Below are 115,343 nucleotides of genomic sequence, written 5' to 3'. Positions count from 1 at the left end.
GGATTGTTACCGACACTACAGGAACCCCCTACTGGAACATCGTTTCCGGAAGCCCGACGTGGGGTGCACTGACTGTGAGCAGCAATCAGCTATCGCGCATAGAGACAACCGGCACCGAGGAAATGAGCCGACCGGTTTCCGCCGATCTGGATGGTGCCAGCGATCTGTGGTTCAGCATGCTCTGGAGAGGGGGCGACAACGCCGCGTTCGCCATTGGAGGCGCTCCTTTCACAAGCGACACCTCAACGGCTTTATCGTCGGGGCCTGGCTTTGGGTTCCTCAATAGGGACTATAACCTACCTGTTACAGACAAAGGAATTCGCGTTGCTGTCTGGAATGATAGCGGAGCGGTTACCGCATCAGGGGACCTTGGCCTTTCGCGCGGTGATACGGTTTTTCTTGTAGGGCATATTTCATTCAATACGGGAACCGCAGGAGCGGATGTCTATAAACTCTATTCCGTAGGCGTGGATTTGGAGTTAGCGAATGCAACACTTATTGCAACGCTTGAAGTGGATGGTGATGAATCTCTACTGGATACGGTCGCTAAGAATACCAATCGTAATCCGGGAATGGATGAGCTGCGCATCGGAACTGCCTATGCCGACGTTGTGGCGGCTTCCGCGGAATTCATTTTTAACCTGTTGCCGGAAGATCAGCAGGTCATTAGTGCGGATTTTCCTGCCGTTACGGCAACAAACAGTATTCAGGTGGAATATGACAACCATGTCTCCGGCGTGGAAATCACGGCGCTGAATCTCTCCGACACCAATGCATTCAGCGTTTTGACTGCAACGCCGTTCACCATGACAGATCCGATTCCTTCGAATGCGTTGCTGGAATTTGCGTTTGATGCCACTGCGGTCACCAATATCACAGGAGCGAGCGAAGGATTCAATGCCACGGGTTCTGTGGATATTGTGTGGACAAAAGTGGGAAGTGGAGTCTCTAACACTAATGCCGTTGAGTTGATCGGGGATTTCAACAATCCGCTTACAAGATTCAATTATGACAACACCTTGGCCTTGGGGCTTGCATATCCGGCAACGGCGGTAACCAACGATATATCGGTTTCCTACGTGGCTGGTCGACCCGGACATACCAATGTGCAGATCACGGCCATCAACGTGGTCAACGCCTCTACCAACGGATTCAGTGTGCTGACTGCTCCGTTTACGATTCCGGATGCAGAACCGTCCAACTCCGTGATTCAGGTCACATTTGATAACAGCGGCGGACAGCTGGAGAACAAGGACAGCGCGACCGCTGATATTCTGATCACCTGGCAGGAAGCCGGGGGAACCACAAACTATACGGTAACAAGCTCGGTTTCCGTTACCTACCTGAACCTGCCGCAGGGCGTCATCCAGCAGGTCTTTTCTATCCCGTCCAATGTTGAAACCTTTGGTGATGGAAAACTGCAGCTGAATAATTTCGCATTGGCCACCAACAAGTGGATCGGCGCAAACCTCGAACAGAAAGTCAACGATGGTTACCTTTGGGTTAAGTCCGGCGGCAACAACCGTTCGACGGTGAACCTCATCGAAGGAGGAACGCGGGGTATGGATAATTTCGGCCCGCAGGACACCATGGTGCTGAGCAACGGCCTGTATCGTTATGATTTCGATTTCGAAATGACGCGAACACCCAATACAGAAAACATGTGGGGCTTCGGGGCCTATGCATTGATTGGGCAAGATGCCTACGATACCAACAGCATGGTGAACTATGTTGAATTCGATCTGGGTACTGACAATCCGGTATACGTTGAGCCGGAAAACGTTGGTTCGGCCTACACGAGGGTACATCCCAACGGAAAGTTGATCGGCTCTAATCTGATTGCACGAACCACCGGTTCAGTCTATCTGAATATTCAGGATGGAGAGGATGCGGTGTTCGTGATTCAGTCGGGCGGCAATGCCGAACCCTATATCTATGAGCTGACTCTGACGCGCGTTGGCGACTTCGACCCGAATACCGATATCCCGAATTCGCCTGATGCTGTTTTGGCTGCCGACTTCAACGATATCGATGCAACGAACTCGATTGTCATGTGGGTACAGACGGACTCGAACCAGAGTATCGACAGCAACGGGGTTGCCATTGCCAACACCTGGCGCGGTTCGAATGTTATCTGGGAAAACCAGAAGTTCAGAACCATCACCGGCGCGGGAACAATCAAAGCTTCCACGCTTGTTCTTCGCCGCGGTGAGTCCGGATATGATGACGTGGGGGTGCAGGATACCATCGCGCTGACCTCCGGTGTTTACAGCCTAACGCTGGACCTGGACGTTGTGGATACGTTCCAAACCAATACATCGGTGGCCAGTGTTGAGGTCTATGCCCTTTCTCAGGATCTGACCGGCGATGTTAACCAGGTGCGCATCAAGCATACGCCCGGTGACAATCCCTACTTGGTCGCCGACGGCTCTGCAGCGTTTGCCCTGCTCGGCAAGGTGGACTATTCAAACAACGTGTCCGGTGAAGCGGTTTCGTTGACCGATATGCAGGTGTTGGATGATCAGGACGTCGTGATCCTGTTCCACCATCGCGAAGGACCCGACATGATCGTCGATAATGTCGAGCTGGTTCGCACCGGTGATGCCGTGCTGACCGGATACGATGGATGGGCTGCCGGGTTCACTGGCTTCTTCGACACCGCCCTGGAATCCGATCCCGATAGCGATGGCGTCAACAACCTGATCGAATATGCTCTCAACGGCGATCCGACGGATCCTGATACCTCGATCCTGCCTGACTCGTTCACAGACGTGGATGGTGGAAGCAACTGGCTCTACTATGTGCATACCGAGCGCACGGATGACGACACCTTGACCTATACGGTCGAAGCGGGCGATAACCTCGTCTACACGAACTGGAATGTCGCCGGAATTAGTTTCGTAGGCGACTCCGAAACGGTCGATAGCTACAAGTCGGTCACTAATCGTACAGATACGGATGTATCGGCCGAGTTTATCCGCCTGCAGGTGGAAAAAGACTAACGGTTGTTTAAATAAAGATGTAGTGCATCGGGAATTTCGGTTCCCGGTGCATAAGTAAAAACAGCAAAAGGAGAAAAATGAATAAAAAATTTATAGCTGCGGCAACGGTCGCGGTTGTATGCGGGACCACGCAGGCTGCATTGCTGGCTTACGAGGGGTTTGACTACGCAGCCTCGACTGGGATCGGTCAGGTCGGTGGACTGAACGGTGGAACGGGGTTCAGTGATGCTTGGACGAGCAGTCAACCGGTCGACGGGGATTCCAACTTCCAGATTTTGGAAGGCGGCGACAGCTGGGGAGCCTTGGAGGTTTCCGGTAATCGTCTGGATCGAGTCAGTACGGGTGGAACAGAATATCTGGCCCGCACGCTGACTGCCGATCTGGATGCCACGCCCGAACTCTGGTTCAGCGTGTTGCTACGTCCGGGGCAGAATGAGGGCTTTGCGATTGCGGGAAGCCCGTTGGCCGAAGATGGCAGCATACCGGACGTCACGCTTGACGGAAACGCCGGTTTTGGATTCGTGAACAGCGATGATGCCAACTTGCAGGCTGCGGTCTGGGATGATGCCGGTGACCGGATCGTCGGGACTTCTCTCGCATTGACCGGGAAAGACGTGGTGCAATTCATTGTTGGAAAGATTGCGTTTAACAGCGGTGGCTCCGGCGAGGACGTTCTGTCCCTTTATTCCGTCGGAACCGACCTGCTTCTGCCCGGCTTGGCCGGTGCCGATGTCGCTGCCGACCTGGATGAAACCGTTCTGAGCATGCTTACCATCGAGTCAAATCGCGGACCTGGATATGATGAAATTCGGATCGGTACCACGATGGAAGATGTCGGAATCGTTGGAATTGTTCCAGAACCGGCCACACTCGGCATGCTTGTTTTCGCTGGTGGCGGGCTTATGTATATCCGTCGTAAATTTATGATCGGCTAGGCTGGAATAACGATCAGCAACTGAATCAGAAATTAAGCACGCCCCATCCGTTCGCGGTTGGGGCTTTGTTTTGGGTAGGGCTCGCTGTCCCAGCGCGCCGCTCGGCAGACGGTCCATCCCTACCTTCCCAATTTAGGATATAACCAAAACGTAGCGGGGAATTCATCAACTACTTCATGAACTGCGGCATTGGATTCATATAACTCTTCATCATGGAAATGGGATCTAAGGAATCTAAAATGAAAAATTTATACATACCGTTATTCGTTTTCGTGGCCACGGCCACGATCGCGGCCCCCAGCGTAAAAATCTATCCCGATGAAAACCGCGCGCCGCTCGGCACTGATGCGCAGGTGCGCGTCGAGGAAATGGAGGCGGGCAAGTTTAACCGTCCGGAGTTCCGGATACCGGATGCCCAGTACCGCCCGGGCTGGGAGCAGTTGCGCAATCATCCGGTGCCGAAATGGCTCGAAGACGGCAAGTTTGGCATCTACACCCACTGGGGGCTCTATTCCATTCCGGGCAACAAGGAGGCCAGTAATACCTATATTCGTTATATGTACAAGGATCCGGCCGATAGTAAAAAGGGCGCACCCTCGGTCAGCACACTCCACAAGGAGCGCTACGGCGATCCAACCGAATTTGGCTATTCCGACTTCACCAAAAAGTTCCTTTGCGAAGGATTTAACGGGCAGGAATATGTCGATGTCATGAAGGATGCCGGTGCCAAGTTCGGTGGCCTCTGTATTGTCCACCACGATGGGTTCCTCCTGTGGGACAGCGATGTCGTGCCGTGGAATGTCGGCAAGATGGGGCCGAAGCGCGATATCTACGGCGAGTTCGTCGAAGCTGCTAAAGCCTCCGACTTTAAGACCATCGCCACCTTCCACCATGCCCGTAGCTTTGGCTATGCCACCAGCAAGCTTGAAGAGAGCGATTTTACCGCCGAGGAAAAGTCAAAGCTCGACCTCTTCAATCCGAAGTTCGATACGTGGTACTTCCCGAAATGGGGCAAGGCGGATGCCAAACTGTTCAATGAACTTTGGCTTAAAAAAGTCCGCGAGGTGATTGATAAATATAATCCCGACTCCCTCTGGTTCGATGGGTTGAAACCGTCGGATCATTGTGCTGAGGCCAGCCACTTAGACTTCATGAATTATTACTATGAAAAAAATGCAAAGTTAGGAAAGGAAGTCACGGTATTCAACAAGCTTCCCGGGACTCAGATCTTTAATTTCCCGCAGGGCGTCGGCATTAAATGCTACGAAGGAGGCCGCGACCAACCGCCGTATGCCACGGGACCGTTTCTAGTCGACAAGGCCATCAGCTATCCGTGGTCGTACGTTGAAAACAAGCAATATAAGTTTGGCCCGGACTACCACGTTGATGCGCTGATCGACATGGTATCGCGCGGCGGTTATTACTTCCTCTCGCTCACACCCATGGGCGATGGAACCATCCCGCCGAAGGAAAAGGAAATTTGCGGCGAGATCGGTAACTGGCTACGGGTCAACGGCGATGCCATCTACGGCACGCGCATGTGGAAAATCGCCACCGAGGGGCCACTGGGTACCTTTATGTACAAGGCAGACCGCGGCATTATCTACTGGGACTACCGTGAGTCGAACAAAAAAGGTCAGATCCGTTTCACCCAAAAGGGCGATTCTATGTATGCCATCTTCCTCGACTGGGAGGACGATGAATTCACGATCCGTTCACTCGGAAAAGACATGATTCCAAATGCAACGATCGAAAGCGTCGAGCTGTTGGGCCATGACGTCGAGCTGAAGGTGAAGCAGAAGGCCGATGCGCTGGTAATCCAGTCGCCCTCCAAAAAACCGCACAACTATGCCTACGCCTTCAAGATCAAGCTTGTCGGAGACGTCGGCGACAAGATGGTGGCAGGCCAGCCGTTCACCATGGCGGAGGAATCCATGACCTACGACGAGATCGACCAAAAGCATTTCAAAAGGTAGGGAGCGTTCGCCGCCGAAGCGAAGCGCAGATAATTTCCAGTGGAAATAACGCAGTGATTCAAGCGCCGCGCGCACGATGCGCACTCCCCGATTGTTTTTGAACACTTGTTGGTGATTGTCGTCAAATTCCTTCGCCGATGCGATATTTATAGAAGTAATGCAGTATCTTACATCAAACAAGAGGGATTTGAATGAACCACTTTAACGCCATTCTAAATGTCGCGCTTATCGGCTGCGCTTTGTCTGCGACAGCAGCTGACTATTACGTTTCGACCACCGGCAGTGATTCGGCTCCCGGAACCTTCGTGCAGCCGTTCAAAACGCTGGGGCATGCTTTGCAGAATGTCGTGGGGGCCGGCGATACCGTTTACATGCGCGGCGGACGATACCACGAGGAAATCAGTGGGGCCAATCTGCATGGAACGGACGGGAATCCGATTACCATCACCCGTTATCAGAATGAGCAGGTCACATTGGACGGTTCGGAATCGCTGGCCGATCTGGGTGGCGCAAGCTGGAGCGTCTATTCGGGCAGCATCTATACCACCACGATCAGCAAAGATATCTGGCAATTGTGGGTGGATGGAAGAATGGGGATTGCCGCCCGATGGCCGAATGCCAACACCCATCCATGCGATCCCATCGAACCGCAGCTGAAAGCCGACGGCTATACGCCCAAGGATGGATCGTGGTGGGATCTTGACGGTACGTGGGGGCATATACCGGTGTATCCTGCAGATGGAAATATGCAGAACAATCCGGTGTATCAAACCGTACCGAATGTCAGCTTTGCGGGGGGATCGGTTATTTTGAACTATCATTCCGAATCCACCTTTACGCGGCCCATTACAAATCATGTAGCGGGGAGTAATTTGATTGAACATGTTCCGGTGTTCAATCCGCACGACCAGAAGTCGGATGGACGTTTCCTTGTCGAAGCGATGAGTGCGCTGGATCAGGCCGGAGAATGGTATTACGACAAGGATACCGGCGAAGTCCGGCTGTGGTGCGAAGATGGGCAGCCGCCGCAGGGGCGCGATATTCGCGGCAAAACCGTTTCCTGTGCGCTGGATTTTGACAGCGTTGATTATGTGAACATGGTCGGTATCGATTTCTTCGGGTGCACTATTAATTTCCCGAAGGTCGGGCATACGACACTGGAAGACTGCACGTTCGATTATCCCAGTTTTTATCCGCGCATGCTCGGCATCCATAGTTATTCCGGAGAAGCGGCCGGAGAAGCGGCCGCTCAGCCGCCGCAATATGGTGCGACCTACTTCGACGGCGGGAATGGAGCCCAGAATGTCGTCCGCAACTGCATCTTCCGTTACAGCGATGGCTCGGTCAATGCGGATGGCAATGTCGGTACGGTGTTTGAAAATTGCCTGTTTACCCACTTCAGCTTTGTCGGCATGGCGCAAATGGTCATGATGGCCAACGGCGGGGTAGATGCGATTACCGACCGTTGCACCTTTCTGGTCAATGGTTCAAAGGTGATGCAGAAGCACAGCTACATGGATATCCACATGTCGCGTGCGGCTTATTTTGGTTACCTGCAGCAGGATGGCTGCGCATGGCAGTGTAAGGGGGGCGACGGTGTCGGCGGGCCGGCGGACGGGCTGGTTCGTTCGTATCTGTGGCATCATCAGGCCCTCAAGACGGGAACGCGCTGGGATGGCGACGACGGAATCAACGGAAGCGATCATCATCAGGTTTCGATGCGGGTTCCTGCAAGCCATAATACCAAGGGGGATTATCATAAGGTGATCAGCAATGTGTCGGTTGCGCTACATGATCCGACTGAACCGGGGATGAAACTTAAAGATCCCGCGCCGATTCTTGACCCGAAAAACCAGAATTCGGATGTGTATAACAACCTGGCGTCCGGTATCTCTTCTGACTCGGATCTTTATATTCCGTTGACCGGAAATAACGGCAACAACTGGAACGGCTTTGTGGATTCCACCGGCCCGTTGGATCTGGCGAAGAATCGGTTGCGCGATCCGGTGAACATGGATTTTCGCCCCAGCCCCGGCTCGGAAATCATCGATGCGGGAGTGATTTATGCCCCGATAACCGATGGGTATCTGGGGGCGGCGCCGGACATCGGGGCCTATGAGTATGGCGATACACATTACTGGATTCCCGGTTTCCAGTATCCGCAGGCCTGTACGCCGGTTCCACCGAACGGAACAGTAAACGCCAGGCCGGATTGCGACCTGATGTGGCTGGCCGGCAAAGAGGCGGTTTCGCATGATATTTATTTTGGAACCGATCCGGAGAATCTGGTGTATCAGGGTAATCAGTCCCTGTTGAATAATATTTTTGATCCGGGTACGAATGATCTGACCGTGGGGCAGACCTACTACTGGCGCATTGATTCCATCACTCCGACCGAAACCATTACCGGCGACGAATGGTCTTTCATTGTGGGTGCCGACTTTGACATCACGTATACCGATATCCTTGCGACCGAGGATACCTATGTTGCAAACAGTACTCCGGATGCTAATTATGGCGGCAACGAGAGTTTTCCGCTGATAACCCATGAGGATGGAACCGAAACCGAGGCCTATTTTAAGTTCGATGTAAATGTGCCGGATAACATTATTGGCGCGGAGCTGCACCTGTATTCGACCGCCAGCGTGAGATCAGGAAATGTTCTGATCCATGCCATGGACGATACCAGTTGGGATGAAATGACCGTGACCTGGAACACCAAACCGGGGTATGGCGATCTGCTTGTCGGGCCGCTTGATGTTGTGGCCGGAGTCTATAAAGCCTTTGATGTGTTCAGCTATGTTAACAGCACCGGGATTGTCTCGCTTGCGGCCGACCGCATCCTGAACACGTCAATCCGTTCCGTCACTTCCAGAGAACATGAGTTCCCGCCTTTCCTTCGATTGTACCATGTAGACGGGGATCCCGACCTGCCGCCGGACGCGCCGGAAAACCTGACGACATCGAATGCGGTGGGACAGGTGTTCTTGGATTGGGATGACAACACAGAACCTGATCTGGCGGGTTATCAGGTGTTGCGCCGAGAGCATGATGAAGACAACTATACCGCCGTTCATCCCGGACTGTTGAGTGCTTCATCCTATGCCGATACTGCAGGGACGCCTGGCTGGGCATATCAGTATGTCGTGAAAGCGCAGGATGCGACCGGGCAGTGGTCCTATAAATCAAATATGGAATACGGAACAAAGCTGGGCGATGGCAGCAACCATGCCCCGGAATTTACATCCGATCCAATCGTAAAAACAGAGGCCATGGCAGGGGGCGCCTACAGCGATTCGATTGCCACGGATGCATCGGATGTCGATGGCGATACGCTGACCTTCTCACTGCTTTCCGCTCCATCCTGGCTGAGCGTGGCAACAAACGGACTTCTTTCCGGAATACCGGACGCGGCCTATGCCGGCCTCAATACGTTTTCTGTTGAGGTCTCCGATGGCAACGGTGGGATTGATACAGCTGATCTGCATATCACGGTCGAGGTGCCGCCTCCGCCAACGGGCCAGCAGCTCGCCTATGAAGGCTTTGAGTATCTGGCTGGAAATAAAATCCATGGACTCAACGGAGGGTTCGGCTTCAGCTCCGCCTGGGTGAGTACGCAGGCCGGCATTGCTGACGAAAACTTTGAAATCGTGTCTGCCGGGGACACATGGGGCGATCTTCCGGTAAGCAGCAACCGGCTGTCGCGCGTCGGTACCGGGGGAACCGAATCGATTTCGCGGATGCTTACCGCCGATCTGGATGAAACCAACCTCTGGTTCAGTGTGTTGTGGCGACCGAGCAGTAACGAAGGATTCGCCATTGGCTCCGGTGCCTTGCTGGAAGACGGCAGTGTTCCCGATTATATTGACGGGGATGTTGGCTTTGGATTTATGAATACGGACAATGCCAGCGCACGGGCGAGCATCTGGAGCGCTTCAGGCCGTACGGATTCATCCGGTGTCATTGCAATCAGTCAGGATGCCCCGATTCTGCTGGCAGGGTATATCGAGTTCAATGCCGGGACTTCGGGCGAAGACCGCATTACGCTCTATCCCGTGACGACAAACCTTACACTGGGAACTTCGATCTCGCTGGAGCTGGATGTGGATGAAACGACTTTGAACACGCTCACCATGGAAACCAACCGTGGGCCGGGCTATGATGAAATCCGCCTTGGTCGATCTTTTGAAGATGTGGTCTCGGATGAAACGACTCCGCCAACCGTACCGCCTTATGAAGCATGGAGTGCGGAATACGGGCTGACGGGCTCGGATACCAACTTTAACGCTCACACCGATACGGACGGTATGAACCAGCTCGTTGAATATGGCCTAGGAGGAAACCCGACCAACGATGATGCGGCTGCGATTCTTCCAGTGTTTGGAAAATCGGCCGACGAGAGTTTTCAGGGTTTGGAATATATTTACCGCCGTCGCACCGATGCGGCTGCCCGTGGCCTCGCTTACAGGCTCGAGTTGAATACGAATCTGGTTTCCAATGGTTGGAATGCCAATGGCTATTCCGAGGTTGGAACGGCACCGCTCGAAACAGGTTTTGAAGCCGTCACCAATCAGATCTCAACAGAATCTGAAACCAACCAATTCATCCGGTTGCGCATTTCAATTGATTAGGGTAGGGCGCTTTCGATGAAAGCGCCGCCCGCAATGCACCCCCGTGTACGGCTATTCATTGCAGAAAGGATCAAACTTCGGGGGATTCGCGGCGTTTTATAGGTGTATTCAACTCGAGGGAATGAAATGCAGAAGACACGTTTAAGTTTGATCGCCGTTTTGATGATGGGTGCTGCCGTTATCGAGGCCAAAACCTACGAACCCACCTGGGAGTCGCTGGCGACTGCGCCGGTGCCGGAATGGTGGGATCAGGGTAAGTTCGGGATCTTTATCCACTGGGGGCCGTACAGCGTGGCGGGCTACAAGGATCGGCACAAAGGCTATGCGGAAGCCATCACCGCCGATATGTATAAAAAGCCCGAGCGCTATACCGAATTCATGAACAAAAAATTCGGGGCCACCATGCCGGAGTTTGGCTACAAGGATATGGTGCCGCTTTTCAAGGCCGAAAACTGGAACCCCGCCTCATGGGCCAAGCTGTTTAAGGATGCCGGGGCAAAATATGTCCTCCCCACCGGCGAGCATCACGATGGCTTTGTGTTATGGGATTCGGAACTCACCCCCTGGACGGCGACGAAGAAGGGGCCGAAACGCGACCTGGTTGGCGACCTGGGAAAAGCCGTACGCGCCGAAGGGTTGAAGTTTGGCATCTCCTACCACCGCGAGCGCCATCCCGACCGCTTTACGCGGGCAACGGGATTGATCGACGAAGAGATCGAGCGCATGCCCGAAGCCGCTTCCTTGTACGGCCCGTTTGAATACGACGATGCCTTCATTGCCGACTATGTCGCGCGCTGGAAAGAAGCTGAAACAAAATACCGGCCCGACTTCATGTGGATCGATGACGTGCCTTTCCTGCGAGCGGACGATCCACAGGTGGCCAGATTCGAGCAGGCCTTCCGCGAAATGATGGCCGACTACTTGAATGTGGCGGAAGGCTGGGGAAAGCAGGTCTGGTTCAACAACAAGGGCAAGACCATCAACTGGCCGAAGGGTGTTGGATGCATCGAGGCCGACAACCTTAAGATGGAGACCATCGGGCCGCGTTGGCAGAATCCCGCAACGCTCGGCACCTCCTATGCCTACATGGAAAACGAGGAGATTAACGATCTCTATAAAACCCCGGCGGAACTGGTGCGCCTGCTGTGCGATGTCGTCAGCAAAAACGGCAACCTGCTGCTCAACATTGGGCCACGGGCCGACGGCACCATTCCCGAAGGCATGCAGTCCCGCCTGCTGGCCATGGGCGAATGGCTCAAGGTCAACGGCGAGGCCATCTATTGTTCCACGCCTTGGAAAACCTATGGCGAGCATTCGGGCGAACTGATTGAGGAAGAAAATGTTCATTACACCAACCACAGCATGCGCATCCACGAAAAGGAATTCCGCTTCACCGCTAAACCCGGCGTGGTGTATGTGACAGCCTTCCAGCCTCTGGGAAAGGCGGTGGTGCTTAAATCGTTTAAAGCCTTTAAGCCTGCCATCGAATCTATTTCGCTTTTGGGTTCGAGTGCCGTGGTGGATTGGAAGATGACGGTTGACGGATTGCAGCTGTCCTCAAAGGGAGCGCCCTTTGCTTTGGCATCCGTCTATAAGGTTAAGTTGACGCGATAAGTTTAAAACTACATTGAAGGAAACGAAAATGAAGAAAACACATATTGGATTGGTGGTTGTTTGGTTGGCCACTGCGGCATTTGCCCAGGGCGTGTTTGAAGGCCGTTGGGAATCACTTTCGGCTCAGGAAGTTCCCGAGTGGATGAAGGATGCAAAGTTTGGGGTCTACACCCACTGGAGCGTCTTTTCGGTGCCGGCCAAGGGCGGCCCCGATTATATCAAGAATCTCTACAGCGGCCCCGACAAGGATGTGAAGGGCATCTATTCCCACCACGTCGAAAAATACGGCACGCTCGATCAATTTGGTTATAAGGACTTTGTTCCCCTGTTCACGGCCGAAAACTTCAATGCCGATGAGTGGGTCGGTTTGATGCACGAGGCAGGCGCAAAGTTCGGCGGCATCCTGCTGGTGCACCACGACGGCTTCTGCCTATGGGATTCCGAGTTCACCCCATGGAACTCCATGGACAAGGGGCCGAAGCGCGACATCTACGGTGAGATCGCCCAGGCAGTTGGAAAATATGACGACATGAAACTGCTCGCCACCTTCCACCACGAACGCACTTTCGGCTATGCCACCGGATTCATGACCAAGTCCAAAACGCCCATGGAAGAAAAGAAAACCTGGGATGTCTACGACCCGGCCTACAACGATTTCTATTGGAACACCGAGGTCGGTGCGAAAGGCGAGGATTTTGCCGCCGCATGGGAAGGCAAGATCAAGGAAGTGGTCGATAAGTATCAGCCGGACTGCATCTGGTTCGATGGCATCGACACCAAAAAGGGCGTGCTTCCCGAACAGTTGGTGATGGATACCTTCGCCTACTATTATAACGAGTCCATCAAGCGCGGGCAGGAGCCGATCATCTGCAACAAGCACGCTGGCGACTTTAATTTTCCGGAAGAATTCGGCATGCGCTGCTTCGAGAATGCGCGTGAAATGCCGTACGACGTCGGCCCTTGGTTCCTGAGCGACCGCGCCATCGCTTATCCCTGGAGCTATGTCGAAAACAAGAAATACAAGGATGGCCCCGACTACCACACCCGCAGTCTGATCGACCTCGTTTCCCGCGGCGGGGTTTTCCTGCTTTCGCTCACGCCGAAGGGCGATGGCTCCATCCCACCCGAAGAAGTCGCCATCATGAAAGGCATGGGAAGATGGTTGAAGGTCAACTCCGAGGCGATCCACGCCACCCGTCCGTGGAAGGTTTTTGCGGAAGGCATGACAGACATGCGCGCCAGAAAAAAAAGCAAGTCCGGCAAGGACATGCCAGTCTGGAATTATCGCCAGCCCTGGACTGCGCAGGATATTCGTTTCACGCAGTCGAAGGATGGCAAGACCGTCTATGCAATCAGCCTGAACTGGCCGGAAGACGGCAAGGTCGTCGTCAAAAGCCTGAGGGCCGGTTCGGAGCACTATCCGAACGAAATAAAATCCGTTTCCATGGTCGGTTCCGACGAAAGACTCAACTGGAGCCGCACCGCCGAAGGGCTGGAAGTCACCTTTCCGAAGGAAAAACCGTGCGACTGGGCGTTTGCGCTGAAGATTCAATAGACGGTTTTCTTCGCATTCCATCAAAATACGGCGCCTTTGCGGCGTCGTATTCTTGTATCCATACAACATTGTTTGAATAGGGAAACCTGATGAATAGACGAAGTTTTTTAGGCGGGGCCGCGGTGGGCGGCACAGTTTGCGCAACAAGGTCGGCTTGGGCGGCGGATAAAAAACGGCCGAATGTGATTTTGCTGCTGACCGACGACCAGAGCTATCGGACGATGGGGTGCTATGGCAACCCGCAGGCAAAGACGCCGAATCTGGATCGGCTTGCGGCTGAAGGCGTCGTCTTCGACCGTGCGTACGACACCACCGCCATCTGCATGGCGAGCCGGGCGCAGGTGATGACCGGCATGTATGAATACAAGACCGGCTGCAATTTCCAGCACGGGCCGTTGACCGCGGATAAGTGGCAAAAATCTTATCCCGTCCTGATGCGCGATGCGGGGTATCATACGGGCTTTGTTGGAAAGTTTGGCTTTGCGGTCAAACCGACGGCCGACGGCAGCTCCAACTATCACAGCAACGAAGATTTGCCGATGGATTCGTTCGACGAATGGTACGGTTGGCCGGCGCAGGGGCAATACCGGACCGCCGATAATGAATTTGTTGCACAGTATGCTGAAAAGTATCCGCACGTCACGCGGGCGTGCGGCGCGGTTTCGCAGGACTTCATCAAAAACGCTGCAAAGAGTGAGGAGCCGTTCTGCCTTTCCGTCAGTTTCAAGGCGTCGCACGGTCCCATGTCGCCCGATAAGTTTTTCAACGACGTCTATGCCGATACCGTCTGGGAAGAGCCGCCGAACTATGATGAAGCCGGAGCTTCGCTCAAGCCGCCGCAGGCCAAAGGCGGCCGGCAATATATGAGCATTAAGGATTTTCGCCCGGATAAATATCAGGAAACCATGCGCAAATATAATCAGCTCGTCTACGGCATCGACTATGCCGTCGGCATGATTCGCGAAGAGCTCGAACGTCAGGGTGTGGCCGACAATACGGTGATTCTTTTCCTGACCGACAACGGCTACAGCTGCGGCGCCAACGGTATGGGGGGTAAAGTGCTTCCCTATGAAGAACCGAGCCGTTCGCCGATGATCGTCTACGATCCGCGGCATCCGGTTTCTGGAAAGGGCGCGCGCGTGCAGTCCGTAACGGCCAACATCGATATGGCGCCGACCGTGCTCGATGTTGCCGGACTTCCAATCCCTGGAAACATGGACGGGAAAAGCCTGATGCCGCTTCTCGATAATCCGAAGGGCAAGGTTCACGACTCGATCCTGCTGATCAATGCGTGGGGCAGTGCACCGACCCATTCGCTGGCCGTGGTGACGGAAGACTACAAATATATCCACTGGCCGTTCAACCATGAGATGCAAGTAGCCGAAGAGCTGTATGATCTCGGCAAAGACCGCTATGAAATGAACAACCTCGCGGCCAACCCCGAAAAGCAGGAGATCCTGAAACGTATGCAGAAGCAGTACGATGAATCGTTCGCAGCCTGGAAAAAAGAGTGCATCGACTACGGCAACTATCCGCTGTTTTCAAAGATCTATGACCGGCATATCGCCTGGGACGACAAGCTGGCTGCCATGGACTCACGCACGCGGCGCAACTATCAGGAGTGGAATCAGGAGAAACCCAAGAAAGAGGAGTCTCCCGAAAAGAAGGCCGCCAAAGCCGCCGCCCGCGCCAAACGCAAAGCCGAACAAGCGAATAACCACTAAGGCACGAAGGACACCAAGAAATAAATCTGGATTAGTGAGCCTTCGTGCTCTTCGAGTCTTCGTGGTAAATAATCTGTTGGAACAGCATGATTTAGAAGGATATAGGAAGAACCACCTGTAAATGCCAAAAATTTGGCGAAGGCGAAAAAGCAGGCGGGAACGAAAAAGAAAATCGTGAAGAGTGACGATTGAGGCGTGATCGCCGAGCGCACCTCCCGCACCGCCCGCCCGCACCGTACACACGCACCAAATCCGCCGTGCGCGCCGAGCGTACGCACTGCTCGTGCGCACCGATCCGCCGCGCGGACAGTCCGGCGGTCTGTCCCTGCCTTGTGCGGCAGGTAGGGCGCGACCGCCGGGCGCGCCGCCGCGGATGCAGAGCCAAATCAGCGCGGTCGTCCGCCGGGCTCGGAGAGCCAGTCCTACCAATAGATTATGACCGCCGTCCTCCGACCTCTGTTCTCAGTCCAGCAGGTTCGTAAGGGAATTCCCCGCACTTGTCCGCCGTCTTGTCCCGCCTTAGCCTTATTTATCGCAGCATACTTCCTTGGATTGGTTGGGCTCAAGGAGGAGTCTTTCGGGATACTCCGACAGGATTTCTTTGATGGCGTAACTGTCTATGTTGTGAGGGGGGACTCCCCATACTGAGTTCTTGAAAATAATCGCATTGTTTTTAGGTCTGATGCGCGAGGCTAACTTGGCCAGGGGAACCTCATCTGTTCCGTCGACCGCTATCAGACCCAGGGCAAGGTTATACATATTGCCGCTGTCTGTGGAATACCTGTTATTGCCTAACCAATTTACAAGGTACTGTTTGACCGCCTCTTTGTCTGCCAGATCCCATCGGTCGAAGATGGTGAGGATACAAGCGGTCTGGCAGGTTGTCTTGAAGGTTGCGTTGTCGGCAGTGAATGTGCCGTCTTTATAGTCAAGCCTCTCGATAAGTTTATCTGGTAGTTCCTGATCCATAAATTCGATGGCGCCCAAGGCGTTTAAGAGTCGTACCCTATGGGCCATGCCTTCGACGTGCGAGCAACTTAGCGCTTCATCTTTTTCCATTACACAGGACGGCAATGAAGCCCACTCACCGTATCCCAGATTTTCTATATCCTCTCTGGCAAGGTCCCATTCCTGAAGCATCGGAATGGTCAGATACCCCGCCTCCAACCCATTGACTACTTCCCGGATTTGAGAGAAAAGAATGCTCCCTTGAGATGTATACCGTTTCTTGTTCAACAGGTCCAAGTAGGCGGCTCTGACCTCTTCAATAGCCATCATGCTTGGGGGCTGTTTGTAGTATGTGATCATTCTTCGATCTGTATCTGAGGCTAGTTCTTTAAAGTCATTTTTGTACCGCCTCATGAACTCATCTTTATAGAAACGCTCGATGGCAGCGGAGTTTAGACGTGGAGTCATACCCATAAAGACAAATAAGCCTACATTTATAACTATCACTAGGGCGAGCGATGACCAGATGAAGGTCTGCAAAATTCTCCGGCCCGTTTTGCGGACAAAAAATCTATTTTGTGGGAAGAGGGGAATCGAAATAGAACGCGCAACGGACTTGTTCCCTGAGGCGTAGTAAGCCCATGACGTTTTGAAATAATCGGCTAGCAGTTCATTCTGCTCCTCAACGGTTCCCCAATGTTTAGGTCGGTCGTCGGACGCAGCGGTTTCTACCTCCACCGTTCCTTCGGGGTATAGTTTGATAGAGAATAACGAAAAGCCCTGTGCCGGAGCGCCTTTGGTCAAGAAGCCCATTAATTTGGTCATAATGCAGGAGAAGCATATATGGTCCTCCTCCACCTCAATCTTTGTAAATAACCGCATGGGATTATTGACGACTCTGGAAAATTTGTACGCGTTCTTCTTTAGGAACTCCATGGTGACGGGCTTTATCTCTGGAGCATTCTCCCGTAAGGAATCTTCTTTCTTAGATGATCCCCCGATTTTTTTCAGCAGTACCCCTCCACCGCCCAATACAAAAACCGGGATGAAGAGGAGAGAAAGCCATGGCCCGACTTCGGATGACAGATGGGGATACAATATTTGCATTGCCAGAAGAGCCCAAGTTCCACACAAGCAAATCGTTCCGACCTTCTCTTTCCATGTCGTAGAGAGGAGATAGTCTTTGCTGCAAAATGCAGGGATCATCAGGATAGGGAAGATCACCCATATCCAAGCCAAGGAGGGGAAGGCTTGGGTCAACGCGAATAGCCCCATCATCGAAATGATCAACAATGATATACGCCTGAATATCCATTGGGTGAATTTCTTATGTGAGTGCATCCATTCCTCGTTAGAATGATCCATGTCCATTAGAATTAGTCTGCTCGTAAATGTTTGGGTGACGAGGATAATCACGACAGGAAGCAAATAGGGCATGAGGAAGGGCAGGAAGGCGAGTTTACAGGAGAGTTTTCCTAGGACGCCGATCTTCCAAGGTTGACTTGGCAGTGCGATGATAACGCTGGATAGGAAGTTCTGGGAGACCCTGAGCTTTCTTCTTCCTTCACCCAGAGCCACCTCTTCCAGGCGCTCACGAAGGAGTTTTCGACCGCGATGAAGGCGTTGTTTTACGGTGTTTTCTGGAACTCCGAGAGCTTTGGACACCTCGGTGATCGACAGTTCCTTTAGGTAGAACAGGACGATGGCTTCGCTGATCTTTGGTGATATTTTGCTCAGCGCTTCTTCTAGGAGATCGCCTGTTTCGTTCTCCGCGGCCGACTGCCTGGGGCCCTTCGCTCTGGTGTCAGCTACTTCATAGTGCCCCTCTAGATCCTCGGTTTTTACGCGTTTTTTCCGGAAAGCGGAGCGGCTAAGATTCCGCGTTATACTACCCAGCCAAGCGCCGAATGCTTCAGGTTTTGCAAGGGTTTGCAAGGCACTAAATGCCTTAACCAGGGCTTCCTGAGCCACATCTTCCGCAGCCTGGACGTCCCGCAGGTGGCTGTAAGCGATGGCGTGTGCCCTATCGGCATACCGCTCCACCAATTCACTGTATCGTTCACGGTCACCGTTCAAAACGGCTTGGATGATCTCTTGGTCCTCTGTCATACAAATGCGTCCTCTAGTTCAGAGTTCAGTGGATTCTATGATAATAGACTCCCCCCGCGAGGAAAAGGTTATATCTAGGTCCCTGAAGAAATGACTGAAGAAATTTGCTCGCCGGATTTCTTTTTGATGTTTGTAGCCACTTTGTCGGTGATGAAGCGGCGGAAAGAGTCGGGGACTCAATCTTCAACATTCATTTAATTCGAACAGAAAACGGTTCCATTTTCGGCCAACCAAGTTTCCTGGTCATGTGCAAGAGCGCCGACGGGGTCGGACGCATTCCAGAGCGGCTGCGCCGCATGCTTTGAGGTGCCGGGCTTTGCGGGCAACTCAGCCACGGGAAACTCGCAATTGGAATTACGAGCTACGGCTTTGCGGATGAACGGCAAGGTGGCCATTTCTTTAGAAAACAGTCAAAAAAGCGAGTTCGGGTGGCGTTTAATCCGTAGACGAAGATATAGCGCGTGAAACGTGAGGCGTGAAAAGAAAAGCTGACGATTGAAACGTGAGGCGTGACTGAATAATCACGACTCAATCGTCACTCATCACGCAAAGGTCGGAATATGAAAAAATATTGGATGGTTCTGTTGGTTTTTGTTTTGGCGTTTTCCGCCCAAGCCAAAAAGATTGATGAAAAGGTCTGGGGCCAGCTGATGGGTCGCGGGGTGCCGCAATGGGCGAAGGACGCCAAGTTTGGGATCTACGCGCACTGGGGCGTCTATTCCGTTTCGGGCGCGTGGGACTATGCGGAACCCAACTGGGGCAACGGATATATCTGCGCCTACCAGCGTTTCTATCACCAGAGCCCGAAAAATGACATGCGCGTTCAGTTCGAAAAAAATGTGGGTCCGATTGCCGAAGGCTTCGGCTACAAAGATTTGGCGAAGCAGTTTAAGGCCGAGGACTTTGATCCGAACTACTGGGCCGACCTCATTGTTCGTTCGGGCGCGAAATATGCCGGCATCTGTGCAATTCATCACGACGGTTATGCGATGTGGGATAGCGATATCATCGATCTCTGCGCCGGTAAGCTTGGGCCGAAGCGCGACCTGCTCGGCGAAATGATGGGGGCCATCGGCGACCGCGGATTGAAAACCTTCACTTCGTTCCACCATGCACGGACCTATAAACATTTTCAGGGAATCACTAAACGCCTCAAGAACGACCCGGCAATGGCGAAAGCAGATCTGCTGGATCCGAATCTGCGTAACCTTTACTGGTATGCAGGCGACGAAGACTATTTTGCGGACATCCGCTACAAGCTGACCAAGGAAGTGATCGATAAATACCAGCCCGACGGTATTTGGTTCGATGGCGGCGGCGGGAAATACGGCACGGAAACCGTGCTGAACGATTTTTTCAATATGGGCGACAAGGCCGGCAAGGAAGTGGTGGTGCACAACAAAGGCAACTTTCCGGAAAAATTTGGTGTCTATTCCTACGAAAACGGCCACGCCCGCCCGCTCTACATCGACTGGCCGTGGGAAGACGATACCCCGTCCGCCACCGGCTGGTGCGACTGGCCGTGGTTCAAGGCCATTGAATACAAAAAACCGTGCGACATTGTTGTGCGCCTCTGCGATCTCGTTGCCCGCAACGGCGGGTTGCTGCTTTCCATGAATCCGCGGCCCGACGGCAAACTCGACCAGGGGCAGATCGATCTGCTCGAGGGCATCGGCTCCTGGCTGGGGCAGAACGGCGAGGCGATCTATGCCACCGTGCCGTGGAAAATCTTTGCGGAAGGCAATACCGGCTATCTGAAATATTTCCAATATAAGGAAGACGGCACAAAATCCCGTGGCATTCAGCCTGATCCGAAGCAGCTGACGCATGAGGATGTCCGCTTCACCCGCAACGGCGAAAACCTCTACGCCACCGTGCTCGGAGTGCCTCCATCCGGCATCGCGGTCATTAAGTCGCTGGCGAATGGAACCTCGGTTTCAAAATCGAACAAGATCAAATCCATCGAACTGTTGGGGCACGGTGCCGTCAAATGGAAGCGCACGGATGACGCGCTGAACATTCAGCTGCCCGAAACGCTCCCGAACGAATGGGCGCTTTCGTTTAAGATCCGTGTCGATGGCGAGCTCGACAAGAGTAAACCCGATGTCGATGGTTCGAAGATGAAACTCCCGAAGCAGACCTAGTACACTGGAAACCTTAGGCATTCGGATGTGAAACCACTAATTCGCACTAATCGTCACTAATTTATCCAGCTATCCGGGAGGTGTTGATTAGTGTTCATTAGTGAAGATTAGTGGTTCAAAATATGGAAGCTCGGGTTTGCGACAGTTTAAGTGGTACAGGGTACTACTCCGGTTTCGCTCAACCGTACGCGCGGAATACCCTGTTGTCGGGAAACTCGCAATTGGAATTGCGAGCTACTTTATTTCAAGAAACAGCGTCAGCTCGCTGCCGGCGAGAACTTCGCCGGCGCGTTCCCTCAGGCGGTCGTTGACCTGGCGGTGGAGGGCGGCGACTTTTTTCTGGAGCATTTTTTGTTTGGCCGAGCCGTCGGGCAGCTGGTTCTTTTGGTAGATCAGTTTTTTTCGCGTTTCAACTTCCGCGCCCGTCCAGCAGTCGTCATAGAGATCCTGCAGCTTGGTTTTTGAGAGCTTGCTGAGATTGGAGTTCCGGATCCGGGCGGGAAGCTGGATCGATGACTTTTTCGACTTGCCAGCAATCTCCCAGCTCCGGGCGGGGGTGGCATTGATCACAAAATCGATGCCAATGGGATCATTCTTCCAGTCCGCCCCGGCTGTCCACATCGGCTTGCCGAATTCATAGGCTCCTGTATCGATTTTGGCTAAGGGGCGGAAGTCCTGCTTCTCAGGATTTCTCAACAGTTTCGCTACTGCATGGGTTTCCACGTTGCGCGCGATCTTTTTATTTTGGGGCAGGGGGTCGTAGCGGTAGGCAATGGTTTCGACGAGGTTGTTGCGGAAGGTGCTGCGGGTGTTCTGTTGGTCGAGAAACTTGGTTTTCGCCCACCATTTGCGCGGCTCGGCGCGGGTGGGTATGATGAGGCATCCGTGTCCGTTGGTGCCGATGATGGTGTTGTTGTAGCACAGGTTGTCTTCGCCCTTGAGGATCATGCCTTCGTCGCAGTTCCAGATCACATTGTGGTGGAAGGTCAGGCCACGGGTCTGGTCGTCGCCGCGAATGCCTTTGCCGCGAGAATCGTGCGCCCAGTTGTGATGGACCACGCTGCCGGAGGTGTTGGGGCTGCCGGTCTGGATGGCGGCGATATCCTTGCAGGCGAGGCCGGTATTGTAGACCTCGTTGTACTCAATCGTATTGTTTGCATTGAGATGCCAGATGCCCATGTTGCCACTGTTGTAGATGGTGCAGCGGCTGACGGTGGAGTCGGAGGCGGATTTCCCGATGGAGCGGATGGATATGGCCGGGTGGTGCAGGTTGCCTTCCCAGCAAAAGTCGTGGATGACGCAGTTTTCAATGCGGTTGCGGCTTCCGGTCAGGCTGATGCCCGCCGTGTTGCCGTAGGCGATGCCAACCTTGCGAACGATGTTGTCGTTCCCGCGAATCATGGTTTGCGGAATAGGGGCGCTCTCGCCTTTGGGCAGGGTGTCGGTCAGGATGGGGGCATAGTTGGGGTAAAGGATGCGGCAGTTTTCGATCGTCAGGAAGTCGCTGTTTTGGAAGCGGAAGGTGCATCCGAAAAATCGGAGGCCGGAGATTTCGATATGATCTACGCCTTTGCCCTCGATGCCGAACGTTCGCGTTTTTATCGCAACCACCCCGGCCTTTGGCGTGCGTCCGTCGGGGGGGATGAAATAGAGGCGTTCCCCGTTGTGGAACCACTCTTCGGGGGTGGTCAATGCCTCGATCTTTCCACGCAGGTAGAAGCTGTCGTCCCACCAAGTGGGACCCTCGGAGAGATCGTTGTTGGTTCGGATTGCGAGATTATAGATGAAGGAGGTCGAGCCTTTTTCATGAGAGGTTACGATCCGCGACCAGGTTTGGAATTGCTGGCCCACGTTAAGGGTCGCCATGGCGCCGGTCCAATCTACACCGGTTTTCGCCAGTGCGCTGCAAACCATCAGATCCTGCTTACTACCTTTTTCGCTGTCCGCCCAGGTGGTTCGATCCCAGATGCGCGAGAACGGCTGGTCTGGCCAGCGCGCCTCGGCCATCATCCTTCCCTTATAGAACAGTTGGGTCGTGGGTTGCTCACAGGGGATGGAAAATGCAAGCACACCATTGATCTTCTCTTTTTTCCATTCCCCGTCCATCGGTTCCGTGCCGTCCAGAATTACGGCGGGCGAACCGTCGGCATGCGTAGCGCCGACGACACGGACCGGAGCCTCGCGGGTGCCGGATTTTCGCAAGACGATTTCTTCTCGGTAGGTTCCGGCTTGGATAAAGCAGGAGTCGCCGGGGTTGAGCAGGGCAGCGGCCTTTGCAATAGTGCGGAACGGTTTTTCAGTGGTTCCGGGATTCGAGTCGCTGCCGTCCGGGCTGATGGTATAGGTGTTCGCATCAGTTGCCGGCGCAAGGAGCGCCGCCAGCAGCAACGAGGTCAAAATCGTAATGGGTTTCAGGTTCATACCCATTAAACGTCGAGCGACGCGTTTTTTTGTCCTGCAGCGGTCAGGATAATTATGACATGCCGACGATGGACTGGACTGTTTTTCCCCGATGGGGAAGGGGCGGGCGGTCTGTCCCTGTCTTTTCCTGCATAAAAAGGTCAAAGTGGAGCGGGGATGCGACGTCTTATTAGTGATGTTAATAATAGGTGGTTTTATGAGAAGAATTGGATCAATGAATGGAAAGATCGGTGCGGTGCTGCTGGGGTTTATTGCCGCGTGCGCTTGGACGAAGGGCGCCGGCCAGCAACCCAACATGGTGGTGGTGCTGGTGGACGACCACGCCTTTGAGGCGATTTCGGCGTATGGATCCTATCTGAAAGGCTATGCAAAAACCCCGACGATCGACCGGTTGGCTAAAGAGGGGATGCGGTTCGATAACTTTACCTGCTGCAACTCCATCTGTTCGCCCAGCCGTGCCGCAATCCTGACCGGGCAATATAGTCATAAGAACGGGGTTCAAGGACTGAACGGAAGCATCAACGACTCCTCGCCGCAGTATCCGGTTCAGCTTCAGAAGGCGGGCTATCAAACCTGGGTGGTTGGTAAATGGCATCTGAGCAGTCAGCCCAAGGGCTATGACAAGCATATGGTGGTGCATAAGCAGGGCAACTATTTTGATCCAACCTTCAACGGTTCCGAGGGAACCTGGAACCGCAAAGGCTACTCCACCGATGTTTATACGGACATCGCCATGGACTGGCTCGATAAGCGCGACCCAGCCAAGCCCTTCCTCCTCTGCCTCCAGTTTAAGGCGCCGCATCATGACTATGGCCATGCCGAACGCTATGACGACCTTTTGGCTGGAGTGGAAATCCCCGAGCCGTCCACGTTGTATGAAGCCCTCAGGACGAGCGACTCAAACCTGAAGAAGGAATTTCTAAACGGAACCAAGTTCCACATGCTCCATTCCACCGGCAAGGGCGGGGAATCCTACTATTCACGGCACGTGAATGATGAAAAGCCCGATGCCATGTGGGAACATGATGAAACCAACGACAACGACAAAATCCGCGTCGCCTATCAGCATATGATGCATAAGTACATCCGTTGCATTGCCGGAAACGACGACAACCTCAAGCGGGTGCTCGACTATCTCGATGCGCAGAACCTGACCGAGGATACGATCGTGATCTACACCGCCGACCAGGGCTATTGGCTCGGCCAGCACGGGCTCTACGACAAGCGCCTGATTCTGGAAACATCCGTGCGTATGCCGTTCCTGATCCGCTATCCAAAAATGATCAAACCCGGTTCGGTGAACAAGGATCTATGTATTAACGTCGATATCGCTCCGACGCTGCTGGAGCTGGCGGGCGCAGAAACCCCGAAGGCGATGCAGGGGCGCAGCATGGTGCCGCTGCTCACCGGGGACTGCGTGCCGGACTGGCGCGAGTCGCAACTCTACACCTATTGGGGCGGGCCTCCGAACCACTACGGCATTCGCAACCACCGCTACACCTACATTAAAATACCGGGGCATCCCGACGAGTTGTTTGACCGAAAGGCCGATCCGGACCAGCTTCATAACGTGGCCGGGAATCCGGAAAACAAGGGCATTGTTCAACGGTTGGAAGCTGAGTTAAGAAGGCAAATGAAGGATGTGGATATCAGCCCGGACGATCTGCCCGGGAAAAATAAGCCGGCGAAAGAAAAATAGGATGAAGCTAATCTGCATGGCACTATTTCTAGCGGTTTCGGTCGTGGCCGAACCGTTCCAGATGATGACCTATAACGTGTGGCTGGGTTTTAATAAGAAACAAAACCTCGAAGAAGGGGCGAAGTGGATTGCGTCGCAGGAGTGCGACGTGCTCGCCCTTCAGGAGTTGAAGGGATTCGATTCGGAGCGGCTTGAAGCGGCGGCAAAGAAATGGGGCCATCCGTATGCGCTGATCTTCGACCGCAAGGGTGGATTTCCGCAGGGGTTGACCTCGAAGACGCCGATTGAACGGATTGAGCAAATCATGCCGAACAACGATCCCCGGTTGCGCGGCACGCTGCACTGCAAAACAGCAGGGATGCATTTTTTCATCGTTCACTTTGATCCGCGCAACTATCTCCGTCGCCAAAAGGAGGCTGCTGCGGTGGCCGACCGAGTGGAGGTGCTGGTGGAGGGCGGTGAAAAAGTAATCGTGCTCGGCGACTTCAATGCCCATTCAGTCGCGGATAAGGAAGCCATGGCCTCTAAGACTCCACTGCTGGAGAAATGGCGGGCAAAGGAAGGCGGGGCGCTCCGCGCATTCAATGAAAATGGAGAACTCGATTTTTCCGTGCTGCAATCGTTGTTTGATGCCGGGCTGGTGGATCCATCCAGAAATCCGGTTCCCACATTCCCAACGCGACTGTTGTTTGGTGAAATGCCAGCGGAAGAATTTGCGGGGTTGCAGCAACGCATTGACTTTATTTTGGTGAGCCCGCCGTTGGCGGGGGGAACGATCCGCTATCCGCGCGATCCGGCTTTGGATCAGATATCCGACCATTATCCGGTCGTTCTTGAGATTGAATGAAGAAAGATGAATCCGCACGATAGCGGCTACGCGGATCTCTCGCGTGCCGCCTTGGAGTCTTGAGCGGTTGGTGGAGCAGGGAATCCTGATGATATGATGAAAATAATGAGAACAGCTGGCGTGTTTGCAGTGGCTTTACTGATGTCGCTGACTGCGCATTCTGCCATTAATATTCTCCCGAACCCGGGATCGGTTGAGCGGCTCGGGGGGGCATGTTCTGTCCGGTTGGCAGGAGAGGTGGATTTCCTGCCGTTGAACGAAGGAATTGTTCCCGAAGGGTACGAGTTGGAAGTGACCCCCGGGGGCGTTGTTGTTCGTGCAAGTTCGGAGTCCGGTCGGTTTTATGCAAAGCAAACACTTCAGCAGCTGGTCGATCATGCCGCGGGTGGCGAAATTCCCTGCGTGAGAATTGTTGATCAACCCAAATATGCGTGGCGCAGTTTTATGATCGATTCCGGGCGGCAGTTCCAGCGGTTGGAAACGATTAAAGGGCTGCTCGACCGTATGGCCATGCTTAAGATGAATGTCTTTCATTGGCACCTGACGGAAAACGACGGCTGGCGCATTGAGATTAAAAAATACCCGAAGTTGACGGAAGTCGGCGCCTTCGTGGCCGATGGTGAAGAGCAGCACGGCTTCTACACGCAGAAGGACATTCGTGAAATTGTGGCCTATGCCGCCGAGCGACATATTACGGTGGTGCCTGAAATCGACGTGCCCGGTCACTCGGAAGCTGCGCTGAAAGCCTATCCATCGTTGACCTGTTCCAGAGAAGCACCTAAACCGGTAAAAAAGGGATTCAGTCCGTATCTCTATTGCGGTGGGCGCGATTCCGTGGTGGAGTTTCTGTGCAATGTCCTCGACGAAGTTTGCGAACTGTTTCCGTCGGAATATATTCATATAGGTGGAGACGAAGCGCCAAAATCTGAATGGAAGAAATGCACGGATTGCCAGGCGAAAATTAAAGAGATGGGGCTCAAGGATGAGCATGAACTGCAGATTGAACTGACCAATCGGCTCGCACGCCATCTTGCTGCGAAAGGGCGCAAGGCGATCTGTTGGGGCGATGTGGTCACTCTTCCGGGACAGGAGCTTGAAAAGAATGTTGTGGTGCATTGGTGGAACTATCGCCGTGGCGGGGACAAGGCGCTTCGCGAGGGGATCAAACGCGGATTGCCCGTGATTGCCAACTCCAATTACTACACCTATCTGAATTTTCCGCAAAAGCACACGTGGCGCAACTACAGGAAGGATCGGTTATTCGACTTTCAAACTTGCTACGAAAAGAATCCATCCGATATCCGGAATCCCACTGCGCAGCAAAGCAAAGCATTGTTGGGCATGGGCTGCTGTCTCTGGACGGACCATGGCCTGACGGAGGAATGGCTCGATCGTCGTCTCTATCCGCGCATCTACGCCATGGCCGAGCAAATGTGGTCGACAGCAGAGCGGCTGCCGTTCACTGACTTTAAAAACAGGGTTTACGCTAAACAGCCCATATTGCAGGAGCTCGGAATCGGCGGGGATTGGGACGAGGAGTATTGACCGGAATCGACGGTTGTAAACTTGCAGTTTCCGGTCAAAATCCGGCGGGTGAGCGGGATTCTCTGGTTAGTGACCTAACTCATATTTTAAAAGGAACATAGAAATGTCGAAGAATACTATTTGCGGCCTGATCGTGGCAATAATGACCGGAGTCGGTGCATTCGCTGAAAAACCAAATATTATCCTGATGATGGCCGACGACCTGGGCTATGGCGATACGGGCTTTAACGGTAACCAAATCATCAAAACGCCTCATCTGGACAAGATGGCGGAGGCGGGCGTAAAGCTGACGCACTTCTATGCGGGCGGCCCCGTCTGCTCGCCGACGCGCGGCACCTGCCTGACGGGGCGGCACTATTATCGCTACGGCATTTTTTCCGCCAACATTGGTCACTTGCCGAAGCAGGAAATCACGTTGGCGCGCATGCTGAAGGAAAAAGGCTATACGACCGGCCACTTTGGAAAGTGGCATATCGGTACCCTCAGCAAGACGCATTCGACCAAGGGCGAAAAACGGAATCCGGCGGCAAACTTTGCGCCACCCTGGGAGCGCGACTACGACCGCTCGTTCGTGGTCGAATCCTCCGTCGTGACATGGGATCCGGGGAGCAAGAAAAACCCGTTTTACGACGACGGCGTTCCGCTGCCTGCGGACGACGAGAGCCTGAAGGGCGGCGCTGCGCGCGTGGTGGTTGATCGGGCAATCCCTTTTATGGAGCAGGCGGTGAACAGCGGTACGCCATTCCTGTCGGTCATCTGGTTCAACGCGCCGCACGAACCGATCAAGGCGGGGCCTGACTATCTGAAGATGTACGAAGGCCACGGCGAAGCCGCCCACTATTATGGCTGCATCACCGAACTGGACGAACAGGTCGGCCGCGTTCGCACTAAGCTCCGTGAATGGGGCGTTGCCGAAAATACGCTCGTCTTTTTCTGTTCCGACAACGGCCCCGAGGGCAAGGCGGCCAAAGGAAAGAAAGCGGGGACGACATCTGGATTGCGCGGTCGCAAACGCAGCCTCTACGATGGCGGTGTACGCGTGCCCGCGCTCGCGGAATGGCCCGGAAAACTCGCGGCGGGCTCGACCGTGAAAACGTCGCTCTCCACGCTCGACTATTTTCCAACCGTCGCGGAGTTGGTCGGATACGCGATGCCGGACGACCGCGCCATCGACGGTCAGGATCTGCTGCCGATTATCACGGGCAAGACCGCGAAGCGAGAGAAGGCCATTCCTTTCCGCGCCAAAGGCGGCGCGACTCTCGTGAAGGATCATTATAAATTAGTGCTGCCCAAGGGCGAGCTGTACGATCTCGCGAAGGATTGGAGCGAGGAAACCAACGTCGCGTCCGCCCATCCCGAGCGTGTGGAAACGATGACCAAGGAATTGATGGACTATCTTAAGGCGATGCAGAAAAGTCACGCGGGTGAGGATTATGACGATCCGTCCTATAAGCCGGTGGACGCGTGGAACGCGTTCGGCGAAGGTAAAAGAAAAAAGTCAAAAGGCTAGTTCGCGCGGGGTTGAATGGATGAACCCTATAGCAGGAACATGATGATATGAATAAACCTTCTCTTTTGATAGCTATTCTCGGAGTCGCGGTGGTTTGCGCGGCTTCTGCGAAGAAACCGAATGTGATCGTGATCATGACGGACGACACCGGGAACAACATTGGTTTTCAGGGAAACCCGCACGTGAACACACCGCATATCGACACGTTAGCGAAACAGTCGGCGCGGTTGAATAATTTCCACCAAATGCCAATGTGCACGGCTTCGCGCGCGGCGCTGATGACTGGCAAATACGCCGAGCGGACCGGCGCGTGGCGCACCAGTCTGGGGCGCACGCTGATGCGCGGCGATAACCACACGATGGCCGAGGCTTTCAAGGACAACGGTTACGCGACCGGCCATTTTGGCAAGTGGCACCTGGGCGACAACTGGCCGATGCGCCCGCAGGATCAGGGTTTCGACGACGTGGTCGGCCTGCGCTGCGGCGCGGGCGGGCAGATTGCGGATTACTGGGGCAACGACTATTTTGACGACACCTATTACCGCAACGGGAAGCCGGAAAAGTTTGAGGGCTACTGCACCGACGTTTTCTTTAACGAAACCATGCGCTTTATCCGCGAGAAGAAAGATGAACCATTTTTTATCTATCTCGCACCGAACATTACCCATCTGCCGCTCAAGGTGGCCGAGGAATATTCACAACGGCACATCGACAACGGCGTCGATGAAAAACTGGCGATCCTCTACGGCATGATCGACAACCTCGATGAAAACATGGGGCGCCTGATGGCGTGCCTGAAGGAAACGGGTATCGATGAAAACACCATCGTTCTCATGACGACCGACGATGGCGTGCAGGGGGCGGCTGTTTCCAATACGCCGGACTACTGGAACATGGGCATGCGCGGCAAGAAGGGCTCGAAGGAGGAAGGTGGCCATCGTGTGTTTTCCTACCTGCGCCTTCCGGGTAAAGCCGGAACTGACAACGACACGCTCGTTTCGGTGTTGGATGTCTACCCAACGCTACTGGATTTGTGCGGACTGCCCACGCCCGCGGGGGTGGAGTTTTCTGGCCGGTCGTTCAAATCGTATCTTTCCAAACCGCTCGACCCCATGGATGACGACCGCACGATCTTTTTCTACTACTTCAATCCGAAGAAGCTGGATCAGCGCGAAAACCAGACCTGCGTCATCTGGAAAAACTGGCGTCTGATCGCCAACAGGCAACTCTACGATATTTCCAAGGATTGGAAGCAGGAAACCGACGTCGCTGCGGAATTCCCCGAGGTGGTGGAGCAGCTACAGGCGAAGTTCGATGCCTATCACGCGATCGGCAAACCGCTGGTACAGCCGGTACGGTTCATTCTCGGCGACGAACGCGCGCCGGTGCAGGAACTCACCAGCCAGGATGTATATTGGTTGAAGGAGGTTTCAACATCGCAGGCGTTCACCCAGATGGATGCAAAGCTGCTCAAGCAGTCGCACGGCCCCTATAAAGTGAAGATTGCGCGCGATGGAAAATACACGTTCAAACTTTCGCGTTATCCGCTGTATGAAAACATTCCGATGGGAACCGGCGGGCGCAAGATGCGGGCGGGCGATTTTTCCATCGAAACAGTGCGCATGTCCATTGCCGGTCAGGCCGTTGAAAAAGTGGTCTCGCCCGAAGATACCCACGCCGAGTTTACGCTGGATCTCAAGGTCGGCGAGGCCGATCTTGATACCGCCCTGGTCGGCGAAGGAAAAGACGGTGTGGCCTATTTCGTGACCATTGAGTTTGAGGGGTGATTGGTAGGGCGCGCTCTCCGAGCGCGCCGCCCTGTGGCATGGCCCGGCGGACGTGCGGTGCGGCGTGCGGACGGCTCGGAGAGCCTTCCCTACCAATTTTCGTCAAAACCCGGTTCACTCGCGACGTCTGTTTTATGAGCGCTTTTCAGAAATTCAGGGGAATTATTAATGAAAACAACAGTTTTGATGATGGGGGTTGTGCTGGCGGTTGCCGCTTTCGGCGCGAAACCCAACATTGTTTATATCCTGGCCGACGACATGGGGCCGGGCGATGTGGTGGCCTACAACAAAGACTGCAAGTTTCCGACGCCGAACATTGATCGTCTGGCGAACGAGGGCATGAAGTTCATGGATGCGCACTCGAATTCGAGCGTCTGCACGCCAACGCGCTACGGCATTCTAACCGGGCGCTATGCCTGGCGGACCTTCTTGAAAAGTGGCGTGGAGCATGGGCATGACATGCACATGATTGATCCAGAACGCGAAACCGTCGCATCGTTGCTGAAAAAGCAAGGATACAGAACGGCCTGTGTGGGCAAGTGGCATCTCGGGATGGACTGGACCAGCACCGATGGGAAGGACATTGCGCAGACCGCGCCGACGAATGTAGATTTTTCCGCGCCGATGAAAAATTGCCCGCTGGATGTTGGATTCGATTATTATTTCGGCATCGCCGCCTCGCTCAATATGGATCCGCACGCCTATATCGACGGGCGCCAAACTCAGGGAACGCTGGAATTTCTGAAGGATAAGGCTGCGGTGAAGGCACGAGGGCTTGAGGGCGCAAAAGCGGGATGGGCGGCCAAGGAATTTGTCCAAAGCCAGGTCCTTCCGGACTTCGCGAAAAAAACCTGCGACTGGATTCGCGAAAACGCCCGTTCGGCAAGCTCAGGACAGGCTGACCAACCGTTTTTCGTTTATATGCCGCTCAATTCGCCCCATACGCCGATTGTTCCGAGCAGCGCATTTGACGGGAAGAGTGGATTGAGCCCGTACGGCGATTTTTGCATGGAAACCGACTGGGCGGTGGGAGAAGTGCTCAAGACGCTCGATGAGCTGGGCATCGCCGACAACACGATCGTGGTCTTCACGGCCGACAACGGAACCTCGCCGGGCTCCAAGTTTGAAAATAATCAAGCGAAGGGCCACTATTCTAGCTGGATCTATCGCGGTCTCAAGGGCACCACATGGGAAGGCGGGCATCGCGTGCCGTTCGTGGTGCGGTGGCCAGAAGGCGTGAAAGCGGGGACGGTGAGCGAACAGTTGATTTGCACCACCGATCTAATGGCCACCGTTGCCGAACTTTCAGGTATCAAGCTGGCGGAGAATATCGGAGAAGACAGCGTTAGTTTTCTGCCTGCGCTTAAAGGTGCGGCAATTCCAAATATTGGAAACCGGGGTGTGGTGCACCATTCCGACGGAGGCACCTTTGCGATCCGTTGCGGAAAATGGAAGTTGTTGTTCGACAACGAGGGTGGTTCGCGCCGGCAGAATCCAAAGGATAAACCGGTCATTAACTCCGCCGACTTTCTGCTGTTCGATATGGAGAAGGATGCTGTTGAATCCACCAACCTTTCCGCTGAATACCCGGAAGTCGTCACCGAGCTTAAAATGCTTTTAGCCGATTATGTTAACAAGGGCCGCAGCACACCCGGTGCTCCGCAGGAAAATGATCCGATGGAAGGAAAGAAAAAGTGGACGCAGATTGATGCGGTTAAGTAATATCTTGAGTAGGAGCTATATGAAACATCTCATCATCTGCATCGGCTTGTTTTTGAGCTTCTCCGTACTTGCGGAGCCGCTCAACGTGATGACCTATAATGTTTATCTGGGTTTCAATAAAAAGCAGACGCTTGACGCGGGCGCAAAATGGATCGCGGCGCAAGGTGTGGATGTGCTGGCCTTGCAGGAGCTTAAAGGGTTTAACCCGGAACGGCTCGCCACCGCCGCGAAAAAATGGGGGCATGGGTATTCTGTTGTTTTCGATCGGAAAGGTGGCTTTCCTCAAGGACTGACTTCGAAGACGCCCATCGAGAAGGTGGAACAAATCCAACCGGAGAATAATCCCAAACTGCGCGGCACGTTGCATTGCAAAACCGCGGGCATTCATTTTTTTGTGGTTCATTTTGATCCTAGGAACTATCTGAATCGGCAGAAGGAAGCCACTGCGGTTGCCAAGCGGGTTATTCCGTTGGTTGCCTCAGGTGAAAAAGTTGTGGTGCTGGGCGATTTCAACGCGCACTCCGAAGCCGATAGAGTTTTTCTGGATCAGCAGGTCCAATTGCTGGATAAATGGCGAGAGAAGGAAGATGCGCGAAATCGTTCGTTTCGTGATAACGGCGAACTGGATTATCTCGTGGTGAAGACCTTGCTCGATACCGGTCTGATTGATCCCTCAAAAGACCCTGTTGGCACGTTCCCGACGCGACTTCATTTTGCTGAAGAGAGTGCCGAAGACTATGGCAGAAGGTTGAACCGTATCGATTTTATTCTAGCAGTCTGTCGGACTTAGCTTGCGAATAATATTTCAATATTCATGAGACTGTGCCAGTCTATGCCTGTCTTAACCAAAAGGAAGTGATGGCCACACGACTCAAGAACCTCGACCGCGACACCCCGATGCTGCTTCCGCCAGACCTGCGCGACTGGATTCCTCAGAAGCACATTGTGCATTTCCTGATCGATGCGGTGGACCGGCTTCCCGCTGGAGACTTCCGCTTCAACCTTCGGGGAACTGGCGACGAGCAGTATCCGCCGCGCATGATGCTGACTCTGCTGATCTATTGCTACGCCACGGGCCGCTTCTCCTCGCGCGGGATCGAGGATGCGACCTGGTCGGACGTCATCGTTCGCTACATCTGCGGCGGCAGCCTGCATCCCGATCACGACACGATCTGTGCCTTTCGCCGCACGAACCGCGAGCTGTTCGAAAAGGCTTTTGTACGGGTGCTGCTCATGGCGCAGGAAACCGCCGGTCTCAAAAAGGTCGGCACCGTGAGCGTCGATGGCACCAAGATCAAAGCCAGTGCCAGCAAGCATTCCGCTGTCAGCTACAAGCATGCCGGCGAGCAGGTCGAACTGCTGCGCAAGGAAGTCGAACAACTCGCCGCCAAAGCCGAGCAGGTCGATAACGTCCCGCTTGATGACGGGCTGAGCATCCCGGACGAAATCGTCCGGCGCGAAGACCGCATCAAGAGCCTGGAGCACGCCCGGGCAGTGATCAAGGCGCGCTACGAAGAGGAGCGCAAACAAAAACAGGCCGAGTACGAAGAGAAGAAAACGGCCTTCGAGGAAAAGCGTAAAAACAAGAAACCGCGGGGAAAAGAACCTAAACCTCCATCCGCAGAGCCGCCGGATAAGAAGCAATACAATTTTACCGACCCCGAAAGCCGCATCATGAAGGCCGGCAACGGCAGCCACTTCGAACAGGCCTACAACGCGCAGGCCGCTGTAGACACCGAAACCTATCTCATCGTTGGTCAGCTCGTCACCGATGCGCCCAATGACAAAGAGCAGCTCAATCCTGTTCTCGCAAGCATTCCTGAGGAAGCGGCCACTCCGGAAAGCGTATTGACCGATACCGGCTACTACAGTGAGAAGGCCGTCAAAGACGCCGAAACCGGTGGCGGGCCGACGGTGTACAGCGCCATGGCCAAAGGCTCGCACCACGTCAGCGTTGCCGACCTCGAGAAGCAACCGCTGCCGACCCCGCCGCCACCTGGCGCACCCATCAAGGAACAGATGGCCTACCGTCTCAAGACCCCCGAAGGGAAGGCGCTCTACAAGCAGCGCAAGCAAACCGTCGAACCCGTTTTCGGGGTTATCAAGGAAGTGCTCGGCTTCCGCCGCTTCTCGATGAGGGGGAAGGAGAAAGCCGAAACCGAATGGAGCCTCGTCTGCCTCAGTTACAATCTAAAGAAAATATTCAAGCTCATGGCGGCGCGTGCCCCGAAACACCCGGCGGCAACCGCAAAACAGCACGCCAATGCACTGTCGGCACATTTTCGGGCGTATTTTCAGACATTTTCTTGCTTCGCCCGGCCTTTGCCTCTTTTACTTGATAAGTTCATGCCGGGATGTCGCCAGTGCGGGGTTCTAACTCCGACAGACTGCTAGTCAATAAACCTCTGGCGAACGCCTCTATCTCGTTTCCGAGGGATGAGGTGCTGAATACGATATCCGACCACTACCCGGTTGCTATGAAACTAAAATAGGTTTGGTATCAAACTATGCCGTGTAGGCGGCATTTCTCTTGTCGTGAACATTTTTATGGAGAGTTGTTATGAATAATCGAATTTTTGTATTAGGAATCGCACTGATGGTTTCGGCATGCGTGACGAACGCCGCGTTCGAAGCGAACTGGGAATCTCTTTCGAAGCAGCCCATTCCGGAATGGATGAAGGATGCCAAGTTCGGCGTCTACACGCATTGGAGCGTTTTTTCGGTGCCGGCTTTCGGCGGGCCTGACTACATTAAGAATGTGTATGGCGGCGCGAAAAAGGATGCGAAGGGAGCATACTCCCACCATCTCGAGACCTATGGTTCGTTGGATAAAAACGGCTACATTAACTTTGTCGATCAATTCACCGCGCCGAAATTCAATGCGGATGAATGGGTGGATCTGATGTATGAGGCCGGCGCGCGCTTCGGCGGCATCCTGCTGGTGCATCACGACGGTTTCTGCCTGTGGGACAGCGAGCACACGCGCTGGAACTCGATGGACAAAGGGCCGAAGCGCGATGTCTATGGAGAGATTGCAACGGCGGTTCGCAAGCATGACGACATGAAACTGCTGGCCACCTTCCACCACGGCCGCACGCTGGGGTATGCCACCGGATTTATGGATAAGGAAAAAGGGATTCCGGTTAAGACGGAAGAAAACAAGGATTGGGATATCTGGAATCCGGAATATCAGGATTTTTATTGGAACGAGGGCGCGGGCGCAAAGCCCGAGGTATTCGCTGCCGAGTGGGAAGCAAAGATTAAGGAAGTGGTGGATAAATACAGCCCGGACTGCATCTGGTTCGATGGATTGAACACCTCCATTCGCAACAATGCGCCGTCGGAACAACAGGTGATGGATACCTTTGCCTACTATTTCAACGAAGCGGAAAAAAAGGGGCAGGAAGTAACCATCTGCAACAAGCACGCGGGCCAGTTTAACTTCCCGGACTCGTTTGGATTCCTTTGCTACGAAAACGGCCGCGAAATGGCGTTGGACGTGAAGCCTTGGTATCTGATTGACCGCGCTATTGCATACCCGTGGAGCTATGTGACGGACAAGAAGTACAAAGATGGTCCGGACTACCACATCAAGAGTTTGATTGATCTTGTATCGCGAGGCGGCGTCTTCCTGCTTTCATTGACGCCAAAGGGTGACGGCTCGATCCCGGATGAGGAAATCGCGATCATGAAAGGCATGGGTCGCTGGATGAAGGTCAATGCCGAAGCAATCCACGCGACCCGTCCATGGAAAATTTCCGGTGAAGGACCGGCGGTGATGCTCGAATACAACGCAGTCAAAAAACGCGACGACTGGAACTATCGCCAGCCGTTCATTGCGCAAGACATTCGTTTCACCGTTTCCAAGGATGGAAAGACGCTCTACGCCACCGCTCTCAACTGGCCGGAAAACGGCAAGATTGTGGTAAAGTCGCTGGCCGAAGGCTCAGAATACTATCCGGGCAAGATCGGTTCCGTTGAGATGGTCGGCCTGAACGAGCCGGTCAAGTGGATCCGAACGGCCGAAGGACTGGAAATAACCTTCCCGAAAGACAAGCCGGCTGATTGGGAATGGGCCTATGCCTTCCGTATCCGATAGCGCTTTGTTGTTTTGGTGGTGTGATGGTACCGTTAACGCATGAGTGAAGAGACTAGAGCGACCTACCGGACCCGCATGACGCTTTTGCAGAAAATGCAGAAGCAATATGACGAAAAGGCGTGGCAGGAGTTTGTCGATTCCTATAGCGGATATATCTACACCATCATCAACAGCATGAATATCGGTTCTGCTGATGCAGATGATCTGCGTCAGCAGATATTCATTAAGCTTTGGAAAAAGATTCCTGATCTCGATCTGAATAAAATATCGAGTTTCCGCAGCTACTTGACGGTGGTGGTGCGCAACTGCGTTAAAGATTTCTGGCGAAAGAGTCAACGCGATGCGAACCGTTCGGATAAGCTGGTTCAGTCGGATTCCGAGCTGGTTGACACCGTATCCCTGCCGGACATCGACGACGTGATCGAGCGGGAGTGGCACAACTATATTGCGGCGCTGGCGTTCAAGAATATTGCTGAATACCTTTCGGCGGATGCCACTCGGCTTTTCAACGAAACGTTGAAGGGGCGCGATATCAAGGAAGTCGCCAGCGAGATGGGCCTGCCATTGAGTACAGCCTATCGTCTGAAGAGCCGTGTCAAAGAAAGTCTGATCGCGGAAGTCGAAGCGTTGAATGATTATCTGGGCTGACGGAATGATAATTCCCGCTATGAGGAACGTTTCTGGTTTGAAATGAAGATGCCGATGAATGAATTCAACGAAGAGTCTCTCGAATTTCGGGATCTGGGATCGCGCATCAACGATTTTCTGTCGTCGGAAGAAACAGAAATGACCGCCGAGGAACAGTCGGCCGGCGCGCCGATTCTCCAGTCATTGGATGAGTCTCGCTACCATTTCATCGACGAGGAATTTCTGGTGGCTGGCGGTGCCAAGAAAATCTTCAAGGTCTACGACTCGCATGCCGGACGCCACGTGGCCATTGCCAATCCGCGGAAACACGAAAGCGATCCGGAAAAGGAAGAGTTTCTGCGCGAAGCGCTGCTGACGGCCAAGCTGCAGCATCCCAACATTCTGCCCGTCTACGAAGTGGGCGTGAACAGCGAGGGCGTTCCTTATTTCGTGATGCGCCTGCTGGAAGGCGCGGAGCTGAAAAACATTATTCGTGAACGCACGGCAGGGGCCGCGGACGATCTTTCGCGCTATGACCTTGAAACGCTGCTCGAAATTTTTCTGAAAGTTTGCGACGCCGTCATCTATGCCCACTCGCGCGGCGTGCTGCACCTCGACTTGAAGCCGTCGAATATTATGGTGGGGCGTTACGGACTCGTGACGCTGTTTGATTGGGGACTGGCCAAGGTGGTCGGCGATGACAGAGGGGTTCAGCTCGACCAGGCGGCGGAAGCCTTCGATCCCGACCTGCTTAACAACATTACCTATTCCGGCACCATGAAGGGCACGCCCGGCTACATGGCACCGGAACAGGTGGTGGATTGCGGCCAAGTGACTGCGCGCACGGATGTCTACGCACTGGGCGCGGTACTCTACTTTATTTTGACGGGCACGATTCCCGTGCGGGGAGGGCAAGCGGAGGAAGTGATTGAAAATACGTTGGCGGGCAATGTGATCCGCCCGCGGTTGCGGCGGCCGGCACACAGCATTCCCCGCAGTCTCGGCGCGGTGGCCATGAAGGCGCTTCAGCTGGAGCCGAATGAGCGTTATTCCAGTGCGCAGGAACTCCACGACGACGTGACGCGCCATCTGCGCGGTTTCGCTCCGCTGGCCGAAAGAGCGAATGTCATCAAGCGTTCGCAGTTGTTCATGAAACGCCACAATAATATGGTGTTTGCGTTTATGCTTTTCGGGGCGTTGCTGACGATCGTCATTGCCGTTTCGCTGGCGAGGGTTTCCGTGCAACGCAAGCAGGCCATCGCCGCCAAACAGGAAGCGGTTTATAACCTGGCGCTCTACAAGGAGGAGACCAAGGTTTCTGGAAAATTGTATAACGAGGTGCAGTCGTTCTTTATCAACTCCATTCTGCGCGGTGACATTTGGAACTACAACCTGATGCGCCGCATGGTGAACAACGAGTTGCAAAAGACCGATATAGAGGAACAATACAAAATCCAACTCTATCAAATGAAGGCCTACCTGCATTTCATCAATGAAGAGTTTTCGTCGGCAATCGATGCCTTCGATAGCGCTGGTTTCGACCCGAAGAACAACCTTTACAAGCGAACGGTTGAATTTGCTGAAATGAAACCGGACGATTCGCACCCGCTTAATGCCGGCCAGTTTGCTGCGTTGCTGGCGATGCCGTACCGCAACACCACCTTCCGGAAAAATGTTTTATCGCGCTGCTATGAACGCCATATGGCGCGTATAGGCGAAATTGATGCCGCTGCCTATTTACCAATAGCCATCGCCATGCTCAATCTGACCAATGATTCGTTGGGATGGGGCGATCATGTGAAGCTGGAACAGCGGAACGGCGGGAACCATCTTGATCTCAAGGGGGCTCCCTATACCACGTTGCGCCTGTCGGGGTCGCGTTGGGGCAAGGGGGCAAGTATTCTGTTTCCGCTCAATCTGGTGTCCCTCGACCTGAGCGGTTCAGATATCCGGGAGTTTCACGGGTTGAAACTACCGGACAGATTTAAGGAACTTATTCTGCTCGATGTTGAGTTCTTTGATGCTGAACCCAATACCTACTGGCTCTCGCAAATCCCGATGGATCGCGTCGTGATTAGTGAGGGTGCCATAACCAAATTTCATCTGAATCGCCTTCGTGCCAAGGTCGAGGTTATCGAAGTGCCGCGCGGCGCGACCTATCCCTGAACTATTCTTTTTCCAACGATTGGGAAAACCGATCTTTATCGGCGTTCCTAGTGTGCCTTGGCTCTCAGAGCCTGAACACACATTGGAAAGAGGAAAATGAAAAGATTGTTTTGTATAGCTGTATTGGGGATTTCTTCGGTTGCATCCGGAACTGACTATTATGTAGCGACCAACGGAATTGATACGCTGCCGGGCGGCACGCTGGGTTCGCCGTTCGCGACCATCCAGTTTGGCGTTGATCAATTGACCGCGGGCGACGCGCTGCAGGTGCGTGGCGGCCGCTATCATGAAGCGGTCTCGATCTCCAGCCTTGGCGGAAGCGGGGGTGGAAGCATTGATTGGTCGGGCGGAACAGGCTGGAACGGTTCCTGGGCGTTGGGGGCCGACACCTCTTCGGCTCAGTCGGGCGGTAATACCGCCGCGCAGATGCTCCGGGACGGATCCATTACGCGCACATTGGCGACGGGCGTCGCTGGGGGAACTCTTTCTTTCAAATGGGATGTCGATGCCCTGAACAACAGTTCGGAAGTCGCCTATGCCGAGGTATATGACGGTAGTTGGCATTCGGTCTGGTCGGTTAACGATGCGGCGAACGGAGGGGGTAGTGGTGATACACCCAACGGTTATCCCGACCACCTGTCGGCCGAGAATGTTTCATTGGCGGCCTATGGCACGGTAACGCAGATTCGTTTCCGGCTTTCCGCAAGCGGCCTCGGCGATTATTTCTTTATTGATGATGTTCAGCTCGGCGCGGCCTCGCATGATTTTGAGGGAGCAGCGGGAGCAGGCATCACCATCCAAAGCTATCAGGACGAGGTCGTCATGATCGACGGGACGGTTCCGGTTTCCAGTGGCTGGACGGCGGTTTCCAACGGCATCTACAAAGCTACGTTTTTCGCCGATATCTGGCAGCTGTTTGTGGACGACGAAATGCAAACCTCTGCCCGTTGGCCGGATGCAGAGGCCTGGACAGATGCCGCATGGGACAAGGATGCCAACTGGATCCAGCAGGATAGTTCCAGCTCCGACGGCATCTTTATCGATGAGTCCGGCGGGCAGGAGCTGGCCGGAAGCGGAAAGGATTTTTCCGGGGCGATTGCCATCATGAATACGGGTTCATGGCTCTCGTTCGCTAGAACCGTGGCCAGCCATGGCGCGGGCAACAACTCGTTCAGCTATACCCCGATCGGCAGTCAGTACCACCATAAAATTATAAACGGCGCGGCCTTTTTCGAAGCATCCTACGCCTGCCTGAGTACCAACAAAGAATGGTACTACAACCCGGCGTCTGATGAGTTATTCCTTATTTCCAACGACGGTCTGAGTCCGGCCGGACGCAACATTCGCGGCAAAACCATTACCTATGGTTTGGAAATCTCCAACTCGCAGGACATCACCATCCAGGGCATCGATTTTTTCGCCTGCACCTTCAAGGTCAGCAACTCCGATTCTATCACGCTGGAAGACAGCAATGTGCGGTTCCCGAGCTATTCCAAGCGCATGCTGGGCGACACGGCCAAGGCCGACGCCACCTACATGGACGGCAACAGCAATACGCTCCTCAACTGTACCTTTCAGTATGCCGATGGTGCCGGAATCGAATTTGTCGGCGACGGGGGCCTGATAGAAAACTGCTTGTTTTACCAGATCGACTACAGCTGCGTTGGCTCGCTGCACGACGTGATGGTCAACATCCGCAATGCCTCGAACCTAACGTTCCGCCACAACACGCTCGATACGGGCGGCAATTCGGTCGGCATCAAGGGCGGCGACTCCAGCATATTCGAACTTAACCGGGTCACCAATCAGGGCATGCTTCAGCACGATGGTTCCGCCATTCAGACCGATGCCGACTATACCGACGGCACGGTTATGAAAAACAACTGGGTGCACGACCACATTAAGTTTGCGCTGCGGTTCGATTCTCCATGGGAGAATCCGGCGGTTTATGGAATTAACGGGGTGATGAAATACAATGTTCTGTGGAACACACAGCCGATGGTGCCCAAGGGCGATTATCATCACATCTATGGTAACACCGGATTTGATAACGACGTCGTAGACATCAGCATCTTTTCGGACATCACCCACGGCGGCATCAACTCCAACACCGTCACGCGCAACAATGCGGTTAACCTCATCAGTGGCAGCCGTTCGGCCGCGGCGCCCTATCCGGGGATCTCTGACCACAACTGGTCGGGCGGCGAAGTAAAGAACGAGCTGGTTGATCCGGGACAGCTGGATTTCCGCCCGGCACCGGGCTCGGCGCTGATTGATGCCGGAACCAATATGCCCGCGCAGGTGGCCGACTTTGTCGGCGTGGCACCGGATGTGGGTGCTTATGAATTTGGCCACACCAACTATTGGATTCCCGGTTTTATTTCCGCAGAGGCCAGCATGCCGATTCCAAATAGGGGAAGTGTGGATCAACCCGAGGGGCGCGAGCTGATTTTTCAACCGGGTTATGAAGCCGTGAGTGTGAATGTCTATTTCGGATCAGACAGTAACAGTCTTCCAATGCTTGGAAGTTTTCCCGCGCTGCACAACGTGATTGACCCACGCGACCATGGCGTGACACCGCTGGGCGGCACCGAATATTTCTGGCGTATCGACACCGTGCTGACCGATAGCTCGGAGGTAGCCGGCGAAGTCTGGAGCTACACGACTGCAAGTTTTACTCCTTCAATTCCCGGCGTCGTCTTTTTCGACGATTTCGAGGCCTACGCCGTTGGGGTCAGTCCGCCTTCGAGCAATTGGGCCACGCAGGTCGCGTTGGGGGGTGGAACCATTCAGGTATTCGACATGGCCGGCGATAACGTGGTGCGGTTGGACAATGCCTCGTCCGCCGACGACCGCACCGTGCTGGGTACCGTCGATATTTTTGTCGAGCAGGGATTGATCACGATCAGCTTTGATAGCTATTTGGATGGGGCAACACCGATTAATGGGCCGCTTTCCCTGTCGGCCGGAGTGGCTACTTGTTCGAGCGGTAAGAATCAGGTGCGGAAAGTGGGTGTCGATAGCCATTCAACGACCCATTCATGGCAGCACTTCGACTGGATCGTGAACCAAAGCGGCTCGGCCGTGGATTATTGGGTGGATGGAGCGAGCTATTCGGTAGCGGCCGGCAGCGCCGACCTTTGGTGCGACGGCACTAGGGTGGTGGATAACGGCACATCGGTGCCTACGGATACCGAACAAACCGACACAACGCCGATGGATAGCTTTGGCTGGACGGTCAACAAGACCGATGCCGCCGACTGGCGCATTGACGATGTGGTTGTGCGCAACCATGCCTATGCTTGGGCTCCGCCTGCCAGCCCCTTCGATGATTGGATGGTGCTGTACAGCGTATCCGGCGCAACGAACGATCCGGACGGCGACGGCATCGATAATCTGCGGGAGTTTGGTTTAGGTGGCGACCCGACCAATGCATCTCTCACCGGCCATGCGACAAACTTCCAAAACTTCGATGGTGGATCTGAATATGTCTATCCGCGCCGTAAGGATTCCGGGTTGGACTATTGGCTCGAAACCAGCACCAATCTTGTTTCCAATGTCTGGACCAACAGCGGATACACCGAACTTCCAATGGTTGGAATCATTGATACCTACTTCGAATCCATCACCAATCAGATTCCAACGGCATTGGAAAAAACCTTCATCCGCCTGCGTATCGAGGAATAGGCGGGGAAGGCCTTCTCCGCCAAATCAAAAAAAACCTTCGGTGTTGAGAATGCAGCCGGAGTGCGGCGTTTCTAAGGCGCATGAAGAAAATAACACGTGCAAGTGGAAGAGGAACCATCCGGACTGTCCGGGATCATTACACAGGAGAAAAAATGAAAAGATGGACGATAACTAAAACAACAATCGCAGCAACGCTGTTTGCCGCGACCGCCGCTCAGGCGCAAACCGTGTTCTTTAGCGATGACTTTGAAGACACAACACTGGATAAGTGGGAAAACAACATAATCCTAACCGGTACCGTGCTCTCGAATATCGATGACGGAGGCAACCGAATCGGTTCGATTGTTCATGTGTCTGGAGGCCGAACCGGCTTAGGTAATAGTAACTTGAGTGGTTTCAGCGAAACCCGGTTTGAGGCCCTGTTCAAAGTCAAGGCGCTGACGTTGCCGGCCGGTTGCGATATCGACTTGATTCTCGGTCGCGACGGTTACAGTGCAGGTACGCAGAAAACCTTTGTCCAGCAGCTTGATCCTGTGTTGACGGCCAATGTGTGGTCCGAGTTCCGGGTTATCGTGAATAATGATGCCAGTTTGGTTTTGAACTACGATGGCGGAGCCGAATCGGTTGCCACCGGCTCAGTCGATGTGTGGAAGGACGGCGTCAAAATTACGGATGATGGAGCCTTGGATGGCGCCAATGTCGCGGGTTCCCCTTCAAAATCCTTCGGCTTCATTGTTAACAAGAATGAACCCAGTGTAACGGTTCTTGTGGACGATGTGCAGATCCTCGGGTTTATCGAAGGACCGGCTAACTTTACCTCGACACCGGATACCCAACTGACGCTTAACCTAAACCATCCGGATACCGTGACCACCAACTCGATTATTACATCGTTTGTTCCTGGATCAGGCGGAACCGATGTGCAGATCACGGAGATCAATCTCACCAATTTAACCCACGCCGGCGCGTTCAGCAGTTTGACTTTCGCTCCGATCACGATGGATGCTTTTCCGTCCAACACACCGGTAGAAATTGTTTTCGACAGCAATGCGGCCAGCTTTACCGATGGATCGTCCGACAAGGCCACCGGTTCGGTTTCGATCGTATGGACGGAGCTGACAACGGGACTGTTCAGCACCAACACCATTGCCGTGGTAGGCAACTACAACAATCCTGACGTGGAACTTTTGGTCGGTCCGTTGGCCGGACTTGGCTTAAGCATACTCACGCCCGCCACTGCGGCAACCAATACCGCGACGGTCTGGTATAACGAAGGACCGGCTCACACGAATGTACAGATCACAGCCATTGCGGTTGCCAATGCATCGGCGGTCGGATTTTCAACCATTCATTCGTTACCACTGACTCTGAACGATCCAGGACCCTCGAATGCCACGTTTGAGGTTGTGTTCGATAATGCGACGGCCGGGCTGACCCACAAGCAAACGGCCTCTGCCGACATCGTGGTGACCTGGCACGAACTGGGAAGCACAAACCAGACTTCTGTCCTGCCCGTAACGGCAACGATCATCAATCCGCCGGCAGGGCCGCTGCAGTTGAGCTTCACCGGCGCGGTGGGACTGAATGCCTACAATGGCGGGGCCAATGACTTCGCTTTACAGAAGTTGAACGAATTAGGCAAATACACCAACAGCTGGAACTTTGCTTCGGGCGGCAACCAGGATACCGCTGCAGGCTATATCGAGATTAATTCAGCTCTCAACAACACCCGCGGGATCTACAATCTAATTGAGAATGGCACCGTCGGTATGGACAACGTTGGTGCCGTGGATGTCGAACCCATGACCAATGGTGTGTACCGGTATGACTTCGAATATGAAGTGAAGAATGTCGGTGCAAGCGGTTTCTGGGGCATTGAGGCTTATGCCTTGATCAATCAAGGGGCCAGCGGAACGGTGGACTATGTGGAATACGACCATGGTCATCCCGGCTTTGTTGCCATAACTCCGGCCGGACAAGGGATTGCAAGTTACGACCTGCATAGTGACGGCAACCTGGTCGGTGCAGGTAATGTTACCCGGACCAACGGTTCTGTTACGGTCAATATCACCAACGGGTATGACGCGGTCTTTACTATGTATGGTGCCGATAATGCAGATGTTCGTCTCTACGACATCAACATGGTGCGTATCGGTGATTACGAGGTGCCTGTGCCGCCGACCAGCCCGACCAATGCGGTGTTGGATGCAGCGTTTGCTGATGGTTCAACGACCAACTCCATGTATAATGAATTCGACTATGATACCAACGACGATCCTTCCAACACCTGGGTGTACTCAGCCAGTACCACCTGGGAAGGCGGATCGCTAAAGCTGCTGTCTGCTGCAAACACCAGCCGCTCGTTGGTAATTATTACGCCGGCCGGTACCGCAGGGTATGACGACGTAGGAGCTAACGACACTATCGCTCTGACTTCCGGAACCTATACGGTGTCCATGGATGTCAACTTTTCGGCCAACGACGGCGCCGGAAGCGTAACGGTATTCAGCTTTGGCGGACAGGATGCCACCGGTAATGTGAACGATGTCCGACTCGATCTGGGTGAGGGCACAAACGATGCCGTCATTGTTGAGCAAAAGCTCGTCCCGATCGTACGCGGTACGGCCTTCTTTACCGAACTGGCCCGCAAGGATTATTCCGCAAACACCATTGAAACGCTGACCTTTACCGGACTTTCCGTTCAGGAGGGCGAAGATCTGGTGATTCGCTGGAATGGTTATGCCAATGCCGACTTTTCCTTGATCGACAACGTTCAGGTGCTGCGCACCGGCGGGGCCGCCCCGGTTGGTTTCGATGCGTGGGCCGCGAGTTTCAGCCTGACGGGTGATGATGCATTGCCTGGTGCCGATGTTGAGCCGGACGGACTGGACAACCTGATGGAATATGCGCTGGGTGGCATCCCGAATGTGGACGATGCCTCCACGGTAGCGCCGAATATCACCCTGGCGTTGGACGCAGGAACCAACTGGTTCTACCACGTCTACAACGAGCGTACCGATGATCCGCGACTTAGCTATGAGCTGGTACGCAAGCTGGATCTGGTCTTAGGCGTTAGCTGGACGACCGGCGCGATCGAATATGTCGGCGAGTCGGCGGAGTCGGGCGGCTTCAAGTCGGTCACCAACCGTGCATCAACCGCAGCCAACGCGGCATTCCTCCGCTTGAATGTGGAAAAGGCAGACTAGTCCGCGAGTCGGGAAATGAACTAAATCGCCCCCTCCGGAGAGTCGGAGGGGGCTTTTTGATGTAGATGTTTTTTCCGGAATCCATCAATAAAATGGCGGGTGAGGCATTTAATATTCAGAGGCGATGCAGTGCCCAAAGAGGATTTTCAATGAAACAGCTATGCTTAATTTTACTGTGCGCGAGCGCTTGGTCTGCCCAGGCTGCCGATTTTTATGTGGCGACAAACGGGGTGGATACGGTATCCGGCGGTTCGTTTGGTGCGCCATTCGCAACAATTTCCTACGCCGCAGGCGAGATGAGTGTGGGCGATACGTGTTTGATCAGAGGTGGTGTCTATCATGATGCCGTCGTCCTGAGCGGCCCCGACAACCTTACATTTAAAGCGTATAATGGCGAAAAAGTGACGATGGATGGAACCGTTGAAATCACTGCGCCGTGGACGCCTCATTCAGGCAACATCTACAAAACGACGATCTCGCAGGATGTCTGGCAATTGTTTGCCGGCGGGGAAATGATGATGCCGGCACGCTGGCCAAACGCATTCCTGCACGACGACTCTGTATGGGATCAGCCCAACCACTGGGCGAAGATCATTTACGACGACATTGAAAAAACCATTATGCAGGACGCACCGACCGGACACTCCGATCTGGCGGGATTGGGCTTCAGCGTCAGCAATGCGATCGCCGTGCTGAACGTCGGTAGCTTTAAGACCTATGCCAGACAGATTTCGAGCCACACTGCAGGCAGCGCTTCATTTTCACTGTCGAATCCCGTATCGACCCGGAAGGCGAGCAACTACCAGTTCTATTTTCTCGAAGGGAAACTGGAGTTTCTTGACGTCGAGCGTGAGTGGTATTTTAACCAGGCCTCAAACGAACTCTATTATTGGGGCGACACCAACGCAACGATTCGAGGAAAGGTGCAGGACTATGCTTTCCACTTTACCAACTGCGACGACATTACCATCAGCGGCATCGACTTTTTTGCCACCACGGTTTATTTCAGTGGCTGCGACCGCGCTCAGGTGGAGAAGGGTGACTATAACTATCCGAGCTGCACCAAGCGCATGCTCGGTGCGCACTCAACGGCGCCGGCTGCAACCGCGTTTATTGACGGTGGAGACAACACCTTTTTCGACAACACGATGCGCTTCGCCGAAACGCAGGCCATCTACATGAACAACGGCACGGACAATCTAATTGAAAACTGCCTGTTTGAATTCATCGACTGGAGCTGCGCCGATTTGCCGAGCCTGATGGGTACGGTCTACATGCGCGGTACCGGATCGACCTACCGCGGCAACACGGCTCATACCACCGGAGCGTCGGAATTCTTTGATGTGAACGACAACCCTACCGCCGAACTAAACCTGATCTACAACATTGGGTTGGTGCAGAACGACGGGGCGGCGATCCAACTGACGGTCGGCGCGCAGCCGGATACGGTGGTGGCCTACAACTGGTTCCTCGATTCCGATAAATACGGCGCGCGCTTTGATGCTTCCACAACTCTGGGCAGCCCAACGGGAACGGATGGATTGATGCACCACAATGTCGGCTTCAACGTGAAGAGCACCATCATGCAGAAGGGCGACTTTCACGAGTGCTACAACAATACTTCGCTGGATACCGAAAACAACGGCCTCATTATTCTGGCCGATGCGGTTTCCGCCAGTTCCAACACGGTGGTGCGCAACAATGCGGCTGAAAGGCTGGGATCGACCCGCTCGGCGAGCACGCCGTTGGCCAGTGTCACGATTCATGATCACAACTGGAACGGCTACGAGAACGGTAATGCCGACCTGCGGACCCTGCTGCGCGATCCAGACAATCTAGACTTCCGGCCGATCCCTAATTCGGTGTTGGTTGATGGCGGAAGCAACGTTGTCGGCATCACGGAAGGGTATGCCGGAACCGCGCCGGACATCGGTGCCTACGAGCACGGTGCGGCCAATTATTGGATCGCCGGTCGTCAGGAAACGGAAGCCACAATGGCTGTTCCGCCTAATGGAAGCACCACAGCGAAAGCTTCGGCCTCTCTCATGTGGTAGCCGGGGCTGGACTCGATATCGAGCGATGTCTATTTGGGAACATCGTCCAACGACGTCGCTTTTGCCACAACAGCGTCTCCCGAGTTCATGACCAATCAGGTGAACAATATATTCGATCCTCTAGGGCTCTTTGCGCAGGCTTATTTCTGGCGGATCGATGAATACACTTCCACCGGAACAGTGAAAGGCAGCGTGTGGAATTTTTCGGTTCCGAGTGCGTTCGTAGCTGCACCGGCTATTGTGAATACTCCGGCAATTGATATCAGCGACTCATCGGCAACCATAGGAGGGCAAATTACAGATGGCGGAACGGGTTCCAAGGTTTGGATGTATTGGTGGCCGGATGCCGGTACAACCAACGAAGTCTACATGGGCGTGCAGGCGGGCGCATTTCAACTTCAGCTTAGTGGTCTTGAGAGTAATGTCCTCCACAACTATCGCTGTTTCGCCGAAAACAGCTACGGTTCCAATTGGACGACGGTATCCGGATTCACCACGACAAACTCCGGTAGTGAACCGCCGTCTATTTGGACAGAGCTGACCTACGATGATTTCGAGTCCGGTTTCGGCAACTACACCGATGGTGGTGCCAACTGCTTTCTTTATACCGGCGGAACGTATGCTCATCAGGAAAACAATGCGGTAAATATTGAACGCTTCGGGGAAGCAGGTTCCTTCTATCTGACCAATCCAATAGACCTGCATACGCTGGACTACACACAGATTAAGATCGAATTCTGGTTCTATGCCGTCAGCATGGATCCCACCGAAGACTTCTTTGTCGAATATCACGATGGCAGTACATGGCAGCGGGTTGCTACCTATGCCCGCCCGGACTTTAACAACGGGCAGTTTTACTTTAAGGAAATTCTCATTGAAGAAACCGGCTACACCTTCCCGGCCAACATGAATGTTCGTTTTATCTGTGATGCCAGCGGTGGAGGTGACGATGTCTACATCGACGAGGTCCGCATTTCGGGACTGGCCCCGCAGGTAGAACTTTCGCCGTACAACGAATGGTTGGTTGAATTTAATTTATCAGAAACCAATATCCTGGCCGATTCAGATTTCGACGGCATGAACAACCTGGTGGAATACGGACTGGGTGGCAACCCGACCAACATCGATGCTCCCATCGTGCTTCCAACCTCTGGAATTGATGCGGACACCGGAATGAATTGGCTGGAGTATGTCTATCGCCGCCGCACGGATGCCGCGGTGCGCGGGCTGGAGTACCGTGTCGAGGCCGGCACCAACCTGGTTGAAGGCGTCTGGTTGACTAATGATGTCCAGGAGGTTGCGAGCGGGTTGATCGATGCGGGTTTCGAATCCGTCACCAACCGGTTGGATATCGGGCTGGACAGTGAGTCCTTCATACGGCTCCGCATCCAGCAAAACTAATAAATTATAGATGTTGAAAGGCTCCATCCGGGGAACCGGGTGGAGTTTTTTATTACTAATCAGGCATCGTAGGGGTATTCTTTTTGAGAAAAACCTGCGCAGGGGACGTTTGTTTAATGAGATTGAACCAGCGCATGCGTGGTGCTGGTTTTCAGAAGCTGAACAGGAAAAATATGAAGAAAAACTATTTATGGGTGGCACTGGGGCTGGCGGCAACATTGGCTACGGCTGTAAATGCATCCAAACCCAACATTCTTTTTGTGATGTCCGACGACCATACCTCGCAGGCGGTCGGCGTATATGGAAGCCGGTTGGCGAAGCTGAACCCGACGCCGACCATCGACTCGATTGCAAAAGAAGGCATTGTGATGGAAAACGCGTTTTGCCATAACGCCATCTGCACGCCGAGCCGAGCCTGCATTATGACGGGGCAATACAGCGCGATTAACGGCTGTCCAACCCTGAACGATTCGCTTCCTGCAGAACGCCAGTATCTGTCGATGGAGATGAAAAAGGCGGGCTATCAGACGGCTGTGATCGGTAAGTGGCACCTCCACGATCTTCCGTCTTCCTTCGACTACTACAAAGTGCTGCAGGGGCAGGGAGACTACTTTGATCCCTTCTTTTATGAAACGGGAGCCACCGGGGACGTTAAGCGCCAGATGAAATGGGGCAGCAAACCCTGGACGACTTTCAAAGGCGCTGTGGAAATGAAGGGGCACTCGACCGACTGCATCGCAGACTCCGCGCTGGAATGGTTCAAGGAAAAGCGTGATCCGGAACAGCCGTTTTTCCTAAAGCTGCATTTCAAGGCGCCGCACGACTATTTTGAATATGCCCCGCGCTATGAATCCTATCTGGCCGAGGTCGAAATTCCAGAGGCGGCCAATATGTGGGATCGGAAAAAGAACGGCTCCATCGCAACGCGCGGCGTCAACGACGAGCTGTTGCCATACATTGGAACATCCGTCGGACGCCGCAACCTGCGCCGCAATTATGCCGAAGACAAAAACACCCCGTGGGCGGATCAAATGGATCTCTCGAAAAGCGACGACGAGGTTAAGCGCCAAGCCTACCAACTCTATATGAAGGCCTATTTGCGCTGCGTAAAGGGCGTCGACGACAACCTCAAGCGTGTGATCGACTATCTAAAGGCCGAAGGCCTCTACGACAATACCGTCATTATGTACACCGGCGATCAGGGCTTTTATCTCGGCGAACATGATTATATCGACAAGCGCTGGGGCTATGAGGAAGCGATGCGCATGCCGTTCATCGTCCGCTATCCAAAATCCATCAAGGCCAACACCCGCAGCGATGCGATAGTCGAGAACGTTGACTATGCTCCCACTATGTTGGACTTCGCGGGCGTGCCGACGCCGGACTATATGCAGGGGCGTAGCTTCAAGCCGATCATTGAATCCGGCAAGGAGCCTGACGATTGGAAAAAAGCGGCCTATTACCACTACCAGATGCATATGGCGCACCACGACAACCCGGGCCATATCGCCATCCGCACCAAGCGTTATAAGTTAATCTTTTTCTATGGAACACCGATGGACAGCGGAACGCCTGATACGCCGCCGGCATGGGAACTCTACGACCTGAAGATGGATCCTTCCGAAGACAACAATATCTACGATAATCCTGAATATGCCGGCATCGTCGCTGAGCTGAAAGACGAGCTGAAAACACTGCGCAAAGAATACAAAGTGGACGGCCCGGAGTTCGCCTACAACAAGGCCATCAACGACTATTGGGACTATGATGAAGAAGACCGTGCGAAGGCGGAAGCCATATCGCACTCGGTTATCGAAAAACACAAGAATGGTACATGGACGCATAACGTGAAGAAACAGCCGAAGAAAAAGAAGTAGGATGGAATTCCAATTCCGTCCATGCGCATGCCGAGCCTATGGCTTTGCTGCCGGGAAATAGGCTGGAGACTCATTCTACGTATAGGGAACTATGAATAAACAAATTCTTGCAGGTGCAGTCTTGGGGATGGTGGCCAGTATTTCTTTGGCATCGAGGCCGAATGTGGTGCTTGTGATCACCGACGACCAAGGTTATGGCGATCTGGGGTGCAACGGAAACTCTGTAATCCAGACGCCGAATATCGACAAACTGCGCTCGCAGGGCATCCAGCTCGATAACTACCATGTTGACCCCACCTGTGCGCCGACCCGTTCGGCGCTGATGACCGGCCGCTATTCCGACCGCGTCGGTGTCTGGCATACGGTGCAGGGGCGCAACATGCTCCGCGAGCGCGAAGTCACCATGGCCGACGTGTTCGGGCAGAATGGATACTCGACGGGCATCTTCGGCAAATGGCACCTCGGCGATTGCTATCCCTACCGCCCGGAAGACCGCGGTTTCCAGACCACGGTCTACCACGGTGCCGGCGGCGTGGCCCAAGCGCCGGACTATTGGGGCAACGACTATTTCGACGACACCTACATCAAGAACGGAAAGCCGACCCGCTTCAAGGGCTTCTGCACCGATGTTTGGTTCGACGAGGGATTGGCCTTCATCGAGCAGAACGCGAAGAAGGGCAAGCCGTTCTTTGCCTACATTGCCCCGAATGCGCCGCACGGGCCGTTCTATTGCCCGGAGAAATACACCAAGCCCTATGAAAACAATCCGGGCGTTTCCAAGACCGAGTTCTATGGCATGGTCACCAACATCGACGACAACATGGCGCGCCTGATGAAACAGCTCGACGAACTCGGTATTGCCGACAACACCATCCTGGTTTTTACAACGGATAACGGAACGTCCGGCGGCCTCTTTCAAGGGCGCGGCTACAACGCCGGCATGCGCGGGCAGAAAAACTCGGAATACGACGGCGGGCACCGCGTTCCGTTTATCGTCCGTTGGCCTGACGGCAAGCTGGAGGCCGGCAAGAGCGTAAAACGCCTCACGGCGCATCTCGACATCCTTCCGACCTTTATCGACCTCTGCGGGCTCAGCGCCCCGGAAATTGAGTTCGACGGAACCAGCCTTCGCGACCTGCTTTATTCTGACGGGAAGAGCTGGTCAGATAGGGCGTTGGTGGTGGAGTCGCAGCGTGTGGTCGACCCCGTCAAGTGGCGCAAGTGCGCCGTGATGAGCGACCGCTGGCGCTTGGTGAATGGCGAGGAATTGTACGATCTATCGAACGATCCTTCGCAGCAAAGCGATGTAAAAGGAAAGCACCCCGAAGTATTTGAACGGCTGCGCGGTGAATATGAAACCTTCTGGAAAGATGTCTCCAGCGAACATAACCTGACCAGCTATATGAAAGTCGGTTCGGATGAATCCCCCGTGGTTGCGCTTTCCTCGCACGACTGGCTGGTGGCTAATGTTCCATGGTACCAACCGCACATCATGCATGGTGCCATGGCCAAGCCGGCGCACTGGGCAGTCGAAGTGGATCATGATGGCATCTACGAAATTTCACTACGTCGCTGGCCGGTCGAGGCCGACAAGCCGATTAACGATGCCAACGGCTACAAAGGGTTCGACTTCAAGCGGGCGCGCATGCGTATTGCCGGTATCGACGAAACCATGGAGATTCCGCCGGGGGCGAAGGAGGTCACGTTCCGCGTAAACCTGAAGAAGGGCGTGACCGAGCTATCGCCGCTGTTTATCGGTGGTGGCAAGGAGGCCACGCCGTACTATGTTTACGTGACGCACAAACCAAAATCCGGTTGGCAAACCCCGGAAGGCATGGGGATCCCGATCTATGATCCGTCCTATGGTCGCGTGCCTCCGCAAAGGCTTGATCAGGATCATCCCACGCGTAAGTGGGAACCGAAGCCCGGTAAGAACCAATAGTTTTTTATGGAGATATAAATATGAAAAAAACAATTCTAACAACCCTGCTACTGTCCGTTGCTGCCGCAGCGTTCGCAGTAGATAAAAAATATGAGCCGACATGGGAGTCGCTTGATTCCCGCGAAACCCCGCAATGGTTTCCGGATGCCAAGTTCGGTATCTTTATCCACTGGGGCCTCTATTCTGTTCCGGCCTTTGCGCCGCGCGGCACTTATGCGGAATGGTACTGGCACGCCAAGGACGGCGACCAGTCCGGCAAGCATGCCGCGGCAGTCGGGCGCGCCGACGCCACCCAGAAATTCCATAACCGGGTTTATGGCGAAGACGTTCCGTATTCCGACTTCAGGGATCAGTTTACCTGCGAAATGTTTGAGCCGGAGCATTGGGCCAAGGTATTCAAGCGCAGCGGCGCCAAATATGTTGTGCTGACTTCAAAGCATCACGACGGCTACTGCCTGTGGCCGAGCAAGGAAGCGTCGGAAAGCTTCGGCATGGCGTGGAACTCGGTCGATTCAGGACCGAAGCGCGATCTGGTCGGCGACCTGACCAAGGCCGTGCGCGCCGAGGGCGGCATCAAAATGGGGCTCTACTATTCCATCTGGGATTGGTTCAACCCCTACTGGCCGGAAGCGGAACAGCCGACCACCGGCCCGAAGCGGAAAATGAATCTACCGGAAGAAGGGCGCAAAAAATATATTGATGAAGTCATGGTTCCTCAGATTAAGGATATTGTGAATCGCTATGAACCGGCGGTCATTTTTTCCGATGGCGACTGGTGGATGGATGATGAAAAGTGGGGAACGAAACCGGCGCTGGCCTGGTTGTTCAACAACGCACCCAATAAAGATGAAGTCGTCATCAACGACCGCTGGGGCAAGGTTCGCAAGAAACACGGCGGTTATTTTACAACCGAATATGGTTCGGGCTTCGCTGACCCTTCTGTCCTATGGGAAGAAAACCGCGGTATCGGAAAATCCTTCGGCTACAGCCGGGTTGAAACTTTCGATGACTACAATACCGGCGAACTCCTGATCTACATGCTGTGCGATATCGTATCGCGCGGCGGAAACTTTCTATTGGATATCGGCCCGACGGCTGACGGCCGCATTCCGATCGTGATGGAAGACCGCCTGATCCAGATCGGCGAATGGCTCGAAGTCAACGGGGAAGCGATCTACGGCACCCGTCGTTGGAAAAAGGATTGCCAGTGGAGTAAAGGCGAAATCCGCGAATACACCAAAGAGGAATTCCATAAGGGCATTCCGGATCCCATTATTGAAATGGCGAAATATCCCAAAGCAGGTCAGGCCCGTAAGGAATGCTACTTTACCACCAAAGGCGACACGGTCTATGCAATGATCACCGAGCTGCCGGATAACGGAGAATTCGAGATCGCGGATATCGAGTTAAGCAAAGATTCCAAGGTGACCATGCTGGGTGTTAAGGGAGAGCTGGAGTGGGAAAAGGAAGACAATGGCATCGAAGTAGAGTTGCCGCGTCTGAATCCAAGTAAGCTGCCCTGTCAGCATGTATTTACACTGAAGATCACCAATATTAAATGAATTCAGTTCTGATCATCTGTCTGTTCTCTGCGATCTCCGCTATGGCGGATACGGTCGTTGAGGTTTCGCTGGAAGGGAAGTTCCAATCCTTGGAAGCCGCTCGGAATGAAGTTCGCCGCTTGAAAAAATCCGGGGAACAGCCACCCTTTAAAGTAGTGGTGCGGGAGGGCGACTATGTCATGGAAAAAGGGCTGTTTCTGGGAAAGCCGGATGCAGACCTGAGTTTCTGCGCAGCGCCGGGCGAGACGCCTCGCTTTTTTGGCGGTAGGATTATCGACCCTGTATGGTTTAAACCGGTGGCTGATCGTGATTTCCTTTCCCGGTTAGTAGATCGGGGAGCGGGTAAAAGAATCCGTGTGGTTGATCTCAAAAAACACGGCATCACGGACTACGGGATGATTACCCGCCACGGATGGAGCATGGAGCCGGAGGATCGTATTCCTCCGGCAAGCTTGAATGTCGGCGGGCAGCGCATGACCCTTTCGCGCTGGCCGAACAAAAGCGAAGAGAGTCCGTATATGGTCTATCAGCATTATCTTCCCGAGGACCGCCCGCTGAAGGGGTATGAGCTGAAGGTTCAGGCTATTATCGAAAAGATTAAACAACCCGGTGATGTGACGCTGGCCAAGGTGGTAGACCCCGGCGAGAAGTTTAGAGATGGCGGGGAGAAAGGCGGTACGTTCGAGGTTGCGTTCGATCGGATGAAATATTGGAACGATATCGATAATATATTTCTCGATGGCGTGCTCGGATCAACATGGGAGTGGACCTACAACCAGCTGGCTTCCGTGGACGTCGCGAAAAAACAGATTACCTTAAAGTATCCAGAGCTCGGCGGCGTCGCGCAGGGGGATTCGGTCCGCCTTCCTCATTTCTATTTTGAAAACATCCCCGAAGAAATTGATCAGCCCGGCGAATATTATATCGATCGCCAAAAAGGGCTGCTCTATCTCTATCCGCCGAAAGAACGCGGGGTGATTGTATTGTCCTCACTGGCCGAACCGATGGTGAGTATTTCCAATGGTCGGAATATCCGTTTCCAGGGATTGGAACTCGATACCGGCCGGCATCTGGGATTTAGAATCAGCAAAAGCAGCCACGTTGTAGTTGATCAGTGCCGGATTGCCAATTTTACGGGAGGCGGAGTGGAAGCGGACGGGCACAATATTAGCATTATTAATAGCCATATCCATGGTATGGGCGGATTCGGTGTTTCGCTGAACGGCGGAAACACAACGACTCTTGATCCGGCAAACAACGAAGTGGTGAACTGCCATATTCACGATTTTGGCTGGGAACAGAAATCGCAGTTGCCGGGGGTAATGATTGACGGCGTCGGGCAGCGCGTGGCGAACTGCGAGATTCACGACGGGCCGCACTTTGCCATTCGCGTGAAAGGCAAGAATGACATCCTCATTGAAAACAATGAGGTTTATGATCTTCCGAAATACCATAAGCTGGATGGCGGTTCCCTGTATGTCTATACCGGCCCCCGGGCGGAGTCGCGCGGCATTGTGATCCGCGGGAACTATTTTCACGACATTCCGACCATAGGCGTCTACCCGGACAATTTTGCATGGGGCGTGGAAATTTCGCACAACCTGTTCCGGAATGTCGGGGTAAAGACGGGGCGTCCTCCAATCAATTGCAACGGCGGCGGAGAGTGCCGCACGTTTAACAATATGATGGTGGACTGCATTTCTCTCTATCAGCAGGGAGCACGCCCGAAGGATGAGCGCTGGTTTGTTTCCTGGAACCGAACGCTTGAAAAATTCGGGGACGGAAAAGTGGAAGACACTCCCTACCGCAAATACGACGATTTTAAGGAATGGCTTAAAAAGGAGGATCAGGACGATTTCTTCCGGCCGCGCAGCGATATCTGGAACAACGTGCTCTACCACCCGAACCACGAGGTTTATGTGGATCCCAGTTCCTTAAAGATGAAGAAAGGGGTGCTGAACCGCAAAAAAACAGAAGCGGGTGTTACGGATCATTCCGGGAAACTGCATTCCAGAAACAACTGGGTAACCATTGAAGATCCGGGATTCGTGGATTATGCCTCCGGGGATTTTAATCTTCGGGCCGATGCTCCTGTTTATTCAACGGTCAAGGACTTCGAACCGATTCCTTTCGAACGTATGGGGCTGCAGGAATATCCGGTGCAATAGTTGCACGTAACACTAGACCACCTTCACTAAGTTGGCAGTAAAGGGCGATCCCATGAAACGCAGAGAAATTTTATTTGCAGCGGGTGCTGCCTCCCTGGTGCCGGTCTGGGCGCAGGGGCATAAACAGCCGAATGTGATCCTGGTCCTGACCGATGACCAAGGCTATGGCGATATGTCGTGCCACGGCAATCCATTCCTGAAAACGCCGAATATCGACAAGCTGCATGCGCAGAGCGTGCGATTGACCGATTTTCACGTCGACCCCATGTGCGCACCGACGCGCGCGGCGCTGATGACCGGGCGCTATTCCGCCCGCACCGGCGTCTGGAGCACGCTGAACGGTTGTTATATTCCGCGACGCGAGGAAATCACGATGGGGCACATGTTTGCCAACGGAGGTTACGGCACGGCCATGTTTGGAAAATGGCATCTAGGCGATTCGTATCCCTATGGAGCGGAGCACCGCGGTTTCCAGCATGTGGTCCGCCACGGTGCCGGCGTGGTGGGTGAGATTCCCGATGCCTGGAACAATAACTACTACGACGACACCTATCTCAAGAACGGCAAGTGGACAAAGTTCAACGGCTTCTGCACGGATGTCTGGTTCGACGAATGCATGGACTATGTGAAGTCGCATAAGGGCAAGCCGTTCTTTTGCTATCTCGCCGCCAACGCGCCGCACGGGCCGTTCAATTCGCACGAGAAATATTTCAAACCCTATCTCGAAATGGGCATTCCCGAAAAGCGCGCGCGCTTCTATGGACTCATTGCTAACATCGATGAAAACGTCGGGCGATTGATGGCGTTCCTGGAAAAGGAAAATCTGACCGAAGACACCATCCTGATCTTTATGGGCGACAACGGCACGGCGATGGGGGCGGGCGTCCGCGGTAACGGACTGGTGACAGACGGATACAATGCGGGTATGCGCGGCAAGAAAACCATGCCCTATGAAGGGGGGCACCGAAATGCCTGTTTCGTGCGCTATCCGTCGGCCGGTATCCAGGGTGGCCGGGACGTTCCGGGACTTGCGGCGCATTTTGATCTGATGCCCACTCTTGCTGATTTGTGTGATCTTCCAATGTCTGGAAGAAAGCTCGATGGCATCAGTCTGGCGCCGTCGCTGAAGGGCAACGAAAGGAAATGTCCTGAACGCACGCTGATCGTTCACAACATGCAGTTGGTTGAGCCGCATAAATACAAGGATTTCGCCGTCATGACCAGCCGCTGGCGGCTTGTGAATCGCGGGCTCAGTCTGTCGGCACAGCTGTTCGACATCAAAGCAGATCCCGGCCAAACGACGGATGTGGCCTCTACCCATCCGGAGGTCTACGAGCGACTAATGGGCGAATACGAAAAATGGTGGGAGGACATGACTCCGAATTTTAAGAATGTCAGCCATCAGGTGTTTGGATCGAAGCAGGAAAACCCCGTGTTGCTGACGTGTCATAGCTGGCGGACGCCGAGCAAGGAAAAGTCGTACAACCAGCTGCACGTCCGGCAGGGCATTGCCATCAACGATGCGTACTGGCCGGTTGAAGTGGCGAGTGAAGGACGCTACCGAATCGAACTCCGCCGTTGGCCCCGCGAGGCCGATGTTCCAATTGCGGGAAGTGTGCCGGCGTTGGAAGAGCCGTTCTGTGATCCATTACCGGAAGGCCGGGTCTATCCTGTCACGCATGCTCGTCTGGTGGTGCAGGACGTTGATCAAACCATTAAGGTACATAAAGGCGATAAGGCCGCTGTATTTGAGGTGCCGCTGAATAAAGGACAGACGAAACTGCAAACCTGGTTTACATTCGATGGCGCTCAGACGATCGGTGCCTACTATGTGTACGTAGAAAAGCTCTAGAACCCATGGATTCAAAAACCAAACAGACGTATGCCACGCGAATGACGCTGCTGCAGAAAATGCAGCGGCAGCAGGATGATGCGGCGTGGCAGGAGTTTGTTTCGATCTATGAAAAATATATCTATGGCGTCATCTTTAGCATGAATATCAGTTCGGAGGATGCGGGGGATGTGCTGCAGGATGTGTTGCTGAAGCTATGGAAAAAACTTCCGGAAATTGATCTCGGGGATATGCGGCGTTTTCGCAGCTATCTGGCCGTGACCGTGAAAAATGCAACGTATGATCTGTTTCGCCGGGAGTCGCGGCGCGGCGGCAACACCAAGGTGGAGTTCGAGGAGCGACTACACGCCATCGAAAACATCAGCGAGCCGGAGGTGGAGCGCATCGCGACTGCGGAGTGGGAAAACTATCTCACGGCCAAGGCGATGGAGAATGTCGCCAAGCGTTTTTCGGAGCAGGCATTGGGCGTTTTCAACGCCTGTCTGGAGGGGCAGGATATTAAGGTATATGCCGCAGCAAATGAAATTCCGCTCAGCACGGCATACCGACTGAAGACACGTGTGAAGGAGGCGCTGCTGGAGGAAATTAAAGCGCTGGAGGAGTATCTCGGCTGATGCAGAACTTTAATTCCAACGATCCGGCCAGCTTCCGGGAGATGGGGCAAAAACTCTCCGGCTTCCTCAATGCCGAAGGGCGTGAACTTTCCGAAGAGGAGGAGAAGGAGGTTTCGCCGATCCTGCATTCGCTCGACGAAATGCGCTACCACTTTACGGGCGAGGAGTTTCTGGGCGAAGGCGGGGAAAAGATTCTCAGCAAAGCCTATGACACCCAGTCCGACCGTAATGTGGTGATTGCCCGTCCGCGTCGGCGGGACACAAACATGGAGAAGGAAGAATTTCTCCGCGAGGCCCGGCTGACCTGCAAGTTGCAGCATCCGAATATTCTGCCGATTCATGAGATCGGAATCGATAACGACGATGTGCCTTATTTTATCATGCGCCTGTTTGAGGGCGAGGAACTCGGCTCCATCGCCCGGAAACGGTTTGAATCGGATTCCGGGTATTCGGGACGGTATCCCCTCGAAGAAATGCTCGAGATTTTTCTGAAGATTTGCGACACGGTCATCTATGCCCATTCCCGCAATGTACTGCACCTCGACATCAAACCGGCTAATATTATGGTTGGACGCTACGGGCAGACGATGCTCTATGACTGGGGCATGGCAGCCGTTATTTCTGATGACTCGCGGAAGGATGTCACAGAGACGTTTGATGCAGATATACTCAATACGCTTTTGCATGCCGGAACGCTGAAAGGAACGCCGGGATATATGGCGCCGGAGCAGATTGCCGAAGAAGGCGTGGAATCGTATGCCACGGATATCTATGCCCTAGGTGCGGTGCTTTACCATATTCTGACGGGAACGATTCCGGTGCGCGGATCCCATGCGCAGGAAGTCATGCTGAATACCCGCGATGGAAAAGTGGTGCGCCCGCGGCTACGTCGACCCCAGTTGAGTATTCCCGGCAGCTTGGGGGCCATCACTATCAAGGCTCTGCAACGGGAACCTGAAAATCGGTATCGGACGGTACAGGAGCTGCACGATGAAGTGACTCGTTATCTGCGCGGATTCGCGCCGAAAGCGGAACGGGCGAATCCGGTTAAACGCCTGCAGTTGTTGATGCGCCGGCACAGCAAGGTGGCAACGGTGATCTTTCTCTCCGTCTTGGTGCTGATGGTTGTGACCGGTTTCTTTTATTCCCGCGAAAAAATGCAGGGCAGAAGACTCGAAGCCGCCCGGGCGGAGGCTGTCCTAAACCTCAATCATTTTCAGGAGCAGCAGGCGGTTTCTGAAAAGCTCTACCATGATTTGAGGGAGTTTACGGCTGAAACGGGTAACTTGGGAACTTTGCGTACCTACCGGCTACTTGACAAAATTCTGGAGCAGGAGTTGAACAAGGACGATCTGGACCGCGAATACTTGAAAAAGCTGGTCAGGATGAAGGTGATGCAGGAACTCGCCCAGCAAAATTTCAACGCGGTGAAGACGCTGGTTGAAGATTATCCGCATTGGTGGCAGTGGTTGGAACTCTATGACCAGATAGCTACGCGATTTATCGAAATTAAACCCGATGACACTGCCCAGCTGTCGGATGCTGATTTCGCCTTGTTTTTGGATCATCCCTTCGCCCGGCAGCGCTATAAAGAGCTGAAGTCGCTCGCGTTCGACCTGCATATGGTCAATACGGAACCCGCCGACCCGGAAAGTTATCTCAAGGTGGCGATCGCCATGTTGAACGTGATTAACGACACGAGGGAGTGGGGCGGGCATGTTAAGCTGGAGCCACGCAAGAGCGGCTATCATCTCGATCTGAGCGGTGCACCCTATCGCATCTATGTTTTTTCGCATATGTTGCCTTGGTGCTATGACGGGGTGCTGGGCAAGTTGGATCTGGTATCGCTGGATCTGAGCCACTCGGTCGTCAATAATATCTGGGAGTTCCAACGACTGGAAAAACTCGAAACGTTGATTTTTCTAGATATCAAGATGGTCGGCGGGGATGTCAACTTTTTCACGATGCTGAAAGCGCTTCCGACTAAACGAGTCGTTCTAAGAGAGGGCGCGCACCAACAACGATTCATCGACGAATTGCGCGCTAAGGGCACAGAGGTGATCCTAGTCGCTCCAGACGAAATGTATCCCTGAGTGATAAAATCGTCAAATTCCAACGTTCTAGGTTCATTGTATAGAAACAGGGAATTGTGATTATGAAAACGGTTTTTAGGGTATTGGGAATTTTCGCGGTAGCAACTATTGCACATGGTGCGGTCAAACTTTCGGATATGGAAACAGTGGTGGATCGCGATGCTTTTTCGGCGCGCGACGGAGCGAATGTAAAAACGTATGGCGGTTACTACAACCAGGCATCAAGTGCGTCCATCGAGGATGGAGCGGTTCTAATTAAGTTGTCTGATACATCTAAGCACGGTGGATTCGGGCAGAAAGATTTTCCAACGATTGGAACCATCGGAATAATGACCTTCGATGCGAAACAGGTTGTGGAAGGTTCGCCACTGATTGCCCGGTTGTCCGCGGGCGGGGAGACCGGGGCTAATTCTGAAGTGGCGGGTTTTGAACTGGTTGGATCAGCGACCTATGTCTTCGTGGCGAACAATGATGCAACAGCACTGTTTGCCTATGATTTTTCCGCTGAACATCCGGGCGTCGTTTCTCCCGGCTTGCAGGCCGGATCGTGGGACGTCTGGAAAAACGGCAAAAAGTATCTTTCCGGGAAAACGGTCGCCGGCACCCAGGTGTCGCAGGGCGATGCCATGGATTCGTTCGGCTTCATTTTACGCAAGACGAAGGATGGAACCACGTTCAGGATCGATAATCTGACGGTTGCGACGCTATCGGCAGAGGCTGCCGGGAAGCTGCCCAAAACACCTGCTGTTGCTCCTGTTGTACAAAAGAATGCCCCAGAGGGCGCACCGAACATTATCCTGATCTTTTCCGACGATGTCGGTTTTGAGGAGATCGGTTGTTACGGGGTGCGGGACGAGCCGACCAAAACGCCGAATATTGACCGGTTGGCGGAGCGGGGCACCATGTTCAAAACCTGCTGGGCACAGGCGATCTGCGGGCCGTCGCGCGCCATGCTCTACACCGGAAAATATGCGATCAACAACGGCGAATACGACAACAAGCTACGCATGATTCCGGGCGGTGCCTCGGTGAAGAATCATCGCGAAACGTTACCGAACCTCACTCGCACCATGCACGATGCGGGCTATACGGTGGCCTTTGCTGGAAAATGGCATCATGCCGCCTTTAACGGCAATGTGCATAGCAGTCATAAAAAGCTGGGGATCGATACCTACATGGAAACCGGCACCAATCCCGGACCCTACGAAAAACTGCTGGGGCGTAAACTGATTCCGGATGATACATGGGAACAGGCCGCGCTGGGCGGATATCCGATTGTTTCCAGATATTGGAAGCCGGGTATCATTCATGCCGGCAAGGTGCTCGAAACCACCATGAATGACTATGGTCCCGATATGCTCAGCGACTTTATCTGCGATTTTATCAAGGACAACGCCAAGGGCGAAAAACCATTCCTCGCCGTTTATCCGATGGTGCTGGCGCACTCCGCGCACTGCATTACTCCGATTGAAGTGGAAGCGGGGGCCAAGCCGAGCAACAAGCATTTCAAAAAAGGCGATCCAGAAGGGCGCGCGATTTTCGACAACCAGGTGCGCTATATGGATGAGTTGGTGGGAAAGATCATTAAGCAGGTCGTGGATGCCGGTATCGCAGAAAATACGATCATCATCTATTCCTCCGACAACGGCACCACCTCGTCGGCCAAGAGCAAAGGCGTGGAATATGGCGTGCATGTTCCGTTTGTTGTGGCGGGCGGCGGGATACCGCCGCGCGGCATGGTGGATCAGCTGATGGACTTTACCGATATCCTGCCGACGCTGGCGGACTTTGGCGGAAGCCCGGTTGCCGATGGCGTGGTGGACGGCGTCAGCCTGAAACCGTTCCTGAGCGGGAAATCGGAAAAGACCAAGCCGGTCATCTATTCCTTTCCCGGTCCGACGCGGTTGGCGCGGACGGAAGAGTTTTTGCTGGAGGCGGTCTGTCCGCTGTACGACCACCCGCAGGGACGATTCTACAAAACGAACGGGTCCTTCGATGGGCGCGGCTACGAAAACATCACCCACAATCCAGAATTTTCTTCGGTACGGGCGACGTTCGACGCATATCTGAACCATTTTTCCACTACGCTACCGGACTCGTTCGATGATTCCCTCTGGCAACAGCCCTCCATGAAGGTAGGCCACAAGCATTTCAGCGACCCGAAGACCCGAAAAACACACCTATCCCTGCCCAAGGAATACGAATTCTATGATCCATCATTCTGATTTTCTCAACAATAATGAGAAAATGGAGGAATCGCGGAGTTCTAGGCATAGGGAGTGGTTGATTCCGATGGATTCAACCCAAAGATGAGTGCCGTCATAGAACGGATGAAAAACAGCATGAGGAGCCAGATGAAAAAGTTGAAGATAGCAACAAGTATGATCGCGGCGATGTTTTTTGCCGCAGCTGCCGTACAGGCGGATGTATTCACCATTTCAACCAATGCGCCGACCGTCAACGTGGTGGAGTCGTTCAACACGCTGGACTACACGAACACCACCGCGACACTGGCCGGCATGGGGCCGAACCGTATCGAGCTGTCGGGCACGCAAAACCGTTATGCCGGGCAGAGCGTGACGATTGCTCCGACCAACAACGTGCAGGCTGATTCCATTACCTTCCGCTCGTATAGTACTATAAATTTCAACGATGGAGGCACCAACACCTTTGAATTGTACATTGTGGCCAATAATGTGACGGCTGGAAGCTACACCTATGATTTCAGTACGAACTCGATTGTGAAGGGCGATTATATGACGTTTGACCTCGGGGGTGTTGCTTTGAACGCGGGCGTTGAATATGAGTTCCAGATGTATTACAGCGAATTCGATGATGACAATAAGCTGGGTTTTGAGCGCGACCAGGGAGGCGACTCCTATGCGGGCGGTGCGCTGTTCAGCGGAAGTGATACCAATGCTGCGATTGTCATGCCGAAAGACAATGTGTCACTTAGCGGCACCTCGGATATGACCTTCTTCCTTCAAGGCACGGCGACGCCTTACACCCCGCCAGTGACTCAGATTGAGGTGTCGGCAACCGCACCGACCGCCGATGTGCTGGAGTCGTATGATGCAACCGCCAATCTGAGCAGCATGTCGCCGCGGCGCAAGGTTACGCAAACAGTTCCCAACCGCACGCTGGGGCAGACCTTCACCGTGACGAATGAAATTTTCAGCATCGATGCACTGACGTTGTTTGGGAAGAATGCAATCAACTTTTCCGGCGATGGCGGCACCCATACCTTCCTGATCGCTTTCATGAAAGAGACCAGTAATGACAGCGCAACCGATAAGTATATTGAAACCTTCGCCTACGATATGAGCGGACAGAATGTGGCTGCGGATGAGCGATATATTACGTTCAATCTCGATTCGCCGATGTCAAATCTTGTTGCGGGCACCTACAGCTTTGAACTGTGGTGGGGCGAAGAGAATGATCTGAACGACAAGGCATTTGAGCGCAGTAAAGATGTTGATCATTACGCGGGTGGCGGACAGATCAGCAAGAGCCCTGCCACAGTCTTTCCGAATGCAAATATGTCGCCGAACGGAACCGCCGATATGACCTTCTATATCCATGGGTCGGATGAGGCCTCTATGCCGGTCGTGCATACGGCGTCCACGAATAAGCCGAATACGGATATTCTCGAATCCTTTGAAGTCTCGTCGGATCTTGCCGGCTGGGGCCCGACTCGTCTTGAGGAGCCAACGCTCACGAATGCAAACAATCGTGTAATCGGGCAAACCTTCACCTTGGATCACGCTGGAGAGGTCACGCTGACTGCTATTACGGTGCGCCAGCATCCGGAGTGGAATGGAGACTTCCGCGACGCCAATACCCACACCTTCCTAGTGGCTGTTTCTGCCGATACGGATGGTAATGGGAAAGGCGATGCCCCGCTGGGAACCTTCGAGTATGACTTCACGTCCGAGTACTTCAATCAGGGTGAATATTTTACCTTCCATTTGGGTGAGGGCATCTCGGGTGTCACGGGGGGAACCTACCAGATTGAGTACTACTGGGGGGAAGTGGATCCAGACCGCAATAACTTTGGTTTGGAGCGCTCTAAAGCCAACAACAACTATGTCGATGGGGCTGAATATTCTGCTCAGGCGTACAACGGAGCCGTCAACGGGTTCCCGTCATTGGAGATTGGTAACCTGAATGCCGCATCCGACCTCACGTTCTTCATTCAGGGAATAGTTGAGGTTTCAGCCGACCCTTACGCTGACTGGGCGGGCGGCTATCCTGGATTCACCGACACTGATCAGGAATCCGACCCGGAAGGCGACGGCCTCAATAACCTGATGGAATATGCTCTCAACGGCGATCCGATGATCAACGATGCTGGTTCGGTTAAGCCGGGCACCAGCACGGACGGAAGTTGGTTTATCCACGTCCATACAGAGCGCGTGGGTGACTCCTCCCTGAGCTATGCCGTTGAGCTGGATCAGAATGCCAATCTTTCGTCCGCATCCTGGGCCACCAATGGAATTGACCCGGTCGCCGAATCGGCGGTTTCAGGCGACTACAAGTCGGTCACTAACCGTACGGACGCAACCGGCGCGAAAGAGTTCGTCCGCCTGAAAGTGGAAAAGAACTAGTCAAGGGGTGATTCTTTGCGAATAACAGGCCCGTCCGGTTCCGCTGGGCGGGTCTTTTTGAATAGGAATTAAACTCTTCACAAACGAGAATTGCTCTAGTGTCTTAAGTGAGTTTGCGAGCGATGAGCTGTAGGTTGGGATTATGGAAATGACGATAAAGAGATTTCCCGGCAAAGTACTGGTGGTTTCGATGGCTGCTGCAGTCTCGGTGCAGGCGGCCGACTATTTTGTGGCGACGGATGGCAGCAATGCCGCCGCCGGGACCCATGGCGCACCTTTCGCAACCATCCAGCATGGCGCTGACCAACTGGCGGCAGGCGATACGCTGACGATTCGCGGCGGACGCTACCACGAAGCGGTTTCGGTTAGTGGACTGAGCGGTGTGGGGACGACGTGGTCGGGCGGAACCGGCTGGAGTGAAGACTGGACATTGGGTGCCGATACCTCTTCGGCCGAATCGGCCGGCAACACCGTTGCAAAGATGGTGAAGGATGGATCGATCACCCGCACCTTGGATTCCGCTGTTTCCGGCGGGACGCTTTCGTTCAAGTGGGATGTTGATAGCCTGGACAACAGTTCGGAAATCGCCTATGCCGAGGTTTATGACGGCACTTGGCACCCGGTCTGGTCGGTTGATAATTTGGCCAATGAGGGTAATTCCGGCGGTAACCCCGACAACCTGCAGTCCACCAATATTTCATTGGCAGCTTATGGCACAGTAACACAGGTTCAATTCAGACTTTCTGCCAGCGGCGCGGCTGACTATTTCTTCGTCGACGATATCGCGGTCGGTGCGGCGACGGATGATTTCGAAGGAACGCTGCCGCCCATCATCATCAGGAACTACAACAATGAAACCGTAACGCTGGATGGCAGCGTGGACATCGATTCCATCGCAACCAACGGCTGGACGCACTATCGCGACGGCATCTTCCAACGCTCCGTCACACAGGATGTCTGGCAGTTGTTCTTAGACGATAAAATGGTCGATGTCGGCCGCTGGCCGGATGCGAGTTTCGAGGATGGTTCGATCTGGAGCCGGGATGATTCGATGGACGTCTGGAGCTACGGCACATCGAATGGCAACGGCACGGCAACCTTCGATTCATTGACCAACTTTCCCGCGTCGGGACGCGCCGATTTTCTGGAAGGTGTAGCCGTTTTGAATTACCACCACTGGCTAACGGCGGCAAAGGATATGCTCAGTATCGACTGGGAAACCGGCACGATCGGTCTGGAGGACACCTTCGCTACGAAGTCCGATCTGGCGGGGTATGTTCTCGGGCTGGGGTGCATTGATCGCGACAACGAATGGTGGTTCGACGACGCCACACAATCCATCTATTACCGTGCGCCCGGAGCTGTCGATCCATCCACGTTTGCCGGCTCGCTGTCCGGCCGCGTGCTCGACTATGCTATCACGTTCGACAACGTTTCGAATGTCCAGTTGCAGGGAATTAATTTTTTCTCCGGAAGCGCGGCCGTAAAATCCAGCTGCGATGGAGTGGTGATCGACTCCTGCCATTTTAAGTATCCCAACGAATACAAGTTCATGCTGGAGGTACTGGACACCACCGATCCCAAGAATTACCTGGATCCGGCGGTTAACAATGTCTGCTTTGTGATTGATGGCACAAACTGTGTGCTGGAAAACAGCGTGTTTGAATATTCAAACACCCACATCGTTTTGAGCGGTTCCGACATGCGCGTGGAAAATAACCTGTTCCATGATGTCGAATGGGATGTGGTTTCGACCGGCGGGTCCGGTTCGGTCAACCTCGGCGAGCGCATGCAGTTTTTGCGCAACCGGGTCTATCGCTGCGGCAACTCGGAAGGCGTTCGTCCGTTGAGCCAGCTCCATGACTCGGAGGTGGCCTACAACCAGCTGTCGCAAATGAGCTTATTGCAGGTGGACGGTGCCGCCATCAACGTCAGTCTCCATTCGCGCCGCAACCATGTGCACCACAACTGGGTGCACGACAGCAAGCGCGCGGCTATCCGCTGGGATTGGTACAATGATCTTAGTGGAAGCGAAGAACACGGCGGATGCTTCCATCACAACGTCACTTGGAACTGCCCGCAATGGCAAATCAAGAACGATGACAACGTGCTGTTCAACAATGTCGGCTCGCTCAATGCTTCGGTTTATTTCTCCGATGCGCCCGGAAGCACCAACGACGATTCCGTAGCGATCAATAACCTGACCCAGAAAATGTTCCAGCACGGGGTGTTGTTGCGTGACAACCATACGGAACTGGGCAACGAGTTTGATCTGCTGCGCGACTGGCAAAGCTTCGACTTCCGTCCTGCCTCGTCATTCAGCCCGCTGGTGGATGCCGGGTCGGATCTGCTGCTCAGCGAGATTCCCGGGCTGGCCACCTACAGCATTCCCGTTCCCAACGATGGAACAAAGGCCGATATTCTAACGGTTGGAAATGCGCCCGACATCGGCGCCTACGAATACGGTTCGGCCGCGTATTGGATTCCCGGTCGCAAGACGGCGCAGGCTTCCATGCCGATTCCCGCCAACGGTGCAACCACCGATCCGCTGGATCGCGACCTGATTTACCTCATCGGCTACAAAGGCATTTCCGCCAATATCCTGATGGGAACCAACCCCGCCGGTCTTTCGCCGATCACCAGTCAGGCCAATCCGACGAATATCGTTGAGCTGGCGACGCTTGATGAAAACAGCGCCTACTATTGGCGGGTCGATACGGTGCTGGGCGACAGCTCGGTGGTGACCGGCGAAGTCTGGTCGTTCACGACCGGCGCTTTGCCCCCCGATCAGGCCTCAATGCCGGTTCCGTCCGATGGCGCGACTGGGCAGCCGTTTGATAGCGATCTTTCCTATCTGATCGGCCTGGACGGCATCGGCGCGAATATTTATTTCAGCACCAATCCGGTCGCGCTGCCGTTGATTGCCAATCTGAACGAACCCACCAATGTAGTGGAGCTGGCCACGCTCAATGAAAATACCACCTATTACTGGCGGGTCGATACGGTGCATACCGACACATCGGTCGTGACGGGCGAAGTCTGGTCGTTCACGACAGGATCCCTACCCTCCATTTCCGTTGCCAGCTCGTCACCGACCAATGATGTGATCGAATCGTATAATGTGCCGGCTACGGGCGCGATGGGCCCTCGCCGCCAAGTGTCTACTAACGACTTTGACCGCGCGGCCGGTCAGGCGTTTACGATTACGACGGACACGAGTGTAAGCTTCGAGGGGATTACCCTGCGCACAGCGAACGCCATTTATTTTAGTGGCGACGCGAGCAACCATACCTTCCTTGTTGCACTCATGAAGGATACGGACGGAAATGGGAAAACCGATCTCCAGATCGGCGACACCTATTCTTTCGTCATGACGGGACAGGACTGGGCTAACGGCGACGACTATCTCACCTTCCATTTTGGCGTTCCTATCACCGGTCTGGAGCCGGGACTCTACAGCTTCCATACCTATTTTGGCGAAGAACACGATGCCAATAACTTTGCGTTCCGGCGGGACGTGGGCACGGGCACGTATGCCGGCGGCGGGCAGGTTTCCAAGTCGAATCCTCCCGTATTTCCGAATGCCAACTTAACGCCCAGCCCGACCGGTAACGACTTTGTGTTTTTCATTCATGGAACGGAAGAATCGACTCATACGTTCAACTATTGGATTGCTCAATACGGCCTGTCCGCAGGTCTGGCGGCGTATTCAGCCGATATCGAACCCGACGGAATGGATAACCTGCTTGAATATGCCCTCGGCGGAAACCCGACGAACAACGATGCCTCTACGATTTTTCCAAGGTCTGGAATGGTGAATGATGACGGTGCCAACTGGATGGAATATGTCTATCGTCGGCGCGAAGATTTTGTAGAGCGCGGGCTCGACTACTCGGTTGAAGTCTCGACCAATCTGGTTTCCAATGTCTGGAATACCAACGGAGTTATTTTAACGGGAGTATCACTTCCAATATCTGGAATCGAGACCGTCACAAATCGGGTGTCTACGGAAGATGCTCCTCAAAAATTTATCCACCTTGAGATTACTGAAAATGAATAGATTACTTGTTATTTTACTGATCTGCGCTACCAGCGCAGGAGCGAAGGAATGGAACGTGAAGTCCGGCGGAACGGAACTGGAACAAGCGCTGAAGGCGGCTAAGCCCGGCGATACCATCCGGCTGGCCGGAGGACGCTATGAAACGTCCATAGAACTGAGGCGGAAAAACGATCTGCGCATCGTTGCCATCGAGGGGGCTGAGGTAATCATCGACGGTTCTCGTGCGCTGCCAAAAAACTGGGTGCCATGGAAAGAGGGCATCTGGAAGCAGGAAATTGGTTTCGATATTTGGCAGCTTTTCAACGACGATCAACTGGTCTATGTAGCGCGTTGGCCGGATGCCACGTTTGAGGATGGAAAAATCTGGCGCATGATGGAAGGCATGCGGCGCACGGATGGCGGCTACAACGAGCGCAAGCATGAATGGCTTGGAAAGTCGCGGCTGGGATTGGCCTACGACGACCGCTTCCACAAGCCCAAAGACATGGGCTTCAGGGAAGGGGACACGCGCTACAAGATCGATCCGTCCATTACGTTCGACAAGCAGACCTATTCATTGGCCGAGACCGGTAAGGATTTTACGGGCGCAATCGCCGTTCTCAATATTGGCCACTGGCTCACCTGGGCGCGGCCGATCACGGAGCACGCGGCCGGATCCGACCATTTTTCGTATGATCCATCCGGGATTGGGATGTCTGATATTCATCAGTTCAGCGCCTATCATATTCTCGGTTTGGCGGCACTCGACCGTCCGAATGAATGGTGGGTCGATGCCAAAACTAAAACGGTCTACTACATGCCTCCGAATGGTATGAACCCCAATCGGATGGCGTTGCGCGGGCGCGTGAACGATTTCGGGTTGGATATGTCAGGATGCAAGAACATCGAAGTTTCCGGTATCCGGTTCCATGGCGCAGGTTTTTTCGTGATGGACAGCTCCGGTGTCGAGGTGAAGGACTGCGCATTCGATTACCCGTCCACTCATAAATTTGTGTTGGGTTCGACCGACTGGTTTGTGCATTTCAATCCGGGAAACAACGCAAACAAGATGTCGAGTTTTCACAAAGGGAAAGACAACCGCTTTATCAACAACAGGGTTCGCCGGAGCAATGCGCCGCTCAGTTTTCAGAGCAAGGGCATGCGGGTTGAAAACTGCCTGTTCTCCGATATTGAGTGGGAGCCCAACTCTAACGGCGCGTCGGGGTCGGTGATGATTGGCGACGACGGCTTTTTTATCCGCAATACGATTACGCGCGCCGGAAACTCGGAGGGGGTGCGTGGAACCGGAACCGGGGCAACGATTGCCCTGAATCACTTGTCTGACATGAGCAACCTCCAGCACGATGGGGCGGCGATTAATGTGGGAACCCGTAATCATTATAAGACCCTGCTTTCACATAACTGGGCGCACGACTGCAACCGGCAGGGCGTCCGTTTTGACTACCATGGCAGTGGTATCTACCGCCCCGACGGTAAAATCCATGGCGACGGCGTCTACATGAATAACGTAACCTGGAACACGCAACCGAACGAGCTGAAGGGCGATCGCCATCTGGTATTGAATAACAGTGTTCTTAACGTGAATCAATATTCTGATCCTTTTAAGGAAGAGGTTTCCATGTCGATTCAAGGATTCAAGATTCTGCATGAAATCAATGGCAATATGAACAGCCTCACGCGCAACAATCTCGGGACGCTCAGAAGCCGCTCGTTCCATCTCGATAAAAAACCGAAAAAATGGTGGAAGCGTTCCGACGGCTGCATGATGCCTGTCGCGACGGTGCTTCCAGGTAAGGCCGACCACAATCTCCGTGAACCAGGGGCTTCCTGGAGATACCTGCGCGATCCAACCAATTTTGATTTTCGTCCAAAGGCGGGAAGCCCGCTCGTCGATGCCGGAGCACCCGTTACGATAAGCGAAATCCCCAGCCCCGTTTCCAAATTCAAAGAGTTGGAATTCGAAGGGGCCGCGCCGGACATTGGCGCCTATGAGTTCGGCGCCAAGCGCTACTGGATTCCCGGACGGAAGGAAGCCATCTCCAGCACGCCGGTTCCCAAAGATGGTGGAACCCACGTGCCGCTTGATGCTGACCTGATGTTCCTGGAGGCCTACGAAAGTGAGCAGCACCGGGTTTATGTTGGCACCTCACCGAATGCATTGAAGCTGGTTCGTTCCTTGAGGGATGCATCAAGCAATATCGTTGATCTGCCGGATCTCCAGCCATCTACCACCTACTATTGGCGCGTGGATGCGGCCGATGATAAGGGGGCTGTACGACAAGGTCATGTCTGGAGTTTTACGACCGGGAAAAAGTGACGGTTTAAAAAAAATGCCCACACCGTGAGAATCGTGCCCGAAGATGACGTTTATAGATTAATGGAAAGAGATCTGTTTCTCGAAACCAGAAATTTCAAAGGCCGGAGAAAAAATGAAAAAAACAGTAATGATTATGGCTATTGCCCTAGTTGGCTCGTTCGCGCATGCGGCGACGATCGAAAATTGGCAGATGAATGATGACCCCGGTACGGACCTCAAAGATCTTAACAATTCCGCCGGAACGGCAAAGTGGTATGTGGCGCGTACCAATCTTCAGACCGACGGAAGCGGAAACCTGCATATAACGCAGGGAGCCAATTTATTCAATGGAGCAAATCTGAGCACAACTGATGTCACCAGCGGAATCTATGAGTTAGCCGTCACGTATAGTGCAGCCGATATGACGGATGGGGATATTGCCGGGGGCTCCGTAGGGTTTAGTTTTCGGCATGACAGTGCCGTGGTCGCTGAAAGACATGACCTGGCTATAATTAAACTTGTGAAGCGCAATGGTGAGTTGAGGCTGGAGGCTCTGGGGTCAGGTCCCGCTGTCACGCTTTATGACTTCAATGCAACCGTTTTGCCGGATACGCTGGCGGTGCGGGCTGTGCTGAATCTTGATACCGACCTGGTCGATGTGTATTACTCGATCGGCGGTGCCGCTGAGGTTTCTACGCTCGGTATTGCAGCAAGTGACGGCGAGCTTGACCAGGTTCGAACGGCCTTCCAGGTCGTCTCCCCCGACTTTGGAGCCACCTCGTATGTAGACGTGGACCAGGTAACACTGTCCGTGATCCCTGAACCGGCTACCCTTGGTTTGATTGCTTTGTCGGGAGTCGGACTGCTTGTGGCTCGTCGCTTCCATATGTAGGCATCCGCTCAAGCGGGATCTCAAATTTATACGGCCCCATCCGATTTGTTCGGGCGGGGCTTTTTTGGTTCAAGTTCCAAGTAAAGAGATCGTAGACGCGACGTCCTCGTCGCGTTCTCTGCGGAAAAGAAAGCGACGAGGGCGTCGGTTGGCTGTCGCCTCGCTTTGTGTCTACAGTGAAATGTTCCCGGAAACGGACCTGACCCTTTCTTTATCCGGCCGGATCGGCGATCCTTTCATTTTAGATTGCTGCTTAAATCAAACTTTCGTTGCAGTCTTTGGGAATATGGCGTCCTAGGGACGTTTCCTATTTATATGCATAAATGGATAATCAGGAGTTTGTTAATGAATATTAAAGTTGTGGGTCTCGCACTGCTATTGCCGTTGACCGGCTTTGCAGAAGTGTTTCCGGCTTTGATTCCGGAAGAAAAGCCGGAAACTCCGGTGAGTGTTGCGGTTGCGCGTTTGTATGAGCAGTGGAATCCGCATGAAGATCGGGCCAATGAACTCTATTCCAACTTTAAATATACGCCGCTCCAAGGGTTGGAAACCGCGCCGAATATCTCACGCCGGGATCCATCCAAGGTCCTGCTGATTGATGGCGTCTATCATGTCTGGTACACGGGCCGGAAATCGGCGGGTATTCCGGCGGGAAAACAAGCAACCGATACGATTCCTTCGTTCGACTGGGATCTGTGCGATCTATGGCATGCGACGAGTTCCAATGGTTGGAACTGGGTTGAGGACGACAAGCCGGCCGTCACGCGGTTGGCTAAGCCGCAATACGGCTGGCGGTCTATTTCCACAACGGATGTTCTGATCTGGAAAGGGAAATATTATCTCTACTATCAGGGCTTTAACGAAATTCCTGGACTGGATTCCGGCGACCGTGCCGCGGTAACTGTGGCCGAAGCCGATTCGCCGTTCGGGCCATGGAAGCCGCTCGGTAAGGTGGTGATCGATTTTGGAGCCGTGGGCGACTGGGATTCCAACGCGATCCACGACCCGTACCCGATCGTCTACAAAGGAAAGATTTATATCTACTACAAAGGCTCCCCGCAAAAGGGAGGGGGTAACGGAACCATCGTCCGCGCACAGGGCGTCGCGATTGCCGAGCATCCGCTCGGGCCGTTCAAAAAGTCGCAGCTCAACCCCGTGCTCAATTCCGGCCATGAAACCTGCATGTTTCCGTTCAAAGGCGGGGTGGCAGCGATCGTCAGCCTGGATGGCGCTGAAAAGAACACCGTGCAGTTTGCGCCCGACGGCATTAACTTTGAAGTGGCCTCGCTGATCCAGCTTCCACCGGTCGCACCGGGGCCGTTCTGCCCGGACGCATTCGCCGGTAACGGTGACGGACGCGGCATAACCTGGGGCCTCTGCCACATCATGGACAAGGAGAGCGGAAACAATAACTCCATTCTGGCCCGCTTCGACTGCGATCTTTCGCTGGAGGTCGACCGCCAATATTTCAAACGCAACAATCTGCGATTCGACGATGGAACTTATTTCCAGAAAAGCACCATGCTACCGGGCAATTTAAAGAAACAGATTCAGGGAGAAGGACAATGACCAAACTTATTTCAGGACTAGTGGCAATTGCCTGCGTTGCCGTCGCCGAGCAGAAACCCTTCCCGGCGGTTATTCCGACGGAGAAGCCGGATCGCCCGCTGAGTGCGGCGATGGAGCGGTTGTACGATGAGTGGAATCCTCACGAAGACCGCGGGAATGAACTCTATTCCAATTTTAAATATTCGAAACTAAACTTTAAACGAGAGGCAAACGTCAGCCGTCGCGATCCGACCAAGGTAATCAAGGTCGATGGCGTCTACCATGTTTGGTACACGGGCCGTCGTTCCGAATGCCCGCCGGTCGGCCTGAAAAACGCAACCGACACCAAACCCGGTACCGACTGGGATCTGGCCGATATCTGGCATGCGACGAGTTCCGATGGATGGAACTGGGTTGAAGATGCGGAGCCCGCCGTACACCGTCCGCCGAAACCGGAGCAGGGCAACCGATCCATCTGCACGCCGGGTGTTCTTGTTTGGAAAGGGAAATATTATCTCTATTTCCAAGCCTACAATAAAATCGGGGGACAGGAGTATTGTCCAGTGCGAGTGGCCTATGCGGATTCGCCGAACGGCCCGTGGACACACCATCCGGAAAATGCACTTGTGCCGAGTCCGGCAGGGAGTTGGGGCAACATCAAGATCAATGATCCTTGTCCGGTGGTCCACAACGGCCGCATTCTAATTTATTACAAGGGTGCGCCGATCGAGCGTGGTTCGGAATATGTGCTGCGCATGCAGGGCGTTGCCTTTTCCGATAATCCGCTTGGGCCGTTTGAAGCCTCTAAGCTGAACCCGGTCATCAACTCCGGACACGAAACCTGCATGTTTGCGTGGAAGGATGGCGTCGCCGCGTTGGTCGCGCTTGACGGCCCGGAAAAAAACACCATCCAGTGGTCGCCCGACGGAGAAAACTTCAAGGTGATGTCGATGATCCAGATACCGCCGGTTGCGCCGGGGCCGTTTTGCCCGACCACCTTCGACGGCAAGGGCGATGGTCGCGGTTTCACATGGGGGCTGTGCCACATCAATCCCGATGGCGGCGGTGCAGCCAACGAATCGATTCTCGCCCGCTTCGACTGTGATCTCTCGCTCGATGTGGATCGCGAATATTTCAAACGCAATAACCTGCGTTTTAATGCCGACACCTATTTCCAGAAGGGCGTTGCGTTGCCTCCATTGGTGAAGAAGCAGATCATACAGTCGCAAAAAAGGTTGGATAAGGAAACGGTGCGTTGATGAATGTAAAAATGCTTTGTAACTTTCAATGCAGAAGCATCTCAGAGGATGGCGGCAAGATGCCCTTTGTTGTCAAAGAAATCGGTGTCTGCGGGGGTTCCTCTATGAAGTTTAAAGGAACGGACTCATGAAGATTTGGATATTAAGCATAGGAGTGTGTCTTGCAGTCGGTTCAGTTTCCGGGAAGGGGTACGAAGCGGATTGGGATTCACTTTCAAACTACGAAGTGCCCGAATGGTATCAGGATGCAAAATTCGGCATCTGGCCGCACTGGGGCGTCTATTCGGTTCCCGCCTTTCGCGGGGATCATGCGGCGGAATGGTATGGCCGCTGGGTTCATGGTGTTGAAAAGGGCGAAACCCGGCTGGATAAAAAAGGGCGTGTGCTTAGCGACTACTACGAAGCGCGCGGCATGAAGACCAAGGACTTCCATGAAAAGAGCTACGGCTCGGTTGCCGACTTTGGCTATCATGATCTGATTCCACTCTGGAAAGCGGAAAAATGGGATGCCGATGCCTGGGCGCAGCTGGCTGTGGATTCCGGAGCAAAATTTTTCTGCATGATGGGAATGCACCATGACGGCTTTGCGCTGTACGACTCGGATCTGACGAAATGGGATTCGGTAGAAATGGGGCCCAAGCGTGATCTCGTGGGCGAAATGAAAGCCGCTTCCCGCAAAAAAGGTCTGAAGTTTGGTGTCTCGAATCACTTTGCCTGGAACTATGAATATTTTGGGTTCTACCACCGCAACGGCATCGGAAAAGCGCAGCCTGAACTGGCCGACTTTTATTCAGAAGGCGTGGTGGATGAAGCCTATCTGGAACGCTGGTGGAAACGCACCACGGAGCTGGTGGATAAGTCCGATTGCGATCTCTACTATTTTGACTGGGGCTGGAATAAACCCGAATGGCGCGAGGAAAATTTCCACGCCCGGTTTGCGGCCTATCTCTACAACAAGGGCATCGAAACCGGTAAGGGAACCTTTGGTTCCCCGGGCATGGTGCTCTGCTCAAAGCGCAACGACATTCCAACGAATGCCGGTGTGCGCGACCTGGAGCGGCGGCAGATGATCGATATTCAGGAAAATGTCTGGCAGACCGATACGTCCATCAGCGTTTATTCCTGGGGCTATTCAACAGAGGATGAATACCGCACCGCCGACCAGCTGCTCGATTCCCTCGTAGACATTGTCTCGAAAAACGGCGTCATGATGCTCAACTTTGGACCGAAGGCTGACGGAACCGTTCCGCCCGAATACAAGCAACCGCTGCTCGGTATGGGCGCATGGTTGAAGGTGTGCGGCGAAGCGATCTACTCAACCCGCCCTTACTCCATCTTCGGTGAAGGCCCGTCGCTGGACGATCAGCGTTCACAGCACGATCATCATACGGTGTACACCGGTGAACATATTCGCTTCACCCGGAATAAGCAGAACGACGTGCTCTACGCAACTGCTCTCGATTGGCCGGGTGAAAAAATACTTATTAAGACGCTGGCAAAGAAGGATCTCGGGAAGATCAAATCTGTTCGGCTCCTTGGAGTTGATGGCGAACTGGGTTGGAAGCAGACCTCTCGGGGTTTGGAAATAATGCTTCCCTCCAAACCCGCATACGGCATGGCCTATCCCGTGAGGATTGGATTTAAAGGCCGCCTCCCATAGGAGGTTCGGTGATCGCGTTGCTGAAGTTATTCTTAAAACACGGCGATAGTATAAATTTTGGGAAAAACACCATTTTAAATCGTTTATAGATTAACCAGTTTAAATCGATTTGAGGGTGTCATGAAAAAAAATGTATATGCTGTTATCACTTGCTCGCTATTGGCTATACCGTCGTTGGCGGAATACAAGGCCGACTGGGATGATCTGGCAAGAGTGAACGAAACGCCGGAGTGGTTCAAGGATGCAAAATTCGGCATCTACTTCCATTGGGCGCCGTATTCGGTTCCTGCCTTTGGTAATGAGCACTATCCGCGCACGATGTATGGCCACCCCAGCGGGAAGAAGCCGGTGGAGAACGAGCAGAAGCGCAACTACAATCTCGGCGTCGGCTTCCAGACCTACCGTGAGCACGAGTTTCACACGCGCACGTTCGGTGAGCCGAAGGATTTTGAATACCACGATCTGTTCCCGATGTTTACCGCCGAGCATTATGATGCGGACGAATGGGCCGATCTTTTCGTGGAGGCAGGGGCAAAGTTTGCCGGCCCCGTGGCAATGCATCACGACGGCTATGCGCTGTGGGATTCCAAAGTCACGCCCTGGAATGCCGCGAAGATTGGCCCGAAGCGTGATCTCCTTGGGGAATTGGTGACCGCCATCCGCAAGCATGATATGAGATTTATTGCAACCTTTCATCACGCCAAGGTGGGGCAGGCTGCTGCCGATGCTCCAGAAAAGGAGCAGCGCCGCTGGCACTACCAAGGCCGCTACAATTATTTGCAGCGCGAGGCGCCGGAACGTATTGGAAAGGATTCGCCCGATCTCCAGAAACTTTATGGCACGATGGGCTGGGAAAATTTCTGTGAATGGTGGAACCAGATACTGGAAGAGGTGATCAATACCTATCAGCCCGACATTATCTGGTTCGACTCGTGGCTCGACCGCCTCCCGCAGGAAAATCGCGCGCGTTTCGCGGCCTACTATTTCAACGCCGCAGAAGAGTGGGGTAAGGAAGTCGTCACGACCTACAAACAGCATGACCTTCCGCAGAATGTCGGTGTGGTCGATTTTGAGAAGGGGCGTCTGGATCAGCTCACCGAATATAACTGGTTGACCGACGACACCATTAGCGCCGGCCAATGGACCAAGACCGGTAGCTGGTCCTACACCGAAGAGCTGGACATCAAGTCAGCCAAGACGATGCTGCACATGCTCATCGATATCGTCAGCAAAAACGGAAATCTGCTGCTCAACATTTCGCCGACCGCCGATGGTGTTATTGATGATGCACAGCGCCGCTCGCTGCTCGATATGGGCGATTGGTTGCGCGCCAACGGGGAGGCGATCTACGGCACCCGTCCATTCGTTACCTATGGTGAAGGTCCCAAGCGCATCGCGTCGTCGGAGCACGGCGGGCACTTCACGCAGATGAGCGGCGACTATACGGCAGAAAACTTCCGCTTCACCACCAAGGGCAACGCCATCTACGCCATTCAGCTCGGCTGGGCGGGAAGTGAGGTGGATGTAACAATCAAGAGCCTGGCCAAGGGCAAGCTCGGAAAGACCACGGTCACCAACGTGTCTGTGCTTACTTCTCCGGAAAAGATTGAATGGAAAGTGACCCACGAAGGGCTTGTAGTGAAAACACCGTTCAAAGCTCCTAATAAAACAGCCATTGTCTTCAAGATCGAAACTCAGGATGGTTGGAGGGCAGTTCAGACCGACGATCCAATAAAGAAAATGGAACCGATTTCTGTAGACGGTTAAGTAAAAGATCCACAAAGGAACGGATCGCGAAAAAGAAAGATGCTCGGAGTCATCAAATCCCAACCGGTGTTTACAAGGTGGCGGGAGCAAACCCCGAACCACCAAGTTTTGGGCCACCGTTCCAACACGGCAGTTTAGATCGATGATGGCGGTGGGCGTTAGTGACATCTTTAGGAGCAGTTTAGGATCACGCTAAGTCGTGCTTTAGGCTTCGGCAGGGACTAGCAGAGAAGCTACCTATCATCCCCTTGGCCTGCCTCCGGGCTAAGTGCGGCACAAGGTAGCGCAACTCCAGGGAATAATGCCTGTAGAAAGCTTGCTGAAATCTTGTAGCGAACTGCTTCTGCACGCTTTGCGCGGTTACGGGACGCGCCCATAAAAACCCTATTTATCTCAAAAATATGAGATATAAAAAGTAGGTTTCTTATGGCGCGGTATTACAGCCGTGCAACGTGTGCACAGCCCAGAAATCTAAGATGGAAAAATGAGAGTTTTCATGTCCCCTGAGTTAACTGTTGACCCTGAATCACCTGTAGATACACTAATGGAATAAGGTATGAGTATGCATGACAGGATGCATTTATCCCGCTCTCTAACTCGTAGTTGGAAAGGGAAGCATGTGCGCCGAGGCATATGGGTATTGGCGGCTCCTCCGCGATATTTTCTAGATCAGGGGGAGTCGCCCTTTTTACCGCCCGCATATCGCATAGGTAAAAAGAATCAATACCGCCCCGGCGGTTATGCCAGAGCGGGTTGAAGAACCTAGATGAACATCATTCACTACTTATATCCCTTTCCGCAGCAGAAGATGCAAACGATGTTGGTGCCGGCGTGGAAGCCGGTGCCTTTGCAGTGCATGCAGCGGAATTTGAACATCGTGCCGGCGCTGCAGGCGAGTGCGGTGACCAGCAGCAGGCGGGTGATAGTTTTTCTTTTCATGGTCGTACTCCTTATGGGTTTCAAGCAGTTTATTTCTGCATCATCTGCCTAGCTTTTTCTGCTGAAAGCTCCCGGCAGTTACCGCTCTTTTAAACAGGTTCTATGTGAGAACGAATTGATTATTGCGAGGCAGGGACGTAACACTTAAATAAGGCATATTTAGCTATCTAATAAAGAACTGACGACCCGGTATTGAGCCGGACGGTCAACCGTTGAGCTGGCGGGATATGCCGATCAGCTCGGAGATGCTCTTTTCGCGCATCTGCTTCTCTATCTTTCGCCGCAAGACTTCTTCCACGGTTGCCTTGGTGGCTACCCCGGAACCGGCGACCACCGCCACGACTCCGGCGGTGGTCAACGCGAATCCGGCCAGGGCGATGCCGGCCCCGGCCACGAGTGTCAGCAATCCGGTGGAGATCCACTTTTCGGCCTGCTCCTTTTCGGTGTACACCACCGACAGCATGCCGGTGGCGATGAGTATCCCGCCGATGGCCATCACGCCCTGTCCCAGCGTCACAAGACCGGGGCCGAGCATGATGCCTCCGACCCCGGCCGCCACTGCCCCTGCTGAGAACCAGAAGGGATGCTTTTTCGCACATTCGCCGAGCTCGTCGAGCAGACCATTGATCTCGACGTTCAGCTTGGGTGGGGGATTATCCGGGTAGGGATGGATGTCGAGCGGCGCGTCGCGTTGCAACCCCCGTTTCAAAGGCTCTCCGCAGGAGCCGCAGAACGACTCTCTTTGGTATGCCTTTTGCTCAAAGCCCCGCCCGCATCCTGTGCAGTGTCTGTAAGACATAGCAACCTCCTTTATCAGTATTCGCTCGGTAATAAGCAACACGTTGAGCTTCGGTCAGCTTCCGTGATGATCCAGATGCGAGTTCCGTCCGGCAGTTTATAGGCAGAGAGAATCCGCAACCCTTGCTCGATGGCTTCCACATTCGCCTGCTTATCTTCTTCGCACAGATCACCCCAGTCACCGGTAACGTGCCGCTCCAAAAACTCGGTGCATGCCTTTCCGTTTTCCTCCAGCGCGGCGATCGCGCCGGGTGTGGCGACAAGTTGGCCGAGGGGGAAGAGGGGCTTCATTACTTCGCACATGACATAGCCTCCTTCCCCTTGGTCTCCCACGGGCATTGGTCGCACAGGGCATATTCGTTCCCGTTCGCCATGTAGCAAGCGGCGCACGGGAACAGGATCTCGCCGCAGGTTGTGCAGGGGAATGGCTGGTTCTCCTTATACGCCACCTCGGTGGAGCAGTTGGGGCACCACTCGCTGTAGGCCTGCGGTTCGGGCTCGACACCATCATTAATTTCGAGGAAGCCGGGCCCGTTGCATTCCGCGTCGGCCATCACAAACACGGTTTTCTCAACCGCCTTGCCGTTCTGCTTGCCCTTGACGGTGAAGCCGAAGTATTCGCCGGAGTCGTCAGCAACGCCCCCGGTGATGGTCAACCCCGTCAGCTGGGGGATGAGCTGGTCGAGGCATGCTTTTACATAGTCATTCTGTTTCACTGTCATCCCATAGAGGACGCTAACGGAGTGTCAGCTCCCGTTTTTGTTAAGGTTTCTGATGTTTAGTTTATTTAGTCGATTCCGATTTTTTGTTGAAGAGTAATGATGATTCCCCGTTTTAAACAGTTGGCTGTCCCACAGCATTTAGATGAACCCCGGCAGATACGCCTGTTCCGGTGCTCCTCGGATGCGACCGGGTGGTTTGGCTGTCCCATAGGATTCCAGCAAGGCGGGCAGGTTCCAGCGACGCCAAAGCGAGACCCTTACGACGGTGAACAGGCGCTTGAAGCTGTGATCCCATCCGTGCATGAATTTGAGACAGCGCATCAGCAGATGGACGAGCAGCCCGGTCCATACCTGCCAGCGTACGGCATTAGCGCTGTAGCCGAGAAAGTCGGAGAGCTGGAGCGTCTGTTTGATTTCCTTAAAGAACACCTCGATATCCCACCGGCAGCGGTAGAGCTCCGCGACCGTCCACGCGCTCCACTCCAGATGGTTGGTCAGGAAGACCATTTCGACATCCTTGCCGTTGATCTCCACGAGGGCTACAACGCGGCGCAACTCGCACGGGTAGGCCTTCTTCGATTTTTCGAGCATCAGCTCGATGACTTCGTCGCGAAGGATGCGCTTGTTTTTAGTCGTTTCGAGGGAGCGCATCACCGTGTACTGCATGTTGTCTTTCGCTCGACCCGCCCAATTAATGCCGCGCTCCGTTAGCTCAAAGAGATGCTTGAATTTGATATAAGCCTTGTCGAATACAACGATTTCTCCGGCTTCAAGGTCGGCACACAAGCTCAAGGTCTTGCGGCTGTCATGGTGTTTTGCCGTGTCGACAATGGCACATCGTGGAAGGAAGCTTTGCAGGTCCAGACGCATGTGGCACTTCGCGGCGGCCTTGCGGCGGCGGTGCTTTGCCCAGTCCATGCTATTGGCCACCAGCTGTATCGTGGTCGAATCGAGCGCATGGATCGCCTTGCTGAAGCGACGGAGGTATCCACTACGCACCTTTCCCTTCGCAAAACCAGGCACCGTGTCCATCAGATGCTTCATCATGCTCCAATAAAGCTCTTCGGCCATGTTCGCGTCGCGCACTTGATTCGCATGGCTCAGGTTGTTGCGGGACGGTGGAACCGCACCGCGGATGGTGGAGAGCGCCGCCGCATTCATCTGGAGCGCGTCGCATACATCGTTAAGCCCGAGCGCATGAGCAAAGTGGGCATAAAGCAGCGAAACCACATGGCTCCATGGCGTGTACGTCCGGCTTCGGGCATCGACGCCATGCTTCTTCGCAAGGTTCGTGACCATGTGTCCGGGAATCAGATTGCACAATTGCTTCAAGGTTGTATACCTATGTCCGGCTGGTTTGTGTTTTTGTCTCTGTTTTTTCATACCCTCCGAGTGGAGGATTTAGAGCTCACAAGCCAGCCTTTTTATTTAAAATCTATGGGATGACAGTGTAATAAATCACTAGTGTCCTAATGTTAGTCGAACAGTTGCTGTTGGTTGCAAAAGCCGTCCCCCTTCCTATCTTCGATCGCTGAAATGGGAAAGTGGATCGATACGCATACCGAGCCCAGATGGTTTGATGCAGATATTCTGCCATGTAATATTGAAGCGCTGCTCAAGGCGGCAAAAGGAGATGTTTAATGAGTGAGGTAAAAACAGCCAGTCCTAGTCTTTATTTATGGTTTATCTGCGTAGTGGCCGGTGCCGGAGGCATTCTCTTCGGATATGATGTGGTTGTTGTGTCGGGGACGACTTCTGCGGTGACGGAGCTTTTTCAGTTTACGCCGGGGCAGACCGGGTTTTTTGTCAGCAGTGTCCTGATTGGCTGCGGGCTTGGCTCGTTTTGTTCCGGATTCATTGCCGATAAATTTGGACGAAAGGCGCTTATTATTCTTTCCTCCATTTTGATCTTCATTTCTGCGATATGGAGCGGGTTGTCCGGTAGCGCGGTTCAGCTGATTGTCGCCCGTTTGATCGGCGGACTCGGGATTGGGGCCGCTACTATGGTTTGCCCGCTTTACATTTCAGAAGTGGCTCCGGAAAAATACCGGGGCGGGTTAGTGACACTCTATCAGTTCACCATTACAGCCGGGATTGTAATCTGCCTGCTTGTTAACTGGAAAATTTTTAGGTTTGCAGAAGCGAATGTAGATGCAAAGTCAATGTCCTCGTTTTGGAAGTGGTTTGCGGTAGACCAGCACTGGCGAGCGATGTTTGCAGCTGAAGCGATTCCGGGCATTCTTCTTTTGTTGTGTACTGCATTTCTTCCGGAAACACCCCGTTGGTTGTCAAAAAAAGGTTTCACAGACAAAGCCCTGAGGGTTTTGCAACGTATTAATGGAGTCGAACGCGGGGCAGCAGTGAGCAATGAGATCCAGACTGCAATCGGCCAGGAAAGCGATGTTCATGTGTGGGACCTCTTTACCGCCAAACTGTGTCGGCCACTGGTTCTTTCCATGCTGGTCTGTTTTTTTGCCGAAGCCTGCGGGATTGCGGCGGTGTTGTATTATGCCCCGAATATTTTTGAAACGGCTGGATTTACTCAGGGGGACGCTTTGGGCAGCTCACTGTCGATTGGAATTGTGAATATGGTTGCGACGGTATTTGCTCTGTTCTTTATGGATATTCTTGGCCGGAAAAAGCTGTTGATTATCGGTTCTGTCGGCGCACTGATTTCGCACATTGTCATTGGCACTCTGTTCCTTCAAAACAGCATGGGGATGCCGATTGTGATTGCCGTGAATGCGTTTATCGCTTTCTTTGCTTGCGCGATTGGTCCGGTGAAGTTTGTGTTTATCTCCGAGGTCTTTCCAAACCGGATTCGCGGTATGGCGATTTCGTTTGCCAGCATTGCCATCTGGGTAACCAGTGCTTCCGTTGCTCAGTTGTTTCCAGTTATGGATGCAACTATGCCGACCGGTTATATCTTCTATGTCTTTGCGGCCATTGTTCTGATTTCCATTCCGTTCTATATCTTCAAGTTGCCGGAAACCAAGGGTTGCACGATCGAGGAGCTGGAGCAGGAGTTTATTAAGCATTAATTCGAAACAGAGAAGGAGCGTTATTGTGAAATTTAAAATGGGAATTATTTTGTCTTCCGTGCTCGCCTGTCTATCAGTGAGCGCATTGTCTCCGTATGAAAATTATCTTCTCTCAGGCAGGCAGACGCACGTCATGTTATTTGCCTCGGCGAAAGATGGGCGGGTCGAGGCCCTGCAATCTGCACTGAAAACGCTGAATGAAAAGAAGGCAATTAAAGCATTCAAGAAAGAGGACATTACCAACCTCAGTTTTTTTCTACAGAAGTTCAGGGGAAGCTCTGTTTTATGGTCTATTTTGACTATGATGGATCGAGCTATCTGGATGCGGTAAAGGCGTTTGAGTTGGTTGAGCAGACAGAGGCGTTGAAGCCGTTGCTTGTTGCCCATCCTCGTGCGGCGCAAGACGGAAACAGCTGGTTGCAGATGGAGTGGATTAAGCATCTGCAACCGGAAGTTCTGATTTCAAATGGCAAACAGATTTCCTAAAAGGTCTCCAGTGGGGGATGCACGGCGATGAAGTTAACAAAATTCTAAGCAACAATGGGTATACCATGACTCTGGTTGATGATCACTGGAGAGGAGCTTGGCACATTCACACCTCTGAAATTCGGGGACAAATTATATATGGAAGGGTTCGTGTCCAGAATATTAAAATTCGCTTTCTTGGTGAAAAGCTTTGGGAGATTAGCTTCCAGTCGATCCATGGTGAAAAAGAAGGATTATACAACTTATCCAAGAACTTATTTGGACCCGCTCTCACACGATCTTACCCTGCTGCCGATGAGGTAAAAAGCCGGGTTTCATCCCCTCGAAACAACTATAAGGCCGAAAGATACTCCAACCCGGGAACCACTAAAATACTCAACCAATTGCAATATTCATGGGATGGGAAAAAAGATAACCGCTCGGACTCCATGATCCTCTCGGATTGGCCTCGCCAAGATAAAGTTTATGGACACAACAGCATCCCGATCAATATGCAGCACTGGTGAAAAACAAATTTTCCGGAGGCGACACTCCCTGTGAAAAATGCAACGGAAGCGGTCGTTGCATAAGTTGTAACGGGAAAGGGAGCTCATATGAAACACGCTGGATAAAATGCTATGGAAAATATTGCCGCGGAAAAGGCAGGTATAAAGTCAACGGCTTTGGTGGCGGCATACGAACCTGTGCCACATACCAAGGGTCGGGAAAGGTGGCCAAAGGTAAAGAAAAAGTCAATTGCTCTAAATGCAAGGGAACTGGTGATTGTGTTTATTGCAGTCCCAAGAAGTAATACTAAAAGCACTGTCACGACAATCATGTGATTGTTGGTGATGTTGCCGAAACCGCAGACGGTGAGGTGGCACAGGAGTATAAGGAGGAGGTTTCACTCCTCCGGGCACCGGAAAGGGTGGCAGAACTCAAACCCCAGTTCTATATCAGGTTTAACGCCCGTTAGCAGCGTTTTCCAGTTGGGGATGTTGAGCCTGTATTTCGGCCTGTCATCAGGCCGATCACTTCCGTTACTGCAAGTCGGAGTCTGTGAACTCTGCAAACTGATGGGGAAGATCCAGGCTGTAGGTGCGAAGTTTTTTCTTCATTTCGGCAAGGACTCCGGCGTATTCCGGTTTCTGGGCCAGATTGGTTTGTTCGTTTGGATCCTCTGTCAGGTTGTAGAGCTGATCGTCGTCGTAGTAGCCCGGAAATTTTTTGTCTGAGTTGTATCGCACCCGGGCAAGATTGCTGTCCCCGACTGAATAGGTGGTTCCTTCCTGATTAAAGTCGCGCCGGTTGTCCGGCGTGATTTTTGCCTGAATCTCTTCCGGGAAGCGGGTGGCGATGTATTTCCACTGTTTTGTGGTAACGGCCCGGGTGTAGGTGATTTCCTGATAAACGGCATCCTGTATTTCTGCGGGATTGCCGTGCAGTGCGGCGGAAAAGCTGCGTCCGTCAAACTGTTCGGGGGCAACTTTTTTTCCGCATAAATCCATGAGGGTCGGGACAATGTCGACTGTGCTGACCAGCGTGTCTACAACGGCCGGCTTAATGCCGGGAGCCCGGATGATCAGCGTGGTTTTCCCCATGTTGCAGGTCATTTTTTCATGTAGCTCATGATCGCTGACCAGCACAACGATCGTGTTGTCGGCCTGTCCGTTTTCCTCCAGTTCCTGAAGAATCCGGCCTACGGCGTCGTCCAGCCAGATGGTAGCCGCATAGCTGCCTTCGGCTTCTTCGTCCTGAAACGGTCCGGCCTGGGCGACCCGTTCTTTGAGGTTGGCGTAAGAGGGCTGGATGTTGAGATGTTCATCGCGATAGCCCAGTAAGGAGGCGCGCGGATCGCAGTTGAGTGCATCCATGGCACTGGGGAGATGCGGCAGGGTGGTGGCCATGTAGAGCAGGAACGGTTTGGACGGGGTTGTGCTTTTCAGATAGGAAACGGCGTGATAGGTCAGCCAGTGCTGATGATGGGTCATCAGTCGTTGTGAAAGCGGAAGCCAGGAGACGTTGGTCAGGTACACTGCGCGGGCCTCGTCGAATCCGGCTGTTTTTTCGACGAAGCGGCAGGCGATTTTCTGGTTTTCGATGTAGTGATCCGCCATTTCCGGATCCTGCGGTTCGGAGACGGCCGGGATATGGCGAAGAACCGGCAGGCCGTTATGCCATTTGCCGACATACCCGGTGTCGTAGTCGTTGAGGAAAGTGGCCAGTGTTTCGTCGCCCGGCTCCAGATTGGTGTTCCAGCGGATGAACGCGTTCGTCGTGTCGGGGCATTCGTTTTCGCGCAACCATTTCGAGCGGGAGGCATACTGACCGGTGAGGAGGTTGTAGCGAGAGGGGGTGCAGACGGCCGAGGTGGCATAGCAGGAGGTAAAGCGGACGCCTTCGCGGGCGAGCTGGTCGATATGAGGAGTCGGAATGGTTCCGCCGTAACAGCCCAGATCGCCCCGGTTCAGATCGTCGACCACCAGATAAAGGATGTTGGGCTGTTCTGCGGCCTGACCGCTGGTGGCAGCCATCGTGAAGCAGAAGAGCGCGGCGAAAAGAGCGGTGGTTTTTGATTTCATTTCGATGATCCTTCTTTGTGTTATCAACGTCTGATGCGAATGGCCCGACCGCTTGCTCCGGCGGCCGGGCTTTCCAGTTTACTTCATGAGTTCGAGATTGCGATCAATGAGTTCCATGCGCTGCTGTACGCAGGCATAGCTGCGCAGGGGGTCGGCCGGTGTGTTTTTGCAGTAGTCGACCAGCTGGGCAACGGTGCTGGTGGCCACGTGGCAGCGGGTGTCGCTGGAAGCATAGTAGATGAAGACCTCGTCGCCGCGCACGACCGCGCCGTTGGTGAAGACCACGTTGGATACATCGCCGACGCGCTCTTCTCCCTCCGGCACAATCAGGGCTCCTCCCGGCGTGTATTTGGGAACCCAGGGGCGTTCCAGCTCGGTCAAAAAGGCATAAATGACATAGCGCAGGCCGGCCGCGCAGCCGCGCACACCATGGACGATATGCAGCCAGCCTTCGTCGGTTTTAATCGGCACACAGCCGGCTCCGTTCTTGACCTCCTTGATGGTGTGATACACTTTTTCATCAATGATGGTCTCTTCGGGGATCACGGCGTGTTCAATGTCATCGGCCAGTCCCCAGCCGATGCCGCCGCCGGATCCGCAGTCGATAAAGCCGTCCTGCGGGCGGGTGTAGAAGGCATATTTCCCGTCCACAAATTCGGGATGCAGGACGCAGTTGCGCTGCTGGGGCGACGGGGTTTTCAGGTCGTCGAGACGTTCCCAGTTGACGAGATCTTTGGTGCGGGCAATGGCGTTCTGCGCCTCGGCTATGGAGGCGTCGTGTTCCGGTGCAGAGGGATCTTTTCGTTCGGCGCAGAACAGGCCGTAGATCCAGCCGTCTTCGTGCTCGATCAGGCGCATATCATATACATTCGTGTCTGGCCGGTCCGTTTCCGGCATGACGACCGGCTTGTCCCAAAAACGGAAGTTGTCTGCGCCGTTTTCGCTCTCCGCCACAGCAAAGAAACTTTTGCGATCCGCTCCTTCGGTGCGCACCATCAGGCAGATCTTACCGTTGAATTCAATGGCTCCGGGGTTGAGTGCCGCATTCACTCCGATTCGTTCCATCAGGAAGGGGTTGGTTTCCGGGTTCAGGTCGTAGCGCCAGTGCAGCGGCGCGTGCGCAGCGGTGACCACCGGATTGGTCCATTTTGTATAAATGCCGTTTCCGGGAAGAACCGGCTCGTTTTTTGCCTGAATCAGGCCTTCGTGCTCCGCCGTCAGTGCGGCCATACGTTCATCAAAGAGATTGCTCATTGTTCTTTTTCCTTTTCTATCGTTTAACTCGTTCAAATAATTCCAGCGCCATGCGCCCGTTATGGTAAGGACCTTTCCAGATTCCGGCTTTGTCCTTGGGAATCGGGGTCCCGTCTTCGAAGCGGCCCCAGATCCATTCTCCGTGTTCGCAGTCGATCAACTGCTCGCGGATATAGCCCCACGCATTGCAGGTGACATCCAGATACTTTTTTTCTCCGGTCATCTGATACAGATTGAAGAATCCGACCACTTGCTCGGCGAGCGCCCACCAGTATTTTTTGGTGTCAACCACGCCGGTGGCGTCGCCTTCCCACTGAACAATATCAGCTTCATCAATGCCCGCGTCATAAATGGTTTTTCCCATCTTCAGGGCAATCGGGGTGACTTGATCGATCAGATCTGAGTCGCCGAGAATGGTGGCGGCTTCTTCGAGCAACCAGCTGCCCTCAATATCGTGGCCATAGGAAATGTGCTCGTTGCTGGCATTCCACTGCGCATCGAAATAGAGCTTGAAGTGGTGTGTCTGTGGATCGACGATTTTTTCGCACATCACTTGAACCAGCTCGCGCTGTTTAGCGCGTAGGCCGTTGTTGTCCCAGGCCAGCAGCAGATTGGAGTAGGCCTCCAGAATATGCAGGTGTGTATTCATCGACTTATGGGTCGGCTCCTCATCTTCGCCGAGAATCATGGGCTCGACGGTTTTCCAGTCTCTGGAAGCCCCCTCAAAGTAGCCTTTGTGCTCCGGGTCGTACGCGTGTATTTCGATCAGTTCGTAGAGTTCGCGCGCCTTATCCAGAGCCGCATCTGACCCGGTTGCGCGGTGCAGCTCGGACAGTCCATAGATGGCGAATGCCTGCACGTAAAACATTTTTTTGGTGTCGAGCGGATTGCCCAGCGCATCCACACTCCAGAAAATGCCGCCGAATGATTCGTCCCAGAGTTTGGTGGTTAGAAAATCGCAGGCGGTCTGCGCCGCGGTCAGATAGTCGGGGTTGCCGAGCAGGCGGTAGGCCCGGGCGAAGGTCCACAGAATCCGGCTGATATAAATCCCGCCCTTTGAGGCGTCCCGGTTCAGTGTGCCGTTAAAGTCTATTTGGCCGTAGAAACCGCCGTTGCTGCGATCGATCATCTTCAGCCAGAACGGCAGGACATTGGTCTGCAGATCCTCCAGTGTTTCGTTGGCGAGGATCCGGCAGATCCGGTCGTGTTCAGTTGTTGTCTCCATGTATGTAAGCTCCCGGAAAGATTATCGTTCAAAGTTGTTTTCAAGAAAAGTGTTCAGGCCATCCAGGGAAAAGTCCGGATAGGGATCTCGATCCATACCGAGCCACGCTTCGGGGCCGATGCCGACATTGCCTTGGGCCAGACTCTGCGCTCCGCGGGAGATGACATCCTGTTCGGTGTAGTAATTCACATTGTTATTGGCCATCAGGTTGACGCGGCAGGATGCATCCTCATCGATACCGGTTTGCATCGGCATTTGGTCGCCCCAGTTAAACAACGCATTGCCGGTCACCTGAACACTGGAGGTACCATTGCGCAGGATAATGCCGTTGCGCAGTGTTTTATCATGTGCCCGCACACCGGTATCGATGATGTTGTTCGCGGAAACCGTTCCCCACTTCACATTATCCAGAATAATTCCATGATCGCGGTGCCAGCAGAAGATGTTGCTCGACAGGTTGATTTCATGAGAATCCTGCACCACAACGCAGTCCATCTCCACCTGCAGTGTGCGGCAGCCGGAGACCAGAACGCTGTTGCTTTCGGAGTGAATGTGAATGCCGATTTTGCCGGGATGAAGAATGAGGCAGGAGGTGATATTCAGCACCAGCGCGTGTTCACATTCGATGCCGTTGCCGCCGCCGTAGATGGTCAGCCCGCTCACCAGTCCGGGCAGAAAATCGCCGCCGCGGCCTCCATCTCGCAGATTTTGCATGAACAGGTTGGATTTTTGATTATCGGCCAGCTGACAGCGTGATATTTCGCAGAGAAAACTGTTTTCACGCATCCATATGCCGTACGAGGCGAACCCTTTGCAGCGAACCTCGCGAATCTGACAGCACCCGCTGCTGTGAAGGACTATTCCCGCCACGCCGGTTCCGCGGGCCGCAGGGCGGAGACTCAAGTTGCAGACAGAGGCATAGTCTTTATCCTCGCAGAGGATGCCGATCCCCTGTTCATTCGCCGGTGTGAGTTTCAGGCAGGTGGCAACGCCTTTTCCGCGGAGCACGCAGCGGCTGTCCAGTTGAATGGGGGCGTTCAGTTCATAGATTCCGCGGTGAAGCAGCACCTCCCCGCCTTCGCCGTTGAACGAATCGATGGCTCGCTGAATTACCAGTCCGGCATCCGGTGAGGAAAACAGATGTGCACCGGAGGCCTGTCCGCGCATAACATATTCAGTCTTATTGTGAAAAATTTCGATATCTTCAATCATAGGGGTGTCTCCTTGTTAGATGTGAACCGGACAGGAACCCTGCAGTGCATGCTTCCATTGTTCTTTTTGGGTTTCTGTCGGAGCATCGATTCCGCGGAGCGGATTCGGCTTGCCGATTTCCTGGTGTTTGTGTGCGGCAAACGGGTGATAGGGCATCAAATCTACTTTCCGGATATGTTGCAGCGAATTCGCCAGCTCTGAGATTTGTGCAAAATGGTCAGGGCGGTCATTGAGGGTCGGTATGATCGGGCAGCGAAGGATGATGTCCGCGCCCCCCAGGGCGTCGAGTCGCTGCAGATTTTCGCGAATCAGCTGACCGTCCACGCCGGTATATGTTTCATGTCGCACTGGATCGGTTTCTTTGAGGTCGAACAGAAACAGATCGGTGAGTTCCACAATGTTTTCCAGCGTTTGGAAACTCACCTGACCGGCGGTTTCCACCGCTGTATGGATGCCCTCGAACCGGGCCGCAGAGAGCAGGGCTTCAGCAAATTCAGGCTGAGCCAGCGGTTCGCCGCCGGAGAGTGTCAGTCCGCCTCCCGAGCGGGTATAATACGCGAGATCTTTAAGCACCTCCGCCATCACGTCGTCCACGTTCATGCGTTTGCCGATGAGTCTGAGCGCATCAAATGCGCACGCTTCGACGCACCGTTCGCAACGGGTGCAGGCGGCGCGGTCGAACCGATGAAGCTGACCCTCTTTGCTGAGCTGATGGCACCCCTCCGGGCAGGCTTCAATGCAGGCACCGCAGCCGGTGCAGCGCTCCGTGTGCCATCCGATCTCGGGTCGAAAATCCATCGACTCCGGATTGTGGCACCAGAGACAGCGCAACGGGCAGCCTTTCAAGAAGACCGTTGTGCGGATACCCGGTCCGTCGTGCAGTGAAAAACGCTGAATATCTAAGACGGTGCCGACACGTTGTGGGTTATTATTCATCAGCAATACAGTGTCCGGTGTAGGATATCAGTTTGGTGTTCCGGCGGGAGGTCCACAAACCGCGCGGTCCAGCCGCCGACACGCACCATGATATGCGAATAGTTTTTTGGATCCTTCATGGCGTTCTTAAGATCGTCGGGGTTGAGCACGGTAACCATCAGCTGCCAGCCGCCCTTTTCGAAGTAGGTGTCGATCAGCGCTCGGAACGCAGCGATGTTTTCCGGAGCAAACAGGCTGTGGCCCACCTTCAGGTTGTGAACGTAGCCGGAGTGCAGTTCATCGTGCTTCGACATGGAGTTGAGAACGGCAGTGATGCCGTTTTGGTCGCGACCGGCGGTCGGCGCGCAGCCGACGGCAAATGCTTCGCCGTACACTCGGCCGTCCGGGGAGGCTTTGGTGTTGACCGCATAACGGATGCCGTCCGGGTTCAGGTTGCAATTAAGCAGATAGTGCAGTCCGGCCGGTTTGGCTTTTTTGTTGGCATTTGTGCAGACCCAGGCGCTGAGCTCTTTATGGAAGGTATCGATCACATCCAGATCGTTGCCGTATTTCGGCGCGCCGAGTAGCATCTTCTGAATCTTCTCGTAGCCTTGGAAGTTCGCGTCGCACGCCGCGACGATCTGCTCCAGCGTCAACAGTTTTTTGTCGTAGACCAGGTCTTTGATGGCGATCAGGCTGTCGCAGACGTTGGTCAGCCCAAAGGTTTCGATGGTGGCGCCGAGGTAGCGAACGCCGCCGTCGAAGCAGGCTTTGTTGCGCTCAATGCAGTCGTCGGTTAGCATGCTGATGAACAGGTAGGCGGCTGATTCGCGGGCCACCTGATATTCCACCATATGGCGGCGGGCGAACAGACCGTTCGTGTAGTCCACCTGAGCCTTAAAGGCACCGACCAGTTTTTCAAACGTGTTGAAGGTTTCAAGTCCGCCCTGCTGCAGGCCGCGCACTTCCTGCGTCTCGGTGCTGAACCCGTCGTGCAGCACGAGGTCGAGGGCCGAGACAAAGTTGATGATGTTGTTGGGCGATCCGATGCTGATATGATCGACCGTCATTTCTCCGCAGCCCTGCGGAAGGTACTGTTCGGCTTCTTCGGAGGTTACGTCGAAGGCCTGTTGCGTCATGGGAATATGGCGTTCGTCGTTATAAAGCGTCGGGTGGACGCAACCTTCTTTGAGGCATTCCATGGCCTTATCCATCAGTTCCGGATTCTGCCCCTTGTAGAAACGCAGCGTTGTCGTCGGTTCGCAGCGTTTCAGTTGCCGTGTCGCCTCAAGGGCCGCAACCGCAAACCGGTCGGCGTTGGCCTCATTGCGGCGACCTTTTCCGCCGACAATGATGCGGGCATTAAAGCGGTAGCTGCCGAAGCCGTCATCGGCCTGCTCGGAGATCAGGCGCCATAACGACATGATCAGCTCAAAGGCACTCGCCTCCGTTTCGGTTCCGTTGTAGAGGTCGCGCGCATAAAAATCGCCGAAATAGATGTCCATACGGCCGTAGTTAACGGTGTCGATAATCATGTCATAGGCCCAGAACAGCTGCATCGCTTCGCGCAGGGTTTCCGGTTTGCGCTTCGTTACGGCGTCCAGCGCCGCGGCCATCTTCTGCAGTTCGCGTTTGCGGGCGGCATCGGTTGCTTCCTCGAACAGGTCGAGGCAATGCTTCCGGTAAAAATCGCAGACATTGACCAGCACATCGAGGCCGAGCAGCATCCCTTCGTACAGATCGGTTGAGTCGCCGTTGAGGGCGGCCGCCTCTTTTTTGCTGCCGATGAGCGTGCGCATGCCGGGAATGCCGTGCTGAAGCAGTTTGTCGTAATCCACGGACGTGCAGCAGACGCGGAAGAAGGTCGACGCATACTGGCACTCCATCGTCACCCGCCCGAAGCCGTCCTTAATATCCTGCGGCAATGCCTGCATATACTTTTGGGCGGAAGCCTCCTCCATCCAGAAATCCATCATCTCCTGAATCGCACGCTGCTCAGCCTCATCATCCGTAAGCGTGAGCAACTGGCGCAACGAAGAATAATCCGACAGATAGCCGCTCTGAGCTGTAGCCAAGGTGTCACGCACCTGCTTCTCTTCTGTCGTCAATGCGGATTCCGGTCGGCGATCGGTCTGCAGCACTTCGATATCGGAGTTGACTACATTCTCCAGCTGGAATCCGACCAAAGGCATATAGAGAAGTCGCCCTGCTATCAGATCGTGATCCCGAACGGTCTGACACGTGGCGGGATACTGTTCGGACAGGCAATGCGCCTCGCGAATCGCAACGGGAGCGTTCTGATACTGCTTGTAGGTCTGGGTGAAACGCCAGGCAACCTGCAGCTTTGTGCGCAGCGCCTCATGATCAAACTCTTCCTGCCCGGCCGCCGTATGCTGCCCCGTCGGGACGCGAAAACCTTCGACATTTACATTCTTAAAATTCATTGCTATTTCCTTTTCTACGCGCAGTCAAATCCGCTTCGATTTCTCTCATTCGTTTTTCCGTCAACGGATAGAACCAGAGGGCAATGGCTGTGAGGATTGCTCCGCCCATTGGCAGCAGGCTGAGCAACAGCCGGATTCCTTCCAGGCCGCGCTCGGTCTGCTCCACATTGGCCTCGAATCCGTAGCCGGCCAGCACCCATCCGGTGATGGCTCCGCCGATGGTCCAGCCCATTTTAAGCGCCATACTGCCCGCAGAAAAGACGAGGCCGGTTGCGCGCCGTCCGTCTTTCCATTCCCCGTAGTCGGCCACATCGGAAAGCATCGACCAAAGCAGGGCAAACGCCGGCTGGGAAATCAGATTGATGACAACCTGAAGCACAAACAGCGCAATGAGATCCGCCGGCTTCATAAAATAGGTCATCCCCATCAGCACCGCGCTCAGCACCATCATGCCGATAAAGGTATTCCGCTTGCCCAACCGCACCGCGACAGGCTTCACCAGCATGGTGCCGACAATGGCCGCCAGCGAACCGGCCACCATAAACGAGGTCGCGAGCGACTCCCGGCCGACATAATATTTAAAATAGTAGATGATCGATCCATTGCGGATGGAGACACTTAAAAGAACCGCCATCCCCACGCCCAGCGTAGCCAACCAGGGGCCGTTGCTCAGCAGGTTCTTTATATCGCGCCTAAAGTTGTCGTCCTGTTCTTTTGGCGGCTTAACCCGTTCCCGCGTGGAGGCAAAGGTCACATAAAAAAGCGCGACGGCCACAACACCGTAAATAATCAGCACCAGCTTAAAACCGAGCGCCTCGTTTCCGCCACCGAGCTTCGCGACCAGCGGAAGCGTCAGGGCCTGCACCACCAGGCAGCCGACGAAGGCCAGTACGAATTTGTAGGAGGCCAGGCTGACGCGGTCGTCGGGATTGGGGCTCATCACCCCCAGCAGTGCGCCGTAGGGCACATTGATCATGGTATAGGCCATTCCCACCAGCGTGTAGGTAATGTAGGCGTAGATCAGTTTCTGCGTTACACCGAGATCGGGGGTGCTGAAGGTCAAATACCCTGTGATCACCAGCGGCAGCGCCGCCCACAGCAGCCAGGGTCTGAATTTTCCCCAGCGGCTTTTCGTTCGGTCGCAGATGACGCCGGCAATCACATCGTTGGCCGTATCCCAGATCCGGGTCACCAGAAACATCGTTCCCACCGCCGCCGCGGAAAGGCCGAATACATCGGTGTAAAAATACATCAGGAACATTCCGAACAATTGCCAGAAGATACTCATGGCCAGGTCGCCGGTTCCATATCCGATTTTTTCCCGGAAAGAAAGGACCGATGCTTTGGGGGAGCGTGCTGTGTTTTGTTTGTGCGTCATAAGCCTGTCTTCGTCGTTATTGTTGTTAATTGATATATTCAAATCTAGCACCGCCCTGAATAGTTAAACAGATTGATTCAGTTGAATTGCAGTGTAAATATGTTGATGGATCGGGATGCATGCAACAAACGCTCTGCCGGAGCAGAGCATCTTCGGTATGACTTCCGGGATTCCTGTTTGAGGAGATGTTGCGGAAGCGGGACGCTAGGGGGCCGTGACAAGGCCGACGGTTGCCGGTTTCGGAATGACCGTCAGGCTGAAGTTGTCCACCGTGGAGTTAAATTGACGGGGTTCTCCAGCACCTCCTCCTTCTGAAAAGCCGAACCCTGCGTGGCTGATGGTCGGGTTTTTAGTGCATGTGTTGGTGTCGCTGGCAATTTCGCCGTTCCAGTATGTGGTGATCGTCCATTCGGGTTTGGTGGTATCAAGTACCACTTTCATGGTGCCGGCTCCCGATGCCGTAACGATGCCGGCGGAGCCTTCGGTCTGAATCGTGTAGTTGCCATCCGCCTTGCGGAACACCCGTGCGGCGGTGGCGGTGCGGGTTGAAAAGGCCGCTTTGCCATTATTGGTATCCCGGAAGCCCAGCCAGATGGTGTCGAAATTTGCGGTGCTGATGTTGTTCAGGTCTGCAGAGAGGGTGTAAACTTTCCCTGCTTCCGGCGTGAATTTAAGCGATGCGTTGGAAGGGGCGGCGCTGCCGTCCACGATTTTGGCTGCGGAACCCGTCGTTTGGATGCTTCTTTTTGAAAACCAGTTGGCGGTCAGGGTTCCCTCCGGAACGGTTCGCCCGTTGAGGTTGGCGCCGTTTACGGTTCCTTCGAAGTCATCATAATAGTTGGTGATGGAACCGGCCTGAGCTGCTGCGCCAATCAGCAGGGGTATTAAAAGGGCCAGAAGGTGCATTTGTTTCTGTTTCATCATTGTCTCCTTTGCTTCACTATCAGCAGTACGCTCCGTTGGCGTTGCACGTACTTCAGTCAAGTGTTGAAAGGTAACAATGGAATGGGGCCGCAAACAGGATCGTTATGTTGAATGTGAGTGTTGATTTGTTCATTCGGGGGGCTCTTTGTAGCCCAGCAGTGTGGTGCCCAGTTCGCTTTTGAATGGATGAGAAAAATGGGTGGTTCGGTGTGCCTGTTGGCTCGGGCGGTAGGTGCCGGGCTTTGGGCAGACGTGCCTGTTTGAGGGCGGCTATTGGGGATTGGTTGAATTCCCGTGTAAAAACGTTGATCGGATCGGGTTGCATACAGCAAACGCTCTGCCGGAGCAGAGCGTCTGTTGATTCGTTTTACTTTCGGTTCCTAGCTGAGACGACGTCGCAGAAGCAGGAGGCCGACCAAGGGACCCGCGAAAAGGCCGATGGCTGCCGGTTCCGGAATGGCTTCCACAACAAGTCCTGAAATACCTGAAACTGAAGCCTCATCTATCCAAAAAGAAATCTCCGTCTTTCCAGATGGATCCGCTGTGAAGTCGATATATTTAGAATAACTTCCGTAAATTTTGCCATTACTATTAGAATCTATGTAGGACTGATCAGCGACCTCTGCACTCTTGCCAGCAGCCTCCATCGTAATATTCCTTCCAGAAACACCTTCTTTTGTCGTAATAAAGCCAGCAGCCTGAATTCGATACTCCTGCCCTTCGACCAGTCCGGCCAGTTCAAAAATTGCAACTCGGTCATCTCCTTTATTAATGTTAAGAAGCTTAAAGCCGTCATTACCAACGGTCGAATTACCCACATCAAGCAATGTATCCGCTCCGGTTTGGCTTACATACCCCTGAGTCATAACATCGAGAAGGTAAATTCCTTGGTAGCCAGCCATTGCTTTCAAGGTATAATTGGCTCCATCGGCAATTACATCGGTGGAGACCGTGCCCGCGCTCAAGTCAGTATCCGCAATTGTCGCCCATCCGGCCACGGACCCGGCATTCGTCGCCTGGTTTGAAAAGTCCCAAGCCGCAATCACACTCGCCTGCAACTGCCCTGCCGCACATACAACTAGCCCCAACAAGGCCGCTTTCATTAATTTTGATCTCATCTCATCTCATCCATTCTTTGTTTGCTGTTTTTGCAGCACACCTCAGTGTGCGCTGCGCGTATCAATCGAGCGTTCAACCTATACTCTGGAATGGGGCTGAAAACAGAAACATTATGTTGAATACGGGTGTTAATTTGTTTATTCGGGGTCACTGGGGCGGCGTAGAAATTCGCAATCACTGGAAAAAACGCCATTTTGCAGGAGGACAAAGCACGCAGCCGCAATCCAACCTTGGCGGGCGCCCTGGCTATGTTGCGCAACATCCTGCTATTCATGCATGAAGATCAGGAAAAGCACGAAACACTACCGGGGTTTGCAGAGGAGATTGCTGCGAATTCCAACAACGCTTTTTCAGTGCTGATGCGTCGATGCTGAGCTCATATAGAGAGACCGTGGGGGCTGAAGATGCTTTTGCCCTTCATCTTGTCTGGCTCCTTTGGTTGAGGTGCTCAGACTAAGGCATTAACCTAAAAAGGGGATTTTTTTCAACGCAAAGCAACTGTGTCATGCGGCAACCTCTAAATTTAGTTTTTTTAATTCCGATTGCATATGGATCAGCATTTTTCTCATGGCCGCAACCATTGCGCATTTATATGGCTTGCCGCGGGAACGTAGCCCTTCCACATATTCTTTTATCACAGGGTTGTGCATAGAGGCTGTATGAGTCGCCATATATAGAGTCGTCCTGACTTTGGCTCGACCGCCAATGATTTTCCGTTTCCCTTTGAATATCCCGCTGTCTCGGTTAAACGGGGCGACCCCCGCTAACGCAACCAGTTGATTGCGAGTCAGCTTATCTATTTCCCCAAGGAAGGCGATGGTGACCCGTGCCGTGACTTCTCCAACACCTTTGATCTGTTTCAAGCACTCAACCTGAGCATAGATTAACGCATGTGAATTAACGGTCTCACGGATCATCTCCTCGATGAGGTCAGTTTCCGTTTTCAATACCTGCAGTATCCGTTTGATTGATGTCGGCTCGTCGCTGATGGCGGCTTCCTGCTCGCTGGTTGATCCGGAACTCACGATCGGGCTTCCGCCCGCAGTAACCGCCGCGACCGGTATGGACGCACTTTGCCATGCCATGGAGGCGCTGGTTACCAAAGGGGCGTCGCCGTTTACGGACGCGCTGGCTTTGAAAGCCATACAGCTTCTGTCGGAAAATCTGGTGACGGCCTATAAGGATGGGCGGAATCTTGAAGCCCGAAGCAAGGTGATGCTGGCCAGCATGACCGCTGGAATGGCCTTCCCGAACGCGGGTTTAGGGGCCGTGCATGGTCTGACCGCGCCGCTCGGCGGACATTTCGGCGTCCCGCACGGGGTGGCCAGTGCCATTCTGCTGCCGGAGGTGATGGACTTTAATCTGGCTGATGAGGGTGCCGCAGCAAAGTATGCTTTGGCCGCGCAGGTGATGGGCTGCGAGTCCGCTGTCGAAAAAGTGCGCGCGATGAACGCGGAGATGGACGTTCCAAGCCTTGGAAGTTTCGGCATCACCGAAGAGTCCCTGGAAATGCTTGCCAGCGATGCATTGGGCGAAAATTCCAACTGCAACAGCAATCCGCGTGCGGTTTCTCATGCAGACGCGGTTGCGCTTCTGCGGGCTGGCCTCTAATCCCGAATAAACAAATCAACACCCGCATTCAACATAACGCAGATGTTTAAGGTCCGTTCCATTGCTACCATTAAACGCTTGATTGAAATGATTCTGGGAGCTGACGTTTTGCGGGCGGGATTTGAAGACGGGTGTCTTCAATTAAGGAAAGTAAAAAAAGGCGGCTTTTTCATGGTGTGCCCAAGGAGTTTGAATTTAATGAATGTAGCAGTATCCAAGTATCTCGGCCTGATTTTATTCTCTGCGTGTTCTCTTTCTTTTGCGAGTCCTTCGGTGGTTGCAAAACACCGAACTTCCTCTTCATTTTCATTGATGATCAGGTGATTGAGCGCGGCGTGGGCCCGGATCAGCTTACGAAAAGGTGTGCAGACGAAGCTATTGCATGGATAGAGAAGGTCTCCAACGAAGGGAAACCCTTCTTTCTTTATCTCCCGCATACGGATTTAAGATAGGTCGTTGTAATTGGACTCGGATAGATAGAGAAACTTAGAGAGGTCTTGTGATGAAGCGAAAATCTGGAAGTAAAAGTGTTAAATTTAACAAGGGTGCTCCGAGCGGTTTTGTGATCAGTTTAATGGTTCACGCCGCGGTATTTATGTTGGCCGGTATGTTGGTTGTGTTCAATGTTGTGAAAAAGGAGGAGAAAAAGTTTGTTCCTCCGCAGCCGGTTGAACGCCCAAAAATGAAGCTCAAGAAGCCTAAAGTGAAGGTGGAAAAGAGTTCCAAACCAAAAGCAATGAACCGTATTGTAACGAAAGTCAAACGAGCCAGTATGCCGGATATCCAGTTGCCGGAAATGAGCGGAATGACCGATGGTCTTGCCGGTGCTATTGGCGGATTTGAAATTATGCCGGATCTGGACGAAGTGACCCTGTATGGCAGCGGGCAGACCATTGGCAACGACTTTGTCGGCACGTTCTATGATTTGAAGCGAAACCGCCAAGGGAATCCGGTATTTCATCATAGGGGAAATGTGCAACCAGGCCACTGTCGGTAGCCAGAACATTCTGCGAAGCAAAACAACATATAATTAAAATATAAACCGCAGTTTTTCTGATTAATTTTATCACGTTGTTCTCCGTTTGTTTGTTTTTCAGTGGTTACTGAAACGGTTTCTGCAAATGTTCAATTAATCCCTAATCTGAAAGTGTCCAAGCGGTTCAAGATCCGGGGGCAAAAAACGATTTCACTGAGCTGGATCCAATTATCAGGTTTTGTGCCATACAGCAGGGGCGTTAAAAGGGCCAGAAGGCGCATTTGTTTCTGTTACATTATTGCCTTCTTTGTTTCTCTGTTTTTGCAGCACGCTCCGCTGGCGCTGCACTTATCCCAGTCAAGAGTCTAAAGGTAACAATGGAATGGGGCTGTAAACAGCAACGTTATGTTGAATGCGGATGTTGATTTGTTTATTCGGGGTGGTTTGGGTTCAGTTCCTCCGGATGCTCTTTGTAGCCCAGCGGTGTGGTGCCCAGTTCACTTTTGAATTGATGGAAAAAGTGGTTGGTGCTGGTGTATCCGCAGGCTCGGGCGATGGCTTCCGTCGGCAGATCGGTTTCGGCCAGCAGGTGCCGGGCTTTGGATAGACGGGCCTGTTTGAGGATAGCAATCGGGGATTGGTTGAATTCCCGTTTGAAATGCAGAAAGAGGCTGGAGCGGGAGAGTTTGAAAAACTGAGCAATCTGGCTGACATTATAACCGCGTTCCAGTTCGTCATGCATAAAGTTTCGAATACGCTGGGCCAGGGATCCGGGGGCCTCATCCATGCCGGTGTGGTTGGAGTCGGGGGAGCACAGTGGGATCATTTGATAGAGCAGTGCAATGGCGGCGGCGTCCGAGACCGCTCCGCAATGTTTTTCCTGCAGGGTAAAGAGTTTCTTCCAGAGGGTCATGAGCTGGGCTGGCTGCCGTATCTGGATGCGCTGGGTTCGGGGTTCCATTCCCATGGTCTGAACCAGTTGCTTTGCGCCGGGGCCGGCCAGACGGATCCACAGCATGAGGGGGTTGTTCTTATCCGCTTCATGGGCGATGTAGGAGTAGTTCTGCCCGGGCAGAATGGCGAATGCGCTGCCGGCTTTGATCAGGCTCTCCGGGTTGCGCCCGAGTTGGTGACGCAGGGTTCCGCGGTGAAGATAGTTGAAGCTGACATATCCGCCGTTGATGTTGGATCGCAGAGTATCTCCGCAGCTTTTGCGGCCGATGGCTTCGGGCCAGACGGCTGCCAGCTGTGCCAGTTCAAGGGTCGGCCAGGAAAAGATGTCATCCATTGATTTCATTCAACAAATCTACACTCAGGTTTCAACGGAATCAATCTTTTTGTCAGCGGTGGCGGGTGTTAGTCTTGAACACATCATCTGAGTGTTCTCCCGCCGCATAGGTGTCTGGCAGGGCAGTAACGTATAGAATGGAGGAAGTGATTTATGGGTAGGTTCGGGTTCATTTTTCTGGCGGTCAGTCTTTTACTGCACACGAATTCGCTTGCACAGTTGAGCACTGGGGTTGTTGCGATTGATCAGGTTCGGCAGGAGATGCGGACGGTGCCGACAAATGATGAGAATTCGATGCATCGCCAGTCGGTGCTGTTTTCCTGGTTTCGACATATGATTAATCGGGGGATGGATATGAGTTCGCTTCATGAGGCGGGACTGGTTCTGTCTCAGTGGGGACCGGTGAAGCCGGAGCACTACCCGGTTCTTGATGAGGCCTATGCCCAAATGGAGGCATTGCTGAAAAATCCGGTTTATATTTCTGAGGTCTCCGGCAGTCCTGACTTGTTTAAGGAAAACACATCCAGCACCGATTGGCCCGTCTTTGGCGGAAGTCGTCACCAGTCCGGATTTTCTCGGGATGCCGGGCCGGTTACCGGCGAGGTTGCCTGGAAGTTTCCCGTCGGTCTGGCGTGGTATGCCACCGCGTCTGTTGAGGATGGGCGTGTTTATATTGCGTCGCCGGGGTTGCGGACATTGCTGTACTGTCTGGATGAACAGACGGGGAATGTGATCTGGAAAACCGAGCAGGACGGGTTGCAGATTTATTCGACCCCCAAGGCGGCGTCCACTCCGGTGATTCGGAAAGACAGCGTGGTGATTCGAGCCACCAGCGGAAGCTGGGAATATGAGAAGCTTCCGAGTGGGGATGTTGAGTTTACGGATGATGCAGAGCATATTTTTCATATTGATAAAGAAAGCGGGGAGGTCGTCGGCCAGACGGCGGCGGACCGTGTTGATTATCGGCGCGGTTATGCCTCTGTTTCCGGGAATGATGAGTTTGTCGCGTTTCCATACGGTCGTTTGGATTTGACGAAGTTTCCCGCCACCGTCGGGATGCAGGATACGGTATCTATTAAAGGGGATTCTTCCGCATGGAGGGTGCGAATCGGAGATTTTTTCGGGGATATTCTGCTGGACGATGATGTTGCATTTGCCGGCACAGAGAATGGAAAGCTTTATGCGCTCAATCTAAACGGGGTTCAGCGAATCAAATGGATTTTTGAAGCCGATGATGCGATTCGCTGCACGCCGGCGGTTTCGCAGGGGATTGTGGTGATGGCGACAACGTCCGGGGAGTTGCTTGGGATTGATCGTTTTTCCGGAATCCGTTTATGGAGCGTGCGCCTGAATAAAGGTAATTCGCGGGCGTTTCATCTGTTTTCGGATCCTGTGATTCAAGGGGGTAACGTTTTTATCGGTTCGGCGACCAAAGAGCTGTATTGCGTGGAGTTGAAGACCGGAAAATTGCTGTGGAAAACAGAAGCGGATGACTGGGTTCGGGCAAAGCCGTTTGTGTTGGGCGACCGGGTGTATGTGGCGACTCTTAGCGGGCGAGTTCATTGTTTTCAGTATAACGAGACGTCTGCTCGCCTTCTGTGGACTAAAGAGGTTGGTGAATATCAGATTTTCGCGGATCTGAGCGGAACCGAAAAAGGGGTTCTGGTGAGTTCTTCGGATCTGTTTTTATATTCACTTAATCCGATCACCGGTCGTCTGCAGTGGAAACATAGCTTGTTGGAATGTTCGTATGAAGACGGGAAGCGGATTATTGCGGATGTTCTTGCCGGCGGCGGTGATTTTCAGAGCCCTCCTACAGTGAGTCGAGGAAAAGTTTTTGTCGGGACGCCGTCACGGTTTGTGTTTGCGTTGGATGCGGAAACGGGCAAAGAAATTTGGCGTTTTGAGACGTCGGGACAGGTTTCCGCTGCGCCAGGGGTTCAAAACGGACGTGTTTACTTTGGGCAACAGGGTGGGAATGATGAAATGTATTGTGTCGACGAAGACACCGGGAAACCGATATGGACATCAAACCCCGGCTGGGTTTGGGTAACCAGCATGCCGGATGACGATAAGGTTTTTACGGGCACGGTTGATGGTCGGATTATTGCCTTGAATGCAAAAAACGGGAAAGAAATCTGGGAGCATTTGGTCGGGGGAGGGGTCTATCCGTCGCCCGCAGTGGATGATGAAAAGGTCTATACCGGTTCGTGGGATGGTGCGTATTATGCGTTGAATAAAAAAACCGGAATTCCAGAATGGATTCATTCGAGCTATTGCCCGGATTCCGCAGCGGGAACCATTTGGAAGAATCGGTTTATTGTCCGAACGCATAAAGCTCTTGCCGCAATGGATATTGATACCGGTGAAACCATTTGGGAATTTAAAGATCCCCGTTCCGCAATAGGACATACCCGGATGAATTCCACCGCGTCACATTCGGGAGACTATACCTTCGTTTCCACGACCATCGATCATGACGGAGTGGCGCTCGGGGCACGGCTTTTCTGTTTGAATACGTTTACTGGCAAAGAACTCTGGCACTACGATTATGCGGGGGGCTGGACGGGGTCGGTGTGTACTCCGAAAACGGTGATCTGCGGTTCATCTACCGACAACGTTGTCACGTGTCTTTCTCTGGAGCCGAATCCGGACGGAACTCCGAAGATTATTTGGCGAACAAAAATTGGCGGGATTTTACAGGAGTCGATTCCAGCGGTTTCGGGGCGGCGGGCGTATGTGTTGTGCACGGACGGCTATCTGTATGCTTTTCAGTAAGTGAATATTTAATGCGTTAATTGTAATAGAGGAAAATAATGATGAGAGATATTAGAGGAAAATTTGCGGTGTGTTTGCTCGCATCTGCGACGGGGATGACCGCTCTGGCGAGCAATGAACAGCATCTTATTTCGCATTATGAGTTTGAATCTCTGGCTGGAGGGAAAACCCCCAGTGCGTCGGGCGGCAGCAAGCTGTCCGTTCCTCGCGGTGGAGAGCTGAAAGGGCTTTTTGATAGCGTGGCGGGACAGTGCCTCTATTTTGAAAACATGACCCAGCCGACTTGTATTAACCTTTCAAATAACGCAGCTCAATCTCTCTTTTTTTGGATAAAAACCCCGTATTCTGATCAGAATGCAGTATTTTGTCAGTCCCAGAATGGCGAGTGGGTGCTACGGAATGGTGCAGAAAAGGGAATCCTTTTAGAGTTTCGTGATGGCACCAAACAAAAACAGCTGAATGTTGACTATTTTATGACGAAAGACAAGTGGTCGCAAATAGGGCTGGTCTTTTCGGGAGGCAAGCTCTCCCTCTACATCAACAGCAAACTGCGGGAAACATTGAAACTCTCTTCCTTTCAGTTCTCTCCCACTCTTAAGCTGGGTTCCTGCGGTGCTAAAGAAATATATTTTGATGAAATACGTCTCTATGACCGTCCGCTTCCGGCAGATGAAGTTGACGAGTTGTATCAATCCGAACGCTACGCAATTGCTGTTCCACAATATAGCCGTTTTGTCTTGCAGAGTTATATGAGCCGCGCACTTTTCACTCAGGGAATTTATGCGCGCCCGTATCAAGAAGACATTTTTCGAATGATCGACAATATACGTCCTCGGATCATGATGGCTGCTGTGGGTATGTGGGGGTACGAGGATCGGCTTGATGAAACGTACCTAAATAATGTGCGCCGATTCTGCGAGCGGATTAACGAAATCGATCCAAGGATTCTGGTGGGAGGTGCTGTCTTTATGGAGAAGGTCTCGCGAACCGTGGTATCTGAGATTACAATTCCAGATTATGTCTATGAGGCGTTTGAGTTGCCAATCCCGGAAACTCCTCGCCCCTTCAGTTTTACAGATATGGTGAAAACAGACAATCCGCACCGGGATCTCGCAGACCCCAACTTCTCAAAGCTGGAGGCCAACATGTGGTTGTTCTATGCCGCATGTGAGCAAATTGATGCCGGTGTAGATATGGTTCATATCGGAATTTTAACGATATCATCCAGTCGTGGTGATTATTACGGGGAAGTCGCTCGAACCGTTCGGTTGATTCGTGAACGAGGTGCCCCCCGATCGCGCCTTGGTAAAGTTTTGATCACTCATGGAGGCTCTATGGATAGGAATGGCAATATCGGTGCAAGCCATGATGGAAACCTGATTTGCGATTTTATGTGGTTTGCTGTCACCCCAAAAGAAATCCCCGACAAAAAATGGAACTGTGAACTTGTTCCCGGTTTTTCACACGCGGCATATGGAAGAACTGTTCGGGGGATTCATCCCAGCGGTTGGGAGACTCGACTTCCTATTGTCTCCCATCTCGACACGAGCCCGGTAAATCCGAAGCACGAGATTGGCGTGTGTTATCATGATAGCTGGGATCCATGGGGACTTCAGGAAATCCGATGGTTCTCGAATGCGCTGAACAAGGAGGAGAGGAATGCGTGGCTGCGCTATATGACCTATCGAATCCCTGAAATTGATCCCGTTGCGACTGCAATGTTGCCTGCTGCACTGGTGCGTCCGGGAGAAGAAACGTCGTATTATGCCAACACGCCGAGTCAGGCAAACGGTTTTGAAGGCTTTGATCAGGAGGAAACGATCAAAACGCTTTTTAACGAGGTTGAGTTTGGTTACAACAGGGAACCGGTTCTTGTTCCGGAAATTGATCCCAATAAAGAATACCCTGTGCGAACGGCAAACCCTGATCCCGTCGTCGCACTCTACGCGGAAACATTTGAGAACAGCCCGGACGGTGACGATCTCCATGGTCAAAACCCGAACGGAAATCTACCCGGAACATGGATGTCCAAGGGAAGCATTGATACAACAGGAAATCACGCGGTGCTTTCTGATACGGATGAGTCGCCTTCTATTGCGACCCTTCCTTTCTCACCTGAGCCGGGGAGAATTTATACGCTGAGCGCCGCCATAAACAACAACAGCACCAATCCGGACGACTCTGTTTGGGTGGGATTTGGAAATACGGATGAAAATACCTTTTTTTCTACAAGTGGTGCTGTCGTCCGGATTTGTCGATCCGCACAAAACAATTATTACAACGTCGACACAGAATCTGGGACGCTTCCCGGTTTGGCGACAGGGGCAGGAACCCTGCGGATGGTTCTTGATACCACGAGCAACATTTGGACGCTGGCCACCTATTGGAATTATTTTGATCGCGTCAGCTTTGACTCTTTTGTCTCTCCGCCGGACATTAGCCAGGTTGGGTTTGGGTTTTCAGATGGAAGCGGAACCGATTCATTGGCTGTATCTGGTGCGACCGTAGATAATTTCATCCTGTCAACGACCACTCCCGTTCCCTCCCTGACCCTCTACGGGGAAACGTTCAACGGGAGTCCAATCAATGCTGATCTCGGCGGGCGGAATCCGGATGGATTGCTTCCCGGCGCTTGGTCATCCAGCGAAAGCATCAACACAACGGGTACGAATGCAGTATTTACAGGTATCGGCAAGAAGTTGCCGTCCTATGCAACTCTCGAGTTTTCACCGGAGCCGGGGAATATCTATACGTTGACCGCAGACCTGAACAACGACAGCACCAATCCGGGCGACTCCGTTTTGTTGGGATTTAGAAATGCGGATGCGGACACCGTCTTTTCCGCCAGTGGTACTGCCGCCCGTATCTGTCGATCAGCAAGTGGCGGTTACGATGTTGTAACAGAAACGCTGGCTTCCGGGAGGCTGAATGGTTTGGCGACAGGTTTAGGGACAATGAAATTAGTACTCAACACCACGGAGGCAAGGTGGACGCTGGCCGTTTACTGGAACGGGATTCTTCTCGGAAAAGACACCTTTCAATCCATTCCGGACATTCGCTATGCAGGGTTTGGGTTTTTGGATGATGCCGAGACCGGGACTCCCAATCGATCTGGATCTACCGTGGACAATTTCAGGTTGACTGTAGAAAACGAAGCCCAATTTGCGTCAGCAATTGTCGTTACCGAAGCTCCGATAACCCCCTCAGAGGAAAGATAGAACGTAAACGCTTCTTCTCCCCGTGCAGACCGGTCAATTTTGCAACCGCCGAAATCGACATTTGGGTGCAAAGGGCCAGAACGAAGCGCGCGGCCCATTTGGTGTAGCGCACGTACGGATCGGGGCAAAACACAATGGGCTCGTGGCTCGATGCACCACATCCGCGCCACTTGATGCGGCGTACAGCCATGCGCATCAGCGTTTTTTAAACCAATGCTCAGCCCCCGAATATCACGGTGCCGCCCGGCATCCGCAAGCGAGGAGTTCCATGATCGGCATTGCGGGCATGGCTGCTGCATGGCGGTAGAGCGAAGGTAATAGATTTCCGTTCCGGCGGTGTGTTCGTTTTTTTCGTAATTGAACCCCACGATGCCTTGGGTATGGTACAGCGAGCTGGTTGTTATCGTTTTCCTTTCTTTTGTGTAGGAGCTTAGAAGGAAACGACAGCCAGCTGTCTATTTCAACTCAAGACGCTCTTCCGAGAAGAGGCAAATTTCAGTTGAATCAAAGTGTAAATTTGCTGAACAGACACCCGTCGAATGCACCGTCCCCGGTGCAACAAACGATATTTCCTCATCAACAAATTCACACCCAAGATCAACAAAATGAATCTTCCAAAAAATATCGGAAATCATACTATTTTAAACATAAAGCAAGCTCGCAGAGGGCAAGCCTCAAGCAACGTTAAGGTTGGGGCAAACAACAAACGAAGAAGGAGAAAGCAATGAAATACTACACGTCATACATTGCGGTTCTGTTGGTTGGTCTTATCCACGGCACCAATTCCACCGCCTACGCAAATGTCGTCACCAACTACCACGACGACTTCGAGGAAAGCACGGTTGATGTCGACCTGAACGGACGGGACCCGGATGGAAATCTGTCAGGAACATGGACGGCCCGGGGGAGCATTGATACAACCGGTACAAACGCGATTATTACGGACGACAGCGAAGCCCTGCCTTCCAACGCAACCCTTCCATTCAGCCCGGAAGCCGGGAAAATTTATGCGCTAAGTGCCGATCTGAATAACAATAGCAGTTTCCGATACGATTCCGTCTGGCTGGGATTCAGAAACTCGGATGCCGACACACTCTTTGCATCACAGGGAGCTGCCGCCCGGATTTATCGCCAGAACGGCACAAATCTATTTACAGTCGTAACCGAAACCCCAACCAAAATGAAGCTACTCGATCAGAGTCCGGGTTCCGGCACAATGAAACTGTTACTTGACACCACAGGTACCAATTGGACCCTAACCACCTATTGGGGGCACGACCGGGTCGGAATCAACGCCTATTCCTCCGCCCCGGATATCAGCCAGATTGGCTTCGGCTTTTCGGATGGCGGTGGAAGAGTTGCACCAGTCGTATTCGGCTCCACGGCAGATAATTTCATGCTGACGGAAACAACGCCCGCTCCGACCCTGACACTTCTCGGCGATCAGTTTGATGGCAGCCCGGACTCCAATATCAATGGACGGACGGCGGATGGAGTTTTGGGCGGTACTTGGTCTGCAAGAGAAAGCATTCAAACAACGGGAACAAGAGCAACGTGCGTCGACGACGGCGTCGACTCGTCTTCCGTCGCAGCCCTTGCCTTCTCGCCGGAAGCAGGAAACATCTATACGTTGAGTGCAGATTTGTACAATTTAAGCTCATGGCAATTCGACTCCGTCTGGCTCGGCTTTACAAGTACGGGCGTGGATTCCGCCTTCTCCGGTTGCGGCACTGCCGCCCGCATCTACCGCGAATCTCAAAACACTGGATATACCGTCGTGAAGCCTGCGCCCCAGAGCAAAATGTTGTTTAAACACTTGCAAAAGAACGAAGGAACTATGAAGCTGGTGCTCGATACCACAGGCACAAACTGGGTCTTGTCTACCTACTGGAATGAGTCCCTCCTCGGAACCGACACCTTTGAGTCCGCCCCGGACATCCAATATGCCAGTTTTGGGTTTTCGGGGGGCGGAGAAACTACGAAGCCTCTCCATCTGAGCTCCTGCTATGTAGATAATTTTTCCTTGACGATGGCTCATGAATCTTTCCCGCCAGCGGAAATTATCGCTATAGAATCTGTCGGAATGAATCAACTGAAACTGATCGTTCATGCCGACCGTCTTGATCTGGACAACCACAGTCTTGTCGGCTGCGACGACCTCGTGATCGGATCGTGGAATGCAGTCCACCACTCCGACGACGGAACAAATGCTTTTGTGATCACCAATCTGTCCTACTCCACGCTGGCACCTGACGGATCAAACGCTGTCATCTATGTGCAAGCAACCAACAATGCCGGGTTCTTCAACGTTGATTAAATGGATGAATGCCACCATTCGTGTGGCACTTCTTCTGTAATTTCGTTTTCGCCCGTTTGGCGGTGGAGCCTAAAGCGGCTATCAAGCCCCCTCTTCGAAGGGGGATTGATAGTGGCGCATCAGTTCAGTACTTGTTAATTTTCGACAAGAAAAGGGGGCAGGTATGAAACGCAAATCCACATGGCGCAACGATGATTGCCCGGAAGTGGCACCTCGCAGCAGAAGAGATTCCTCACCTCAGGGGGATGAAGGGAACAGAGAATTTCAGCCCGCCGGAAGAGCATGGGTTTGATGTGAATGTTTTGGCCGGTGGAAATGGAATGCCCGGTTCCTGTTTTTATCCATGGGATACTTTTAAGCATTGGAATCTGATTCACAATTTAGATTCGATAAAGGCTCCGGAAGGTACTTATCTGACCGATGTGTTGACGGAAACAGCTTTGCTTCGATTGTCCGGAGCGGTGTTTTTCCGGACGTGTTCAACGAGCGTCCTGTTTTCTGGTATTTCGACGATGCGCCGGGCGAATCCACAGGCGGTGAAGACGATAATTATCCAGATCTAAGGTAACAATGGAATGGGGCCACAAACCGCAACGTTATGTTGAATGCGGATGTCGATTTCATTCAACAAATTTACACTTGGGTTTCAACGGAATCAAGCTGTTTGTCGGTGACAGTGGATGTTAGTTTTAAACAGATCATCGAAGTGTGCGCCCGCCGAATCGGTGTCTGGCAGGGCAGCAACGTATAGTATGGAGGAAGTGATTGATGAGTAAATTCGGGTTCATTTTTCTGGCGGGCAGTCTTTTTCTGCATACGCATTCGCTTGCACAGTTGAGCACCGGGGTTGATGCGATTGATCAGGTTCGGCAGGAGATGCGGACGGTGCCGACAAATGATGAGAATTCGATGCATCGCCAGTCGGTGCTGTTTTCCTGGTTTCGGCATATGATCCATCGGGGAATGGATCTGAGTTCGCTTCATGAGGCGGGATTGATTCTGTCTCAGTGGGGACCGGTGAAGCCGGAGCACTACCCGGTTCTTGATGAGGCCTATGCCCAAATGGAGGAGCTGCTGGAGCATCCGAATTTTATTTCCGAAGTAAGGGGCGATCCGAATTCGTTCAGTGAGAATGTATCTGAGACGGATTGGCCTGTTTTTGGCGGAGGGCGGAGCCAGTCTGGATTTTCTCCGGATGCCGGGCCGGTTACCGGCGAGGTGGCCTGGAAGTTTCCCGCCGGTCTGGCGTGGTACGCCGCTGCTGCTGTGGAGGACGGCCGCGTGTATGTGGCATCGCCGGGGCTGCGCACCCTGCTGTACTGCCTGGATGAACAGACGGGGCGGCCGGTCTGGACGACCGAGCAGGACGGATTGCAGATTTATTCCACGCCCAAAGCGGCCTCCCGGCTTGTGATTCAGGATGACCGTGTGGTGATCCGCGCGACAAGCGGCAGCTGGGAGTATGAGAAACAGGCGGACGGCCAGATCGTCTTTACAGATCGGGCAAAGCACATTTTTCATATCGATAAAGCCAGCGGTGAGGTGGTGGAACAGACTGATGCCAACCGCGTTGATTACCGTCGAGGGTACGCGCCGGTTTCGGGCGATGAGGACTGGATTGCGTTTCCGCGCAGTCGCCTGGATTTAACGAAGCGCCCGGCAACGGTCGGCATGCTGGATACCGTTTGTGTGAAAAACACGGCGGACGGAACCGGATGGGAGATGCGGGTCGGCGAGCTGTTCGGCGATATTCTGATGGACGGCGATCTTGCGGTTGCCGGGACGGATGAGGGAAAGCTGTATGCCCTGAACCTGAATGGTCAGCAGCGCGTAAAATGGGTGTATCAGGCTAGCGGCCCGATTCGCTGCACGCCTGCGGTTGCGGAGGACCTGCTGGTTGCTGCAACGGAGACCGGGATGCTGCTGGGAATTGACCGGGAGAGCGGCGCACTGCGCTGGAGCACCCGCCTGAACCAGGGCAATCCGCGCGCGTTTCACCTGTTTTCCAGTCCGGTGATTGAGCAGGGAAAAATCTTTATTGGTTCGGCCACAAAAGAGCTCTATTGCGTGGACCTGCAGAGCGGCCGTCTGTGCTGGAAGGCGGAGACGGATGACTGGGTGCGAGCCAGGCCGTTTGTCCTGGAAGACAAGGTTTATGCGGCTACGCTGAGCGGGCAGGTCCACTGTATGCAATACAACGACTCATCCGTTCGGGCGCTGTGGTCTGTGCAGGCCGGGGAGCATCAGATTTTCGCGGACCTGAGCGGCAGCGAGCGCGGTGTTTTGGTGAGTTCGTCCGAATTGTTTCTCTATTCGCTGAATCCGCAGGACGGGCAACTGCAGTGGAAACACAGCCTGTTGGAGTGTTCGTATGAAGACGGGGAGCGGATGGTGGCCGACGTGGTGGCTGGCGGCGGCGATTTCCAGAGTCCGCCGACGGTGTGCGACGGAATCGTGTATGCAGGGACACCCTCGCGCTTCGTGTTTGCCGTGGATGCGGCCAGCGGGGAGGAGATTTGGCGTTTTGAGACCTCTGGGCAGGTTTCCGGCGCACCTGGGGTGCAGGATGGGCGCGTTTATTTCGGCCAGCAGGGCGGCAATGACGAAATGTTCTGTGTGGATGCCAGGACCGGCGATCCGATTTGGACGAGCCACCCGGGCTGGGTTTGGGTCTCCAGTATGCCGGATGAGGGCCGTGTGTTTGCTGGAACAGTGGATGGCCGGATTATTGCGCTGGATGCCGGAAACGGTCAGGAACTGTGGGAGCATAAAACCAATGGCGGGGTCTATCCGTCACCCGCAGTGGATGCGGATAAGGTGTATACCGGATCTTGGGATGGCGGGTACTATGCACTGAATAAGTTTTCCGGAGTCCTGGAGTGGGTTTATTCCTGCCCGTATCCCGATTCGGCCGCCGGAACGCTCTGGAAGGGACGCTTTATTGCCCGTACCCAAAAGTCGCTGACAGCGATTGATCCGAACACCGGAAAAAAGATCTGGAACTTTGTCGATCCACGCACGAAAACTGGGCACACCCGCATGAACTCCACCCCGTCGCATTCGGGCGATTATACGTTTGCTTCCACAACGATTGATCATGATGGGGTCGCCATGGGCGCCCGGCTGTTTTGTTTGGATACGCATACCGGTAAAGAGCTTTGGCACTATGACGGTGCAGGCGGCTGGACCGGTTCGGTCTGCACGCCTGAGACGGTGATTTGCGGATCTTCGACGGATCATTTTGTGACCTGTCTGGCGCTGGAGCCCAATCCGGATGGGAGCCCTCGAATTCTGTGGCGCACGAAGGTCGGCGGGATTTTTCAGGAGTCGATTCCTGCGGTTTCGGGGCGTCGGGCGTATGTGTTGTGCACGGACGGCTATCTGTATGCCTTTCAGTAAGTGAATGTCTTATTTTTAAATGTCATAAAGGAAAAACGATGAGAGATCTTAGAAGAAAATTTGCGGTGTGTTTGGCCGCATCGGCGGCGGGGCTGACCGCTCTGGCCGGCGGTGAACAGAATCTTGTTGCGCATTACGGGTTTGAGTCTCTTGCTGGAGGGAAAACCCCCGATGCGTTGGGCAGCAGCAAGCTGTCCGTTCCTCGCGATGGGGAGCTGAAAGGGCTTTTCGACAGTGTGGCGGGGCAGTGCATCTCTTTTGGCAAAATGAGTGCGCCGATCACCGTAGAAAATCCGGCGCAGTCCGGGCCGCTGTCGATCGCGTTCTGGGTGAAGACAGATGACCTCGCCGGCGAGGTCGTGATCTGCTCGGATGCCAAGGGCGCGTGGGCGCTGCAACACTCCAATGAAGGCCTCGTTCTGAAGGCGCAGAAGGATGGTGCGGAGAAGCGGCTGAATGCGGATTATTTCTTAACGGCAGGGAAGTGGTCGCATATGGCGATTGTTTTATCCGGAACGCAGGCCGATCTTTATGTCAACAGCAGATTGAGAGGGTCGCTGGATGCGGTCGATCTGCCGTCGCAGATTCAGTTGGGCGCAGCCGGTGCGGCAGCGATTTCTTTTGACGAGTTGCGACTCTATAATCGCGCGATCGGTGCGCCTGTGCTGGCGGAGGTCTATGAACAGGAGCGCTATGACATTTTTGGCGACGAGTACAGTCGGTTTGCGTTGCAAAGTCATTTAGACCGGGCGCTGTTTTGTCAGGCGATTTATATGCGCCCGTTTCAAGATGATATTTTCCGCATGTTCGGCAATGTACAGCCGCGGATGCTACTGGCGGCCGTCGGTATGTGGGGCCACGTCGACCAGTTTGACGAGGCGTACCTGCAGAAGGTGCGTCAGTTCTGTACTCGGATGAATGAGATTAATCCAGATACGCTGGTTGGCGGGGCGACTTTTCTGGATACGGTTTCGCGCAGGGTGCTCCCCACGATCACGATTCCGGATTATGTGTTTGAAGCCTTTGACCTGCCGATTCCGGCGGAACCACGTACCTTTAATTTTTCCGAAGCGGTGCTGGTGGATAATGCACGCAATGATCTGGGCCTGCCCGATATGAGCAAAAAGGAGGC

The 115,343-nt window shown here is 53.6% G+C and carries 71 protein-coding genes and 1 pseudogene (2 of these 72 cut by a window edge); 53 read left to right on the top strand and 19 right to left on the bottom strand.

Features of this window, described 5'->3' with window-relative positions; genetic code table 11:
- The 7 genes from SCARR_RS08360 to SCARR_RS08330 all read left to right on the top strand — a co-directional run.
- Positions 1-3,002, top strand: partial view of a hypothetical protein gene (locus tag SCARR_RS08360; protein ID WP_136061031.1) — the 3' portion only. It extends 169 nt beyond the left edge of the window; only the last 3,002 of its 3,171 coding nucleotides appear in the window; the start codon falls outside the window, past its left edge; its stop codon occupies positions 3,000-3,002.
- Positions 3,003-3,079: 77 nt separating this feature from the next.
- Entirely contained in the window at positions 3,080-3,937 is an 858-nt protein-coding gene (locus SCARR_RS08355; protein WP_136061030.1) for a PEP-CTERM sorting domain-containing protein, read from the top strand.
- 239 nt (positions 3,938-4,176) lie between these two features.
- Positions 4,177-5,913: an alpha-L-fucosidase gene (locus SCARR_RS08350; protein ID WP_168433137.1), complete on the top strand. Its 1,737-nt coding sequence runs from the start codon at positions 4,177-4,179 to the stop codon at positions 5,911-5,913.
- A gap of 191 nt (positions 5,914-6,104) precedes the next feature.
- Positions 6,105-10,544, top strand: coding sequence for a CBM96 family carbohydrate-binding protein (locus SCARR_RS08345; protein WP_136061028.1), 4,440 nt, complete (start codon positions 6,105-6,107; stop codon positions 10,542-10,544).
- A 126-nt stretch (positions 10,545-10,670) separates the two neighbouring features.
- Positions 10,671-12,158, top strand: coding sequence for an alpha-L-fucosidase (locus SCARR_RS08340; RefSeq protein ID WP_136061027.1), 1,488 nt, complete (start codon positions 10,671-10,673; stop codon positions 12,156-12,158).
- Between the two features lie 28 nt (positions 12,159-12,186).
- Positions 12,187-13,713: an alpha-L-fucosidase gene (locus SCARR_RS08335; RefSeq protein ID WP_136061026.1), complete on the top strand. Its 1,527-nt coding sequence runs from the start codon at positions 12,187-12,189 to the stop codon at positions 13,711-13,713.
- A gap of 89 nt (positions 13,714-13,802) precedes the next feature.
- Positions 13,803-15,437, top strand: coding sequence for a sulfatase family protein (locus tag SCARR_RS08330; protein WP_136061025.1), 1,635 nt, complete (start codon positions 13,803-13,805; stop codon positions 15,435-15,437).
- Positions 15,438-15,962: 525 nt separating this feature from the next.
- Here SCARR_RS08330 and SCARR_RS08325 read toward each other — a convergent pair.
- On the bottom strand, positions 15,963-18,494 hold the full coding sequence (locus tag SCARR_RS08325) for an RNA polymerase sigma factor (RefSeq protein ID WP_136061024.1): 2,532 nt from the start codon (positions 18,492-18,494) through the stop codon (positions 15,963-15,965).
- A gap of 560 nt (positions 18,495-19,054) precedes the next feature.
- On the opposite strand from SCARR_RS08325, the gene SCARR_RS08320 reads away from it, so the two are divergent.
- Complete coding sequence (locus SCARR_RS08320) at positions 19,055-20,638, top strand: alpha-L-fucosidase (protein ID WP_136061023.1); 1,584 nt, start codon at positions 19,055-19,057, stop codon at positions 20,636-20,638.
- A 234-nt stretch (positions 20,639-20,872) separates the two neighbouring features.
- Here the strand turns inward: SCARR_RS08320 and SCARR_RS08315 are convergent, their stop codons facing one another.
- Complete coding sequence (locus tag SCARR_RS08315) at positions 20,873-23,059, bottom strand: right-handed parallel beta-helix repeat-containing protein (RefSeq protein WP_168433136.1); 2,187 nt, start codon at positions 23,057-23,059, stop codon at positions 20,873-20,875.
- Positions 23,060-23,255: 196 nt separating this feature from the next.
- Here SCARR_RS08315 and SCARR_RS08310 point away from each other — a divergent pair, with 196 nt between their 5' ends.
- The 31 genes and pseudogenes from SCARR_RS08310 to SCARR_RS08160 all read left to right on the top strand — a co-directional run bounded on the left by SCARR_RS08310 (position 23,256) and on the right by SCARR_RS08160 (position 79,606).
- Positions 23,256-24,758 carry a sulfatase family protein gene (locus SCARR_RS08310; RefSeq protein ID WP_168433134.1) on the top strand — a complete coding sequence of 501 codons (1,503 nt, stop codon included), beginning with the start codon at positions 23,256-23,258 and terminating at the stop codon, positions 24,756-24,758.
- 1 nt (position 24,759) lies between these two features.
- Complete coding sequence (locus SCARR_RS08305) at positions 24,760-25,605, top strand: endonuclease/exonuclease/phosphatase family protein (RefSeq protein WP_168433132.1); 846 nt, start codon at positions 24,760-24,762, stop codon at positions 25,603-25,605.
- Between the two features lie 93 nt (positions 25,606-25,698).
- The gene (locus SCARR_RS08300) at positions 25,699-27,150 is read left to right on the top strand and encodes a beta-N-acetylhexosaminidase (protein ID WP_136061019.1); all 1,452 of its coding nucleotides are present in this window, start codon (positions 25,699-25,701) and stop codon (positions 27,148-27,150) included.
- Between the two features lie 103 nt (positions 27,151-27,253).
- Positions 27,254-28,660, top strand: coding sequence for a sulfatase family protein (locus SCARR_RS08295; RefSeq protein WP_136061018.1), 1,407 nt, complete (start codon positions 27,254-27,256; stop codon positions 28,658-28,660).
- A 47-nt stretch (positions 28,661-28,707) separates the two neighbouring features.
- Positions 28,708-30,447 (top strand): arylsulfatase, encoded by a 1,740-nt coding sequence (locus SCARR_RS08290; protein ID WP_136061017.1) that lies wholly within the window; start codon positions 28,708-28,710, stop codon positions 30,445-30,447.
- 168 nt (positions 30,448-30,615) lie between these two features.
- Positions 30,616-32,169 carry a sulfatase family protein gene (locus SCARR_RS08285; protein ID WP_136061016.1) on the top strand — a complete coding sequence of 518 codons (1,554 nt, stop codon included), beginning with the start codon at positions 30,616-30,618 and terminating at the stop codon, positions 32,167-32,169.
- A gap of 19 nt (positions 32,170-32,188) precedes the next feature.
- Complete coding sequence (locus tag SCARR_RS08280) at positions 32,189-32,959, top strand: endonuclease/exonuclease/phosphatase family protein (protein ID WP_168433131.1); 771 nt, start codon at positions 32,189-32,191, stop codon at positions 32,957-32,959.
- Positions 32,960-33,027: 68 nt separating this feature from the next.
- A pseudogene (locus tag SCARR_RS08275) lies at positions 33,028-34,380 on the top strand (transposase); the annotation flags it as partial.
- 349 nt (positions 34,381-34,729) lie between these two features.
- Positions 34,730-36,268: an alpha-L-fucosidase gene (locus tag SCARR_RS08270; RefSeq protein ID WP_136061014.1), complete on the top strand. Its 1,539-nt coding sequence runs from the start codon at positions 34,730-34,732 to the stop codon at positions 36,266-36,268.
- Between the two features lie 39 nt (positions 36,269-36,307).
- Positions 36,308-36,916 carry an RNA polymerase sigma factor gene (locus SCARR_RS08265; RefSeq protein WP_136061013.1) on the top strand — a complete coding sequence of 203 codons (609 nt, stop codon included), beginning with the start codon at positions 36,308-36,310 and terminating at the stop codon, positions 36,914-36,916.
- 42 nt (positions 36,917-36,958) lie between these two features.
- Entirely contained in the window at positions 36,959-39,061 is a 2,103-nt protein-coding gene (locus SCARR_RS08260; protein ID WP_136061012.1) for a serine/threonine protein kinase, read from the top strand.
- Between the two features lie 96 nt (positions 39,062-39,157).
- Positions 39,158-42,748 carry a right-handed parallel beta-helix repeat-containing protein gene (locus SCARR_RS08255; RefSeq protein ID WP_136061011.1) on the top strand — a complete coding sequence of 1,197 codons (3,591 nt, stop codon included), beginning with the start codon at positions 39,158-39,160 and terminating at the stop codon, positions 42,746-42,748.
- A gap of 152 nt (positions 42,749-42,900) precedes the next feature.
- Positions 42,901-45,954, top strand: coding sequence for a hypothetical protein (locus SCARR_RS08250; RefSeq protein ID WP_136061010.1), 3,054 nt, complete (start codon positions 42,901-42,903; stop codon positions 45,952-45,954).
- Positions 45,955-46,103: 149 nt separating this feature from the next.
- Positions 46,104-48,008 (top strand): right-handed parallel beta-helix repeat-containing protein, encoded by a 1,905-nt coding sequence (locus SCARR_RS08245; RefSeq protein ID WP_168433129.1) that lies wholly within the window; start codon positions 46,104-46,106, stop codon positions 48,006-48,008.
- A gap of 87 nt (positions 48,009-48,095) precedes the next feature.
- Positions 48,096-49,409 carry a hypothetical protein gene (locus SCARR_RS08240; protein ID WP_136061008.1) on the top strand — a complete coding sequence of 438 codons (1,314 nt, stop codon included), beginning with the start codon at positions 48,096-48,098 and terminating at the stop codon, positions 49,407-49,409.
- 173 nt (positions 49,410-49,582) lie between these two features.
- Positions 49,583-51,286: a sulfatase family protein gene (locus tag SCARR_RS08235; protein WP_136061007.1), complete on the top strand. Its 1,704-nt coding sequence runs from the start codon at positions 49,583-49,585 to the stop codon at positions 51,284-51,286.
- A 91-nt stretch (positions 51,287-51,377) separates the two neighbouring features.
- Positions 51,378-53,228 (top strand): arylsulfatase, encoded by a 1,851-nt coding sequence (locus SCARR_RS08230; protein ID WP_136061006.1) that lies wholly within the window; start codon positions 51,378-51,380, stop codon positions 53,226-53,228.
- 20 nt (positions 53,229-53,248) lie between these two features.
- Positions 53,249-54,790 carry an alpha-L-fucosidase gene (locus SCARR_RS08225; RefSeq protein ID WP_136061005.1) on the top strand — a complete coding sequence of 514 codons (1,542 nt, stop codon included), beginning with the start codon at positions 53,249-53,251 and terminating at the stop codon, positions 54,788-54,790.
- On the top strand, positions 54,787-56,958 hold the full coding sequence (locus SCARR_RS08220; RefSeq protein WP_136061004.1) for a right-handed parallel beta-helix repeat-containing protein: 2,172 nt from the start codon (positions 54,787-54,789) through the stop codon (positions 56,956-56,958). Before SCARR_RS08225 ends, SCARR_RS08220 begins: the two co-directional genes overlap by 4 nt.
- Before the next feature lie 52 nt (positions 56,959-57,010).
- Positions 57,011-58,810: an arylsulfatase gene (locus tag SCARR_RS08215; protein ID WP_136061003.1), complete on the top strand. Its 1,800-nt coding sequence runs from the start codon at positions 57,011-57,013 to the stop codon at positions 58,808-58,810.
- Positions 58,811-58,815: 5 nt separating this feature from the next.
- Positions 58,816-59,424 (top strand): RNA polymerase sigma factor, encoded by a 609-nt coding sequence (locus SCARR_RS08210; RefSeq protein ID WP_136061002.1) that lies wholly within the window; start codon positions 58,816-58,818, stop codon positions 59,422-59,424.
- Entirely contained in the window at positions 59,424-61,517 is a 2,094-nt protein-coding gene (locus tag SCARR_RS08205; RefSeq protein ID WP_136061001.1) for a serine/threonine-protein kinase, read from the top strand. The genes SCARR_RS08210 and SCARR_RS08205 overlap by 1 nt, the downstream gene beginning before the upstream one ends.
- Before the next feature lie 62 nt (positions 61,518-61,579).
- Complete coding sequence (locus tag SCARR_RS08200) at positions 61,580-63,742, top strand: sulfatase-like hydrolase/transferase (RefSeq protein ID WP_136061000.1); 2,163 nt, start codon at positions 61,580-61,582, stop codon at positions 63,740-63,742.
- 129 nt (positions 63,743-63,871) lie between these two features.
- Positions 63,872-66,124 carry a hypothetical protein gene (locus tag SCARR_RS08195; RefSeq protein WP_136060999.1) on the top strand — a complete coding sequence of 751 codons (2,253 nt, stop codon included), beginning with the start codon at positions 63,872-63,874 and terminating at the stop codon, positions 66,122-66,124.
- Between the two features lie 148 nt (positions 66,125-66,272).
- Entirely contained in the window at positions 66,273-70,184 is a 3,912-nt protein-coding gene (locus SCARR_RS08190; RefSeq protein WP_168433127.1) for a right-handed parallel beta-helix repeat-containing protein, read from the top strand.
- A complete protein-coding gene (locus tag SCARR_RS08185) occupies positions 70,177-72,501 on the top strand; it encodes a right-handed parallel beta-helix repeat-containing protein (protein ID WP_136060997.1) in 2,325 nt (774 codons plus the stop codon). The genes SCARR_RS08190 and SCARR_RS08185 overlap by 8 nt, the downstream gene beginning before the upstream one ends.
- Positions 72,502-72,613: 112 nt before the next feature.
- Positions 72,614-73,372: a PEP-CTERM sorting domain-containing protein gene (locus tag SCARR_RS08180; RefSeq protein ID WP_136060996.1), complete on the top strand. Its 759-nt coding sequence runs from the start codon at positions 72,614-72,616 to the stop codon at positions 73,370-73,372.
- 345 nt (positions 73,373-73,717) lie between these two features.
- Entirely contained in the window at positions 73,718-74,941 is a 1,224-nt protein-coding gene (locus SCARR_RS08175; protein ID WP_136060995.1) for a glycoside hydrolase family 117 protein, read from the top strand.
- Complete coding sequence (locus tag SCARR_RS08170) at positions 74,938-76,179, top strand: glycoside hydrolase family 117 protein (protein WP_136060994.1); 1,242 nt, start codon at positions 74,938-74,940, stop codon at positions 76,177-76,179. Before SCARR_RS08175 ends, SCARR_RS08170 begins: the two co-directional genes overlap by 4 nt.
- A gap of 127 nt (positions 76,180-76,306) precedes the next feature.
- Positions 76,307-77,839, top strand: a complete 1,533-nt coding sequence (locus SCARR_RS08165; protein ID WP_136060993.1) for an alpha-L-fucosidase — start codon at positions 76,307-76,309, stop codon at positions 77,837-77,839.
- 120 nt (positions 77,840-77,959) lie between these two features.
- The gene (locus tag SCARR_RS08160; RefSeq protein ID WP_136060992.1) at positions 77,960-79,606 is read left to right on the top strand and encodes an alpha-L-fucosidase; all 1,647 of its coding nucleotides are present in this window, start codon (positions 77,960-77,962) and stop codon (positions 79,604-79,606) included.
- 780 nt (positions 79,607-80,386) lie between these two features.
- Here the strand turns inward: SCARR_RS08160 and SCARR_RS28100 are convergent.
- The 5 genes from SCARR_RS28100 to SCARR_RS08140 all read right to left on the bottom strand — a co-directional run bounded on the left by SCARR_RS28100 (position 80,387) and on the right by SCARR_RS08140 (position 83,448).
- Positions 80,387-80,545 carry a hypothetical protein gene (locus SCARR_RS28100; RefSeq protein WP_168433126.1) on the bottom strand — a complete coding sequence of 53 codons (159 nt, stop codon included), beginning with the start codon at positions 80,543-80,545 and terminating at the stop codon, positions 80,387-80,389.
- Positions 80,546-80,750: 205 nt separating this feature from the next.
- Positions 80,751-81,254, bottom strand: coding sequence for a hypothetical protein (locus tag SCARR_RS08155; RefSeq protein WP_168433124.1), 504 nt, complete (start codon positions 81,252-81,254; stop codon positions 80,751-80,753).
- A gap of 104 nt (positions 81,255-81,358) precedes the next feature.
- The gene (locus SCARR_RS08150) at positions 81,359-81,646 is read right to left on the bottom strand and encodes a hypothetical protein (RefSeq protein WP_222846221.1); all 288 of its coding nucleotides are present in this window, start codon (positions 81,644-81,646) and stop codon (positions 81,359-81,361) included.
- Entirely contained in the window at positions 81,634-82,059 is a 426-nt protein-coding gene (locus SCARR_RS08145) for a hypothetical protein (RefSeq protein WP_136060989.1), read from the bottom strand. Before SCARR_RS08145 ends, SCARR_RS08150 begins: the two co-directional genes overlap by 13 nt.
- A gap of 144 nt (positions 82,060-82,203) precedes the next feature.
- Positions 82,204-83,448, bottom strand: a complete 1,245-nt coding sequence (locus SCARR_RS08140; protein WP_136060137.1) for an IS4 family transposase — start codon at positions 83,446-83,448, stop codon at positions 82,204-82,206.
- 257 nt (positions 83,449-83,705) lie between these two features.
- Here SCARR_RS08140 and SCARR_RS08135 point away from each other — a divergent pair, with 257 nt between their 5' ends.
- The 5 genes from SCARR_RS08135 to SCARR_RS08115 all read left to right on the top strand — a co-directional run bounded on the left by SCARR_RS08135 (position 83,706) and on the right by SCARR_RS08115 (position 86,413).
- Entirely contained in the window at positions 83,706-85,106 is a 1,401-nt protein-coding gene (locus SCARR_RS08135; RefSeq protein WP_136060988.1) for a sugar porter family MFS transporter, read from the top strand.
- A 25-nt stretch (positions 85,107-85,131) separates the two neighbouring features.
- Positions 85,132-85,437: a hypothetical protein gene (locus SCARR_RS08130; protein WP_136060987.1), complete on the top strand. Its 306-nt coding sequence runs from the start codon at positions 85,132-85,134 to the stop codon at positions 85,435-85,437.
- Positions 85,392-85,592 carry a hypothetical protein gene (locus tag SCARR_RS08125; RefSeq protein WP_136060986.1) on the top strand — a complete coding sequence of 67 codons (201 nt, stop codon included), beginning with the start codon at positions 85,392-85,394 and terminating at the stop codon, positions 85,590-85,592. The genes SCARR_RS08130 and SCARR_RS08125 overlap by 46 nt, the downstream gene beginning before the upstream one ends.
- Before the next feature lie 65 nt (positions 85,593-85,657).
- Positions 85,658-86,098, top strand: a complete 441-nt coding sequence (locus tag SCARR_RS08120) for a hypothetical protein (protein ID WP_136060985.1) — start codon at positions 85,658-85,660, stop codon at positions 86,096-86,098.
- A gap of 111 nt (positions 86,099-86,209) precedes the next feature.
- Complete coding sequence (locus SCARR_RS08115) at positions 86,210-86,413, top strand: hypothetical protein (protein ID WP_136060984.1); 204 nt, start codon at positions 86,210-86,212, stop codon at positions 86,411-86,413.
- Positions 86,414-86,611: 198 nt separating this feature from the next.
- Here the strand turns inward: SCARR_RS08115 and SCARR_RS08110 are convergent, their stop codons facing one another.
- From SCARR_RS08110 to SCARR_RS08065, 10 genes are all read right to left on the bottom strand, one after another.
- Positions 86,612-88,153, bottom strand: coding sequence for a sulfatase family protein (locus SCARR_RS08110; RefSeq protein ID WP_136060983.1), 1,542 nt, complete (start codon positions 88,151-88,153; stop codon positions 86,612-86,614).
- A 78-nt stretch (positions 88,154-88,231) separates the two neighbouring features.
- The gene (locus SCARR_RS08105; RefSeq protein ID WP_136060982.1) at positions 88,232-89,407 is read right to left on the bottom strand and encodes a glycoside hydrolase family 130 protein; all 1,176 of its coding nucleotides are present in this window, start codon (positions 89,405-89,407) and stop codon (positions 88,232-88,234) included.
- 16 nt (positions 89,408-89,423) lie between these two features.
- Positions 89,424-90,632 carry an AGE family epimerase/isomerase gene (locus SCARR_RS08100; protein WP_136060981.1) on the bottom strand — a complete coding sequence of 403 codons (1,209 nt, stop codon included), beginning with the start codon at positions 90,630-90,632 and terminating at the stop codon, positions 89,424-89,426.
- A gap of 21 nt (positions 90,633-90,653) precedes the next feature.
- Entirely contained in the window at positions 90,654-91,844 is a 1,191-nt protein-coding gene (locus SCARR_RS08095) for a right-handed parallel beta-helix repeat-containing protein (RefSeq protein ID WP_136060980.1), read from the bottom strand.
- A 15-nt stretch (positions 91,845-91,859) separates the two neighbouring features.
- Positions 91,860-92,780: a glycyl-radical enzyme activating protein gene (locus SCARR_RS08090; protein ID WP_136060979.1), complete on the bottom strand. Its 921-nt coding sequence runs from the start codon at positions 92,778-92,780 to the stop codon at positions 91,860-91,862.
- A complete protein-coding gene (locus tag SCARR_RS08085) occupies positions 92,780-95,203 on the bottom strand; it encodes a pyruvate formate lyase family protein (RefSeq protein ID WP_136060978.1) in 2,424 nt (807 codons plus the stop codon). The genes SCARR_RS08090 and SCARR_RS08085 overlap by 1 nt, the downstream gene beginning before the upstream one ends.
- A complete protein-coding gene (locus SCARR_RS08080) occupies positions 95,193-96,581 on the bottom strand; it encodes an MFS transporter (RefSeq protein ID WP_136060977.1) in 1,389 nt (462 codons plus the stop codon). The genes SCARR_RS08085 and SCARR_RS08080 overlap by 11 nt, the downstream gene beginning before the upstream one ends.
- A 204-nt stretch (positions 96,582-96,785) precedes the next feature.
- Positions 96,786-97,505 (bottom strand): hypothetical protein, encoded by a 720-nt coding sequence (locus SCARR_RS08075; RefSeq protein WP_168433122.1) that lies wholly within the window; start codon positions 97,503-97,505, stop codon positions 96,786-96,788.
- A 380-nt stretch (positions 97,506-97,885) separates the two neighbouring features.
- On the bottom strand, positions 97,886-98,623 hold the full coding sequence (locus SCARR_RS08070; RefSeq protein ID WP_136060975.1) for a hypothetical protein: 738 nt from the start codon (positions 98,621-98,623) through the stop codon (positions 97,886-97,888).
- 504 nt (positions 98,624-99,127) lie between these two features.
- On the bottom strand, positions 99,128-99,571 hold the full coding sequence (locus tag SCARR_RS08065) for a transposase (RefSeq protein ID WP_168433121.1): 444 nt from the start codon (positions 99,569-99,571) through the stop codon (positions 99,128-99,130).
- On the opposite strand from SCARR_RS08065, the gene SCARR_RS08060 reads away from it, so the two are divergent.
- The 3 genes from SCARR_RS08060 (at position 99,549) to SCARR_RS08050 (ending at position 101,232) form a co-directional block, all read left to right on the top strand.
- On the top strand, positions 99,549-100,235 hold the full coding sequence (locus SCARR_RS08060; protein WP_136060973.1) for an iron-containing alcohol dehydrogenase: 687 nt from the start codon (positions 99,549-99,551) through the stop codon (positions 100,233-100,235). The two genes, SCARR_RS08065 and SCARR_RS08060, sit on opposite strands and share 23 nt — an antisense overlap.
- A gap of 131 nt (positions 100,236-100,366) precedes the next feature.
- A complete protein-coding gene (locus SCARR_RS08055; protein ID WP_136060972.1) occupies positions 100,367-100,687 on the top strand; it encodes a hypothetical protein in 321 nt (106 codons plus the stop codon).
- Between the two features lie 50 nt (positions 100,688-100,737).
- A complete protein-coding gene (locus SCARR_RS08050) occupies positions 100,738-101,232 on the top strand; it encodes a hypothetical protein (protein WP_136060971.1) in 495 nt (164 codons plus the stop codon).
- A gap of 409 nt (positions 101,233-101,641) precedes the next feature.
- Here SCARR_RS08050 and SCARR_RS08045 read toward each other — a convergent pair whose 3' ends face one another.
- Complete coding sequence (locus SCARR_RS08045; protein ID WP_136060970.1) at positions 101,642-102,508, bottom strand: helix-turn-helix domain-containing protein; 867 nt, start codon at positions 102,506-102,508, stop codon at positions 101,642-101,644.
- A gap of 144 nt (positions 102,509-102,652) precedes the next feature.
- Between SCARR_RS08045 and SCARR_RS08040 the strand changes: the two genes are divergently transcribed.
- Positions 102,653-105,277 carry an outer membrane protein assembly factor BamB family protein gene (locus SCARR_RS08040; RefSeq protein WP_136060969.1) on the top strand — a complete coding sequence of 875 codons (2,625 nt, stop codon included), beginning with the start codon at positions 102,653-102,655 and terminating at the stop codon, positions 105,275-105,277.
- Positions 105,278-105,315: 38 nt separating this feature from the next.
- Positions 105,316-108,495, top strand: a complete 3,180-nt coding sequence (locus SCARR_RS08035) for a LamG domain-containing protein (RefSeq protein ID WP_136060968.1) — start codon at positions 105,316-105,318, stop codon at positions 108,493-108,495.
- Here SCARR_RS08035 and SCARR_RS29500 read toward each other — a convergent pair.
- On the bottom strand, positions 108,458-108,685 hold the full coding sequence (locus SCARR_RS29500) for a transposase family protein (protein ID WP_407984806.1): 228 nt from the start codon (positions 108,683-108,685) through the stop codon (positions 108,458-108,460). The two genes, SCARR_RS08035 and SCARR_RS29500, sit on opposite strands and share 38 nt — an antisense overlap.
- Positions 108,686-109,219: 534 nt before the next feature.
- On the opposite strand from SCARR_RS29500, the gene SCARR_RS08030 reads away from it, so the two are divergent.
- The 4 genes from SCARR_RS08030 to SCARR_RS08015 all read left to right on the top strand — a co-directional run.
- On the top strand, positions 109,220-110,812 hold the full coding sequence (locus SCARR_RS08030) for a hypothetical protein (protein WP_136060967.1): 1,593 nt from the start codon (positions 109,220-109,222) through the stop codon (positions 110,810-110,812).
- Between the two features lie 191 nt (positions 110,813-111,003).
- Positions 111,004-111,375, top strand: coding sequence for a hypothetical protein (locus SCARR_RS08025; protein WP_136060966.1), 372 nt, complete (start codon positions 111,004-111,006; stop codon positions 111,373-111,375).
- Positions 111,376-111,580: 205 nt separating this feature from the next.
- Positions 111,581-114,211, top strand: a complete 2,631-nt coding sequence (locus SCARR_RS08020; RefSeq protein WP_136060965.1) for an outer membrane protein assembly factor BamB family protein — start codon at positions 111,581-111,583, stop codon at positions 114,209-114,211.
- A 38-nt stretch (positions 114,212-114,249) separates the two neighbouring features.
- Positions 114,250-115,343, top strand: partial view of a LamG domain-containing protein gene (locus SCARR_RS08015; RefSeq protein WP_136060964.1) — the 5' portion only. 1,021 nt of this gene lie beyond the right edge of the window; the window shows 1,094 of its 2,115 coding nt (coding positions 1-1,094); the start codon lies at positions 114,250-114,252; its stop codon lies beyond the right edge, outside the window.

It is taken from the genome of Pontiella sulfatireligans, assembly GCF_900890705.1.
GTDB classification, from domain to species: domain Bacteria; phylum Verrucomicrobiota; class Kiritimatiellia; order Kiritimatiellales; family Pontiellaceae; genus Pontiella; species Pontiella sulfatireligans.
Note: the sequence above shows the minus strand (reverse complement) of the source record. Positions and strands in the feature narration are given on the sequence as shown.

Bases quoted from the DNA above. Each gene is read 5' to 3' on its own strand.
- SCARR_RS08355 (WP_136061030.1), top strand. From the start codon at position 3,080: ATGAATAAAAAATTTATAGCTGCGGCAACGGTCGCGGTTGTATGCGGG.
- SCARR_RS08185 (WP_136060997.1), top strand. From the start codon at position 70,177: ATGAATAGATTACTTGTTATTTTACTGATCTGCGCTACCAGCGCAGGA.
- SCARR_RS08100 (WP_136060981.1), bottom strand. From the start codon at position 90,632: ATGGAGACAACAACTGAACACGACCGGATCTGCCGGATCCTCGCCAAC.
- SCARR_RS08325 (WP_136061024.1), bottom strand. From the start codon at position 18,494: ATGACAGAGGACCAAGAGATCATCCAAGCCGTTTTGAACGGTGACCGT.
- SCARR_RS08195 (WP_136060999.1), top strand. From the start codon at position 63,872: ATGAAAAAGTTGAAGATAGCAACAAGTATGATCGCGGCGATGTTTTTT.
- SCARR_RS08165 (WP_136060993.1), top strand. From the start codon at position 76,307: ATGAAGATTTGGATATTAAGCATAGGAGTGTGTCTTGCAGTCGGTTCA.
- SCARR_RS08225 (WP_136061005.1), top strand. From the start codon at position 53,249: ATGAAAAAAACAATTCTAACAACCCTGCTACTGTCCGTTGCTGCCGCA.
- SCARR_RS08260 (WP_136061012.1), top strand. From the start codon at position 36,959: ATGAAGATGCCGATGAATGAATTCAACGAAGAGTCTCTCGAATTTCGG.
- SCARR_RS08210 (WP_136061002.1), top strand. From the start codon at position 58,816: ATGGATTCAAAAACCAAACAGACGTATGCCACGCGAATGACGCTGCTG.
- SCARR_RS08240 (WP_136061008.1), top strand. From the start codon at position 48,096: ATGACCAATCAGGTGAACAATATATTCGATCCTCTAGGGCTCTTTGCG.
- SCARR_RS08135 (WP_136060988.1), top strand. From the start codon at position 83,706: ATGAGTGAGGTAAAAACAGCCAGTCCTAGTCTTTATTTATGGTTTATC.
- SCARR_RS08270 (WP_136061014.1), top strand. From the start codon at position 34,730: ATGAATAATCGAATTTTTGTATTAGGAATCGCACTGATGGTTTCGGCA.
- SCARR_RS08250 (WP_136061010.1), top strand. From the start codon at position 42,901: ATGAAAAGATGGACGATAACTAAAACAACAATCGCAGCAACGCTGTTT.
- SCARR_RS08345 (WP_136061028.1), top strand. From the start codon at position 6,105: ATGAACCACTTTAACGCCATTCTAAATGTCGCGCTTATCGGCTGCGCT.
- SCARR_RS08160 (WP_136060992.1), top strand. From the start codon at position 77,960: ATGAAAAAAAATGTATATGCTGTTATCACTTGCTCGCTATTGGCTATA.
- SCARR_RS08050 (WP_136060971.1), top strand. From the start codon at position 100,738: ATGAAGCGAAAATCTGGAAGTAAAAGTGTTAAATTTAACAAGGGTGCT.
- SCARR_RS08190 (WP_168433127.1), top strand. From the start codon at position 66,273: ATGACGATAAAGAGATTTCCCGGCAAAGTACTGGTGGTTTCGATGGCT.
- SCARR_RS08180 (WP_136060996.1), top strand. From the start codon at position 72,614: ATGAAAAAAACAGTAATGATTATGGCTATTGCCCTAGTTGGCTCGTTC.
- SCARR_RS08170 (WP_136060994.1), top strand. From the start codon at position 74,938: ATGACCAAACTTATTTCAGGACTAGTGGCAATTGCCTGCGTTGCCGTC.
- SCARR_RS08315 (WP_168433136.1), bottom strand. From the start codon at position 23,059: ATGAACCTGAAACCCATTACGATTTTGACCTCGTTGCTGCTGGCGGCG.
- SCARR_RS28100 (WP_168433126.1), bottom strand. From the start codon at position 80,545: ATGAAAAGAAAAACTATCACCCGCCTGCTGCTGGTCACCGCACTCGCC.
- SCARR_RS08265 (WP_136061013.1), top strand. From the start codon at position 36,308: ATGAGTGAAGAGACTAGAGCGACCTACCGGACCCGCATGACGCTTTTG.
- SCARR_RS08095 (WP_136060980.1), bottom strand. From the start codon at position 91,844: ATGATTGAAGATATCGAAATTTTTCACAATAAGACTGAATATGTTATG.
- SCARR_RS08140 (WP_136060137.1), bottom strand. From the start codon at position 83,448: ATGAAAAAACAGAGACAAAAACACAAACCAGCCGGACATAGGTATACA.
- SCARR_RS08025 (WP_136060966.1), top strand. From the start codon at position 111,004: ATGATTGCCCGGAAGTGGCACCTCGCAGCAGAAGAGATTCCTCACCTC.
- SCARR_RS08230 (WP_136061006.1), top strand. From the start codon at position 51,378: ATGAATAAACAAATTCTTGCAGGTGCAGTCTTGGGGATGGTGGCCAGT.
- SCARR_RS08255 (WP_136061011.1), top strand. From the start codon at position 39,158: ATGAAAAGATTGTTTTGTATAGCTGTATTGGGGATTTCTTCGGTTGCA.
- SCARR_RS08040 (WP_136060969.1), top strand. From the start codon at position 102,653: ATGGGTAGGTTCGGGTTCATTTTTCTGGCGGTCAGTCTTTTACTGCAC.
- SCARR_RS08085 (WP_136060978.1), bottom strand. From the start codon at position 95,203: ATGAATTTTAAGAATGTAAATGTCGAAGGTTTTCGCGTCCCGACGGGG.
- SCARR_RS08305 (WP_168433132.1), top strand. From the start codon at position 24,760: ATGAAGCTAATCTGCATGGCACTATTTCTAGCGGTTTCGGTCGTGGCC.
- SCARR_RS08200 (WP_136061000.1), top strand. From the start codon at position 61,580: ATGAAAACGGTTTTTAGGGTATTGGGAATTTTCGCGGTAGCAACTATT.
- SCARR_RS08320 (WP_136061023.1), top strand. From the start codon at position 19,055: ATGAAAAAATATTGGATGGTTCTGTTGGTTTTTGTTTTGGCGTTTTCC.
- SCARR_RS08330 (WP_136061025.1), top strand. From the start codon at position 13,803: ATGAATAGACGAAGTTTTTTAGGCGGGGCCGCGGTGGGCGGCACAGTT.
- SCARR_RS08150 (WP_222846221.1), bottom strand. From the start codon at position 81,646: ATGTGCGAAGTAATGAAGCCCCTCTTCCCCCTCGGCCAACTTGTCGCC.
- SCARR_RS08115 (WP_136060984.1), top strand. From the start codon at position 86,210: ATGGAAAATATTGCCGCGGAAAAGGCAGGTATAAAGTCAACGGCTTTG.
- SCARR_RS08340 (WP_136061027.1), top strand. From the start codon at position 10,671: ATGCAGAAGACACGTTTAAGTTTGATCGCCGTTTTGATGATGGGTGCT.
- SCARR_RS08030 (WP_136060967.1), top strand. From the start codon at position 109,220: ATGAAATACTACACGTCATACATTGCGGTTCTGTTGGTTGGTCTTATC.
- SCARR_RS08080 (WP_136060977.1), bottom strand. From the start codon at position 96,581: ATGACGCACAAACAAAACACAGCACGCTCCCCCAAAGCATCGGTCCTT.
- SCARR_RS08215 (WP_136061003.1), top strand. From the start codon at position 57,011: ATGAAACGCAGAGAAATTTTATTTGCAGCGGGTGCTGCCTCCCTGGTG.
- SCARR_RS08290 (WP_136061017.1), top strand. From the start codon at position 28,708: ATGAATAAACCTTCTCTTTTGATAGCTATTCTCGGAGTCGCGGTGGTT.
- SCARR_RS08335 (WP_136061026.1), top strand. From the start codon at position 12,187: ATGAAGAAAACACATATTGGATTGGTGGTTGTTTGGTTGGCCACTGCG.
- SCARR_RS08235 (WP_136061007.1), top strand. From the start codon at position 49,583: ATGAAGAAAAACTATTTATGGGTGGCACTGGGGCTGGCGGCAACATTG.
- SCARR_RS08205 (WP_136061001.1), top strand. From the start codon at position 59,424: ATGCAGAACTTTAATTCCAACGATCCGGCCAGCTTCCGGGAGATGGGG.
- SCARR_RS08175 (WP_136060995.1), top strand. From the start codon at position 73,718: ATGAATATTAAAGTTGTGGGTCTCGCACTGCTATTGCCGTTGACCGGC.
- SCARR_RS08045 (WP_136060970.1), bottom strand. From the start codon at position 102,508: ATGAAATCAATGGATGACATCTTTTCCTGGCCGACCCTTGAACTGGCA.
- SCARR_RS08295 (WP_136061018.1), top strand. From the start codon at position 27,254: ATGTCGAAGAATACTATTTGCGGCCTGATCGTGGCAATAATGACCGGA.
- SCARR_RS08310 (WP_168433134.1), top strand. From the start codon at position 23,256: ATGAGAAGAATTGGATCAATGAATGGAAAGATCGGTGCGGTGCTGCTG.
- SCARR_RS08350 (WP_168433137.1), top strand. From the start codon at position 4,177: ATGAAAAATTTATACATACCGTTATTCGTTTTCGTGGCCACGGCCACG.
- SCARR_RS08280 (WP_168433131.1), top strand. From the start codon at position 32,189: ATGAAACATCTCATCATCTGCATCGGCTTGTTTTTGAGCTTCTCCGTA.
- SCARR_RS08125 (WP_136060986.1), top strand. From the start codon at position 85,392: ATGGTCTATTTTGACTATGATGGATCGAGCTATCTGGATGCGGTAAAG.
- SCARR_RS08060 (WP_136060973.1), top strand. From the start codon at position 99,549: ATGAGGTCAGTTTCCGTTTTCAATACCTGCAGTATCCGTTTGATTGAT.
- SCARR_RS08110 (WP_136060983.1), bottom strand. From the start codon at position 88,153: ATGAAATCAAAAACCACCGCTCTTTTCGCCGCGCTCTTCTGCTTCACG.
- SCARR_RS08285 (WP_136061016.1), top strand. From the start codon at position 30,616: ATGAAAACAACAGTTTTGATGATGGGGGTTGTGCTGGCGGTTGCCGCT.
- SCARR_RS08300 (WP_136061019.1), top strand. From the start codon at position 25,699: ATGATGAAAATAATGAGAACAGCTGGCGTGTTTGCAGTGGCTTTACTG.
- SCARR_RS08245 (WP_168433129.1), top strand. From the start codon at position 46,104: ATGAAACAGCTATGCTTAATTTTACTGTGCGCGAGCGCTTGGTCTGCC.
- SCARR_RS08105 (WP_136060982.1), bottom strand. From the start codon at position 89,407: ATGAGCAATCTCTTTGATGAACGTATGGCCGCACTGACGGCGGAGCAC.
- SCARR_RS08120 (WP_136060985.1), top strand. From the start codon at position 85,658: ATGACTCTGGTTGATGATCACTGGAGAGGAGCTTGGCACATTCACACC.
- SCARR_RS08035 (WP_136060968.1), top strand. From the start codon at position 105,316: ATGATGAGAGATATTAGAGGAAAATTTGCGGTGTGTTTGCTCGCATCT.
- SCARR_RS08075 (WP_168433122.1), bottom strand. From the start codon at position 97,505: ATGATGAAACAGAAACAAATGCACCTTCTGGCCCTTTTAATACCCCTG.
- SCARR_RS29500 (WP_407984806.1), bottom strand. From the start codon at position 108,685: ATGGCTGTACGCCGCATCAAGTGGCGCGGATGTGGTGCATCGAGCCAC.
- SCARR_RS08090 (WP_136060979.1), bottom strand. From the start codon at position 92,780: ATGAATAATAACCCACAACGTGTCGGCACCGTCTTAGATATTCAGCGT.
- SCARR_RS08220 (WP_136061004.1), top strand. From the start codon at position 54,787: ATGAATTCAGTTCTGATCATCTGTCTGTTCTCTGCGATCTCCGCTATG.
- SCARR_RS08020 (WP_136060965.1), top strand. From the start codon at position 111,581: ATGAGTAAATTCGGGTTCATTTTTCTGGCGGGCAGTCTTTTTCTGCAT.
- SCARR_RS08070 (WP_136060975.1), bottom strand. From the start codon at position 98,623: ATGAGATCAAAATTAATGAAAGCGGCCTTGTTGGGGCTAGTTGTATGT.